Origin of the sequence: Roseibium aestuarii (genome assembly GCF_008477545.1) — a bacterium.
GTDB lineage: Bacteria > Pseudomonadota > Alphaproteobacteria > Rhizobiales > Stappiaceae > Roseibium > Roseibium aestuarii.
In genome coordinates this window covers 915,723-1,029,350 of record NZ_VORA01000001.1, presented here as the reverse complement: position 1 = coordinate 1,029,350, position 113,628 = coordinate 915,723, and the positions used below count along the sequence as shown (strand labels likewise).

Annotated in this window: 103 protein-coding genes (2 of these 103 running past the window's edge); 37 read left to right on the top strand and 66 right to left on the bottom strand. The window is 66.2% G+C overall.

Features of this window, described 5'->3' with window-relative positions:
* The 6 genes from FR728_RS04440 to FR728_RS04415 form a co-directional block, all read left to right on the top strand.
* Positions 1-5, top strand: partial view of an ABC transporter substrate-binding protein gene (locus FR728_RS04440; RefSeq protein WP_149891402.1) — the 3' portion only. Its footprint begins 1,171 nt before the window's first position; 5 of the gene's 1,176 nt are visible here — the last part of the coding sequence; its start codon lies off the left edge, out of view; its stop codon occupies positions 3-5.
* 175 nt (positions 6-180) lie between these two features.
* Positions 181-1,104: a branched-chain amino acid ABC transporter permease gene (locus FR728_RS04435; RefSeq protein ID WP_149891401.1), complete on the top strand. Its 924-nt coding sequence runs from the start codon at positions 181-183 to the stop codon at positions 1,102-1,104.
* Positions 1,101-2,054: a branched-chain amino acid ABC transporter permease gene (locus tag FR728_RS04430; protein ID WP_244304378.1), complete on the top strand. Its 954-nt coding sequence runs from the start codon at positions 1,101-1,103 to the stop codon at positions 2,052-2,054. Before FR728_RS04435 ends, FR728_RS04430 begins: the two co-directional genes overlap by 4 nt.
* Positions 2,051-2,803, top strand: a complete 753-nt coding sequence (locus tag FR728_RS04425; RefSeq protein WP_149891400.1) for an ABC transporter ATP-binding protein — start codon at positions 2,051-2,053, stop codon at positions 2,801-2,803. Before FR728_RS04430 ends, FR728_RS04425 begins: the two co-directional genes overlap by 4 nt.
* On the top strand, positions 2,800-3,531 hold the full coding sequence (locus tag FR728_RS04420; protein ID WP_149891399.1) for an ABC transporter ATP-binding protein: 732 nt from the start codon (positions 2,800-2,802) through the stop codon (positions 3,529-3,531). The genes FR728_RS04425 and FR728_RS04420 overlap by 4 nt, the downstream gene beginning before the upstream one ends.
* 109 nt (positions 3,532-3,640) lie before the next feature.
* On the top strand, positions 3,641-4,828 hold the full coding sequence (locus tag FR728_RS04415) for a lytic murein transglycosylase (protein WP_149891398.1): 1,188 nt from the start codon (positions 3,641-3,643) through the stop codon (positions 4,826-4,828).
* Between the two features lie 18 nt (positions 4,829-4,846).
* Here FR728_RS04415 and FR728_RS04410 read toward each other — a convergent pair whose 3' ends face one another.
* The 4 genes from FR728_RS04410 to FR728_RS04395 form a co-directional block, all read right to left on the bottom strand.
* Entirely contained in the window at positions 4,847-6,127 is a 1,281-nt protein-coding gene (locus FR728_RS04410) for an adenylate/guanylate cyclase domain-containing protein (protein ID WP_208998650.1), read from the bottom strand.
* Between the two features lie 266 nt (positions 6,128-6,393).
* Complete coding sequence (locus FR728_RS04405) at positions 6,394-7,218, bottom strand: MBL fold metallo-hydrolase (RefSeq protein ID WP_149891396.1); 825 nt, start codon at positions 7,216-7,218, stop codon at positions 6,394-6,396.
* A gap of 12 nt (positions 7,219-7,230) precedes the next feature.
* The gene (locus FR728_RS04400; RefSeq protein WP_149891395.1) at positions 7,231-7,686 is read right to left on the bottom strand and encodes a cyclic nucleotide-binding domain-containing protein; all 456 of its coding nucleotides are present in this window, start codon (positions 7,684-7,686) and stop codon (positions 7,231-7,233) included.
* Positions 7,687-7,796: 110 nt separating this feature from the next.
* Positions 7,797-10,592: an ATP-binding cassette domain-containing protein gene (locus FR728_RS04395; RefSeq protein WP_208998648.1), complete on the bottom strand. Its 2,796-nt coding sequence runs from the start codon at positions 10,590-10,592 to the stop codon at positions 7,797-7,799.
* A gap of 227 nt (positions 10,593-10,819) precedes the next feature.
* On the opposite strand from FR728_RS04395, the gene FR728_RS04390 reads away from it, so the two are divergent.
* The 7 genes from FR728_RS04390 (at position 10,820) to FR728_RS04360 (ending at position 19,161) form a co-directional block, all read left to right on the top strand.
* Positions 10,820-12,118 (top strand): glycosyltransferase family protein, encoded by a 1,299-nt coding sequence (locus FR728_RS04390; protein ID WP_149891394.1) that lies wholly within the window; start codon positions 10,820-10,822, stop codon positions 12,116-12,118.
* Positions 12,119-12,233: 115 nt separating this feature from the next.
* The gene (locus tag FR728_RS04385) at positions 12,234-13,463 is read left to right on the top strand and encodes a glycosyltransferase family 4 protein (protein ID WP_149891393.1); all 1,230 of its coding nucleotides are present in this window, start codon (positions 12,234-12,236) and stop codon (positions 13,461-13,463) included.
* An 11-nt stretch (positions 13,464-13,474) separates the two neighbouring features.
* Positions 13,475-14,620 (top strand): glycosyltransferase family 4 protein, encoded by a 1,146-nt coding sequence (locus tag FR728_RS04380; protein WP_149891392.1) that lies wholly within the window; start codon positions 13,475-13,477, stop codon positions 14,618-14,620.
* Positions 14,617-15,771 (top strand): glycosyltransferase family protein, encoded by a 1,155-nt coding sequence (locus tag FR728_RS04375; RefSeq protein ID WP_149891391.1) that lies wholly within the window; start codon positions 14,617-14,619, stop codon positions 15,769-15,771. Before FR728_RS04380 ends, FR728_RS04375 begins: the two co-directional genes overlap by 4 nt.
* Positions 15,768-16,541, top strand: a complete 774-nt coding sequence (locus FR728_RS04370) for a polysaccharide deacetylase family protein (protein WP_149891390.1) — start codon at positions 15,768-15,770, stop codon at positions 16,539-16,541. Before FR728_RS04375 ends, FR728_RS04370 begins: the two co-directional genes overlap by 4 nt.
* Before the next feature lie 686 nt (positions 16,542-17,227).
* The gene (locus FR728_RS04365; protein ID WP_149891389.1) at positions 17,228-18,100 is read left to right on the top strand and encodes a bifunctional helix-turn-helix transcriptional regulator/GNAT family N-acetyltransferase; all 873 of its coding nucleotides are present in this window, start codon (positions 17,228-17,230) and stop codon (positions 18,098-18,100) included.
* Between the two features lie 53 nt (positions 18,101-18,153).
* Entirely contained in the window at positions 18,154-19,161 is a 1,008-nt protein-coding gene (locus FR728_RS04360; RefSeq protein ID WP_149891388.1) for an aldo/keto reductase, read from the top strand.
* Positions 19,162-19,224: 63 nt separating this feature from the next.
* Here FR728_RS04360 and FR728_RS04355 read toward each other — a convergent pair whose 3' ends face one another.
* Positions 19,225-20,124 carry a LysR family transcriptional regulator gene (locus FR728_RS04355; protein WP_149891387.1) on the bottom strand — a complete coding sequence of 300 codons (900 nt, stop codon included), beginning with the start codon at positions 20,122-20,124 and terminating at the stop codon, positions 19,225-19,227.
* 101 nt (positions 20,125-20,225) lie between these two features.
* Here FR728_RS04355 and FR728_RS04350 point away from each other — a divergent pair, with 101 nt between their 5' ends.
* The gene (locus FR728_RS04350; RefSeq protein ID WP_149891386.1) at positions 20,226-20,621 is read left to right on the top strand and encodes a (R)-mandelonitrile lyase; all 396 of its coding nucleotides are present in this window, start codon (positions 20,226-20,228) and stop codon (positions 20,619-20,621) included.
* Positions 20,622-20,651: 30 nt separating this feature from the next.
* Positions 20,652-21,395, top strand: a complete 744-nt coding sequence (locus FR728_RS04345; protein WP_149891385.1) for an SDR family oxidoreductase — start codon at positions 20,652-20,654, stop codon at positions 21,393-21,395.
* A 354-nt stretch (positions 21,396-21,749) separates the two neighbouring features.
* Here FR728_RS04345 and FR728_RS04340 read toward each other — a convergent pair whose 3' ends face one another.
* Positions 21,750-23,981: an NADP-dependent isocitrate dehydrogenase gene (locus FR728_RS04340; RefSeq protein ID WP_149891384.1), complete on the bottom strand. Its 2,232-nt coding sequence runs from the start codon at positions 23,979-23,981 to the stop codon at positions 21,750-21,752.
* Positions 23,982-24,668: 687 nt separating this feature from the next.
* Here FR728_RS04340 and FR728_RS04335 point away from each other — a divergent pair.
* The 4 genes from FR728_RS04335 to FR728_RS04320 all read left to right on the top strand — a co-directional run bounded on the left by FR728_RS04335 (position 24,669) and on the right by FR728_RS04320 (position 29,256).
* Positions 24,669-25,223 carry a helix-turn-helix domain-containing protein gene (locus FR728_RS04335; protein WP_149891383.1) on the top strand — a complete coding sequence of 185 codons (555 nt, stop codon included), beginning with the start codon at positions 24,669-24,671 and terminating at the stop codon, positions 25,221-25,223.
* The gene (locus FR728_RS04330; RefSeq protein ID WP_149891382.1) at positions 25,220-25,762 is read left to right on the top strand and encodes a GNAT family N-acetyltransferase; all 543 of its coding nucleotides are present in this window, start codon (positions 25,220-25,222) and stop codon (positions 25,760-25,762) included. Before FR728_RS04335 ends, FR728_RS04330 begins: the two co-directional genes overlap by 4 nt.
* A gap of 308 nt (positions 25,763-26,070) precedes the next feature.
* Positions 26,071-28,398: a glucose/quinate/shikimate family membrane-bound PQQ-dependent dehydrogenase gene (locus FR728_RS04325; RefSeq protein ID WP_149891381.1), complete on the top strand. Its 2,328-nt coding sequence runs from the start codon at positions 26,071-26,073 to the stop codon at positions 28,396-28,398.
* A gap of 87 nt (positions 28,399-28,485) precedes the next feature.
* Positions 28,486-29,256 carry an HAD family hydrolase gene (locus tag FR728_RS04320; protein WP_149891380.1) on the top strand — a complete coding sequence of 257 codons (771 nt, stop codon included), beginning with the start codon at positions 28,486-28,488 and terminating at the stop codon, positions 29,254-29,256.
* Between the two features lie 280 nt (positions 29,257-29,536).
* On the opposite strand, the gene FR728_RS04315 is transcribed toward FR728_RS04320, so the two are convergent.
* From FR728_RS04315 to FR728_RS04280, 8 genes are all read right to left on the bottom strand, one after another.
* Entirely contained in the window at positions 29,537-30,130 is a 594-nt protein-coding gene (locus FR728_RS04315; protein WP_149891379.1) for a class I SAM-dependent methyltransferase, read from the bottom strand.
* Between the two features lie 196 nt (positions 30,131-30,326).
* Positions 30,327-31,493, bottom strand: coding sequence for an ABC transporter permease (locus FR728_RS04310; protein ID WP_149891378.1), 1,167 nt, complete (start codon positions 31,491-31,493; stop codon positions 30,327-30,329).
* Positions 31,494-31,508: 15 nt separating this feature from the next.
* Complete coding sequence (locus tag FR728_RS04305) at positions 31,509-32,534, bottom strand: ABC transporter permease (protein WP_149891377.1); 1,026 nt, start codon at positions 32,532-32,534, stop codon at positions 31,509-31,511.
* A gap of 82 nt (positions 32,535-32,616) precedes the next feature.
* Positions 32,617-34,527: an ABC transporter substrate-binding protein gene (locus FR728_RS04300; RefSeq protein ID WP_377174916.1), complete on the bottom strand. Its 1,911-nt coding sequence runs from the start codon at positions 34,525-34,527 to the stop codon at positions 32,617-32,619.
* A gap of 17 nt (positions 34,528-34,544) precedes the next feature.
* Complete coding sequence (locus tag FR728_RS04295; protein ID WP_149891376.1) at positions 34,545-36,428, bottom strand: ABC transporter ATP-binding protein; 1,884 nt, start codon at positions 36,426-36,428, stop codon at positions 34,545-34,547.
* A 180-nt stretch (positions 36,429-36,608) separates the two neighbouring features.
* A complete protein-coding gene (locus FR728_RS04290; protein WP_149891375.1) occupies positions 36,609-38,504 on the bottom strand; it encodes an adenylate/guanylate cyclase domain-containing protein in 1,896 nt (631 codons plus the stop codon).
* Between the two features lie 293 nt (positions 38,505-38,797).
* Complete coding sequence (locus FR728_RS04285; RefSeq protein ID WP_149891374.1) at positions 38,798-39,979, bottom strand: CaiB/BaiF CoA transferase family protein; 1,182 nt, start codon at positions 39,977-39,979, stop codon at positions 38,798-38,800.
* Between the two features lie 122 nt (positions 39,980-40,101).
* Entirely contained in the window at positions 40,102-40,593 is a 492-nt protein-coding gene (locus FR728_RS04280) for a class I SAM-dependent methyltransferase (RefSeq protein ID WP_149891373.1), read from the bottom strand.
* 255 nt (positions 40,594-40,848) lie between these two features.
* Between FR728_RS04280 and FR728_RS04275 the strand changes: the two genes are divergently transcribed.
* The 3 genes from FR728_RS04275 (at position 40,849) to FR728_RS04265 (ending at position 47,094) form a co-directional block, all read left to right on the top strand.
* Positions 40,849-41,745, top strand: a complete 897-nt coding sequence (locus tag FR728_RS04275) for an alpha/beta hydrolase (protein WP_149891372.1) — start codon at positions 40,849-40,851, stop codon at positions 41,743-41,745.
* Positions 41,746-41,810: 65 nt separating this feature from the next.
* Positions 41,811-44,450 carry an aminopeptidase N gene (gene pepN, locus FR728_RS04270; RefSeq protein ID WP_149891371.1) on the top strand — a complete coding sequence of 880 codons (2,640 nt, stop codon included), beginning with the start codon at positions 41,811-41,813 and terminating at the stop codon, positions 44,448-44,450.
* 226 nt (positions 44,451-44,676) lie between these two features.
* Complete coding sequence (locus FR728_RS04265) at positions 44,677-47,094, top strand: sensor histidine kinase (protein WP_244304377.1); 2,418 nt, start codon at positions 44,677-44,679, stop codon at positions 47,092-47,094.
* Positions 47,095-47,110: 16 nt separating this feature from the next.
* Here the strand turns inward: FR728_RS04265 and FR728_RS04260 are convergent, their stop codons facing one another.
* The 6 genes from FR728_RS04260 to FR728_RS04235 form a co-directional block, all read right to left on the bottom strand.
* Complete coding sequence (locus FR728_RS04260) at positions 47,111-48,784, bottom strand: methyl-accepting chemotaxis protein (protein WP_188318789.1); 1,674 nt, start codon at positions 48,782-48,784, stop codon at positions 47,111-47,113.
* A 249-nt stretch (positions 48,785-49,033) separates the two neighbouring features.
* Positions 49,034-51,997: a bifunctional [glutamine synthetase] adenylyltransferase/[glutamine synthetase]-adenylyl-L-tyrosine phosphorylase gene (locus FR728_RS04255; protein ID WP_149891368.1), complete on the bottom strand. Its 2,964-nt coding sequence runs from the start codon at positions 51,995-51,997 to the stop codon at positions 49,034-49,036.
* A 5-nt stretch (positions 51,998-52,002) separates the two neighbouring features.
* Positions 52,003-53,457 carry a sensor histidine kinase gene (locus FR728_RS04250; RefSeq protein ID WP_149891367.1) on the bottom strand — a complete coding sequence of 485 codons (1,455 nt, stop codon included), beginning with the start codon at positions 53,455-53,457 and terminating at the stop codon, positions 52,003-52,005.
* A complete protein-coding gene (locus tag FR728_RS04245) occupies positions 53,441-54,124 on the bottom strand; it encodes a response regulator transcription factor (protein WP_149892205.1) in 684 nt (227 codons plus the stop codon). Before FR728_RS04245 ends, FR728_RS04250 begins: the two co-directional genes overlap by 17 nt.
* A gap of 219 nt (positions 54,125-54,343) precedes the next feature.
* A complete protein-coding gene (locus FR728_RS04240; RefSeq protein WP_244304376.1) occupies positions 54,344-55,876 on the bottom strand; it encodes a Do family serine endopeptidase in 1,533 nt (510 codons plus the stop codon).
* Positions 55,877-56,128: 252 nt separating this feature from the next.
* The gene (locus tag FR728_RS04235) at positions 56,129-56,863 is read right to left on the bottom strand and encodes a glutathione S-transferase (RefSeq protein WP_149891366.1); all 735 of its coding nucleotides are present in this window, start codon (positions 56,861-56,863) and stop codon (positions 56,129-56,131) included.
* Between the two features lie 251 nt (positions 56,864-57,114).
* On the opposite strand from FR728_RS04235, the gene FR728_RS04230 reads away from it, so the two are divergent.
* Complete coding sequence (locus FR728_RS04230) at positions 57,115-58,203, top strand: DUF2336 domain-containing protein (protein ID WP_208998646.1); 1,089 nt, start codon at positions 57,115-57,117, stop codon at positions 58,201-58,203.
* A 37-nt stretch (positions 58,204-58,240) separates the two neighbouring features.
* Here the strand turns inward: FR728_RS04230 and FR728_RS04225 are convergent, their stop codons facing one another.
* The 17 genes from FR728_RS04225 to FR728_RS04145 form a co-directional block, all read right to left on the bottom strand.
* Complete coding sequence (locus tag FR728_RS04225) at positions 58,241-58,810, bottom strand: cytochrome c-type biogenesis protein (protein WP_244304375.1); 570 nt, start codon at positions 58,808-58,810, stop codon at positions 58,241-58,243.
* 13 nt (positions 58,811-58,823) lie between these two features.
* Positions 58,824-60,821 carry a heme lyase CcmF/NrfE family subunit gene (locus tag FR728_RS04220; protein WP_149891364.1) on the bottom strand — a complete coding sequence of 666 codons (1,998 nt, stop codon included), beginning with the start codon at positions 60,819-60,821 and terminating at the stop codon, positions 58,824-58,826.
* A gap of 92 nt (positions 60,822-60,913) precedes the next feature.
* Entirely contained in the window at positions 60,914-61,351 is a 438-nt protein-coding gene (gene ccmE / locus FR728_RS04215; RefSeq protein ID WP_149891363.1) for a cytochrome c maturation protein CcmE, read from the bottom strand.
* A 79-nt stretch (positions 61,352-61,430) separates the two neighbouring features.
* Positions 61,431-62,594 carry a c-type cytochrome biogenesis protein CcmI gene (ccmI, locus tag FR728_RS04210; RefSeq protein ID WP_149891362.1) on the bottom strand — a complete coding sequence of 388 codons (1,164 nt, stop codon included), beginning with the start codon at positions 62,592-62,594 and terminating at the stop codon, positions 61,431-61,433.
* A gap of 181 nt (positions 62,595-62,775) precedes the next feature.
* Positions 62,776-64,263 carry a hypothetical protein gene (locus FR728_RS04205; protein WP_188318788.1) on the bottom strand — a complete coding sequence of 496 codons (1,488 nt, stop codon included), beginning with the start codon at positions 64,261-64,263 and terminating at the stop codon, positions 62,776-62,778.
* A gap of 169 nt (positions 64,264-64,432) precedes the next feature.
* A complete protein-coding gene (locus FR728_RS04200) occupies positions 64,433-64,900 on the bottom strand; it encodes an RT0821/Lpp0805 family surface protein (protein ID WP_188318787.1) in 468 nt (155 codons plus the stop codon).
* A gap of 202 nt (positions 64,901-65,102) precedes the next feature.
* A complete protein-coding gene (locus tag FR728_RS04195) occupies positions 65,103-66,611 on the bottom strand; it encodes an ATP-binding protein (RefSeq protein ID WP_341872924.1) in 1,509 nt (502 codons plus the stop codon).
* Positions 66,601-67,269, bottom strand: coding sequence for a winged helix-turn-helix domain-containing protein (locus FR728_RS04190; RefSeq protein ID WP_149891360.1), 669 nt, complete (start codon positions 67,267-67,269; stop codon positions 66,601-66,603). The genes FR728_RS04195 and FR728_RS04190 overlap by 11 nt, the downstream gene beginning before the upstream one ends.
* A 51-nt stretch (positions 67,270-67,320) precedes the next feature.
* Entirely contained in the window at positions 67,321-67,581 is a 261-nt protein-coding gene (locus tag FR728_RS04185; RefSeq protein WP_208998645.1) for a PepSY domain-containing protein, read from the bottom strand.
* Between the two features lie 209 nt (positions 67,582-67,790).
* On the bottom strand, positions 67,791-68,195 hold the full coding sequence (locus tag FR728_RS04180) for a hypothetical protein (protein ID WP_149891359.1): 405 nt from the start codon (positions 68,193-68,195) through the stop codon (positions 67,791-67,793).
* Positions 68,192-68,467 (bottom strand): hypothetical protein, encoded by a 276-nt coding sequence (locus FR728_RS04175; RefSeq protein ID WP_188318786.1) that lies wholly within the window; start codon positions 68,465-68,467, stop codon positions 68,192-68,194. Before FR728_RS04175 ends, FR728_RS04180 begins: the two co-directional genes overlap by 4 nt.
* A gap of 76 nt (positions 68,468-68,543) precedes the next feature.
* A complete protein-coding gene (locus FR728_RS04170) occupies positions 68,544-69,467 on the bottom strand; it encodes a glycoside hydrolase family protein (protein WP_149891358.1) in 924 nt (307 codons plus the stop codon).
* A gap of 44 nt (positions 69,468-69,511) precedes the next feature.
* Complete coding sequence (locus FR728_RS04165; protein ID WP_149891357.1) at positions 69,512-70,237, bottom strand: DUF2793 domain-containing protein; 726 nt, start codon at positions 70,235-70,237, stop codon at positions 69,512-69,514.
* Positions 70,230-74,168: a baseplate multidomain protein megatron gene (locus FR728_RS04160; RefSeq protein ID WP_149891356.1), complete on the bottom strand. Its 3,939-nt coding sequence runs from the start codon at positions 74,166-74,168 to the stop codon at positions 70,230-70,232. Before FR728_RS04160 ends, FR728_RS04165 begins: the two co-directional genes overlap by 8 nt.
* Before the next feature lie 9 nt (positions 74,169-74,177).
* A complete protein-coding gene (locus tag FR728_RS04155) occupies positions 74,178-74,639 on the bottom strand; it encodes an NlpC/P60 family protein (RefSeq protein WP_188318785.1) in 462 nt (153 codons plus the stop codon).
* A complete protein-coding gene (locus tag FR728_RS04150; RefSeq protein WP_149891355.1) occupies positions 74,617-75,531 on the bottom strand; it encodes a DUF2163 domain-containing protein in 915 nt (304 codons plus the stop codon). Before FR728_RS04150 ends, FR728_RS04155 begins: the two co-directional genes overlap by 23 nt.
* A 16-nt stretch (positions 75,532-75,547) precedes the next feature.
* Positions 75,548-76,183: a DUF2460 domain-containing protein gene (locus tag FR728_RS04145; RefSeq protein ID WP_149891353.1), complete on the bottom strand. Its 636-nt coding sequence runs from the start codon at positions 76,181-76,183 to the stop codon at positions 75,548-75,550.
* A 106-nt stretch (positions 76,184-76,289) separates the two neighbouring features.
* Between FR728_RS04145 and FR728_RS04140 the strand changes: the two genes are divergently transcribed.
* Complete coding sequence (locus FR728_RS04140; RefSeq protein ID WP_149891352.1) at positions 76,290-76,544, top strand: HP1242/YdcH family protein; 255 nt, start codon at positions 76,290-76,292, stop codon at positions 76,542-76,544.
* Positions 76,545-76,566: 22 nt separating this feature from the next.
* Here FR728_RS04140 and FR728_RS04135 read toward each other — a convergent pair whose 3' ends face one another.
* The 11 genes from FR728_RS04135 to FR728_RS04085 form a co-directional block, all read right to left on the bottom strand.
* A complete protein-coding gene (locus FR728_RS04135; RefSeq protein ID WP_149891351.1) occupies positions 76,567-77,166 on the bottom strand; it encodes a phage tail tape measure protein in 600 nt (199 codons plus the stop codon).
* The gene (locus FR728_RS19780) at positions 77,153-77,371 is read right to left on the bottom strand and encodes a phage tail assembly chaperone (protein ID WP_425280845.1); all 219 of its coding nucleotides are present in this window, start codon (positions 77,369-77,371) and stop codon (positions 77,153-77,155) included. Before FR728_RS19780 ends, FR728_RS04135 begins: the two co-directional genes overlap by 14 nt.
* Positions 77,372-77,373: 2 nt before the next feature.
* Entirely contained in the window at positions 77,374-77,802 is a 429-nt protein-coding gene (locus tag FR728_RS04125) for a gene transfer agent family protein (protein WP_149891350.1), read from the bottom strand.
* 25 nt (positions 77,803-77,827) lie between these two features.
* Entirely contained in the window at positions 77,828-78,241 is a 414-nt protein-coding gene (locus tag FR728_RS04120; protein WP_149891349.1) for a phage major tail protein, TP901-1 family, read from the bottom strand.
* 64 nt (positions 78,242-78,305) lie between these two features.
* Positions 78,306-78,716 (bottom strand): DUF3168 domain-containing protein, encoded by a 411-nt coding sequence (locus FR728_RS04115; RefSeq protein ID WP_149891348.1) that lies wholly within the window; start codon positions 78,714-78,716, stop codon positions 78,306-78,308.
* Positions 78,716-79,039 carry a head-tail adaptor protein gene (locus tag FR728_RS04110; protein ID WP_280115324.1) on the bottom strand — a complete coding sequence of 108 codons (324 nt, stop codon included), beginning with the start codon at positions 79,037-79,039 and terminating at the stop codon, positions 78,716-78,718. The genes FR728_RS04115 and FR728_RS04110 overlap by 1 nt, the downstream gene beginning before the upstream one ends.
* Entirely contained in the window at positions 79,036-79,605 is a 570-nt protein-coding gene (locus FR728_RS04105; RefSeq protein WP_149891346.1) for a head-tail connector protein, read from the bottom strand. Before FR728_RS04105 ends, FR728_RS04110 begins: the two co-directional genes overlap by 4 nt.
* 231 nt (positions 79,606-79,836) lie before the next feature.
* Positions 79,837-81,183 carry a phage major capsid protein gene (locus FR728_RS04100; RefSeq protein WP_149892198.1) on the bottom strand — a complete coding sequence of 449 codons (1,347 nt, stop codon included), beginning with the start codon at positions 81,181-81,183 and terminating at the stop codon, positions 79,837-79,839.
* Positions 81,184-81,263: 80 nt separating this feature from the next.
* Complete coding sequence (locus tag FR728_RS04095) at positions 81,264-81,824, bottom strand: HK97 family phage prohead protease (RefSeq protein WP_149891345.1); 561 nt, start codon at positions 81,822-81,824, stop codon at positions 81,264-81,266.
* 234 nt (positions 81,825-82,058) lie between these two features.
* Positions 82,059-82,298, bottom strand: coding sequence for a hypothetical protein (locus FR728_RS04090; RefSeq protein ID WP_149891344.1), 240 nt, complete (start codon positions 82,296-82,298; stop codon positions 82,059-82,061).
* 9 nt (positions 82,299-82,307) lie between these two features.
* Positions 82,308-83,600 carry a phage portal protein gene (locus tag FR728_RS04085; RefSeq protein WP_149891343.1) on the bottom strand — a complete coding sequence of 431 codons (1,293 nt, stop codon included), beginning with the start codon at positions 83,598-83,600 and terminating at the stop codon, positions 82,308-82,310.
* Between the two features lie 227 nt (positions 83,601-83,827).
* Here FR728_RS04085 and FR728_RS04080 point away from each other — a divergent pair, with 227 nt between their 5' ends.
* A complete protein-coding gene (locus FR728_RS04080) occupies positions 83,828-84,418 on the top strand; it encodes an SRPBCC family protein (protein ID WP_149891342.1) in 591 nt (196 codons plus the stop codon).
* 45 nt (positions 84,419-84,463) lie between these two features.
* Here FR728_RS04080 and FR728_RS04075 read toward each other — a convergent pair whose 3' ends face one another.
* From FR728_RS04075 to FR728_RS04065, 3 genes are all read right to left on the bottom strand, one after another.
* Positions 84,464-85,786 carry a DNA-packaging protein gene (locus FR728_RS04075; protein WP_244304373.1) on the bottom strand — a complete coding sequence of 441 codons (1,323 nt, stop codon included), beginning with the start codon at positions 85,784-85,786 and terminating at the stop codon, positions 84,464-84,466.
* A complete protein-coding gene (locus FR728_RS04070) occupies positions 85,737-86,318 on the bottom strand; it encodes a hypothetical protein (RefSeq protein ID WP_149891341.1) in 582 nt (193 codons plus the stop codon). Before FR728_RS04070 ends, FR728_RS04075 begins: the two co-directional genes overlap by 50 nt.
* A 427-nt stretch (positions 86,319-86,745) precedes the next feature.
* On the bottom strand, positions 86,746-87,330 hold the full coding sequence (locus FR728_RS04065) for an NAD(P)H-dependent oxidoreductase (RefSeq protein ID WP_149891340.1): 585 nt from the start codon (positions 87,328-87,330) through the stop codon (positions 86,746-86,748).
* A 225-nt stretch (positions 87,331-87,555) separates the two neighbouring features.
* Here FR728_RS04065 and FR728_RS04060 point away from each other — a divergent pair, with 225 nt between their 5' ends.
* The 4 genes from FR728_RS04060 to FR728_RS04045 all read left to right on the top strand — a co-directional run bounded on the left by FR728_RS04060 (position 87,556) and on the right by FR728_RS04045 (position 90,168).
* Positions 87,556-88,257: a TetR/AcrR family transcriptional regulator gene (locus FR728_RS04060; protein WP_149891339.1), complete on the top strand. Its 702-nt coding sequence runs from the start codon at positions 87,556-87,558 to the stop codon at positions 88,255-88,257.
* Positions 88,258-88,499: 242 nt separating this feature from the next.
* Positions 88,500-88,721 (top strand): hypothetical protein, encoded by a 222-nt coding sequence (locus FR728_RS04055; protein ID WP_149891338.1) that lies wholly within the window; start codon positions 88,500-88,502, stop codon positions 88,719-88,721.
* Between the two features lie 92 nt (positions 88,722-88,813).
* Positions 88,814-89,416 (top strand): hypothetical protein, encoded by a 603-nt coding sequence (locus FR728_RS04050; protein WP_149891337.1) that lies wholly within the window; start codon positions 88,814-88,816, stop codon positions 89,414-89,416.
* 104 nt (positions 89,417-89,520) lie between these two features.
* Positions 89,521-90,168: a DUF3833 family protein gene (locus tag FR728_RS04045; RefSeq protein WP_149891336.1), complete on the top strand. Its 648-nt coding sequence runs from the start codon at positions 89,521-89,523 to the stop codon at positions 90,166-90,168.
* 15 nt (positions 90,169-90,183) lie between these two features.
* On the opposite strand, the gene FR728_RS04040 is transcribed toward FR728_RS04045, so the two are convergent.
* Positions 90,184-90,690 (bottom strand): YcgN family cysteine cluster protein, encoded by a 507-nt coding sequence (locus FR728_RS04040; protein ID WP_149891335.1) that lies wholly within the window; start codon positions 90,688-90,690, stop codon positions 90,184-90,186.
* A gap of 84 nt (positions 90,691-90,774) precedes the next feature.
* Here FR728_RS04040 and FR728_RS04035 point away from each other — a divergent pair, with 84 nt between their 5' ends.
* The 3 genes from FR728_RS04035 to FR728_RS04025 are packed head-to-tail and all read left to right on the top strand — an operon-like array spanning position 90,775 to position 94,345.
* Positions 90,775-93,018: a transglycosylase domain-containing protein gene (locus FR728_RS04035; RefSeq protein ID WP_188318783.1), complete on the top strand. Its 2,244-nt coding sequence runs from the start codon at positions 90,775-90,777 to the stop codon at positions 93,016-93,018.
* Positions 93,015-93,782: a DUF1214 domain-containing protein gene (locus FR728_RS04030; protein ID WP_149891333.1), complete on the top strand. Its 768-nt coding sequence runs from the start codon at positions 93,015-93,017 to the stop codon at positions 93,780-93,782. The genes FR728_RS04035 and FR728_RS04030 overlap by 4 nt, the downstream gene beginning before the upstream one ends.
* Positions 93,779-94,345 carry a DUF1254 domain-containing protein gene (locus FR728_RS04025; RefSeq protein WP_208998643.1) on the top strand — a complete coding sequence of 189 codons (567 nt, stop codon included), beginning with the start codon at positions 93,779-93,781 and terminating at the stop codon, positions 94,343-94,345. Before FR728_RS04030 ends, FR728_RS04025 begins: the two co-directional genes overlap by 4 nt.
* An 18-nt stretch (positions 94,346-94,363) precedes the next feature.
* Here the strand turns inward: FR728_RS04025 and FR728_RS04020 are convergent, their stop codons facing one another.
* Positions 94,364-95,803, bottom strand: a complete 1,440-nt coding sequence (locus tag FR728_RS04020; RefSeq protein WP_244304372.1) for a methyl-accepting chemotaxis protein — start codon at positions 95,801-95,803, stop codon at positions 94,364-94,366.
* A 396-nt stretch (positions 95,804-96,199) separates the two neighbouring features.
* Between FR728_RS04020 and FR728_RS04015 the strand changes: the two genes are divergently transcribed.
* A complete protein-coding gene (locus tag FR728_RS04015) occupies positions 96,200-97,159 on the top strand; it encodes a phosphoribosylaminoimidazolesuccinocarboxamide synthase (protein ID WP_149891331.1) in 960 nt (319 codons plus the stop codon).
* 334 nt (positions 97,160-97,493) lie between these two features.
* On the top strand, positions 97,494-98,879 hold the full coding sequence (locus tag FR728_RS04010) for a D-alanyl-D-alanine carboxypeptidase (RefSeq protein ID WP_149891330.1): 1,386 nt from the start codon (positions 97,494-97,496) through the stop codon (positions 98,877-98,879).
* 123 nt (positions 98,880-99,002) lie between these two features.
* On the opposite strand, the gene FR728_RS04005 is transcribed toward FR728_RS04010, so the two are convergent.
* From FR728_RS04005 to FR728_RS03995, 3 genes are all read right to left on the bottom strand, one after another.
* Positions 99,003-100,706: an autotransporter domain-containing protein gene (locus tag FR728_RS04005; RefSeq protein WP_188318782.1), complete on the bottom strand. Its 1,704-nt coding sequence runs from the start codon at positions 100,704-100,706 to the stop codon at positions 99,003-99,005.
* A gap of 295 nt (positions 100,707-101,001) precedes the next feature.
* Positions 101,002-101,814 carry a hypothetical protein gene (locus FR728_RS04000; protein ID WP_208998642.1) on the bottom strand — a complete coding sequence of 271 codons (813 nt, stop codon included), beginning with the start codon at positions 101,812-101,814 and terminating at the stop codon, positions 101,002-101,004.
* Positions 101,815-102,029: 215 nt separating this feature from the next.
* Entirely contained in the window at positions 102,030-102,236 is a 207-nt protein-coding gene (locus tag FR728_RS03995; RefSeq protein WP_149891328.1) for a hypothetical protein, read from the bottom strand.
* Positions 102,237-102,431: 195 nt separating this feature from the next.
* Between FR728_RS03995 and FR728_RS03990 the strand changes: the two genes are divergently transcribed.
* A complete protein-coding gene (locus FR728_RS03990; RefSeq protein WP_188318781.1) occupies positions 102,432-103,787 on the top strand; it encodes a DUF2336 domain-containing protein in 1,356 nt (451 codons plus the stop codon).
* A 50-nt stretch (positions 103,788-103,837) separates the two neighbouring features.
* On the opposite strand, the gene FR728_RS03985 is transcribed toward FR728_RS03990, so the two are convergent.
* The 3 genes from FR728_RS03985 to FR728_RS03975 form a co-directional block, all read right to left on the bottom strand.
* Entirely contained in the window at positions 103,838-104,233 is a 396-nt protein-coding gene (locus FR728_RS03985) for a DUF1491 family protein (protein ID WP_149891326.1), read from the bottom strand.
* A gap of 60 nt (positions 104,234-104,293) precedes the next feature.
* Positions 104,294-105,148 (bottom strand): peptidoglycan-binding domain-containing protein, encoded by an 855-nt coding sequence (locus FR728_RS03980; protein ID WP_149891325.1) that lies wholly within the window; start codon positions 105,146-105,148, stop codon positions 104,294-104,296.
* 85 nt (positions 105,149-105,233) lie between these two features.
* The gene (locus tag FR728_RS03975; protein ID WP_188318780.1) at positions 105,234-107,267 is read right to left on the bottom strand and encodes a sensor histidine kinase; all 2,034 of its coding nucleotides are present in this window, start codon (positions 107,265-107,267) and stop codon (positions 105,234-105,236) included.
* A gap of 332 nt (positions 107,268-107,599) precedes the next feature.
* On the opposite strand from FR728_RS03975, the gene FR728_RS19300 reads away from it, so the two are divergent.
* Together FR728_RS19300 and FR728_RS03965 are read left to right on the top strand one after the other, a co-directional pair.
* Positions 107,600-108,235, top strand: a complete 636-nt coding sequence (locus tag FR728_RS19300; protein WP_188318779.1) for a DUF5330 domain-containing protein — start codon at positions 107,600-107,602, stop codon at positions 108,233-108,235.
* 281 nt (positions 108,236-108,516) lie between these two features.
* Positions 108,517-108,948: a SufE family protein gene (locus FR728_RS03965; RefSeq protein ID WP_149891323.1), complete on the top strand. Its 432-nt coding sequence runs from the start codon at positions 108,517-108,519 to the stop codon at positions 108,946-108,948.
* A 31-nt stretch (positions 108,949-108,979) separates the two neighbouring features.
* Here FR728_RS03965 and FR728_RS03960 read toward each other — a convergent pair whose 3' ends face one another.
* The 7 genes from FR728_RS03960 to FR728_RS03930 form a co-directional block, all read right to left on the bottom strand.
* Entirely contained in the window at positions 108,980-110,023 is a 1,044-nt protein-coding gene (locus FR728_RS03960; RefSeq protein WP_149891322.1) for a DUF6456 domain-containing protein, read from the bottom strand.
* 11 nt (positions 110,024-110,034) lie between these two features.
* Positions 110,035-110,574 carry a helix-turn-helix domain-containing protein gene (locus tag FR728_RS03955; RefSeq protein ID WP_208998641.1) on the bottom strand — a complete coding sequence of 180 codons (540 nt, stop codon included), beginning with the start codon at positions 110,572-110,574 and terminating at the stop codon, positions 110,035-110,037.
* 416 nt (positions 110,575-110,990) lie between these two features.
* The gene (locus FR728_RS03950) at positions 110,991-111,407 is read right to left on the bottom strand and encodes a Ros/MucR family transcriptional regulator (protein ID WP_149891321.1); all 417 of its coding nucleotides are present in this window, start codon (positions 111,405-111,407) and stop codon (positions 110,991-110,993) included.
* 474 nt (positions 111,408-111,881) lie between these two features.
* Positions 111,882-112,316, bottom strand: a complete 435-nt coding sequence (gene mnhG / locus FR728_RS03945) for a monovalent cation/H(+) antiporter subunit G (protein ID WP_149891320.1) — start codon at positions 112,314-112,316, stop codon at positions 111,882-111,884.
* Positions 112,313-112,669, bottom strand: a complete 357-nt coding sequence (locus FR728_RS03940) for a cation:proton antiporter (RefSeq protein ID WP_149891319.1) — start codon at positions 112,667-112,669, stop codon at positions 112,313-112,315. The genes mnhG and FR728_RS03940 overlap by 4 nt, the downstream gene beginning before the upstream one ends.
* A complete protein-coding gene (locus FR728_RS03935) occupies positions 112,666-113,142 on the bottom strand; it encodes a Na+/H+ antiporter subunit E (protein WP_149891318.1) in 477 nt (158 codons plus the stop codon). The genes FR728_RS03940 and FR728_RS03935 overlap by 4 nt, the downstream gene beginning before the upstream one ends.
* A 1-nt stretch (position 113,143) precedes the next feature.
* A protein-coding gene (locus FR728_RS03930; protein ID WP_149891317.1) for a Na+/H+ antiporter subunit D crosses the window boundary here: on the bottom strand, positions 113,144-113,628 show its end. 1,105 nt of this gene lie beyond the right edge of the window; 485 of the gene's 1,590 nt are visible here — the last part of the coding sequence; the start codon falls outside the window, past its right edge; it ends in the stop codon at positions 113,144-113,146.

The following is a 113,628-nucleotide window of genomic DNA, read 5'->3' as shown; positions in this document are numbered from 1 at the left end:
TGTGATGCAACCGGGTCGACGGGGACAGGCCTGGCCGGTCCCCGTTGACCTCGGATCGCTCCACGCAGGATCCTCGCCCGGCTGCGCGGCAGGTCCGCCTCGCGACGGATCGGCCGAGGGGCCTTTCGCCATGACGGCCTCTTTCTTCGACTTCCTTCTCAAATTGCCACAGGCCCGCCCTTGAGCCTCACCCTTCTGGCCGTCCAGACCCTCAACGGGTTGCAGCTCGGCATTCTCCTCTTTCTCGTCGCCGCCGGACTGACCCTGGTCTTCGGGGTGATGGATTTCATCAACCTGGCCCACGGGGTCCAGTACATGCTGGGCGCCTATCTGGCGGTCGCCGCCTTTCAGCTGACCGGCGGGTTCTGGAGTGCCTTACCGCTGGCGCTGCTGGCCGCCCTTGCCTGCGGTCTGGCGCTGGAGTTCGTCGTCTTCCGCAGGCTCTATGACCGCAGCCATCTGGATCAGGTGCTGGCGACCTTCGGGGTCATCATCTTCCTCAACGAGGCGGTGAAGACGATCTGGGGGGCTGCCCCCCTGTCGGTTCCCCTTCCCGCCCTGCTCGACGGCTCGATCCCGCTGACCGAGACGCTCGCCTATCCGGTCTACCGGGTGGCGCTGATCGGCGCGGGCATCGCCGTCGCCGCCCTGCTTTATCTGCTGGTCACCCGCACGCGGCTCGGCATGCTGGTGCGGGCGGGCGCCAGTGACGCGGAGATGGTTGCCGCCCTCGGCGTCGACATCCGCCGTCTCTTCATGCTGGTCTTCGGCTTCGGCGCGATGCTCGCGGGCTTTGCCGGCATCCTGGCCGCACCGATCTTCTCGGTGGAGCCGGGCATGGGCGACAACCTGCTCATCCTTGCCTTCGTGGTCATCGTCATCGGCGGCATCGGCTCCATCCGGGGCGCGTTTCTGTCTGCCCTGATCATCGGCCTCACCGACACGCTGGGCCGCTCCTTCGCCACCGATCTGGCCCGGCTGCTTCTGCCGCCTGCCGCTGCCAATGACGTGGGGCCCGCGCTTGCCTCCATGCTGATCTACGTGCTCATGGCCGCTGTGCTCTTCGTGCGCCCCGCCGGCCTCTTCCCCGTGAGGTCCGCATGATGGCGCCCTCCTCCCGGCTGCGGGATGTCCTCATGCCGCTGGTGCTCTTCGGAGCGCTCGCCGCCGTGCCGCTCTATGCGACGCTTGCCGATGACCGGTTCATCCTGCTCTTTGCCACGCGCATCGCGGTGATGGCGCTGGCAGCACTCAGCCTCAACTTCATCCTCGGCTTTGCCGGACTGGTGAGCTTCGGCCATGCGGCCTTCATCGGCATCGGCGCCTATGCGGTGGGGATCCTGGCCGAGAACGATATCTGGGGGGCCTGGATCTCGCTGCCGCTTGCGGTGCTGGCCGCCGGTCTCTTTGCTCTGGTGACGGGCGCGATCTCGCTCAAGACCCGCGGCGTCCATTTCATCATGATCACCCTCGCCTTCGGGCAGATGGCCTATTACACGGCCACGTCGCTGTCGGCTTATGGGGGCGACGACGGGCTGACCCTGTGGGGCCGCAGCGAGTTCCTCGACACGCCGGTCTTCTCCGACGACACCTGGTTCTTCTATCTGGTGCTGGCACTGCTCGCCGGGGCCTACGGGCTGCTGCGCCGGATCTGCGGTTCCCGCTTCGGGCGGGTTCTGGCAGGCGCGCGCCAGAGCGAATTACGGCTGGAGGCGCTCGGGGTCTCGCCCTATGCCTACCGGCTCGTCGCCTATTGCCTGGCCGCCATGATCGCCGCACTGGCCGGCGCGCTGATGGCCAATCAGGCGGAGTTCGTGTCGCCGTCTGCCATGTCCTGGCACCGCTCCGGCGAGCTCATCGTCATGTGCCTGCTCGGTGGGCTCGGCTCGCTCCACGGGGCGATCCTCGGCGCCATCGCCTTCATGGTGCTGGAAGAAGGTCTGTCCGGGGTGACGGAACACTGGCGTCTGATCTTCGGCCCGCTGCTGGTGCTGGTGGTGCTCTATGGCCGCGGCGGGTTGCTCGGGCTCCTGGATCTGGGGAAGCGCTCATGAGTGCCGTTCTCGAACTGATCGGCCTGAACAAGGCCTACGGGGCGCTGCAGGTGACCCGCGACGTGAGCCTGGAGGTGCGGGCTGGCGAAGTCCATGCGCTGATCGGGCCGAACGGGGCGGGCAAGACCACGCTCATCGGCCAGATCTCCGGCGCGCTGCGCCCCGAAAGCGGGCGCGTGCGCTTCGAGGGGCGGGACGTGAGCGCCCTCACCCTGGCGGAACGGGCAAGGGCGGGGCTTGGCCGCACCTTCCAGATCACCCAGATCCTGCCCGAGTTCACTGCTCTGGAAAATGTGGCGCTGGCGGTGCAGGCCCATCAGGGCCATTCCTTCCGCTTTTTCCGCGCAGCTGCCCGCGACACCAGGCTCAATGACGCCGCGATGGCGGTTCTGGCGGAGGTCGGGCTGGCCGAGCGGGCCCGGGTGCTGGCGGGTGCGCTCTCCCATGGGGAACGGCGCTCGCTGGAACTGGCGCTGGCGCTTGCCTTGCAACCGAAGCTGCTGCTTCTGGACGAGCCGATGGCGGGCACGGGCCCGGCGGAAACCGAGCATCTGGTTGCCCTGCTGAAACAGGTCAAGCAGCGCTGCCCGCTGCTGCTGGTGGAGCATGACATGGCGGCGGTCTTCGAGCTGGCCGACCGGATCTCCGTGCTGGTCTATGGCGAGATCATCGCCACCGGAACGCCGGAGGAGATCCGCGCCAACGCGGACGTGCGCGCCGCCTATCTGGGCGAGGAGATCCCCGCATGACCACGCCGCTTCTCAGCCTTAAGGGGCTTGCCGCCGCCTATGGCTCGGCGCAGGTGCTTTTCGACATCTCGCTGGAGGTCCTGCCGGGCGAAGTGGTGACGCTGATGGGCCGCAACGGCATGGGCAAGACCACCAGCATCAAGGCCGCGCTCGGCATGATGCCGCTGATGGCCGGCGAGGTGCGGATCGACGGCCAGTCGGTCCGGGGTCTTCACTCCCACCGCATCGCCCGGCTGGGCCTCGGCCTAGTGCCGGAAGGACGGCGGATCTTCCCCACCCTGAGCGTGGTGGAAAATCTTGTCGCTACAGCACGTATGGGGGCACGCAAGACCCAGCACGGCTCCGGCGGCGAGGCCTGGGATCTGGAGGCAGTCTTCGCCCTGTTCCCGCGTCTGCGCGAGCGTCAGCATCACCGGGGATCGCAGCTTTCGGGCGGGGAACAGCAGATGCTGGCCATCGGACGGGCCCTGATGACCAACCCGCGTCTGCTCATCCTCGACGAGGCGACCGAGGGACTGGCGCCGCTGATCCGGGCCGAGATCTGGGACTGCCTGCGGATGCTCAAGTCACGGGGCCAGTCGATCCTGGTGGTGGACAAGAATGTCGCCGCCCTCACGGCCCTCGCCGACCGGCATGTGATCCTGGAAAAGGGACGCACCGTGTGGAGCGGCGACAGTGCGGCCCTTGCCGCCGACCCGGAGCTCGCCCATCGCTATCTGGGGGCGTGAGCCGGGTTTTGACTGCGACAGACGGTTGACGACGGCGGCCTGCCACCGTCAACTGATCGCCACGATTTGCTCCTAGTCCTGACGCTCTTTCAACCAGACGAGATTCTCCATGCCGCTTCACCGCCTCGCCCGCCCCCTTCTTGCCGCAGCCCTGCTGGTGGCCACCGGTACGGCCAGTCACGCTGCTGCCCAGTGTGGTGGCGACTTCCAGGCCTTTCTGGACGGCGTGAAGCAGGAAGCCATCGCCAAGGGCCTGAGCAAGCGGGCCGCCGAGCGCACCCTCAAGAACGCGCAGATCGACCGCAGCGTGCTGGCGCGCGACCGGGCGCAAGGGGTGTTCAAGCTCGACTTCCTGACCTTCTCCAAGCGGGTGATTTCCCAGAACCGCATGGACCACGGCGCCAAGAACATGGCCAAGTGGAAGAGGGTCTTCGACCGGGCGGAAAAGGACTACGGAGTTCCTGCCCCGGTGATCACCGCCTTCTGGGCGCTGGAGACCGACTATGGCGGGTTCCAGGGCGACTTCAACACGGTGAATGCGCTGGCGACGCTCGCCCATGACTGCCGCCGTCCGCATCTCTTCCGTCCGCAGCTGATCGCCGCCATCGAGATGGTGCAGCACGGCGATCTGGATCCGGCGACCATGACCGGCGCCTGGGCCGGCGAGATCGGCCAGGTGCAGATGCTGCCCGAGGACATCATCAAGTTCGGCAAGGACGGCGACAACGACGGCCATGTGAACCTGAAGCAGAGCCCGGCCGACGTGATCATGACGGCGGCCGCCTTCATCCAGAACCTCGGCTTCCGGCGCGGCGAGCCGTGGATCCAGGAAGTCAGCGTGCCTTCGAGCCTCGCCTGGGAGGAAACCGGCCTCGACCGGCCGAAGTCCGGTGCCGACTGGGCGCGCCTTGGCGTGAAGCCGCGCTCGGGCAAGATCTCGAACCTGCCCGCCTCGCTGCTGCTGCCCCAGGGCCGCAAGGGGCCTGCCTTCCTCGCCTATCCGAACTTCCAGATCTATCTGGAATGGAACCAGTCCTTCATCTACACGACGACGGCTGCCTATTTCGCCACGCGCCTCGGCGGTGCCCCGGTCTACACCCCAGGCAATCCGGATCCGGGCCTCGACGATGGCCAGATGAAGCAGCTTCAGACGAAGCTCAGGGATCTGGGCTATGACGTGGGCAAGATCGACGGAATCCTGGGCTCGGGCACCCGCACCGCCGTGCAGGATGTCCAGAAAAAGCTCGGCATGGCCGCCGATGGCTGGCCGACGCCGGAGCTTCTCGGCAAGCTCTGAGGCGCGCCACGCGGCCTGTCAGGCCAGCACCACCAGATCGACCGGCCCGGACAGTCCCTCGACCGACTGTCCGGGTCTTTTTTCGAGATCCTCTGCGTCAAAGCCTTGCGTGCGGGCGAGCGCGAGCGTTCCAGCGTCCGTCAGGGCGTTGCTGGCCTGGGCCTTGTTGGCATCCTCGAGCTTGGCCGCCCGGTTGACCGCATTGCCAATCACGGTGAATTCGAGCCGCGCGCCCGTCCCCACCGTGCCCACGGTGACGGGGCCCGAGGCGACCGCCGCCCCTGCCCGCAGGACGCCCGGCCAGCCGGCCTGCGCGAAGCCTTCCTGCTCCTGCCGCACCGCGCGACAGATGCCTTGCGCGGCGCGCAGGGCATCGGCCGCATGGGTGGGCGATGGCACCACCGCGCCGAAGGTCGCCAGAATCCCGTCGCCGAGGAACTTGTCGACCTGCCCGCCTGCCGCCTCGATGATCCCGACCGCCAGCCGCTGATAGACGGCCAGCACCGCCATGACCTTGTCGGGATCGAGAGTTGCTGCCGTCGCGGTGAAGCTGCGCAGATCGACGCAGAGGATCGAGGCGGTTCTGAGGTCGCCCCGCCCGGGGGCGAGATCCTCGGCCGAACCGGTGATGGAGCGGGCGACCGCCGGATCGAAGAAGCGGGAGAGATCGGCGGCGGCCGCATGGTCCTGGGCGGAGGCCAGCAGCAGGGCGCGGCCCCGGTAGAGCACGGCACAGAGAATGCCGGTCACGGTCAGGATCACCATGACCTTGTCGATCTCCGCCCCGATCAGGATCGTGTTGCCGGTGAGATACTCGACGTAATTGCGGGTGATGCGCATGGCGCCCATCTGTGCCCCGACCGCATAGGCGACGAGCCCCAGCCAGCCGGTGACCGCCACCAGCCCGGTGACCGCGACGAAGCGCAGGTCGAAGCGCAGGGCACGCAGGACGATGAAGATGAAGACATACATCAGCGTCGGGGTCTTCAAATAGAAGGTCGGCGGTTGGCCATACTGGATGTGGAAGGAGAAGATCAGCCCCACCAGCAAGGCCACGTCGACGCCGATGGACAGGAAGAGATACCAGTCCGGCAGCTTGATCCGGTAGGACAGGACGAGCCGGATCAGGGTGAAGAGAAAATAGGCGCCGAGTGCCAGGGGCACGAAATTGAAGCCCGAGCTGCCCTCCGCCCGGGGGGCGATGGAGTAAAGCGTCGTGAAGAAGAGAACGATGGCCAGCTGCACCCAGCCGATCAGCCGCTCGGACTGGAGTTCGGACAGGCGGATCTGGCGCAGCACGCGGGGCGGCAAAGCCTCCAGCCCTTTCGCTGCCCGCGACGACGCAGGACCAGAAGACGCAAGAACGGCAGGCGCGGGCGTGTCAGGCCCGTGAACTGCGGCTTCGGCAAGGGGATCGTGGGAACTCATGACCAGACGTGAGCACGGCGGACACGCGGACGCAAGCCATGGGGCCGGCCGCTGACGGAAGCGTGATCGGACGTTCCTCAGGAACGTCAGCCGAAACCGGTCTGGCCGCCTGCGGGAGGGTCAGGATCCGGATCGGCTCAGGGGGTGAGCAGCATGCCTTCCCTGGCGATGATGGCCCCCGGACAGGCTTCGGCCACGGCCAGACCGATCTCGTCCAGCGCATCGTCGGTGCGGCGGGGATCGTGGTGGAAGATCACCGGAATACGGACATTGGAGGCGCGCGCCAGCTCGACGGCCTTCTGCCACGTGGAATGGCCCCAGCCGCGATAGGTCTCGTATTCCTCGTCGGTGAACATGGCATCATAGATCATGATGTCCGCATCCTGCACGAAGGCGGCCACGCCCGCGTCGATCTCCGGAACGCCATGTTCATGATCGGTGATGATGCAGATGGACTTGCCCTTGAAGTCGAAGCGATAGCCGCAGGCGCCGCCCGGATGGTTCAGCGCCACGGTGCGGATCGCCAGATCGCCGGCGCAGGGCAGGTTCTCTCCGGCGCGGAAGGAGCGGAAGGTGACGGCCTTCAGCGTCTTGGCGGCCACGGGGAAGATCGGCGGCGACATGATCCGGCTGATGATGTCGACGAGGCAGGTCTCGTGATCGAAGTGGCCCGCCCAGGCGGTGACCTCGAAGCGGGGGTCATAGGCCGGCTTGAAGAAGGGCAGCCCGCAGATGTGATCGAGATGGGTGTGGGTGAAGAGCAGGTTCACCTTCCGGGGGCCCTGCTGGCACAGGTCGACCCCGAGATTGCGCGCTCCCGAGCCGCAATCGATGAGAACGATCTCGTCTCCGGCGCGCAGTTCGAAGCAGGTCGTCTCCCCGCCGTAGCGCAGGGTGCTTGCGCCGGGGGCCGGGGTGGAACCGCGCGCGCCCCAGATGCGGAGCGAGAACTCTGAAGACAAGACCAATTCTCCCTAATCTGCTGCCACGGAGCGGGCCGCGGCGAGATCTCGCGTCGTGCGTTCCAGGCGCAGGGCCAGGGTCCGCATGACCTCGAGAGCAATATCAGGAAATTCCTTCAGAAGCTTGAGGAAGTCGTCCTTCGACACGGTGAGCACGTCCATGCGAGTCGAGGCGATCAGCGTGGCCGTGCGCGGCACGTCACAGAGAATCGCGATTTCACCGACAATCGAGTTTTCCTTCACGTCGGCGACCTTGCGCTCTCCGTCCGGTGTCTCGACGAGAACGTCGGCCGCGCCCCGAAGAATGATGAAGGCACTGTCGCCTTCTTCCCCTTGCGTGCAGAGCCGCTCCCCTTCCTGGAATTCCATCCTGTCGGAAATGAACGCCAGAAGCCGCAGCTTGGTTTCATCGATCCCGCGGAACAGAGGCACCTTGCGCAGGACCTCGACCTCGTTTTCCAAAGACACCTCATACCTCCTTGCGGGTGACCCCGACATGCCGGAGATCCGGTTGCACCGCCCTCGCCGGTGGTCCGTCTCTTCCCAGGCCTGCAGCAAAGCACCTCAGCTGCATGGGCTCAAGCTCCCATTTCCGCATCTTCGAGGATACGGCCTTGATCCAGAATAATTTTCTGGTCGAATTCGTCGCCGACGGCGGAATGCGACGCCCCAAAGAGCAGGGTGCGTCCGCCGGCCAGCTCGCGCAGCTTCGCCCGGGCCGCCTTTTCCTCGTCGCCGAGGCCGGTGGCGATGTCGTCCAGAATGGTGATGCGGGCGTTCTTGAGAAGGGCGCGTACCACGGCCAGGCGGCGGCGCTGACCGGCCGAAAGCCGGGAGCCGGAGACGCCCACGTGATAGTCGAAGCCGGCGAAGGCGATGGGTTCGCGCAGGCCGCTTTCCTCCACCATCGACCCGATCACCGCGTCGATGCGCTGACGGGCGTCGCGGCGGTCCACACGGGCCCGGCCGAAGAGCAGGTTGTCCTCGATGGTGAGCGAAGGCAGATAGACCTTGGGGTCGAAGGCCTCGAACTGGCTGGAGCGCGCGACCACGTCCTTGAGGAACCGGGCGCGGGCCTCCACGATTTCCTGGCGCATCTCGTCGTCCATCACGCCCAGACGATGACGGGCGGGCACCAGCTTGAAGGCCAGACCGATGAGCCGCAGCCGGTCCGCATCGGTCAGGCCGGCACGCGGATTGGTGGAGCGGGCCAGACGTAGAATGCGCTCGTAGTCGGGCAGCTCGTCCCTCGTCAGGAACGAATAGGTGTTGAGCAGCCCGCTCTCGCCGCTGACATTGGCAAAGAGCTCGACCATGGTTTCGGCGATCTTCTGGCCGATGGCCTGCAGCCGCTCGTCCAGGCCGCTGTCCTTCAGGAAGGTGCGGACCTCCGGCAGGCTCTGCACGCTTTCCAGGGTCAGGTCCGGGTCGGTGGGCACGGCAAAGAACAGATTTTCCGCCAGGGAGGCGGAATTGTTGAACCGCTCCGCATGCCACAGTTCGGTGAGGCCGGAGAGCTTGGGATCGGAGGCGATGCGCTTGGACAGGGCCTGACGCACCGCCAGGATTCGGGCGCCGAAGTCGGACTGGCGCAGGGTGGGATTGCGGCTCGGATCAAGGCGGGACTGCAGGCCCAGCCGGTAGACATCGGCCTCCAGACGCACGGCCTTGAGCAGGGCCATGGCCCGCGCATTCAGGGCAATCTCGTCTTCGACCCCGGCCGCAGCCAGATCTTCCCACGAGGCGGTCAGGTCATAGGCGAGGTTGCGGGTCTCGCGCGCTTCCGCCTGCCAGCGCTGATACTCGGCAGCCGCCTCCCCCTCACGCAGGACTTCGCCCACCGGCCGATGGCGCAGGCCGTAGAAGAGGTTGTCGCGGATGGTGCCGGTCCAGATATGAACCGCGCCGCCCACATAAGCGATCTCGCGGCCCAGCGTCGCGGCGGTCAGATCCTCCAGATCCCTGCCGCCGATTTCCACCCGGCCGGCGACGGGACTGACGAGACCTGCTGCAAGCTGCAGCACCTCGGATCGGCCCGAGCCGTCCGGACCGATGATGGCGCAAGCGGTTCCGCTCGGCACGGTCAGGGAGATGTCGCTCACTTCCTGACCGGCCGCACCGCCGGAGAAGCTGACATTCTTCATGACCAGGTCGCCTTCGAGGGTCACCTTGTCGTCGGCGATCAGGCGCTCGACCGGGTAGATGTCGGCCGGGTCGAAGTTCTCGACCACGGTCTGGTACTTCACGTCCACGTCGGCGACGAGCTGGTAATAGGCCAGCAGTTCCTTCCAGGGACCGGCCAGATCCTTGTAGGCCGCGATCACCGCCAGAAGGGCGCCGATGCTCAGGTCCCCCTCGATCACCAGATAGCCGCCGATCAGGTAGAAGAAGAACGGCGTCAGCTGGTTCATGAAGTTATTGAGGAACTTGATGAAATACTTCCGATTGAAGATCTCGTAGCGGATCTTGAAATTCTGGTAGAGACGCTCCGACAGGTCACTCGAATGCCAGGCCGAGGTGTCATTGGCATGGATCTCGGCGACGCCGGTGATGCTTTCGCCCACCTTGTCGGCGATGGTGCGCACGTTCTTCACCCGCTCACGGCTGAGCAGGACGACCTTGCGCTGGAGCTTGGGGATCACATAGCCCTGAATGGGGTAGGACGAGATGGCGGCAAGGCCCAGAAGCGGGTCCTGCATGAAGATGAAGCCGAGCTGGACGACCAGCATGCCGCCCTGAAGGGCCGGCAGCGCGATGGCCTCGCCGATGAAGCCGCCCACATCCTCCACCTCGGAGGTGATCATCGGAATGATCTCGCCGGAGCTGATCTTGCGGAAATGGGGCAGACGGAAGCGCAGCACCCGCTGAAACAGCTCGAAGCGCAGGCGGCGCAGCATGCGCTCGCCGAGCCGGCCCTTGTAGACGTTGAGATAGAGCTTCAGGCCGTTGGAGAGGACGACGAGCACCAGGAAGCTGACGCAGAGCACCACCAGATAGGAAATCTGGTCGAACTCGAAACTCCAGATTTCCTTTGGGAAATCCTCGCCCTGAACGGCGTCGTTGACAATGAGCTTGGGCAACTCGAGCAGCACGTAGCTGATCGGGTAGATCAGGACCGTGATCAGAAGGATATAGATCTGCTGTCGAGCACTATAGCGCCAGATAAAGCGAAACAGGCTTTTTTCCATTCCCTCGCCCCAGGTCCCCGGCTGCACCCTTGCTCCATAGCACAGGTCTCCGGGCGCTGTAACCGTCTTGATCTCCGCCCCTTCCCCTGCGGCGACCCGTCCATCCGAGCGCATGGCTTGCGCCTGTGCGCCCTCGGACTGCTGCCCGCGTAGCACGTTGCCAAAACACATGTCGATAACGCTCATGTTGACAACAGTCTGGGGAGCACGGGAGCGGCGGCCGGCAAGCCGGATCGTGACTTCTTGCACTTGTCCCGGCGTCAGCATATTGTTGGCCAACGGTATCCGGTGTCCCCAGAGCAGTCCGCAGGCTGCATGCGCCGAACCGACATCCCCGGTCGACACGCCTGACGCAAGACGGCCGCCTGCAGATTACAAGCTCTAGTGACGGGCAAGCCAACTCACGGGGACGCATGCGCTCTCAGCCGCCCAAGATCCTGATCTACAGCCATGATTCCTTTGGTCTTGGCCACCTTCGCCGGTGCCGGGCCATCGCGCATTCGCTCGTGGGCGAATTCGAGGACATGTCTGTCCTGATCCTTTCCGGCTCGCCGATCATCGGCAGTTTCGAGTTCCGCTCGCGCGTGGATTTCGTCCGCATTCCCGGCGTGATCAAGCTGCGCAACGGCGAATACACGCCGCTTTCCCTGCGCCTGAACATCGATCATACGCTGGCGATCCGCTCCTCCATCATCGAGCACACCGCCAAGGTCTTCGAACCGGACATCTTCATCGTCGACAAGGAGCCGCTGGGCCTGCGCGGCGAGGTTCTGCCGACGCTCGAGGCTCTGAAGGGCACCCACACCCGTCTGGTCCTGGGCCTGCGCGACGTGATGGACGACGCGGAGATCCTGCAGAAGGAATGGGACCGGAAGAATGTCTATCCGGCCCTCCAGGACCTCTACGACGAGATCTGGGTCTACGGGCCGGAGGGCCTGTGCAACCCGCTCGAAGGGGTGAACATGCCCGAGGGCATCTCGGAGAAGCTGCGCTACACCGGCTATCTGCGACGCGACCTGCCGCACGGCGCCGAAAAGATCCCCTCCCCGCGCCCGTTCGACGGCATGCCCTACATTCTGGTCACTCCGGGCGGCGGGGGCGACGGCGTCGAGATGGTCGACTGGGTGATGAGCGCCTATGAGAGTCGCCGTCACGCCCTGTTCCCGGCGCTGATCATTCTCGGTCCCTTCATGCCGGCAGCCAGCGTTGCCGAATTCACCGAGCGGGCCCAGCATCTGCCGGATGTCGAGATTATCCGCTTCACGCCGCAGATCGAGCCCTATCTGGCCAATGCCATGGCGATCGTCGCCATGGGCGGCTACAACACGTTCTGCGAGATCCTGTCCTTCGACAAGCCGACCCTGATGGTGCCGCGCGTCGTTCCCCGCCGCGAGCAGGCCATCCGCGCCGCGCGGGCAGAGGACTCCGGCCTGCTGAAGGTGCTGCCGATCGATTATTATCCGGATCCGGTGCGCATGGCCGATGCCCTGTCCGAGCTGCCCGATCAGCCCCGTCCCTCCGCCGCAGGGGTGGAAAACCTGCTGCGCGGGCTGGATCTAGTGCGGACCCGGGTGCACGAGATCCTCGATGCTCGCCCGGTGCTGCGGCCCGATGGTGTACTGAGCTTCGACACCGACCGGTCGGAGGCGCCCCGTCAGGCCCTGGCGGAGGAAACGGGCCAGCCGGCCGAACCGGAAGCCGTCAACTTCTGAGGCTTCGCCCTGGCGGATCTCCGTCTGCGGCGAGGCCTGCGCCCTGTTTCGATCACCCGTCTCCTCGACCCACCTTTCCCTCGACCCACTTTTCCCTCGACAAAGTCCCGAACACATGTCCCGCATCGCCGTCGTGGTCAAAGGCTATCCCCGCCTTTCGGAAACCTTCATCGCCCAGGAAATCCTCGGGCTGGAGCGGCTCGGGATCCCGATCCTGATCGTGGCGCTGCGCAAGCCCTATGATCCCTTCATCCACGAGCTGCACCGGCAGATCTCGGCCGAGGTCCTCTATCTTCCCGAGTATGTGAAGGATGACCCGGCGCGGGTGGCGCGGGCCCGCCGCTGGGCGCAGCAACAGCCGACCTATGCGGCCGCGAAGGCCCTGTTCGACGCGGACTTTGCCCGCGAACCCAATGCCGGGCGTCAGCGCCGCTGGGCGCAGGGCATGGTTCTGGCGCATGAGCTGCCCGAAGACATCACCTGGATCCACACCCATTTCCTGCACACACCCTGCTCGGCCGCCCGCTACGGCGCGCATCTGGCCGGGTTGAAGTGGTCCTTCTCGGCCCATGCCAAGGACATCTGGACCAGCCCCGAATGGGATCTGCGCACCAAGCTCGACGATGCCGCCTGGGGCGTCACCTGCACGGGCGTCAACGCGCAGCATCTCAAGAGCCTGTGCCGCGATCCGGACAAGGTGGAACTGGTCTATCACGGGCTGGACTTTTCCGGCTTCCCCCTGCCCGATCCTGCGCCGCAGACCCGCGACGGGTCCGGAGATCCGGTGCGTCTCGTCTCGGTGGGGCGCGCCGTGCCGAAGAAGGGCTATGGCGACCTGCTGAACGCGCTGGCCCTGCTACCGAAGGATCTGTCCTGGCACTTCACCCACGTTGGGGGCGGCGACCTGGCGGAGAGCCTGAAGGCGCAGGCCGAAGCCCTTGGCCTGTGCGACCGCATCACCTGGCGCGGGGCCCAGCCGCGCGAGACGGTGATCGAGACCCTGCGGCGCTCGGATCTCTTCGTGCTGCCCTCCAAGATCACGCCTGACGGCGACCGGGACGGCCTGCCCAACGTGCTGATGGAGGCGCAGTCCATGGGCCTGTGCTGCCTGTCGACCCGAGTCTCCGCCATTCCCGAGCTGATCGTCGAGGGCGAGACCGGGCGCATGGTCGCCCCCAATGCGCCGGAAGATCTGGCCCGCGTCATGGCCGAGCTGATTGCCGCGCCGGCAGACCGGGACCGGCTGGGCCGGGCAGGGAGTGCTCATGTGCGGGCCGCCTTCGCCTGTGATCCGGGCATCGAGATGTTGCGGGCGAAATTCGCGCCCTTCGTCGCGGATCGCTGAGGAGCGCGCAGATGCAGATCGCCTTCACCGCCCCGATGAAACCGCTCGATGATCCGATCCCCTCCGGCGACCGGACCATGGGACGGCTGATCGTCCAGGCGCTGGAACTCGGCGGCCACAAGGTGGGCATCGCCAGCCGGTTCCGGGCCTGGCAGAAGTCGCCGAGCGCCCCCGGCTTTGCCGATCTGAAAGCCGCGGCACTGGCCGAGGCCGACCGCATCGGCGACCGCTGGCAGGCCTCGCGCTACAAGCCGGACCTGTTCCTGACCTATCATCTCTATCACAAGGCGCCGGACTGGATCGGGCCTGCGCTGGCCGACCGGTTCCGCATTCCCTATGCGGTGATCGAGGCCAGCCGCGCGCCCAAGCGCCAGACGGGCGACTGGGCGCCGGGCTTTGCGGCGGCCGATGCCGCCCTTGCCCGCGCCGACCAGGTTGCCGCCCTGCACCGGGCCGATGCCCAGTGTCTGGCCGCCGTGCTGCCGCCGCGACGGCTGCAGGTGCTCCTGCCCTTCCTCGATCTCGTGCCCTTCGCGCCCGCCGCCAGCCTGCCGCGAGGGGCGGAGCACCGGCCGGTCCGGCTGCTGAGCGTCGCGATGATGCGCGAGGGCGACAAGGCCCGCTCCTACGAGGTTCTGGCCGAGGCGCTTGCCCATGTGCTGGATCTGCCCTGGGAGCTGACCATCGTCGGCGACGGCCCGGCGCGTGCCCATGTGGAGGCCCTCTTCCCGCCGGAGCGAGTGCGGTTTCTCGGCGCCCTGCCGCCGGAAGACCTGCCGGACGTCTATGCCACGCACGATCTCTTCGTCTGGCCCGCCATCCGGGAGGCCTTCGGATTCGTCTTCCTGGAAGCCCAGGCGAGCGGTCTCGGCGTGGTGGCCGGCAACAGCTTCGGCGTGCCGGACATCGTGCGCGACGGGGAAACCGGGCTTCTCGCCCCGGAGGGCGACGCCCTTGCGCTGGCGCTGAAACTGCGCGCGGCCCTCACCGATCCGGCCTCGATCACCGACATGGGACAGGCGGCCGCCGCCCACATGCGCGATCATCATTCGCTCGAAGCGGGAGCGACCCGTCTCACCGCCTTCCTGGAGGCTGCCCAGGACCAGTTCTGGGAGCGGCTGCCGACCATCCGTCCCTATCGCGCGGAGCTGCCATGACCTTCAAGGCCTTCCTCCATGTCCAGCATCTGCTGGGCACCGGCCATGCGGTGCGTGCGGCACGCCTCGGGCAGGCCCTGGTGGCGCGCGGCGTCGAGGTGACGCTGGCGACCGGCAACCTGTTGCCGCCCACGCTGGATACCTCCGGCCTGACGGTGGTGTCGCTGCCGCCGGTCCGCTCTCCGGATGCGGTCTTCAACCGGCTCGTGACGCCGGAAGGTGTCGAGATCGACGAGGCCTGGCGCGCGGCGCGGGTCGCCGCCACGCTCAACGCCTTTGCCGCGCAGGACTATGACCTGCTGCTGACGGAAACCTATCCCTTCGGCCGGCGCATGTTCGAGTTCGAGCTGGGCGAGCTGGTGCGCGTGGCGAAAGACCGGGCGCGTCCGCCCCTCATCGCCACGTCCATCCGCGACATCCTCGTGCGCAAGCAGGAGCTCTGGAAGGAGGAGTGGATGGCCGACACCGCACTCGCCTTCTTCGACCGGGTTCTGGTGCATTCGGATCCGGCCTTCGTGCAATTGTCCGACAGTTTCCCCTTTGCCGAGCGGATCGACCATCTGGTACGCTACACCGGCTTCGTCGGTGGCGCGCCCCGTGCCGCCTCTGCGGGAAGCGACGGAACGGACGAGGTGATCGTCTCCTGCGGCGGTGGTGCGGTCGCGATCGGCCTGCTTGAGGCGGCCCTTGCCGCTCGCAGCCTCTCGACGCGTGCAGGCGACACGACCTGGCGCCTGCTTGTCGGCCATGACATCGCGGACGATGCCTTCGCCGCCTTCCGCGCCCGCGCGCCCGAGGGCGTGATCGTCGAGCGGGCCCGGCCCGACTTCCCCGACCTGCTGACCCGGGCCCGGCTCTCGGTCAGCCAGGCCGGCTACAACACCGTGCTCGACCTGCTGATCGCCGGCACCCCTTGCGTCTTCGTGCCCTTCGCCCAGGTGAAGGAGACCGAGCAGACCCAGCGCGCGGAGGCCCTCGCCGCCCATGGCCGCGCGGTGGTGGTGGCCGAGGCAGGCCTGACCCCGGACAAACTGGCGAAGGCCGCCGACGAGGCCCTTGCCCTGCCGCGCAAGCAGACCCAGGTTCGTCTCGGCGGGGCGGAGACCTCCGCCGACATCCTGATCCAGGATCTGAAGGAGCGTTTCGCGTGAGCGAGGATCTCGACCGGTTTCGCCGCGAGCTGACGGCCCATCTCGACTGGTTCGCCGAGCGGGGCCAGAAGGTCCGGTTCTGGTGGCGCGACGATGACGCCATCGAGCCGACCGACCATCTGGAGCGGCTGCTTGCCCTCGCCAATGCCCATGACGTGGATGTGGCGCTTGCCGTGATCCCGAGGGATGCGACCGACGCGCTGGCGAACCGGCTGGCCACCGAGCCCCACGCGGTCGTGCTGCAGCACGGCTGGCAACACCGGAACTTCCAGGACAAGGCAAAGGGGGAAAAGGCCGCCGAACTCGGCTCCCGCCGCGACCTGCAAGAGCTTCTGCCGCAGCTGGCGCAAGGCAAGACCCGGCTGGCGGCCCTGTTCGGGGATCGCTTCGTTCCCGCCGTCGTGCCGCCCTGGAACCGGATCGCACCGTCGGTGGTGCGCGCCCTGCCCGGTCTCGGGCTGACGGGGCTCTCCACCTTCACCTGGATGCATTTTCCGCGCGACCTTTCGGGGCTGACGCAGGTGCAGTCCCATGTGGACATCATCAAGTGGAAGAAGGACCGGCGCTTCATCGGCTGGAACAGCGCCCGCCTGCGCCTCGACCTGCAGCTGGCCCGCCGCCGCACCAACCCGTCCGAGCCGCTGGGGATCCTCTCCCACCACCTCGCCCATGACGAGGGCTGCTACGAATTTCTTGAGGACTTCCTGCGCATCGCCGCCCACCATCCCGGAGCGGAATGGCCGCGGGTGAAGGACTTGTTCAGCGCTTGAGGCGGCAGCGGGCAAGACTCCTTCCATGCGTCGTCCCTGCGCAGGCAGGGACCCAGTACCAACCAGCGTTTGCCTGATGGTCGCGTCGTGTGGTTCAGGAGGACTGGGTGCTCGGGACGAGCCCGAGCATGACGGAGGAGAGGGTGGTGCGAGACGCAGGCCGCCGCGTCCGTAGCCCAGACCTGCGCCCCCTGCCCTGGCACCGTCCTGCCGCTCAGCGTTTCTCGTCACGGGCCTCCCCTTCCCCTCCGTCATGCCATGGCTCGACCATGGCATCCATGCCGTGACCGCTCGACAGACCCGACGCCGCGTGGGCCGGACCGTCACGGCATGGATGGCAGCATCACGTGCTGCCATGACGGAGAAAAACGCGACGCCTCCCACCCCGTCATCCTCGGCCCTGTGCCGAGGATCCAGCTCTTGATCCCAGGATGGGGAGAATAATCCGGCACCTCAGCGGGTTACTGGATCGCCGCCTGCGCGGGGATGACGTGGACAGCCAAGAGAACATGGAGGTGTTGGCGCGCGCAGCCTGCGTGGAGACCATGCGCTGGATGCTCGGGACGGGCCCGAGCATGGCGGCGGAGAGGGTAGCGCCTGAAAGCAGAGGCGGTTCCGCCCGGCAATCACACTCTCCTCACATCCCGATTGACAGGGAAAAACATCTGACTTAAGTCAGGCAAATTATGTTGTCTGATATCGAAAGATGTCGGCGGTTCAGCCGGGCGGTCACCAAGGTGACGGGCGCGCTGGACACGTCGTTTCTCGGCCGGGGCCGCCCTCTGGGGGTTGCCCGGGTTCTCAATGCCATTGGTCACGGCCGCCAGGACGTGGGCGATGTGCGCGCCTATCTCGGTCTGGATTCCGGCCTGATGAGCCGGATCCTGCGCACTTTGGAAGAGGAAGGTCTGATCATCGTCACCCCGGATCCGGACGACCAGCGCAAGCGCCGGGCGACCCTGACGCCGGCGGGCGAAGCGGAATATGGCGAATACGAACGCCTGTCCGACGAGCGGGCCGAAGGCCTGCTGACGCCACATCCCAAGGCCAACCCGATCCTGGAGGCCATGGACCTTCTGGCCTCCGCCCTGCTGAAGGACCAGTGGGAGGTTGTCGAGCTGGATCCGCGCGATCCGGTCAGCCGCTACTGCCTCGAGGAATATTACGCCGAGCTGAACCGGCGCTTCGACGGGGGCTTCGACGTGAAGCGCTCCGCCGATCCGGATGCCAAGGACATGATCCCGCCGCGCGGCTCCTTCCTCGTCTGCCTGTCCGACGGCATGCCGCTCGCCTGTGTCGGGCTCAAGGGCACGGACAAGGGCTATGCGGAGATCAAACGCCTGTGGGTGGCCCCGGCGGCCCGCGGTCTCGGACTTGCCCGGCGCATGATGGCCGACACGGAAGCGCGGGCCCGGGAGTTGGGCATATCCGTGCTGCGACTGGACACCAACAAGCGCCTGCCGGAGGCCATCGACTTCTACCGCAAGGACGGGTGGGTGGAGATCGACCGGTTCAACGACGACCCCTACCCGGATTACTTCTTCGAGAAACTGCTTTAGGGTGTCGGTCCAGACCCCTCTCCCGACTCGTTTTCCCGAAGGTTGAAGAGCACATGAAACAGCGCAAGATCGGCACGTCGCCGGTGTCCGCCATCGGCCTCGGCTGCATGAATTACGCCCATGGCTACGGCAACGGGCTGGACGACCGTGACGCGGCCGACTTGCTGCTGAAGGCCCTCGATCTGGGCTACACCCATTTCGACACGGCCACCATGTATGGGGCCGGACGCAGCGAGCGCATCCTGGGCGACACCCTGTCGGCACGGCGCAGCGAGTTCTTCCTCGCCTCCAAATGCGTGCTCTATCCGGGGCCGAACGGTCAGGGCCGGGAGATCGACGGGCGGCCCGAGCGCATCAAGGCGGCCTGCGAGGACAGCCTGAAGCGTCTGAAGACCGACGTGATCGATCTCTATTACCAGCACCGCCTGGACCCGAACGTGCCCATCGAGGAGAGTGCGGGCGCCTTTGCCGATCTGATCAGGCAAGGCAAGATAAGATCCTACGGGCTCTCGGAAATTTCCGCCGAGACCCTGCGCCGCGCCCATGCGGTGAATCCGGTGGCGGCGCTGCAGTCGGAATACTCTCTGTGGACCCGAAACCCGGAGATCGCGACGCTGGAGGCCTGTGCGGAGCTCGGGGTCACCTTCGTCGCCTTCTCGCCGCTCGGTCGCAAGTTCCTGTCCGGCAAGCTCAGCCTCACCGATGTGGAGGCTCCGGCTGCGGGCGACATGCGCGCGTCCATGCCCCGCTTCGAGCCGCAGACCTATGCCCGCAATCTGGCGCTGCTGGACGGCTACCGGGCCATCGCCGAGGACGTGGGCTGCTCCATGGCCGAGCTCGCCATTGCCTGGGTGCTGTCACGCGGAGAGCATGTGGTCGCCATTCCCGGCACCGCGAACCCGGAGCATCTGGCGGAAAACGCCCGGGCCGACGAGGTTGTGCTGACGCCGGAGATCCTCGCCCGGCTGGACGCGCTGATCAACGAGCGCACCGTGCTGGGGCCGCGCTACAACCCGGCCCAGCAGGCGGATGTGGAAACGGAAGACTTCGCGCCCGCGTGACATGAGGCGAGGCTGTCCCGGCGCAGGCCCCCTCGCCGGTGCCCCGGTTCGCCAGACCGGGTCTCACTCGCCCGGGCGGTAGCGCATGGTCTCGACGAAGGCGGAAAAGGCAGGCGAAGCCAGACGCCGGTTCGGATAATAGAGATGGTAGCCCTGTATGCTGGGGCACCAGTCGTCCAGCACGCTGACGAGCTGGCCGCTGGCCAGAAACGGGCGGGCGATATCCTCGGGCACATAGGCAAGCCCGTGCCCGTCCACCGCCGCATGAAGCACGGCGAAGATGCTGTCGAAGGCGAGCTGCCCGGTCACGCGCACCTCGAGGGCGCGCCCCTCCTTCTCGAATTCCCAGGCATAGAGGGCGCCGGCCGAGCTGAGCCGCAGGTTGACGCAGCGATGGGCCGTGAGTTCGCGCGGCAGGCCGGGCGCGGGACGGTGGGCAAGATAGGCCGGGGCCCCGACCACCACGAAGCGCCAGTCCGGGCCGATGCGCACGGCGATCATGTCCTTGCTGACGGATTCGCCCAGGCGCACGCCTGCGTCATATCGCTCGCCGACAATGTCGACAAAGCCGTTGTCGATGGAGACCTCCACCTGCACATCGGGAAAGCGCGGCAGGAAGCGCGCCAGTTTCGGGCGCAGGACCATTTCCGCCGCATGGTCGCCCGTGCTGATGCGCAGGGTGCCGGAGGGGGTGTCCCGAAAGGCGCTCAGCGCATCGATCTCGCCCTGAATCTGCTCCAGATGCGGGCCGACCGCCCGGAAGAGCCGGTCACCAGCCTCCGTCGTCGACACGCTGCGGGTGGTGCGCGCCAGAAGCCGGATGCCGAGCCGCTCCTCCAGGGCGCGGATCGTGTGGCTGAGGGCGGACGCGGTCACGCCCATGCGGGCGGCGGCACGCGTGAAGCTGCGCTCTTCGGCCACCGCCACGAAAGCCTTGAGGTCGGTCAGATCGTCTCGCGCCATTCATGAACTCTCTTCAGGAGTTCATGCGAATTACACCGGCTTATCGGAAAAGCCAAGTCCCCTTACCTTTCGCTCATCGCACTCACACAGGAGCCTCTCCCATGAACATCACCCGAGCCGCAGATCTGGCAAGCCGCGCCGGCCCCGAAGACTGGTTCACCGGCGAGGTGACCGTGCAAGGGCTCTTCAACCCGGCCGCCCCGGAGCGTGTGCAAGGGGCCAGCGTCACCTTCGCGGCTGGCGCGCGCACCGCCTGGCACACCCATCCGCTCGGCCAGACCCTGATCGTCACCGCCGGTCGCGGCCGGGTCCAGCGCTGGGGCGGGCCGATCGAGACGATCGAGACCGGCGACATCGTGTGGTTCGAACCGGGTGAAAAGCACTGGCACGGGGCCGCCCCCGACAGCGCCATGACCCACACGGCCATTCAGGAAGTCAAGGACGGCAAGGTCGTCGACTGGATGGAACACGTGTCCGACGACCAGTACGGCGCGTAAACGACACTCACGCAGAGACGAAAGACAGACATGATCGAAAACAAGGTGATCATCATCACCGGCGCCTCTTCCGGCATCGGTGAGGCAAGTGCGAAACTGCTTGCCGAAAAGGGAGCCAAGCTGGTGCTCGGTGCCCGGCGGGAAGACCGGCTGAAGCAGATTGCCGGCGACATTGCCGCTGCCGGCGGCGAGGCGGTCTATCAGGCCCTCGACGTCACCGACCCGGCGGACAACGAGGCCATCGTCAAGCTGGCGCAGGACCGTTTCGGCCGGCTGGACGCCATCTTCCTCAATGCGGGCATCATGCCCAGTTCGCCCGTCTCCGCCCTGAAGACCGGCGAATGGCGGCAGATGGTCGACGTCAACATCAACGGGGTGCTCAACGGGGTTGCCGCGGTCATGCCGGTCTTCACCGCGCAGAAGTCCGGCCACATCCTCGCCACCTCCTCCGTCGCCGGGCTGAAGGCCTATCCGGGCGCCAGCGTCTATGGGGGCACCAAGTGGTTCGTGCGCAACTTCATGGAAGTGCTGCGCATGGAGTCGGCTGCAGAAGGCACCAACATCCGCACGGCGACCCTCTATCCGGCCGCGATCAACACGGAGCTGCTCGACACGATCACGGATGCCGGAATGGCCGAGGGCATGCACGGGCTCTACAAGACCTACGGCATCTCGCCGGAGCGCATCGCCGGTGTCGTGGCCTTCGCCCTCGACCTGCCGGAGGACATGACCGTCAACGAGTTCACCGTCGGCCCCGCCAGCCAGCCCTGGTAACGGCAAGGCCTCTCCGGTCACGCCCGGGCGTTACGCCTCCCACCCTGTCATCCTCGGCCCCGTGCCGAGGATCCCGCTCTTGATCCCAGCAGGGGGAGAATGATTCGGCGCCTCAGCGGGTTACTGGATCCCCGCCTGCGCGGGGATGACGTGGACAGCATGGAGGTGCTGGCGGGCGCAACGTGGGCAGAGAACATGCTCTGGATGCTTGGGACATGCCCGAGCATAACGGAGGAGAGGTTCACGCCCCTCTAGAAGGTGTGGGAGCCCCCACTCCCCCACTCTCCCTCCAGTGCAAAGGAAAAAGGGCGGCCCGTGGGGCCGCCCTTTCGTGTTTCAGAGCCTCTGGTGCCCTCAGCCGATGATGGCGTTGAGGGTCGCGCTCGGGCGCATGACGGCCGAGACCTTGTCCTGCGGAGCATGGTAGTAGCCGCCGGTGTCGGCAGCCTTGCCCTGCACGGCGTTCAGCTCAGCAACGATCTTGTCTTCACCCGCGGTCAGGGCCTCGGCGATCGGGGCGAAGTGGGCCTTCAGCTCGCCGTCCTTGTCCTGCGCGGCCAGTTCCTGCGCCCAGTAGAGGGCGATGTAGAAATGGCTGCCGCGGTTGTCGAGCTGGCCGACCTTGCGCTGGGGCGACTTGTTGTTGTCGAGCAGTTTCTCGATGGCCTTGTCGAGCGCGGTGGCGAGAACCTGAGCCTTGCCGTTGCCCTTGACCTGAGCCAGATGCTCGAGCGACGCGCCGAGGGCGCAGAACTCGCCCAGGCTGTCCCAACGCAGGTAGTTTTCTTCCATCAGCTGCTGGACGTGCTTGGGAGCCGAACCGCCGGCGCCGGTTTCGAACAGGCCGCCGCCGTTCATCAGCGGAACGATGGAGAGCATCTTGGCCGAGGTGCCTACTTCCAGGATCGGATAGAGGTCGGTCAGATAATCGCGCAGCACGTTGCCGGTGATAGAGATGGTGTCCTCACCCTTGGCGATACGGGCCGTGGTATAGGCGGCAGCTTCGGTCGGGGCGAGAATACGGTAATCCAGACCGGAGGTGTCGTGCTCCGGCAGGTAGGCCTCGACCTTCTTGATCAGCTCCGCGTCATGGGCGCGGTTGGCATCGAGCCAGAAGACGCCCGGCATGCCGGAGAGACGCATGCGGTTGACCGCCAGTTTCACCCAATCGCGGATCGGAGCATCCTTGGTGAGGCAGGCGCGCCAGATGTCGCCGCCTTCGACTTCATGGGAGAGCAGCGTGGCGCCGGCCGCATCGACGATGCGCATGGTGCCATCGGCCTTGGCCTTGAAGGTCTGCGGGTGGGAGCCGTATTCCTCGGCCTTCTGGGCCATCAGGCCGACGTTCGGCACGGTGCCCATCTTGGCAGGATCCAGCGCGCCGTTCTTCTTGCAGTGTTCGATCACCGCATCATAGACGCCTGCATAGGAGCTGTCCGGGATCACGCAGACTGCATCGCCTTCTTTGCCGTCCGGGCCCCAGCCCTTGCCACCGGCGCGGATGAGGGCCGGCATGGAGGCGTCGATGATAACGTCGGAGGAGACATGCAGGTTGGTGATGCCCTTGTCGGAGTTCACCATGTACATGGCCGGGCCATTGTCGAGGGCGGCCTTCAGGTCAGCCTTGATCTCGGCGGCCTTGTCAGCGGCAAGCGTTGCGATCTTGGCTTCCAGATCGCCGATGCCCAGGTCCGGGTTCACGCCGAGCTCGGCGAAGGTGGCTTCGTGCTTGGCGAAAACGTCCTTCAGGAAGGCCTTGACCACATGACCGAAGATGATCGGGTCGGAGACCTTCATCATCGTCGCCTTGAGGTGGACGGAGAAGAGCACGCCTTCAGCCTTGGCAGCCTGGATTTCCTTTTCCAGGAAGGCATCGAGGGCCTTGACGCTCATGAAGGTGGCGTCCAGCACATCGCCTTCGGTGAGCTTCAGGTTGTCCTTGAGCGTGGTGACGGAGCCGTCCTTGGCAACGAACTCAATCTTCGCGGTGCCGGCGGAGGCAGCGGCGATGGTGACCGACGTCTCGTTGGAGGCGAAATCGTCCTTGCCCATGGTGGCAACGCGGGTCTTGGAGGTGGTCGCCCAGGCGCCCATGGAGTGCGGGTTCTTCTTGGCGAATTCCTTCACCGCATTCGGCGCGCGGCGGTCGGAGTTGCCCTCGCGCAGCACCGGGTTCACGGCGGAGCCCTTCACCGCATCATAGGCGGCCTTGATGGCCTTTTCCTCGTCGGTGGCCGGCGCATCCGGATAGGACGGGATCTTGTAGCCCTGGGCCTGCAGTTCCTTGATCGCCGCGTTCAGCTGCGGCTGGGAGGCGGAAATGTTCGGCAGCTTGATGACGTTGGCGTCCGGCTCGGTGACCAGCTTGCCCAGCTCGGCCAGATCGTCGGCCTGCTTCTGGTCGTCGCTCAGGTAAGAGGACATGGCGGACAGGATACGGCCGGCCAGCGAAATGTCCTTGGTGCCGATGGAAATGCCGGCGGGTGCGGCAAAGGCCTTGATGATCGGCAGGAAGGAGGCGCTCGCCAGTTCCGGGGCTTCATCCACCTTGGTGTAGATGATGTCAGGACGGTTCGTGTCGGCCATGTCGGTCTATGTCCTCAAGATTTTGTCGTGATCGAAGGCGGTGACCGGGCGCGCGGAAAAACCGGCGCCGCCCGGGCGCTTCGCGGATCTGTATACGGATGTACGCAATCTTTTTCCAGCCCCTTTGCGGAGCGGGCGTGCGGACCCTAGCAAAGCGCACAGGAAAGGCAACCGGAGCTAGGTTGATGGTGGCACCTTGCCGCGCCCTGCCCCCCACCAGATCGGAATGGGTGCCTTGGTTTTCGTCGAGCCTCCGCGCTCCGGAGCAGGAACCTCTGGTCGGGGTGACAGTGGCATGCCATTTCCTGGGCGGTCATCCCCGGCTCGACCGGGGATCCACTCGCAACCGGAGCACTGCCGGCCTCTTGAGCGGTTCCGCCGCGACGCCGTAAGGCTCTGCGACGACCGAGAGGTGGAGTGGATCCCGCATCGAGTGCGGGATGACGGGGAAGAAGCGTGCGGGATGACGGGGGAGGTCCGGCCGGGGTGATCGGCCTTGGAGGAGGGTTTTCCGGGTCCCGGATCTCCGGCATGCGCCTGCGTCCGGGACGGCCGCGAAACATGTGTGAAAGCGAAACGGATCTGACGTCTCTACCAGTATGGTATCCGGACCCGTGCGAATGCCCTTGCGTTTATCTCTTATCTGGAATTAATTCTCATATATGAGAATCAACCAAAGAGTTCGCGATGAGTGACGAGACGGAAGCGCTGGCGCGGCGGCTGACCTCGCTTCGGCAGGCGCAAGGCTGGACGCTGGAGGATCTGGCGGCGCGGTCAGGAGTAAGCCGGGCGACGCTCAGCCGGATCGAGCGGGGCGACGTGAGCCCCACCGCGCAGGTGTTGGGGCGGCTGGCGGCGGCCCATCGCCTGCCCATGCAGGCGCTGTTTGCCGAAGACACCGGAGCCCTCACCCTGGTGCCTTTCGCCCAGCAGAGCGTGTGGACCGACCCGGAGACCGGTTTCGTCCGGCGCACGCTCTCCCCCAGCCAGTCCGGATTTCGCGGCACGGTGATCGAAGGCCGGCTGCCGGCAGGCCGGACCATTGCCTATGACGCCCCGCCCCTGATCGATCTGGAGCACCATCTGGTGCTGCTGGACGGTGCGCTGGAGGTCACGCTCGGCCCTGAGACCCACTGGCTTTCCGCCGGCGACTGCCTGCGCTTCCGCCTCACCTCCCCCAACAGCTACCACGCGCCCGGCCCCCAGCCCGCCCGCTACATTCTCACGGTGATCCTGCCATGACCGCTCCCCTCCCTGCTCCGACCCTGATCCTGCGCCCCCTGACCGCCGAGACGCTGGACGCCGCCTTGCCGTCGCTGGCCGAGATCCTCCAGGCCTGCGTGCTGGAGGGATCGGGCGTCGGGTTCATCCTGCCCTTTCCCATCGAGGAGGCCGCACGCTTCTGGCAGGGCCGCCGCGAGGGGCTGGCAAGCGGGGCACGTCACATTCTGGTGGCCGAGCTGGACGGCGCCATCGTCGGCACGGTGTCGCTGGAGCTTGCGGGTCAGCCCAACGGGTGCAACCGGGCAGAGATCGCCAAGATGCTGGTGCACCCGGCCGCCCGCCGCCGTGGCATTGCCCGCGCGCTGCTGGCCGAGGCGGAGCGGCTCGCCCTGTCGCTTGGTCGCAAGCTTCTGGTGCTGGATACGGTAACGGGCGACCGGGCCGAAAAGCTTTATCCGTCCTGTGGTTATGTGAAGGTGGGCGTGATCCCCGACTATGCCGCCCTGCCCGACGGGCGGATGGAGGGAACGACGGTCTTCTACAAGGCGCTGGCCTGACGCGGCGCCCACACCGACGAAAAAGCCCGCCCCTTACATGGGCAGCCTGGACCGGAACCCCAGCGTCCCGGCCCAGGCGCGGGGCAGCGGAACCATCAGCGCATCGGGGAGTTGGCTTGGCAGGGACGCTTGCGTCCAGGCTCCGAACTCCTTCCGATCTCAGGCCTTTCCCGCCATGTCCGCGAGAAGGCCCCCTCCCCGCAACAAGGGCCAGCGCCCTTGCCATTCCGAGCCCGACGAGACCGTCCCTGACCCTTTCCGCGCCACAGCTCCCCCGTGGCCGTCGCAAACCCTTCCCGGAGAAGGTCATGGCTCGTCTCATTTCCCTCGTTTGTCTCGCGCTCGTCGGGCTGCCTCTGGCCGCCGGCGGCGCCTGGCTCGTCGCCCTCGGCGGCAGCCTGTTCTATCTGCTTGCAGGCCTCGTGTTCCTCGCCTGCGCTGTGCTCGTCTTCTTCCGCAATCCGCTGGTGTACTGGATCTACGGCCTTTTCACCCTTGCAGCCCTGGTCTGGGCCGTGTGGGAGGTCGGCTTCGACTGGTGGGCGCTGGCACCGCGCGGGGGGCTGATCATCCTCATCGGTCTCTTTCTGCTGCTGCCTGCGGTGCGAAACAGTCTCGATCTGGCGGGCGACAAGCCCTCTGTCCTGCCGCTCGGCCTGCCGGTGGCCATTGCCGTGGTGGTCGCCGTCGGCTCCATGCTCAACGCGCCCCATGATCTGGCGGGGCAACTGCCGCTGCAAACGGTGGAGACCAATCCGGATCTGGGCAATCCCATGCCTGAGGGCGACTGGCAGCAATATGGCCGCAGCCAGTTCGGCCAGCGCTATTCCCCTCTCGACCAGATCACCCCGGACAATGTGGCGAGGCTGCAGCTTGCCTGGCATGCGCAGACGGGCGACGTGAAACTGCCCGGCGACACCAAGGAGACCACCTATCAAGTCACGCCTCTGAAGATCGGCGACACGATCTATCTCTGCACCCCGCACAACTGGGCGCTGGCGCTGGACGCGCGCACCGGCGAAAGGAAGTGGAAATACGATCCGGAAGTGGGGTTGAACACGGATCGCCAGCACCAGACCTGCCGGGGCGTGACCTACTGGGTTGACCCGCAGGTCGCCGCCGGAGAGCGGTGCCACGAGCGGATCTATCTGCCCACCTCCGATGCCCGGCTGATTGCGCTGAATGCGGCGGATGGCACGGTCTGCGAGGATTTCGCCGACCGAGGCTTCCTGCATCTGGAACGGCACATGAAATACAACCCGGCGGGCTACTACTATTCCACCTCGCCGCCCATGGCCGTTTCCGGCAAGATCATCATCGGCGGCGCGGTGAACGACAACTATTCCCTCTATGAACCCTCCGGCGTGATCCGTGCCTTCGATGCCCATTCGGGGGCGCTGGTGTGGAACTGGGACAGCGCCCGGCCGGAGGAGACGGCGCCGCTCGCCGAGGGCGAGACCTACACCACCAACTCTCCCAACAGCTGGTCGGTGTTTTCCGCCGACGAGGCCCTGGGCCTCGTCTATATCCCCATGGGCAACCAGCCGCCGGATCAGCTGGGCATGAACCGCTCGGAAGCGGTGGAGACCTATTCGTCCTCGCTGACGGCCCTCGACATTGCCACCGGACAGGTGCGCTGGGTGAAGCAGTTCGTCCACCACGACCTGTGGGACATGGACGTGCCGGCCCAGCCGGTGCTGATAGACCTGACCATCGGCGGCGCGGTGGTGCCCGCCGTGGTGCAGCCCACCAAGCAGGGGGACATCTATGTGCTGAACCGGGAAACCGGGACGCCCATCGTGCCGGTGAGCGAGGTGCCCGTCGGGTCCACGCAGACCATCCCGGAGGACCATGCCGCCCCCACCCAGCCCCACTCGGCGCTTTCCTTCAACCCGCCTGCCCTGAGCGAGAAGGACATGTGGGGCGTGAGCCTCTTCGACCAGCTGGCCTGCCGCATCCGGTTCCGCTCGCTCAACTACGCCGGGCGCTACACGCCGCCGTCGCTCGAGGGCTCGATCGTCTATCCGGGGAATTTCGGCACGTTCAACTGGGGGTCGGTCGCCGTCGACCCGGAGCGACAGGTGATGTTCGGCATGCCGGTCTATCTGGCCTTTACCTCGCGGCTGGTGCCTGCCAGCGAGATCCCACCCAAGGGCGCGGATGAGAAGGCCAGCGAAGTCGGCCTGAACCGCAACGAGGGGGCAGACTATGGCGTCGACATGGGGCCGTTCTACTCGCCCCTCGGCCTGCCCTGCCAGCAGCCGCCCTGGGGCTATGTGGCAGGGGTCGACCTGACCAACGGCAAGACCGCCTATCGCCACAAGAACGGCACGGTGGAGGATCTGAGCCCCATTCCCCTTCCCATCGAGATGGGCGTGCCGGGCATCGGCGGGCCGATGATCACCCGGGGCGGTCTGGTCTTCATGGGGGCGGCGGTGGATGACTATCTGCGCGCCTATGACCTGACCACCGGCGAGGTGATGTGGAGCGCGCGCCTGCCCGCCGGGGGCCAGGCAACGCCCATGACCTATGAGGTGGACGGCGAGCAATATGTGCTCATGGTCGCGGGCGGTCACGGCTCCATCGGTACCACGCCGGGGGATCACGTGATGGCCTGGAAGCTGCCGAAGGGCTGACCCCCTTGATCCAGCCGGTCCGGACCCCCTGCGCCCGGGCCGGTTTTTGTCTTCTTGCTCAGTGCGTTCGCTGCTAAGGCTTGCAGCATGATTCAGGCCCTTGATGTTCCTCCGCAGATCCGCGCCATCCTGTTCGACAAGGACGGCACCCTGCTCGATTTCGACCGCACCTGGAGCCGCATCAACCTGGCGGCGGCCCGCCACGGCGCGCGCGGCGACACGGCTGTGGCCGAGCACTTCCTGCGCCTCGGCGGACAGGATCCGGTGACCGGACGAACGGCGGCGGGGTCGCTCTTTGCGGCCGGAAACGCGGTCGAGATCGCCGAGGCCTGGGTCGCGGCCGGGGCAGCCTTCGATCACACGACCCTCGCCCGCGATCTGGACCGGATCTTTGCGGAAGGCATGACCGAGGCCGTGCCGCTCCCCGGTGTTCCGGAGGTTTTCGCGCAGCTTTCCGGGATGGACCTGCTGCTGGGGGTGGCGTCCAGCGACAGCGAGGCCTCGGTCCGCGTCTTCGTCGAGGGGCTTGGCGCCGCGTCGTCCTTCCGCTTCCTTTGCGGCTATGACAGCGGCCACGGCCCCAAGCCGGAGCCGGGCATGGTGCAGGGCTTTGCGGCTGCGACCGGGCTCACGGCGGACAGTATCGCGATGGTCGGCGACAACACCCACGATCTGGAGATGGCGCGGCGTGCGGGGGCCGGGCTTGCCATCGGCGTCCTCTCGGGTACGGGAACGCGAGCGGACTTGGCGCCGCTCGCCGACCTGATCCTCGACAGCGTGGCGGAGTTGCCGGCATTCTTCGTGGGAACGAGCACTGCGGCGCCGGTCCTCGCGTCCCCCGCGCCGTCCCCGACCTGATCCGGGACCTCTGCCTCTCCTCCGCCTTCCCCAACGCGATTGGGGACGAACAGGTGATCAGCGTACGGACCTGCGATCGGATGCGCGCGCGTGCAGAAGACTCGCGGCATCGATGCCATGGTCAAGAGGCTAGATCCCCGATCAAGTCGGGGATGACAATGGAGGGGTCGCGGATGACGGAGCAGAGGCTCAAGATTCTCGATAGAGGCATGTCCCCCGAACATTCGCCGCGGTCGTGTCTGGCGACAGAGAGCGAGGGCGCGGAGCCGCGCCCTTCAGGTCAGACGACAGGCTTGACCAGACGCAGGCGCCAGGTGACGCCCTTCTTGTCGGAGCCCAGACGGTAGTCGTCGAGGACTTCCCACTTCGCCGTGTCGTCGGTCGCTTCCCAGAGCCGGGCGATCAGCTTGTTGGCGCCGCTTTCGGGGCGCTTGGGGCTGTACATGGAGAGCGCGATGACGCCGTCCTTCTTCAGGAAGGGCACGTAACGAGCGACGACTGCAGCCGGATCTTCGGCGAAATGCAGCACCTCGTTGAAGACGATGGCCGAGAAGGTTTCGCCGGCCTGGGGCTCGAACGTGTGCATGTCGCCGGCGCGCAGGGAGGCGATGGCCGGATCCACATTGGCGATCTCGAGGGCGGCCGGGGCCAGGTCCATGCCGACGTATTTCGTCAGGCCCATGGGGGCGAGGCGCTCGTAGAGCAGGCCTTCGCCGCAGCCGATGTCCAGCACCTCGGCGTTGGAGCCGGTCAGGTTCAGCCACATGCCGATGATGCCGTAGCGCCCGCTCTCGGGCAGGGAGCGCAGGAAGGCCCAGCGCCCGGCTTCATATTCCTCATCCCAGCCTTCTGCGGTACTGGCGTTCTTCGACATGTGTTCGTCCTTGCTTCATTCGGATCGCGGCCCCCGGATGTGGGATGCCGGCGGAGAAGGTCAACCCTTCCTGCGTCATGCTCGGGCCTGTCCCGAGCATCCAGTGCGATCATCTGTGGATCCTCGGGACAAGCCCGAGGACGACAACGGCAATGCCGTGAAAAGGCGGCTCACTCCGACTCGTGCGCCCTGATCCTCACTTATAGGGATCGGCGGCGTCGCGCAAACCGTCGCCGAGGAAATTGAACGCCAGCACCACGATGATGATGGGGATCACCGGCGCCATGAGCCAGGGGTAGACCGTGACCACGGAAATGTTCTGCGCCTCGTTCAGGAGAACGCCCCAGGAAACGGAGGGACGCCGCAGCCCCAGATTGAGGAAGGAGAGCGCCGTCTCGCCGAGGATCATCGAGGGAATGGACAGGGTGGCGCTGGCAATGATGTGGCTGGTGAATCCCGGCAGCAGGTGGCGGGTGATCACGCGGGAGGGTTTGGCCCCCATCAGCACGGCGGCGCGGGCATATTCCTCTTCGCGCAGGGAGAGGAGCTTGGAGCGCACGGCGCGCGCCAGACCCGGCCAGTCGAGCAGGCCGAGGATGATGGTGATGCCGAAATAGATCCACACCGGCGACCATGTGACCGGCAGGGCCGCGGACAGCGCCATCCACAGGGGCAGCTCGGGCAGCGAGCGCATGATCTCGATGAGCCGCTGGATCAGACTGTCGGCCACGCCGCCGAAATAGCCGGCAATGCCGCCGAAGAAGAGGCCGAGCACGATGGCAATCGCCACACCCACCAGCCCGACGGTGAGGGACAGGCGCGCGCCATAGACCAGACCGGAGAACTGGTCGCGGCCGAGCCGGTCAGTGCCGAGCAGGAAGAGCGTTCCCCCTTCCGCCGGACAGACGAGATGGAAGCGCGCCTCGACAAGGCCCCAGAATTCGTAAGGATCACCGAGACAGAGGAAGCGCAGGGGCTGCACCTGGGTGCGGTCTTCCTTGAACACCCATTTCATCACGGTCATGTCGACCTCGGAGGTCTGGCCATAGACGAAGGGCCCGACGAGCCTGCCCTCGTGGAAGAGATGGACGGGCTGGGGCGGCGCATAGAGATGCTCGGAATTGCGCTGGTTGGGCGTGTAGGGCGCAATCACCTCGGCAAAGGGAACGCAAAGGTAGAAGAGGATCAGGACGATGCCCGACCAGAGTGCCAGCTTGTGGCTCTTGAACTTCCACCACATGATCCGCCACTGGCTGGCCTGATAGTAGCGTTCCTGCTCCGGGGTCAGGACCTCGTCCTCGACCGGATTGAAGGGGGCCGGGTTGACGTAATGGGTCCGGGCGGTGTCGTGACTGTCGCTCATTCTGCTGCCCTCCCCTCAGCCGCTTGCCTTGCCGCCGAGGCGGATGCGTGGATCAAGGATGGCGAGCAGCAGGTCGGAGACCAGCATGCCCACGAGGGTCAGCATCGCCACGAAGAGCAGGATGAAGCCGGACAGGAACTGGTCCTGGCTCTGAAGCGCCGACAAGAGCACGGGCCCGACGGTCGGCAGGTTCAGCACCACCGAGACGATGACGGAGCCGGAGACCAGCGACGGGATCAGATTGCCGATGTCGGAGATGAAGGGATTGAGGGCCATGCGCAGGGGGTATTTCACCAGAAGCGTGCTTTCCTTCAGGCCTTTGGCGCGGCCGGTGGTGACATATTGCCGGTGCAGCTCGTCCAGCAGGTTGGCGCGCAGGCGCCGGATCATGGCCGCCGTGCCCGCCGTGCCGATGACGATGGTCGGCACGATCAGGTGGCCGAGGATCGAGAGCAGCTTGTCGAGGCTCCAGCCCTGGTCGAGATATTGCGGGTCCATGAGGCCGCCGATCGACAGCCCGAACCAGCGATTGAAGAAATAGAGCAGGATCAGTCCGAGGAGGAAGTTGGGCGTGGCGAGACCGATATAGCCGAGGAAAGTGAAGCCGTAGTCGCCCCAGGAATATTGCCGTGTGGCGGAATAGATCCCGATCGGGAAGGAGACGATGTAGACGAAGAGGATGGTCGCGAAGTTCAGGATCACCGTCAGGGGAAGCGTCGGACCGATGACGGCTTCCACCGGCTTGTTGAACTCGAAGGACCAGCCCCAGTTGCCCTGCAGCAGGCCGTCGAAGCCGTGGGGGCCGGACCAGAGGCCGACCCAGATCAGGTAGCGTTCGAAGAACGGGCGGTCGAGGGCGAATTCGGCGCGCAGGAACTCCAGCTTGGCCACGGCGGAGGCCTCGCCGGAGGAGCGCAGGGCAGCAATCTGGTTGGAGATGTAATCGCCGGACGGCAGCTCCACGATGAAGAAGATCAGGAAGCTGATCACGAAGAGCGTCGGGATCATGGTGATGATCCGCCGCACGATATACTCCAGCATTAGGCGTCCCCGTTCCCCGTCCCTGGTTCCTTGCGCCGGGGCTCCGGCGCAAGGGGCATCTCACTGTCGCGAAAAGGCGACCTTATTTGGCGAAGAAGAACTCGTCCATGCGGTGCAGGCCGAAATGGGCGCCCGGATCCCAACCGTAGAAGGCAGTCAGGGGCACGTTCTCCAGTCCCTTCACCACGACGGGCTGGGGCACTTCGGCCACCAGACCGATGCGGATGGTCTCTTCGGCGTGGATCGCCAGCATCTCGTCCCAGATCGCCCGGCGTTCATCCGAGGAGGTGGAAACCAGCCAGTTCTGATAGAGATCCATCAGGCGGATGGCCGGCTGCCAGTCAGGCTTCTCGCCACCGGCGCCCTTGGTTTCCCAGTAGTCGCCCCAGCCGAACCAGGACAGGACCTCGCCGTGCACCGGCGCCAGATCCTCCGGCGGCATGTCGGCGGTTGGAATGCCGTTCTCCATGCCCGACCAGACGGACATGACCAGCTCGCCCGTGATGGAGCGTTCGCGCAGGATGTCGCGCTGGCTGGGCTTGATGAAGAGGCGGATGCCCAGCTCCTTCCAGGTCTCGGACACGAGCTCCAGGGCGTCGACCTGGGCGCTGTCCTCACCGGCGGTCTCGATGATGATCTCGAGCGGGCGGCCATCAGCCATCAGGCGGGTGCCCTCGCCGTTGCGCTGGGTCAGGCCGATCTCGTCGAGGAGCGCATTGGCCTTGGCGGGATCATAGTCGGCCCAGCTGGTGCGGTATTCGGGCTTGAACAGGGGGCTGGCGGGCAACACCGTGTCATTGCCCGGCTTGCCGAGGCCGAAATAGAGGGTGCGGTTGATCATCGTCCGGTCGATGCCGAGCGACAGGGCATGGCGGAAGCGGGTATCGCGCAGAAGCTCGCGCCAGACCGGATCCTTGACCGTGAGATTGGGCAGGATGGACATTTCCGAGCCCTTGGAATTGGCCCAGAGCGCGGTCACATAGCCCTGCGCCGCCTCGCCCTGCTTCAGCACGGTGATGTCGGAGAAGGAGAGATTGCGCGCCTGCAGGTCGGCTTCGCCGGCCTGGGTCTTGGCCGGAATGAGCTTGCCGTCGGCCACGGTCATGACCACCCGGTCCACATAGGGCAGCTGGTGCCCGGCCGCATCGACCCGGTGATAGAAGGCATTGCGTTCCAGAGAGAAGCGGCGGTCGTTGTCGCCGGCCGCACGCACCCAGGGCTGAAGGCTCGGCTCGTCCGGGTTCTGGGCGCCATACATGTCGTCCAGCGCATTGTGCAGCGGCGCCCAGCCGCGCACCTTCTGCTGTTCGGCCAGCTTCGCGATTTCGGCTGCGTCACCATACTTGCCGTGGAACGGCTTCAGGTAATGGGCGGGGCGATAGATGAAAGGCGGGCGGGCCTTGGCCAGCTCGGGCAGGAACATGGGGTTGGGCTTGGACCAGGTGTAGCGCACGGTGGTCTCGTCCAGAACCTCGAAGACCGGCTTCTCGCCATCGACCAGCAGGAAGGGCGGCAGGCCGGCCGGGTTCAGCTCCTCGTTCAGCGCCACGTCCTCGTAATAGTAGCGCAGATCTTCCGCGCCGAAGGGCGCGCCATCGGACCACTTGTGCCCCTTGCGGGTGCGCAGGGTGAAGATGCGCCCCTCCTCCACCGTGACATCGGCCAGAATGTCGGGAACGAGGTTCAGGTCCTTGTCATAGCCGACCAGACGGGCATAGCCCCAGGCGTTGATCAGGCGCACATCCTTGGACCGGCCGATCATGGTCTCGATCGTGCCGCCCATGACGCCGGTCTTGCGGCCCTTGGCCTCCAGATCGACGATCAGCGGTTCGGCGGGCACGCGCTCTCCGACCGGCGGCAGACCGGCGGCGAGACCCGGGGTCTCCTGAAGATCAAGGGCCAGCACCGGAGAGACGCCCCCCAGACCTGCCATGACGGGCAGGGCCAGAAGGGCCGATCGGGACAGGAAGCGGGACAACAGTCGCATCGTCATTCAGGGGTCCTCAAACCTCAGGCCGCGCTCGGAGCATATTGCTTGCCGTGCAGCGCAGGCGCGCAGACAAAGTGATCGGGCTCCATCTCCACCAGCAGGGGGCGATCCTGCGGGCAGAGACGATAGGGTTCGGGCCAGGCGGTCGGGTCGGATGCCCGCGACCGGTTCAGGGCCTCGAAATCGAGAGGTGCATTCAGGTCAGGCTCGGGCACCGCGGAGAGAAGAGCCTTCGTATAGGGATGTAACGGATTTGCGACGACCTGGCGGGTTTCACCAACTTCCACCACGCGGCCCCGGCACATGACGGCAATCCGGTCGGCGATATAGTCCACCACGGCCAGATTGTGACTGACGAAGAGGTAGGTGAGGTTCAGGTCGCGCTTGAGATCCTGCAGCAGGTTGAGGATCTGGGCCTGGACGGAAACGTCCAGCGCCGAGGTCGGCTCGTCGCAGAGCAGGAACTCCGGATTGAGGGCGAGCGCGCGGGCAATGCCGATACGCTGGCGCTGGCCGCCGGAGAAGGAATGGGGATAGCGGCGCAGGAACCGGGGATCGAGACCGACCAGACGCATGAGGGTGCGGGCGCGCTCCGCCTGCTCTTCCGGCGTGCCGATCCGGTGGATCTGCAGGGGCTCGGTGAGAATGTCGTTCACCGTCATGCGCGGATTGAGCGAGGAGAAGGGATCCTGGAAGATGAGCTGGACCCTTCGGCGGAAGTCCATCAGCGCGGGCTTGTCGAGGCTGCAAATGTCCTGAAGCCCTTCGCCGCGGTCATAGGCGACCGTGCCGCTGTCGAGCTCGATGGCACGCAGGATGGCGCGGGCGACGGTGGTCTTGCCCGAGCCGCTTTCCCCCACGAGGCCGAGACATTCGCCCCGGCGGATGGTGAGGTTGATGTCGTCGAGCGCCAGGATCGAGCGGCTGTGGCTGGAGAAGAGCCCGCCCTTGCGCAGGGAGAACTCCTTGCGCGCGCCGGTGACCTTCACCAGCGGCTGTCCGGGCTTGACCGTGCAGTCAACCCGGTTGCCCGTCAGGGCTTCGGCGGGAAGGATGATCGGACGGATCGGCTGCAGCCGCTCGTCCTTGTCCATGTGGAAGCCGGGCACCGCATTCAGCAGCGCCTTCAGGTAGGGATGCTGCGGGTTGCCAAAGAGCTGGGGTGCGGTCCCCTGCTCCATGATCTCACCGTGATAAATGACCACCACGTCGTCGGCCATGTTCGCCACAACGCCGAAGTCGTGGGTGATCATGAGAACCGACATCTCAAGCTCTGACTGAACGTCCTTGATGAGCTTGAGGATTTCCGCCTGGATCGTGACATCGAGCGCCGTGGTCGGCTCGTCGGCGATCAGCAGCGCGGGCTTGCAGATCATGGCCATGGCGATCATGGCACGCTGGCGCAGGCCGCCGGACAGCTCGAAGGGATAGGCATCGACGGCGGAGGCCGGATCGGGGAACTGCACGAGGCGCAGCATCTCCACGGTCAGTTCACGGGCCTCGGCGGCACCGACATTGCGATGAAGCTGGGCCGCCTCGCCGATCTGGTCGCCGATGGTGTGCAGCGGCGAGAGGGAGGTCATCGGCTCCTGGAAGATGATCGCCACCCGGTTGCCGCGCAGATGGCGCATCTGCGGACCCTTGCGATCCAGAGCGGCGATGTCGATCGGGGCCGACCCGTCCCGGGGATCGCAGAGAAGAACACGGCCGCCGGTCACCGCGGCATTGGTCGGCAGAAGGCCCATGATGGTCTGGGAGATCACGGTCTTGCCGGAGCCACTTTCGCCGACGAGGGCGACGGTCTTGCGCTGGGGCACCGCGAAGGAGACGTCCTTGACCGCCCGGACAGGCCCTTCGGCCGTACGGAACTCGACGGTCAGGTTCTCGATCGACAGGACATTCACCCGCTGCACTCCTCCCTTTGGCCGGACCTCTGACGGGATCCTGACCTACAAGGAAAATAGACCCCTTTCCCTGCGAAAAAGACAACCACAAAAAGCGGCGAATTCGCAATGGCTTCGGAAAAAATGCTTAAAGCGTGATTCCGGTCACGTTTCAGACCGGATCGGAAGGCCCGGCCGGCCCTATTCGGCGGCAGACGGGGGGAAGCTCCCGCCCCCGGCGACCCGGCGCTGGGTTCCGGCTGCGGTGTCGGGGACAGCCGCGGGATCGAGCTTGAAAACCTCGAGCTGGGTCGAACGTCCACGCAGGGAGAAGTCCCCTGCCCGCTCCGCGCCGCGTTCCCCGGGCAATTCGGCGACCGTGTCGGCACTTGCGAGGATGACGACCCCGTCGCCACTGCCAAGCTCGCGCCCCAGGGTCTGCAGCCGCTCGGTGACATTCACCGTGTCGCCGACGACGGTGTAGTTCCAGCGGTCAAGCGCGCCAACGTTCCCAACGACGGCCGGACCGGTGTGGATGCCGATGCGCATGCGCACGCAAGGCTCGCCCCGGGCGCTGGCCTGATCGTTGAAGACCTCCAGATCCCGCGCGATGCGTCGCGCGGCCCGCACGGCGGCCTCCGCGTGATCGGATCGGGCGTCGGGCGCGCCCCAGAAGGCCAGCATGCCGTCGCCGATGAACTTGTCCACAGTGCCGCCCTCGTCCTCGACGGCAGCCACAAGCACGGCGAAATGGGCGTTGAGATAGCGCGCAGTCTGGGCGGCACTCATGGTCTCCGACAGAGCGGTGAAGCCGACAATATCGGTGAAGAGGATGGTCAGCCGGGCCTCGCGGGCATCGGCGGCCTGGCTGCCACCGAGGCGCATCAGCTTGTGGAACAGGGAGCGAGGCACGTAGGTGTTCATCGCCCGCAGCCCCACCACCATGGAATTGAAGGCTTGGGCCACCTGATCCAGTTCCGCGACGCGGGACCGGGGCAAGGGATCCACATTCTCCAGCGACAGGGTCGCGACGGCTCGCGACTGCTCGGCCAGTTTCTTCAGGGGCCGGGCGACCACGCGCCCCAGCCAGAAGGCCACGAGCGCAGCGATGATCATGGCCGCGATGCCCACGAGCGCTGAGCCCATGAGGCGCTCGACCTCGCGGGAGATGGTCGCGCCGCGGAAGTACTGGCCGATCACCCAGGGCTCTGTACTGTAGCCGGGAACAACGGCCTTCATGATCACATAGTCCCGCCGTCCCAGTTCCAGTCGGCTGACCTCGATGCCGAGCCGGGCGGCCTTGGCAAAGCCGTCGAGGACATCAGCTTGCGCCAGCTGGGCCAGAACGGGATCGCCAAAGGCTTCGGCGCTGGCGGGAAGCGGCGCCTGACCCTTGCCACCGGACTGGAAGGCATCCCGGTCGGAATGGACGAGGATCTCGTCCCCATTGACCATGACGAAGGTGGTGTTCTCCACCCCTTCGTCGAGGGAGCGGATGGACTCGGCCAGACTGTCGAGGGAGCTTGCGGCCGTCAGGGTGCCGATCATCCGGCCATTGCGGACGATGGGAACGGAGACGTTGGCGAACTGGCCGATGTCGTTGTTGAGGATCGGGCCCCAGGTCGGGCCGGACGCCGCGGTCAGGTCGGGCAGCACATAGGTGCGGTCACCGCCGGGGGGAAGCTGGCGCTTGAATGGCCAGAGCCGGCCATTGGGCGCCTGAAAGACGCCGAAGTTCTCGCCCTTGAGATCGGTCGCGACCAGGACAGTGAGCCGCGACGAGGTGGCAACGGCCACCTTCATCAGCTCCAGGCCGGCATCCTTGTCGTTGAAGTCGATCTCGCCGCGCTCGAAGAAGGGGCGCAGATCGGTGACCGCCTGCTCGACGGCGAGGAAGTGATCGCGCAGGCGCTCTTCCATGGAGGAGGTGAGCAGGATCGCCTTGTCGTTCAGCAGGGAGAAGGTGTTACGGACATTCGCCTTGACCGACAGGAACAGGACCAGGGCGATGGACAGGGCCACGAAACCGCCGAAGGTGAAGGAGACGATCCGCGTCAGCGGCATCTTCAGATAGCGGCGTTTCAAGCTCAGTGCCATGCGGACGGTCCCCGGAACATCTTTCCCGCCCCGCGCGGCGACTTGCCGGTGTCCCGCCCAAGGGCTGGATCAGGTTCGGGGCACACCCGCAAGGCTAGGGCTCAAAAGCAAATGAACCCTTGCCCCTCGCAGGTTGGCATGCCCCGGATGTAGAGGCTCCGGGGGGCGGCGTCCAGATCCACTTTGGTAACGAAATGTGCGCTGCCCACATGGTTTCGCTTTCCGTCCGCGGCATTTTCGGCAGAAAACCTCACCTTGCGACACATTTTCACGGGCTGGAGCGGCCCGACCGCTCATCCGGCTCTTTTGGGCAGGCCCAGTTCCGCGAGGATCTCGTCCGTGTGTTCACCGAGGCGCGGCGCGGCGCGTTCCAGCACCAGGTCACTGTCGGAGAACTTCAGCGGCGTACGGATCGAGGGGGCGGTGCCGCCCTTGACGCCGGTCGCCGGCAGATCGACGCGCATCTTGCGGAAGGTCACCTGCGGATCGGCGAAGACATCGGCCACCGAATTGATCGGACCGCCGGGGACCGCACGCTCCTCGAGCGCCTCGAGCAGTTCGTCACGCCGGAAGGTCGCCATGCGCTCTTCCAGCAGGGGCACGAGGGTGGAGCGGTTCGCGACACGGGCCGCATTGGTGGCATAGGCGGGATCGTCGGCCAGAGCGGCACCCCCAAGGATCTCGCAAAATTTGCGGAACTGGCCGTCGTTGCCCACCGCCACGATCACATGTCCATCGGCGACCGCAAAGACCTGATAGGGCACGATGTTGGGATGGGCGTTGCCCAGACGCTTGGGCGCCGTGCCGGAGACGAAATAGTTGAGAGCCTGATTGGCCAGGACACCGGTCAGGCTGTCGAGCAGGGCAAGGTCCACATGTTCGCCGACGCCCGTCTCGTCCCGCTTGCGCAGGGCCGCCAGCACGCCGATCACGCCATAGAGGCCGGTGAAGATGTCGGCAAAGGCGACGCCGATCTTCTGCGGCTCGCCCTGCGGGTCGCCGGTCAGGTCCATGATGCCGCCCATGCCCTGGATCATGAAGTCATAGCCGGCCCGGTGGGCATAGGGCCCTTCCTGGCCGAAGCCGGTGACCGAGGCATAGATCAGGCGCGGATTGACGGCCTTCAGGCTGTCGTAGTCGAGGCCGTATTTCTTCAGGCCGCCGAGCTTGAAGTTCTCGATGAGCACATCCGCATCGGCCACCAGCCGGCGGACGATTTCCTGGCCCTCCTCGGTGCGGAAGTCGACGGTGATCGACCGCTTGCCCCGGTTGCAGGAGTGGAAATAGGCCGCATCGCCCTTCGATCCGTCCTCGGTTTCCAGAAAGGGGGGGCCCCAGCCGCGGGTGTCATCCCCGTCGGGGCTCTCGACCTTGATCACGTCCGCGCCGAGATCGGCAAGGGTCTGGCCGATCCAGGGACCGGCGAGAATGCGGGCAAGTTCGATGACCTTCACACCGTGGAGCGGGGCGGACATGACAACCTCTTCGAGACACTGCGGAGTGGCGGCACGCCGCCCTGACCCGAGGAGGTAAAGGCTCCCCGGAGCCAAGGCAACGGACAGTTCGTCATGACGTCCGGAAACGGCGCTCCCGCCGGTCAGGCCTTCTTGCGGTAGAGGTGATAACGACCGGGGCGGATCCCTTCCGGCTTCTCCAGTTCCTCGAAGCCGGGAAGATCCAGGGCGAGGCCCGAGAGCACGTAACCGCCGGGCTTGCAGCGGTCGTCGATCAGGGGAGACAGCCAGCTCTGGGTGGCCAGATCGGTGGTGGGGTCGCCGGAGCCGATGTCGGCATGGATGAAGGCCGCCTTCTCGCCGATCCGCGGCTCGCAGAAGGCAAGCGTGTCGCGGATCTCGCCGAAGATCATGAAGTCGCCTTCAGGAATGCAGCTCGGATGGCAGGCCAGATCCCGGTCGAAGACATAAATGTCCCGGCCGGGCAGGATCTCGCGCAGGTGATCATAGGTGCGACCATTGCCGAGGCCCAGTTCGAGGATCGGTCCGGGAACCTCCTTCACCTGCTCGGCCACATGCTCGAGCAGGATCTTCTGGGCGGTCAGCCTGCGGATGAAACTGTCTAGGCGGCTCATGCCTTTGTCCTTTTATCGGGGGAGGTTTTGTCGTGCCGTTGCGCTCTCCTACGTGGGGATCAGACCAAGCCCTGTCAAAGGATGCAAGGAAAAGGACGCAAGGGAAGTGTCGCGGTCACGCTGTGACAAGGGACGAAACGCCCGATCAGCGCAGAAGGTTCCAGAGCCCCGCGCACCTTCCTGCCTGCCCTTGCCGCCGCTGTCGCGAAATGCTTCAACTGCTGTCCGAAATAAACAAGACAGGCTCCAGCCGCCATGACGTCCGCCCCTTCCGTCCCCGGATCCGCACCCGCCCTCGATGCCCGCCTTGAGGCGGAATACAACAACCGGGCCCGTGTGCCCGAGCATCCCGAGCTGATCGCCGCCTGGCACGCCCGCGCCACCGCCTATCGCACTGAGCGCCCGGACGCCCTGCTCGCCCAGAGCTATGGTCCGGATGCGCGCCACACCTATGACATCTTCCCCCGCAAGGCCGGCACGGAAGCGCGCTCGCGCACCGCGCTCTTCATCCACGGCGGCTACTGGCAGGCCCTGTCGCGGGAGGCTTTTTCCCACATGGCTGCCGGGCTCAATGCCCATGGCTTCGATGTGGTGATTGCCAATTACCGGCTGTGCCCGGCGGTGACGGTGGCGGAGATCACCGACGACCTCAGGTCCCTTGCGGTGCATCTCCATGCGCGTTTCGGCAGACCGCTGCTTGTTACCGGGCACTCGGCCGGCGGTCACCTCACCGCCGAGCTGATGGCCACCGACTGGGCCCGCGCCGTTCCGGGTGGTCCTGCGCTGCCAGCGGACCTGTGCAGCCGCGGTCTGCCGATTTCCGGCCTCTTCGATCTCGTTCCCCTGGTGGCGACGTCGGTCAACGGCGCTCTTGGCATGACGGAGGCCAGTGCCAAGGCCGCCTCGCCGCTGTTGCGGAAGCCACCTGCGGGGACGCGGCTTGTTGCAGTGGTCGGCGGGGATGAGTCTCAGGAATACCTGCGCCAGTCTCGAAGCCTTTGCGCGGTCTGGGGACAGGACACCTCCGACACGCAGACCCGACTGGACATCGTGCCCGGCGCGAACCATTTCGCGGTGATCGACCCGCTTGCCGATCCGCAGAGCGCTCTGGTCGCCCATCTTCTTGACCTGGCTGCCGATCCGACCCGGTAAGCCCGTCCCGACCCCGGATGGCGCGGCCCTGCCCGCAGCCGTCCGTTCTCCTCAGGAGCCGCCTCATGCGCACAGACACCGCCCCGGTCATCCGTCTGGAAGACTATTCGCCCGCCCGCTACACCATCGAGACGGTCGCCCTCGACATCCAGCTCTCGCCCCGGGCAACGCAGATCACCAGCCGCCTGGCGCTCCGCCGCCGCGACGAGACGGCGCCGGGCACGCCGCTCGTGCTGGAGGGCGGGGATCTGGAGCTGGTGGGCCTTGCGCTCGATGGCGCGTCGGTCCACCGGGACGACTTCACCGTGACGCCGGAGCAGCTGGTGCTGCTCGCCCCGCCGGAGGGGCCCTTCGAGCTGGAAATCGTGACGAAGGTGGATCCGGATGCCAACACGCGGCTCGAAGGCCTCTACCGCTCCTCGGGCACCTATTGCACCCAGTGCGAGGCGGAGGGGTTCCGCCGCATTACCTATTTCCTCGACCGGCCGGACGTGCTTGCCGTCTACACGACCCGGATCGAGGCAAAACGGTCGGAATGCCCGATCCTGCTCGGCAACGGCAATCCGGTGGAGAGCGGTCCGGTTTCGGACAAGCCGGACCGGCATTTCGCGATCTGGCATGACCCGCATCCCAAGCCGTCCTATCTCTTCGCGATGGTGGCCGGCGATCTCGCCTGCGTGACAGATCGGTTCCAGACCCGCTCCGGCCGCGCGGTGGACCTCGGCATCTATGTGGAACACGGCAAGGAAAGCCTGTGCGACTGGGCCATGGACAGCCTGAAGCGCTCCATGCGCTGGGACGAGGAGGTCTTCGGCTGCGAATATGATCTTGACGTCTTCAACATCGTCGCCGTGTCCGACTTCAACATGGGCGCGATGGAAAACAAGGGCCTGAACATCTTCAACGACAAGTATGTTCTGGCCGACCAGGATACGGCCACCGATCAGGACTACGCCAATATCGAGGCGGTGATCGCCCACGAATACTTCCACAACTGGACCGGAAACCGCATCACCTGCCGCGACTGGTTCCAGCTGTGCCTGAAGGAAGGCCTGACCGTCTTCCGGGATCAGGAGTTCTCGTCGGACATGCGGTCGCGGCCGGTGAAGCGGATCGCCGACGTGCGCCTGCTGAAGGCCCATCAGTTCCCGGAGGATGCAGGGCCGCTCGCCCATCCGGTGCGCCCGCGCAAATACACGGAAATCAACAACTTCTACACAGCCACGGTCTATGAGAAGGGGGCCGAGGTCGTCCACATGCTGAAGACGCTGCTGGGCGCAGAGACTTTCCGGCAGGGCATGGACCTCTATTTCCGCCGCCACGACGGCGAGGCGACCACCATCGAAGCCTTCCTCGCCTGTTTCGCGGAAAGCTCGGGCCAGGACCTCGGCGCCTTCGCCATCTGGTACGAGCAGGCGGGAACGCCACTGGTGACGGTGGCAAGCCGGCATGATGCGGCGGCCGGAACGCTGACCCTCGAGCTGACCCAGGACATCGCGCCCCTGCCCGGCCAGCCGTCGTCGGCGCCGGCAGTCATTCCGCTGCGCTTCGGCCTGCTCGGGCCAAACGGCGCGGACATGACGCCCACCTCTATCGAGGGGATGAGCGTACGCGGGGACTGCCTCGTCCTCGAACACCGCAAGCAGACGGTGACCTTCTCCGGCATCCCGCACCGCCCGGTGCTCTCGCTGCTGCGGGACTTCTCGGCTCCCGTGCGCCTCGAGGTGGAGGAGGACGAAAGCGACATCGCCTTCCGCGCCGGCCATGACCGGGATCCCTTCAACCGGTGGCAGGCAAGCCAGACCCTCGTCACCCGCCATCTTCTGCGGGCGCTTCAGGGCGGGACATCCGCGCCAGAGGACTCCACTCTGATCTCGCAGGTCTTCGGTCAGCTTCTGGCGGACCAGAGCCTCGATCCGGCCTTCAAGGCGCTGGCGCTGCAACTGCCGGGCGAGGCGGATCTGGCGCGCGAGAAGGGCAAGGACGTAGCGCCGGAGCAGATCCACGACCTGCGTCAGGGACTGAGGCGCCGGATCGCCCGCGACCACCTGACCCTGCTTCGGGAGATCGAAGCCCTGCGCCCTCAGGGCAGCTTCGATCCGGGAGCCGACCAGGCCGGGGCACGGGCACTCGCCAATCAGGCGCTGACCTTCCTCGCCGTTTCCGGAGAGGCCGATGACGCGGATCTCGTCGCCCGTCGCTACGAGACCGCCACAAACATGACCGACCGGCTGGCGGCCCTGACCCTGCTGGTGCATGAGGGAATGCCTGCGGCCGAAGCAGCACTGGAGGACTTCCGCGCCCGCCATGCCACTTCTGCACTTGCCCTCGACAAGTGGTTCATGGTGCAGGCGACCTCCCCTGCCGGCGATGCGCTGGAACGGGTGGAGGCGCTGACACGGCACGCACTCTTCGACGAAGGCAATCCGAACCGCGTCCGCGCCCTCGTTCATGCCTTCGCCACGGGCAATCCCGTGCAGTTCGCCCGCAAGGACGGGGCGGGGTTTGCTTTCGCGGCGGCACAGGCTCTCAAGCTCGACGCAAGAAATCCTCAGGTTGCGTCAAGACTATTGACGTGTTTCCGATCCTGGCGTGCTTACGACACTGTCAGATCTGACCTTGCTGAAAAGACGCTGCGCAGCCTTGCCGAGGCGGAAAATCTTTCCCGCGACTGCCGTGATATCGTCGAACGCTGCCTGCAATAGGCAGCGCTCGACAAACTGTTAACATCTTGGCTGTTTTCAGCTTTCGGCGTTAACCATTTTTTTCTTGGGCACTCTGGACAAACGCCCGCTCGTGGATTCAAATGAAGTGATTCGGCAAGGGGCTTGCCGATGAGAACCATCACTTCAACGAAATCGGGGCGATTTTCCGATGGCGCGGGCATTTGCCGGCAGCGCGTCCGTGCGGCGCATTGTTCGGATTCCATTCATGGCTCTGGATCTGACCGCCGCCCTCCTCATGGGGCGACCGGAAGATCACGACCGGAACCGGAACCGCCCCGGGCGCGCCGAACGGGCCGCGCTGCGCGACAGCCTGCGGTTCTGGCGCCACCCCGCCTATCAGAGCCTCTTCCGCTCCGAGCCGATCATGCGCCGGCTGATCCCCCTGCTCTGCCTGATCTTCATCGCCTGCCTTGCGACCTATCGGGCGCTGGCCCTGTCCTTTGCCTATCAGGACGTGGAGCGTGATGCCCGGGACCAGATCGCCCTCATTGCCACCGCCATCTCGGCCAAGCTGGACGCGACCAGCAACGAGCTTCCCGAACTCGGCTACCGCTCGGCCCTGAAGCGCATCCTCGCCGACAGCCTGCCATCAGGGGCAACCAGCAACGGCCGCACCGTGCTGCTGGCCGATACCCAGGGCCGGATCGTGGCCAGCGCCCCGCTGCAGTCGACGCTCGAGGGCCTGCCGCTCAGCGATCTCTTCAAGTCGCCGCAGCCCCTGCTGATCTTCGGCGAGCGCGCCGGTGTTCTCAGCGTGCCGACGACCCTGCACGGCACCCCGCCGGCCGAAACCTTCGTGACCGTGCATCATCTGGGTTCGGATCTCGGCATGCTGGCCGTGCTCCAGTCCGAACAGCTGGTCTTCGCCGAATGGCGCTCGGACCTGTCGATCAATGTCACGCTCTTCGTGGGCACGGCCTGCGTGCTCCTGGTGCTCATCTACGCCTTCTACGCCCAGTCGACCCGCGCCGAGCAGGCCGATGACATGTATGCCTCGACCCGTGGCCGGATCGACGCCGCCCTCACCCACGGCCGATGCGGGCTCTTCGACTGGGACCTGGCGCGTGGCCGGATGTTCTGGTCGGCGTCGCTCTACGAGCTTCTGGGCCGGGCTCCGAAGGATGACATCCTCTCCTTCGCCGAAGTGTCCGAGATCGCCCATGGCGACGACATCGACCTCTTCAAGCTGGCCGAAGACCTTCTGAGCACCGGTGAGGCGACCGTGGACAAGACCTTCCGCATGCGCCACGCGGAAGGCCGCTGGATCTGGCTGCGGGCCCGCGGCGAGATCCAGCACGAGCCGGGGCGCAGCGAACCCCATCTCATCGGCATCTGCATCGACGTGACCGAGCAGCATGAGCTGGCCGAACAGAGCCGCACCGCCGATCTGCGCCTGCGCGATGCCATCGAGACGATTTCCGAGGCCTTCGTCCTGTGGAACGCCCGCAACGAGCTGGTGATCTGCAACTCGAACTATCAGGCCCTGCACAACCTGCCGAACCATGCGGTTCGCCCGGGCACGCCCTATCGGGACGTGATGGCCTTTGCCGCCAACGGCCCGATCTCCTCCACGCCCATCCAGGTCAGCGAAGGCAGTGCCACGGGTGCTGCCGGCCACGGATCCTACGAGGCGCAGCTGGAAGACGGCCGCTGGCTGCAGATCTCCGAGCGGCGCACCAAGGACGGCGGCTTCGTGTCGGTGGGCACCGACATCACCCAGCTCAAGCGTCACGAGGAACAGCTGGTCGACCGCGAGAAGCGCCTCAAGGCGACCGTTGCCGACCTGCAGAAGTCGCGCCGCACCCTGCAGATCCAGGCGCAGCAACTGGTCGAGCTGGCCGAGAAGTACAATTCCGAGAAGACCAAGGCCGAGGAAGCCAACCGGGCCAAGTCCGAGTTCCTGGCGAACATCTCCCACGAGCTGCGCACCCCGCTGAACGCGATCATCGGCTTCTCCGACATCATGACCCAGCAGATGTTCGGCGCGCTCGGCTCCGACCGCTACATGGACTACTGCCAGGACATCCACAATTCGGGCACCCACCTGCTCACACTCATCGACGACATTCTCGACATGTCCAAGATCGAAGCGGGACGCCTGTCCATCGACACGGAAGTGCTGGATTCGGCAACCGCCGCCGAGGATGCCTGCCGCATCATGGCGGCTGCCGCACGGGAGAAGAGCATCGAGGTCTCCTGCGAGGCACCGGCCGACCTGCTCGTCCAGGCCGATCGCCGGGCGCTCAAGCAGGTGCTGCTGAACCTTCTGGCCAATGCGGTGAAATTCACCCCGGACGGGGGCAACGTGGCGCTCACCGTGACCGATCAGGACACGACGGTGCGCTTCGCGATCCAGGACACCGGGATCGGCATCGCGGAAGACGACATCAAGCGGCTGGCCCAGCCCTTCGTCCAGGTGGCCAACCAGTTCTCCCGCGCCCACAAGGGGTCCGGTCTGGGGCTCGCCATCGCCCGCTCGCTGGTGGAGCTGCACGGCAGCAAGCTGGTGCTTGAATCGGACGTGGGCGAAGGCACCCGGGTCAGCTTCACCCTCGCCAAGGCAGACCTCGGCGCGCTGGACGATGCCGAGGAGCAGGCTCCCCCCGCGCGGGCTCAGGCCTGAAGGCGTTCGCGGCCTGTCAGGCGGCGGACACCGTGTTGATGAAACTCGTGATCTGGCCGGTCAGGCGGTTGGCACGATCCGACACGGCCTTGGCGGTGCTCAACACTTGGGCCGTCCCGCTCGCCGTCGATTCCGCCCCTTCACTCACCCCGGCGATGGTGCGCGAGACCTCCTCGGTGCCCGCATAGGCTTCCTGCACATTGCGGCTGATTTCCGTCGTCGTGACAGCCTGTTCCTCGGCGGCGGAGGCCACCATGGCAGACGTCCGGCTCAGATCCCCGATGATCTGAGCAATGCGCTCGATGGCCGGAACGGTGGTCTCCACATCTTCCTGCATCTTGCTGATCTGAACGGTGATTTCCTCGGTGGCCCGTCCGGTCTGATTGGCCAGTTCCTTCACCTCCGAGGCCACGACCGCAAAGCCCTTGCCCGCCTCCCCTGCCCGGGCTGCCTCGATGGTCGCATTGAGGGCCAGCAGGTTCGTCTGGTCGGCGATGGACTTGATGAGACTGATCACCTCGCCAATGGAGGCGGCTCCATCTTTCAGCGAGGACACCCGCGCCGTGGTGGCACTCACCTCGCCCTCGGCCGAGGTGGCGAGGCGGGAGGTCTCCAGGATGCGGGTGCTGACATCTTTGATGGAGGCGGCCATTTCCTCGCTCGCGCCCGCGACAGTCTGGACGTTGGAGGCTGCCTGCGTGGAGGCAGAGGCCACTGTGGTGCTTTGGGCCGCCGTCTCGGCGGCGGTGGCGGACAGGGACTGAGCCGTCGCCTCCAGCTCCTGGGCCGAAGAGGCCAGCATGCCCATGGCTTCATCCACCTCCACGCGGAAGGCTTCCGTGACCTCGCGGATGCGCTCGGCCCGCTCGGCCTTGCGACGGACGTCCTCGGCCTGCATGGTCAGCATCTGCTCCCGTTCGATAGCCTTTTCCTTGAAGATCATCATGGTCCGCGCGATGTCGCCTATCTCGTCGCGCGCATCCCGATAGGAGATCTCGAAATCGAAGCGGCCCTCGCTCAGGGCCTGCAGCCCTTCCACCTGATGGCGCAAGGGGGCTGACATGAAGCGGCGGGAGATGATCATCGAGGCCGACACGCCGGCGATGAGACCGGCAATCACGAAGAAGATCATGGCCATCTGCCCGAAGGACGCGCTGTCAGCAGCCTCGGTCACGAGGTTTGCAGCCTTGCGCTCCGTCTCCGCCACATAGATCTGAAGCTGATCACGCAGCTGCTCGGCCAGAGCCGTATTCTCTTCCACCCGGCGCAGGATGTCGGCACGAAGCGACGCCTCCCCAGCCGCGCGCTTCGCCAGATCCATGTTGTCCTGAACCCGCGTCATATAGTCATGATAGGAGGCGGTCATGGTTTCCAGCATGGCGCGCTGCGGCCCTTCCGCCATCTCCAGGGACTTCGCGAGACGCGCTTCGAAGACCTGACTGTTTTCGCTGATGAAATCCTGGACCTGACCATGAAGGGCCGGATTGGCGGCCAGACGGTATTCCCCCCGATTGAGGGCGATCAGGTCGCGGGTCATTTCCGCACCATAGCGGATCTCCACCGCAGCAGCATTGATCCTGAGTGTGGCATCGTTCAGACCCCGGAGGCTGAAGATGCCATAGGCCGTGTTGGCGATCAGGACCAGGGCAAGAAGGATCACAACGGTCAGAACCTTCAGGAAAATCGACATGTTCCTCATGACAGCCTCTTTCACACGACAACCACACGCGATTGTGATGAGGCTAGGAGCAGATCCTTACGCTTTCTCTAATCAAATCATCAACTTAGATACGTACAACTTCTTCCGGAATGATCCGATTGCAAGGGTTGCCAAGGGTGCCACGCAGAGGCCGTCGCACGACGCTCCTCTTCATAGGCATCATGACCTCCCCCTGTCGGAACCGGCGAAGCGCTCTGCTCTGGCAATGCTCGCTCTTTCTCAGGTCTGGAGGTCGGTGCGCTCCACCTTGCCGACAAGCGTCTCGAACAGGGCACGGATGGCGCTCTGGGTCTCGCCCAGCTCGATCTCCAGATGCTGAAGATTGGGGGCGCCGGCCGCCCGGATCAGCAGGTCGAGCACCCCGCGCGGGGCCTCCGCCGCCTTGAAGGCGCCGGGCAGACACATGCGCAGGATCTGCGTCAGCTTGTGATAAAGCCGCAGGGCCTGAAGCAGCTGGTCGGCCTGACCGGAGTCGAGCGCTCCGCCATCGCGCAGCCCCACCAGGGCCTCTTCCGTGTTCTGGCGGAACAGGTCCGGCCGGCCGGTGCCCTCGGCCAGCTGGAGGAACTGGGTGATGAACTCGATGTCGACCAGACCGCCTGCGACCTGCTTCAGGTCCCAGATGTCCTTGCTGCCCTTTTCCGCCTCGATGCGGGCGCGCATGGAGCGGACTTCGTCGGCAAGCGCCTGACGATCCCGCGTCTTCGACAGGGTGGCGCAGATATGGGCGCGGATCTTCTGCTTGAACTCCGGCGAGGTGGTCGCGATCACCCGTCCCCGGGTCAGGGCCATGTGCTCCCAGGTCCAGGCCTGACGTTCCTGATAGTCGATGAAGCCAGCGAGATTGGTGGCGAGCGGGCCGGAATTGCCTGAGGGCCGCAAGCGGAAGTCCACCTCGTAGAGGGTGCCTTCCGCCGTGGGCGCTGAAAGGGCCGAGACCAGGCGCTGGGTCAGGCGGGTGTAATATTGCGTCACCGGCAAGGGCCGCTTGCCATCGGACTGGGTGGCGTCCTCTGGGGCCTCATAGAGCAGGATCAGGTCCAGATCGGAGGCGGCGGTCATCTCGCGCCCGCCGAGCTTGCCCATGGCCAGCACGGCCAGCTCGCCGCCGGGGATCCGGCCATGGCTCTCGTCCACATGATCGATCACCCGCGGCAACAGCCCTTCGATGATGCATTCGGCCAGCCGGGCGAGCGCATCGCCCACCTTGTCGGCCGTCAGCGTGTCGGAGATGAGGCGCAGGCCGATCAGGAAGATCTGCTCCTGGGCAAAGATGCGGGCCCGGTCCAGCGCCTCCTCGTAGAAACGCGCCTGCGCAAGCGTCCGCTCCAGCCCGGTGCGGAACTCCTCCGGGCTCGGCATGGCGCCGAAGAAGGCCGGATCGAGCACCGTGTCGAGCACATGCACCCGGCGCGACACCGTCTCGGCGAGGCGCGGCGCGGCGCCCATGACGGTGGCCAGGAGGGTGAGGAGCTCCGGATTGGATTTCAGCAGGGAGAAGAGCTGCACCCCGGCGGGGAGCTTGGCGAGGAAAGCGTCGAAGGTCCGCAGGGCGGCATCCGCATTGTCGGTGAGGCCCAGGGCCTTGAGCAGGACCGGATGCAGCTCGGTGAGGAGTTCGCGCGACTTGGTGGAGCGGGTCGCCGCATAGCGACCGAAGTGCCAGGCCTTGACGATGCTGGCAGCTTCTGCCGGCTGGCGATAGCCGAGACCTGCGAGGGTTTCGAGCGTATCCGGGTCGTGATCGTCGCCGGTGAAGACCAGATTCCCCAGTTCGGAGGAGAGCTCCGGCTCATCCTCGAACAGGGCGGAATAATGGCCCTGCACCCGGCGCAGGCGTTCCTCGAAGGCCTGCTCGAAGGCTCTCTGACTGTCGAAGCCCATCAAAAAGGCGATCTTCTCCAGGCCTTCGTCATCCTTCGGCAGAAGCTGGGTCTGCTCGTCGTTCATCATCTGGATGCGATGCTCGACATTGCGCAGGAAGACATAGGCCTCCTCCAGATCCGTGCGGGTTTCCTCGCGGATCCAGTCGGCCGCGACAAGCGCCTTGAGCATGTCGAGGGTGCGCCGGCCGCGCAGCGCCGGATTGCGGCCACCGGCGATCAGCTGCTGGGTCTGGACGAAGAACTCCACCTCGCGGATGCCGCCGCGACCCAGCTTCACGTTGTGACCGGCCACGGCGATGCGCGCATGACCCTTGTGGCGGTGGATCTGCCGCTTGATCGACTGCACATCGGCGATGGCAGCAAAATCAAGATACTTGCGCCAGATGAAGGGAACGATCTCCTTCAGGAACCCCTCGCCCGCCGGAAGGTCGCCGGCGCAGGGCCTGGCCTTGATGAGGGCTGCGCGCTCCCAGTTCTGGCCGAGGCTCTCGTAATAGGAAAGGGCCGCCGGCACGGCCATGGCAAGCGGCGTGGCACCTGGATCCGGCCGCAGGCGCAGGTCGGTACGGAAGACATAGCCTTCTGCGGTGCGGTCCTGCATGATCTTGATGAGGCGCCGGGTCAGTCTGACGAATTCGACGGAAGGCTCCACCCCATCGGCCACCGGGGTCACCGCCGGATCATAGAGCACGATCAGGTCGATGTCGGAGGAGTAGTTCAGCTCCTGCGCGCCATGCTTGCCCATGGCGAGAATGATGAAGCCGCTGCCGAGCTCTGGCTTCTCGGGATCGACCGGGGCGAACTTGCCCTTCGCCGCCAGCTCGGAGAGCAGGAACCGCAGGGAGGCGTTGAGCGCCGCATCGGCAAAGCCCGCCAGCCCACCGGTGACCACGTCCAGATCGATCGCACCGGCAATGTCGGCCAGACCCAGTGTGAGGGCCAGATCCTGCTTCATCAGGCGCAGATCACGCATGAGGTCGGCTTCGCTCGTCACCCGAAGTTCGCCCGCACGGGCCAGAAGGGACGCCACACGCTCGCGGGGATCGGCGGTCAGGATGCCGGTCAAGCGCGCAACATTCTGCAGGGACAGGTCGCGCAGGAAGGGAGAATTGGCAAAGACGCCCTTCAGGAAGGGCTCGATCGAGGGTTGGTCGGCAATGAGCCCCGCCAGAAGCCCCGCCTGATCCTCGGGGGCCTGCGCGTCCTTCTTCAGAAGATCTTCCAGAAAGAGTTCGGCACGGCCGGCCGCACAGGCGTGGGGGATCACCTCCAGGGTGTCGATCAGTCTATGCCCCATGATCCTCAACTTCCCTTCCGGCGCTCCGCCTCGATGTTCGTCTCCTGCGCCACGACTGCGGCAGCAGCAGGTGCAGGCTTCAGGTCCAGTTCAGCCCGCAGGCCCGGTGCGGCATCGGCCAGCCGCAATTGTCCGCCATGGAGCTTTGCGATGGCATTGACCAGGCTCAAGCCCAGACCATAGCCCGGCTTCGTCCGGCTCTTGTCCAGACGCACGAAGCGGTCGGACACCCGGTCGAGATCCGCGCTGTCGATGCCGGGACCGTGGTCGCGGACAAAGACCGCGATCCGGTCGCCCTCGCGCCGGGCACCGATCTCGAGCTGCGGCGCGGTCTCCTCGTCGCAGCGACCGTATTTCAGGCTGTTCTCGATCAGATTGACAAGCCCTTGGGCGATGAGCTCCCGGTTGCCCATCACCGCCAGCCCCGGTTCGGCGACAAGGGTCAGCGTGCCGCCCTCGTCTTCCAGCACCGGCTGATAGAGATCGGCAAGCTCCTCGACCAGCGCACCCAGATCCACCCGATCCAGACCCGCCTCGGGCGACATGGCCTCGACCCGGGCAATCCGCAGCAGCGCATCGAAGATCCGCAGCAGGCCGTCGCTTTCGTCCAGCGCGCCCTCCAGCGCCTCGCGATAGTGGGCCTCGCTGCCGCTTTCGCGCAGGGCGGTCTCCACCCGGGTGCGCAGCCGGGTCAGCGGCGTCTTCAGGTCGTGGGCAATGTTGTCCGTGACCTCGCGCATGCCCTGCATGAGCAGCTCGATGCGGTCCAGCATGTCATTGAGATTGGAGGCAAGACGGTCGAACTCGTCGCCATTTCCGGCAATCGGCAGACGGCGGCTGAGGTCCCCTTCCATAATGGTCCGGCTGGTTGCGGCCATGCCGTCGATACGCTTCATCACCCGCTGGCTGACGAAGAACCAGGTGGCACCCGCCATGAGAATGACGGAGATGAGCCAGAACTGAAGGGCATCGGAAAAGACGGTGGCAAAGCGCTGCTGTTCGCCGAGGTCTCGCCCGACCAGAACCCTGTAGCCGCCGCGCAACTCGAAGATGCGCACCAGAGCCTCGCGGCTGTCCTCGCCCTCGCCCGCACCCGAACGGGTGTAGCGCATGCGCCGGACGTTGGATCCGGTCTCCTCCAGCACCACGGTCGGCAGGCGGGAGATGTTGCCGACCAGGGGATTGCCGGCGAAATCCATCAGGAGATAGAGGGAGGCGTCGGGCTGGCGGGCCCGACGCTCCATGCTTTCCACAAGGGCCCGCACGCCACCGCGCAGATACTCGTCGCTCAGGCCCCGGATCTCCGCATCCACCGTCTGCACCACCTGGGCTGCCATGAGCTGGTTGGTGGTGCGCGACAGATAGATCAGCAGAAAGCCCGAGAGGGCCGTGAAGACGACAAGGTAGAGCAGGGACAGCTTGAAGGCCGTCGTGCGGATGAGCCTAGTCAGCCATGTCACGGATCGAATACCCTGCTCCGCGGATGGTGTGCAGCAACGGCCGCTCGAAATCCTTGTCGATCTTGCCGCGCAGGCGCGAGACATGGACGTCGATGACGTTGGTCTGCGGGTCGAAGTGATACTCCCAGACGTTTTCCAGCAGCATGGTGCGGGTCACGACCTGGCCGGCGTGCTGCATCAGATATTCGAGCAGACGGAACTCGCGCGGCTGGAGCGTGATCTCCTTGTCACCCCGCCGGCAGGTGTGGGACAGGCGGTCGAGCACCAGATCGCCGACCTTGTAGGTGGTGGCAACATCGCCGCCGGCCTTGGGGCGACGGCCGAGGGCTTCCACACGGGCGAGCAGCTCGGTGAAGGCATAGGGCTTGGGCAGATAGTCGTCGCCGCCGGCCTTCAGACCCTTCACCCGGTCATCGACCTGGCCGAGAGCAGACAGGATGAGCACGGGCGTCTGATCATTCTTGCGGCGCAGGGTCTCGATGACCGACAGGCCATCGCGCTGCGGCAGCATCCGGTCGACGATGAGAACGTCATAGGTCCCGTCGAGAGCCATCTCCAGACCGGTCTCACCGTCCTGGGCGAGATCGGCCAGATGACCCACTTCCTTCAGTCCCTTGGCGAGGTAAGCCGCGGCTTCGCGGTCATCCTCGATGATCAGAATGCGCATCATGACTTCCTTTTAAACTCTCCCAGACCAATGACAATCCTCCCCCGAAAAAGAACTCCGGCGGCAGGTCCTTCTCACGGGACCAGCCGCCGGCAGATCGGTTACCCAGGGTGATGAAGGGGCGTCGGGAGCCCTGGGCACCGGGTCCTGCAAGGATCGGTGCCCTTGCAGGAAATGCGTGAACGAGGAAATCGTTCAATCAGGAGATGCAGAAGCCACTCACCCCAAGTTCATGGGAAGGGCGACAAACTGCGTGGAGTTCTCCCGCTCCACCCGGAAGAGAACGGCCTTTCGGCCTTCCTTTTCCGCCTTCTTTACGGCGGCCTGCACGTCGGCCGGGGTCTTCACGTCCTCACCTGCGACCGTCAGGATGCGGTCGCCGGGGCGCAGGCCCTTTTCGGCAGCCGTGCCATCCGGGGTCACTTCGGCAATGACCACGCCATTGCCCTCAAGCCCCGCCTCGGACGCCGTCACGACCGAGAAGCCGAGATCCGCGAGCGACGTCTCGCCGCTTTCAACGGGCGCGGCGGCTTCCTGCTGGTCGGTGTCCTGCAGGCGGCCGAGCTTGACCTCGATGTCCTTCTCCGCCCCATCGCGCCAGACGGTGACCTTCACCTCCGTATCCGGGGAATAGGCGGCGATCATCTTGGACAGTTCGCGCGGTCCGTCGACGGTGGCCCCATCGACCGCAAGGATCGTGTCGCCGGACTTCAGGCCTGCCTTGGCGGCCGGGCCGTCGGCCTGGGCTTCGGCCACGATGGCGCCCTTGGCTTCCTTCAGGCCAAGACTTTCGGCGATGTCCTCGGACACGCCCTGAATCTGCACGCCGAGCCAGCCACGCACCACGGATCCACCGTCCTTCAGGTCCATGATCACGTCGCGGGCGGTGCTGGCCGGAATGGCGAAGGCAATGCCCACGTTGCCGCCAGAGGGCGAATAGATGGCCGCGTTCACACCGATCACCTCACCCTTCATGTTGAAGGCCGGGCCACCGGAATTGCCCCGGTTCACGGGAGCGTCGATCTGCAGGAAGTCGTCATAGGGGCCGGCGCCGATGTCACGGCCACGGGCCGAAACGATACCGGCCGTGACCGAGCCGCCGAGGCCGAAGGGGTTGCCGATGGCCACGACCCATTCGCCCACGTTCGGCGTGTCGTCCGCGAACTTCACGTAAGTGAAGTCGTGATCCGCATCCACCTTGAGCAAGGCGAGGTCGGTGCGCTTGTCGGCGCCGATCAGCTTGGCGTCATATTCCTTGCCGTCGTCGGTGACGATGGTGAACTCGGTACCCTTGTCGATCACGTGATGGTTGGTGACCAGATAGCCGTCTTCACTGATGAAGAAGCCGGAGCCCTGGGACATGCCATACTGGTGCGGCCGCTCGCGCTTGTCGCCGTCAGACGGGGCTTCCTCGCCGAAGCGACGGAAGAAGCGATAGAGCGGATGGTCCTTGGGCAGATCCTGGAAGAACTCGTTGAAGTCGCCACCGCCGTTGAAATTCATCATGCGCGGTTCGATTTCCTGCTTCACCCGGACGCTGACCACGGCCGGCTGAACGGCAGAGACAACGTGGGAGAAGTCGAGGGGAGCCGCCGTCTCGACCTTGACCGGATCGGCGAGCGCCAGGCTCTGGGGAAGGACGGTCTGGGTGCCGACAATGCCTGCGATCCCGAGCGCCATCGCGCCAGCCATCAGGCGGCCGCGGGTGGTGCGCATCAGCGGGGTCTTGGAAGCGTTTCGCGGAGAAGTCATTGGTGCAGTCCTCACAAGAAGTTGGTCGAAACCCGAACTTTGGTCCCGGGCGGCGATCTGCGGTCGAAACCGTTCGCCGCTCTGGCTGAGGCTGAATATGGGGCGGTCTGCCTTACGGATCCCTGTCGGCGAGATTAAGCTTTCGTAATGTCGCGAGATTCCTGAAAACCTGAAGAATTACTGTCCTGTGCGAGGCCCGCGACGCGCAGAGGCTGCCCCTTTCAAGGGCTCGCCAGATCGCCTTGGCAAGGTTCAGGGAAAGATGAGGGGCGCCGCGCCGGGGCTCCAGGGGGCGGGACGGCCCATGATACGGGCGAAACGCGCGGAGGATTCGAAGCGCTCCAGCGCCGCTGAAAGACGCTCCCAGGGTTCGCCGTCGAACCAGTCGCGGTCGACATTGGCGAACTGCCGCAGGAAGGGAAGGAAGGCGAAGTCGCCCAGAGCGCCCTGCGAGCCGAAGAGAAAGCCGCTTTCGCCGAGCCGCGCATCGACACCGCGAAGGAAGTCAGACGCAGCCGCGCGGGCCTCCAGCGGATCATCCTGCGGAAAGCGCGGCGGATATTTGTAGCAGTCAAGCGCTGCCTTGAAGGGCCCATCCACCTCACGCACAAAGGCGAGCATGGTGTCGAGGACCGCAGTCCCCTCCTCCGCAGCAGTCCGGGGCCCGAGCCAGCCTTCCGGATCATTGATCCCAAGCGCCCAGAGCATGATCTCCAGGCTTTCGTCGAGCACGCGGCCATCCGTGTCGCGAAGGCACGGCACCGTGCCCGTGGGGCTCGTGGCGAGGAACGCTTCGGGCTTGGCCCGCAGCACCACTTCGCGCAGCTCGACCTCGACACCGGCACTGGCAATCGCCAGCCGGGCGCGCATGGCGTATGGGCACCGGCGGAAGGAATAGAGGATGGGGCGCGTGGCGCTCTCCTCGCCGTCGCGGCGGACGCCGGACGCCTGGGCAGGGCTTTCAGGGGGATCGGACGGCAGGCTCATGCCCCTCTCTTCCCTTGCGCAGGCCCACGGGTCAAGGGGCGATGCAGCTGTGGAACAGACATTCCCGGCTGGCACCTGACCCTCGTCAAATATGACGAGATGCCTCTGACTGTTCTGCGAAGATGACTACCAGCAAATACGTAAGTCGTTTCTTGGATGTAAATCTCACGATTGATTTAGCGATTTCGCAAGCATCTTTGGCAAGGATGCGACTTCAAAGAAACGACAAGAAGAGACCCGATCCGATGCTCATGTCCCTGGTAGACCTGGCCCGTGAAAGCTCCAGCGAGAAGCGCCGCGAGCTGCTCGGGCACGTGACCGCGCTCTTCGTGGCCGGGGCCGAGCGCTATACGGATGAGGAAAAGACCCTGTTCAACGGGGTGATGAAGCGTCTGGTGGATTTCGTCGAGGAGGGCGACAAGGAAGCCCTGGCGGAAGAGCTGTGCACCGTCGACCAGACTCCGCATGATCTCGTCATGCAGCTCGCCAACGAGAACATCGCCATTGCCCGCTACATGCTGCAATATTCCCATGTCCTGACCTATGCGGACCTGATGCATTTCGCCAAGACCAAGGGACAGGGCCATCTGCTCGCCATCTCCAAGCGCGATCACCTGGAGGCCCGGCTGACCGACGTGCTGCTCGAGCGGGGCGAGTTGCCCGTGCACCGATCCGTCGCCGCCAACCCGGGCGCCGAGCTCTCCGACTGGGGCACCCGTTTCCTGATCAAGATCGCCGACACGGACGAAGATCTGCGCGAGAACATGCTCGTCCGGCGCGATCTGACGCCAGCCCATTTCGACAAGCTGATCGGACAGCTTCCCGAGCCCCAGGGAAAGAAACTGCGTCAGCTCTACAAGAACAACGAGAAGCTGGTGGAGGCTCTGTTCCACGAGGCCAGCCAGGTGGTTGCCGCATCGAGGCTCGACCGGAAGAAGGCGCGCATCAACACCAAAGTTGATCTGCGCGACATTCGCGATGGCCGGCGCGACCTGAACAAGGTCTTCACCGAATACACCCTGTCGAGCAACCTGCTCGATCTCTCCTTCCTGCTCGCCGACCTTGCCGAGCTGGAACAGAAATACGTGATCAACGTCATCCTGCGCATGGAGATCGACGGGATCGCCATTGTCTGCAAGGCGCTCGGCATCGGGGAGACCGAATTCGGGACCTTCTGCAAGGCGCGCTGCGGCCTGCTGAAACTGCCGACACCGATTGCCGACAACTGGATCTCCGATTATCGGGTGCTGAAGCGGCAGGATGCGGAGCGGGTGCTTCGGTTCCTCAAGGTGCGCCTGAAGGCGATGGAACATGAGGAAGCCCTGCGTCAGGCCTCCTGAGGCCGACAGGCTCGTCTTGCCTGCACCCGTCTTGCCGTCAGGACCTCGCGGAGGTCTCGGAGGCCGGATCAGAGGCGGCGCGCGGCCCCATCTGATCGAGCAGCGCGTTGAGGCGCGCCTCTTCGTCCGCAGACAATGCGGCTTCGGCCTGTGGTGCGTTTCGACGGCGGCGCAGGGCGACCATGAGCGCGACGATCCCCACCCCGAGAGCCAGAGGCGGCACGCCCCAGAGGATGGCGTTGTGCCAGGCAAAGCGCGGCTTCAGCAGCACGAATTCGCCGTAGCGCGCGACAAGAAAGTCGATGACCTCGCCATCCGTATCGCCGGCCTTCAGTCTTTCGCGCACCAGCACTCGCAGGTCCTTGGCCAGTTCCGCGTCACTGTCGTCGATGGACTGGTTCTGACACACAAGACAGCGCAGGCCTGCGGAAAGATGCCGGGCACGCGCTTCAAGTGCGGGATCATCGAGCACCTCGTCCGGGCTGACCGCCCAGGCGCTCGTCGTCAAACCCGGCACGGGCAGCACGGCAGGGCTTGCGAGGGCCAGCGCAAGTGCGACGGCCATGGCACGCAGGCGACATCCGGAACGGGATCGGTGCAGGGACATCTTCATCTCCGGTCTATTCCGCAGCTGCGGGCAGTGCGGAACGGCTTTTGCTGCGGCTGCGAGCCGCCGTGGGCGCTCCCACCCGCAGGCGGCGGTCGAAGATCGACACCAGCCCGCCAAAGGACATGACCACGCAGCCGATCCAGATCAGGGTCACGAGCGGCTTGAAATAGACCCGCACGTCGACACCACCGTCGCCCCGCGCTTCGCCAAGCGACAGATAGAGCTGGGAGAAGCCGGCCGTGTGGATGCCGGCCTCGGTCGTCGGCATGCGGCTTGCCTCGTAGATGCGCTTGGACGGTTCCAGCCGGTCCACCACCGCGCCGTCCTTGCGCAAGGTGAAGAGACCGACATCCTCCTGGAAGTTCGGACCGCGACGGGGCGCGACCCCGTCGAAGGTCACGTCATAGCCGGAGAGCTCCACCGTCTCGCCCGGCCGCATGGTGAGGATGCGTTCGTCCTGGAAGGCGGAGGCGGTGACGATGCCGAGCACGGTCATGCCGACGCCGAAATGGGCGATGGCGGTTCCCCAGGCAGACCCGGGCAGACCGACGAGCCGGGCCACGCCGCGCTTCAGCCCCACGTCAAAGAGGCGCACGCGGGTGATCAGCTCTGCGACAGCGCCGACCATGAGCCAGACGGCCAGACCGACACCCAGCGGCGCGAGCGCCGCCTTTCCACCCCAGAGCCAGTAGCAGAAGAGGATGGCCACGACCGCCAGTCCGAAGGCCGCATAGAGACGCTGGCAGGCCGCCAGAAGATCGCCGCGCTTCCACGCCAGCACCGGCCCGAAGGGCACGGCCAGCAGCAGCGGCACCATCAGCGGGCCGAAGGTGAGGTTGAAGAAGGGAGCCCCGACCGAGATCTTCTCGCCCGTCACCACGTCGAGCGCCAGCGGGTAAAGCGTGCCGATGAAGACCGCAGCGGCGGCAGCCGACAGGAAGAGATTGTTGAGAACCAGCGCCCCTTCCCGGCTGATCGGCGCAAAGAGGCCGCCCTGCTTGAGCATGGGGGCCCGCCAGGCATAGAGCGTCAGGGATCCGCCGATGAACAGCACGAGGAGGCCGAGGATGAAGACGCCGCGGGCCGGGTCGGTCGCAAAGGCATGCACCGAGGTCAGCACGCCCGAGCGCACGAGGAAGGTTCCGAGCAAGGACAGGGAGAAGGCAAAGATCGCGAGCAGAATGGTCCAGACCTTCAGGCCCTCGCGCTTTTCCATGACGATGGCCGAGTGCAGCAGGGCGGTGCCCACCAGCCAGGGCATGAGGGAGGCGTTCTCGACCGGATCCCAGAACCACCAGCCGCCCCAGCCCAGCTCGTAATAGGCCCAGTAGGAGCCCATGGCGATGCCCAGGGTCAGGAAGACCCAGGCGAGCAGGGTCCAGGGCCGCACCCAGCGCGCCCAGGCCGCGTCGATGCGCCCCAGAAGCAGGGCCGCAACGGCGAAGGAGAAGGTGATGGAAAGCCCGACATAGCCGACATAGAGCAGCGGCGGGTGAATGGCGAGGCCGATGTCCTGCAGGATCGGGTTGAGCCCCTGCCCTTCCAGCGGCGGACTGGGAATGCGCTCGAAGGGATTGGAGGTGAAGAGCAGGAAGGCCAGGAAACCGGTGGTCACCCAGGCCTGCACGCTCAGCGTCGCCGCTTTCAGGGGGGCGGGAATCGTGCTGCCGAAGAGCCCGACGAGCGCGCCGAAGAAGACGAGGATCAGCACCCAGAGGAGCACGGAGCCCTCATGGTTCCCCCAGACCCCGGAGATCTTGTAGATCAGCGGCTTGGCGGAATGGGAATTGGCATAGACATTCAGGACCGAGAAGTCGGAGGTGAGATAGGCGGCCGTCAGTCCGAGGAACGACAGGCCGACTAGCAAGAACAGACCGACGGAGACGGGTGCGGCGACCGCCATCAGCGGCCGATCCTCGCGCAGGGCGCCGACCAGCGGCAGGACCGACTGCACGAGGGCCAGCGCAAAGGCCAGCACCAGGGCAAAATGTCCGAGTTCTACAATCATCGTCCCGTCCGTCCCTCTCCGCAAAGGTCTTCCGCAGAGCCTGTTCCGGCGCCATGCTCATGCCCGGCGCGCGTCCTGCCCGTCACTGCGGATCAGTTCTGGCCCTGCCAGACGCCCTTGTCCTTCAGCGCCTCGGCCACTTCCTTCGGCACGTAGTTCTCGTCGTGCTTTGCCAGCACGTTGTCGGCGACGAAGACCCCGTCGGGGCCCACGACGCCCTCGGCGACAACCCCCTGCCCCTCGCGGAACAGGTCCGGGAGAATGCCCTGATAAGTCACGGCAATAGTGCTGGTGGTATCGGTGACGACGAAATCGACCCGCGCGTCATCGGATCTGCGCAGGGAGCCCTCCTCCACCAGCCCGCCGAGGCGGATGCGCTGGCCATGGGGGATCCCCTTCTGGACAATATCCGTCGGGGTCTGGAAGAACACGATCTGGTCGTTCAGGGCAAAAAGGATCAGCCCGGCGGCGGCTGCCAGGACCACACCTGCGGCCCCGATCAGGGTCAGGCGCTTCTGCTTGCGTGTCATAGTCTTCGCGTCCGTCCTCGTCATCGCGAGCCTCTCCGGTCTCCGTGCCCCCGCCGGAAACCGCGCTCGCCTCCCTCTCCTAAAGCCCCAGTTCCGCGACCAGGGCATTGATCTGTGCCAAGGCCTCCTGGTTGTCCACAAGCGCGGTACGTGCCAGATCCGCTGCTTCGCGCGCTGCGTCGGCGCGCCCCAGAACCGCCTGGGCCCGGATCAGACGCTGCCATTCCTCGGCACTACCGCCTTCGGAGCGCAGGCGCTCGTCCAGTCCAGCGACCATCCCCTCGATCATGGCGGTGCGATCGCCGGTTGTCATCCGGGAAGCCGCATCGACCTGGGCTGCATCCGGACCGGGCAGCGCCGGCGCAGGCGCCGTCCCCGTCAGGTCCGCCAGATGCTGCCGCGCCACGGGCACCCAGGCGGCGGTCTCGTCCGCGCCGTCCAGAAGGCGGGTCCAGGCGGCGACGGCCGCATCCCGGCTGCCGTCCTGGGTCAGGGCCAGCGCCAGGAAGAACCGGGGTTTGATGGCCTGCGGATCCAGCCGGACAGCCGCCTCGAAGGCCTGCTGGGCCGCGGCGCTGATAATTCCGTTATTGGCCACCGTCAGGGCCTCGCCCTGGCTGGTCAGGCGCCCTTCCGTCTCGCCGAGCAGGCGGATGGAGTTGCCATAGGCCCGCGCGGCATCCTCAGGACGCCCGATGCGCATGTAGACAGGAGCCACCACATCCCAGCCCTTGCCGTCCTGCGGGTTTTGCGACAGGTGACGCTCGACCCGCGCGACCAGCTGGTCCACGGACTGGTTCTCGACCGGCGCCTCAAGACGGGCCAGCAGCGGCTGATCCGGCAGATCCGGCGAGCCGAGGGTGAGATAGAGACCGAGGGACAGGAGCGGCACGAGGGCGATCACGGCAAGTGTCGCAAGGCGACGGCTGCGGCCGACGGACCGCTCCGGGGTCTGAAGGCGGCGCGTGCGTTCCTCTTCGGCAGCCAGCAGGCGGCGGGCGATTTCCGTGCGGGCGGACGCGTGATCCGCCTTGTTGATGAGCCCACGCTCAAGATCGCGCTCCAGTTCATCGAGCTGGGCGCGATAGACCTCCACATCAGCGTCGAGAGGCACGCCGGTTGCCGCCCCCGCCGGCCCTCCGTCCGAAGACAGGGCCAGGCTCTGGCGCGTGCGCGCCAGGGGCATGAGAACCGAAAGGGCAGCAGCGGCCGTCAGGGCAGCAATGGAAATCCAGAACATCATGACCCGCATATACACCCGGGGACGCCGTCAAAGGCAAGGCCCGGGGCTGTGACGGAGGGTCGCAAGATCGCCGCGAAGTGCCACTTTCAGCACTCGCTCGGAGAGGTGATCGAGAGGGACAGCGTCATGGGCCCGGCTGCTGACCCTGATCGCAGAGACCGGGGTTTCGCCGGGTCAGCGTTCAGTTCGCCGCGATTTCCCGCAGTTTCGGCTGGGTGAGACCGGTCATCGGGGCGCCCGGTGCATGCTCGCGGGCAAAGGCAATGGCGCTCTGGCGCGAGCGGCGCAACTGCTGTGCATAATCCGCGCCGTAGTAGATCTCGGAGAGCATGATGGCCACGTCGACGGCGGCGACATGGGCGTCGAGCGCCTTGCCATGCTGCTTTCGCAGTTCGGTGATGAGCGAACGGGTCACGATCTCCAGCGTCTGCTCAACCGCCTGACGGGTCCGCTTGCCGATGTCATTGACCGCGAAGGTCTCGGTGGCATTGCGCACCATGACGACCACGCGCAGGGCGCGTACCGCATCGTCGATGGCATTCTGATCGACCTTGAAGTCGCCGGCCTTGTTGAGGACAGGCACCTGCATGGACCGACGCACGGCACCATGGGCGCTCGCCAGTTCCCGGCTGACGATGTCGGAGATCTTCTTCTTGGTGTTGGACAGACGCTTGCGCCAAGTATCGGTCTGGCTCAGGTCCATGTCCAGCTCCACGCCCTTCACCAGGCTGTGGTACTCCTGAAGGGCTTGGGAGAAGGCGACCGGGTCCGGATTGCGGGTGCGGTGCGCCTCGGCCAGAATGTTGAGCCGTTCCGCCTCGCTCAAGACCATGTCGACGAAGGGTGCGAAGGGCGACTGCCCGATGACGCGGGGATCATCGGAGCGGGCAAGGCGTCCGGCAAAGCTGCAGAGGGCCGAGGGGCGGTCGGCGCGCTCCAGCAGGGCGGCTGCGACCACCGAGTTGTACTCCGGGAAGCGATGCGCTGCCTTCTCGACCATCTTGAGAATGTCGATGTCACCCTTGAGGCGACGCTCCGTCAGGCTCTCAGGCACGGCGTTGAGAAAAGGCACGAGCCAGCCTTCGGCGGCAAAGATCTTGTTGATGTCGCGCAGATCCGCCAGACCGCGTTCGCCGCCCAGTTCAATGGACAGGCGGCGGTATTCCTTCTCCGAGCTCTTGCCCTTTTCCAGCGCGGTGGAGATGGCGTCCACGGCCCGACGGCGCAAGGCGCGGACCATCGTGTCCAGCCGGTCCTCGTTCAGCTTGCCGGCCTCAACCTGACGGATGAGAATGTCGATATCGTGGGGCAATACGTCCCGGGAAATCCAGGTCCAGACCCGGTTGAGCACAGGCCGGTGAACCCGGCCCTCCTGCTTTTCCGGCAGGTGCTCGTTGATGAGAAACTCCTCCAGCGTGTGGAAGAACATGCGCGGCACGACCTCGCGCCCCGAGCGCAAGGGCGTGCTCTCGACCGGCCCGCCGCCCTTGGCGGCAGGGTCGGTGCGCATCAGCTCCACGGAGGCGGAGAGGATCAGCTCGACATGGGGATCCTTCGTGCCAGACGCCCGCTTGCGTTCCAGCGCGCGAACAAGCGTCTCCACGGCCTGCGGGCTGAGTTCCTGCAGGTAGGATCGGATCTTGTTCGTTACCAGATCGGTATGGGTCATGGTCTGCTTGAAGTCTTTCGACACACCGGTCCGCCGAGGATAGGTGCCAACACTTAAGCAATCGTTGCGAAACTGCTTCAAATGAGCCCGTGACGGGGGCAAAAATCCAAGGTGCGACAAACGGTTAGTCTGACACAGCTGACCTAGCGTCAGACATGCCGGGGAGGCCTCACCCTTGAGGGAGAATCCGCCATCCGCCGGCCTCGTCGAGACAGGCCGTGCTGCGCCAGGTCAGCCGCCGATCCTCGCTCATCATGTCGTGCACGACTTCGCGACAGGTGGTGAGATTGACCTGATAGACCGGGCCGGGCCGGACCTCGCCGCGATGGCCGGTGCGCGAATTGCTCCAGCCGATGGCAACGCCCGTCCCCCTGGTGCGCAATGCCTGCTCCTGCGCTTCCGCAACGGCCTTGTGGTCGGAGGGTTTGAGGGCCCGGCCGAAATCACCGTCCAGAAGCGCGGAGATGGCCGCACTTGCCTCCTCTTGCTTGAGGCTCACGCTCGCGCCGTATTCATTGCCGGTGACCTGAGGCCGCTCGGACTTGGACAAGCAGCCGGTCAACCCCAGAAGCAGCAGCATGACGGCTCCGACCTTGACGGACACGGCACGGGACGGGGAAAGGGACAGCGGGACCATCTGAAAGGAGCACTCCGGGTCGCGGAAGGCAGCGGACCCATCTTGGTTAAGAAAAGAATATGGCTTTCCTACGTTAAAAACGAGGTTTGGTTCCGTGATGGCCATCACATTTTGCAACGCAACGTGACAGGATCTGCGCAAGGCGCAGGGCTCGTCACACACGGCACGTCGCCCTCATCTCGCCGGCACGGAAACCGCAAGGTCAGGATACGAGGCGCTCGTCAGCCGCCGGCAGGGTCAGACGGACCGCGAGACCACCCAGATCGCTGTCGCTGAGCGCCACTTCGCCGCCATAGAGACCCGCCAGATCAACCACGATGGCCAGACCAAGCCCGGTTCCGGGCACGGTTTCGTCCAGACGCTTGCCCCGCTGCACCGCCTCGCGGCGCTGGTCCGGCGACAGGCCCGGGCCGTCGTCCTCGATCAGAAGCTCCAGAAAGGAGCGGCCCGAACGGTCGGCGGCCAGCTGGCGGACCTGAACGCGCACCTGAAGACGCGCCCACTTGCAGGCGTTGTCCAGCAGGTTGCCGGTCATTTCCTCCAGATCCTGGGCTTCGCCACGGAACCTCAGGCCTGCAGGCGCCTGCCAGTCCAGCTCCACGTCCCTGTCGCGGTAGATACGCCCCATGGCCCGCACCAGCCGCTCGACCAGAGGCTCGACGTCGCAGGCCACACCGATGACCCGGCGCTGCGCCGCCAGTCGGGCGCGCTCCAGATGATGCTGCACCTGGGTCTGCATGTGGCTCGTCTGCTCCTCGACCTTGCGGGCCAGAGGCCCCTCGGCCGAACGGGCCTCGTTGATCAGCACGCTCAAGGGCGTCTTCAGGGCATGGGCCAGATTGCCCACATGGGTGCGGGCTCGCTCGACCACTTCCCGGTTGGACCGGATCAGGGCATTGAGTTCACCGGCCAGCGGTGCCAGTTCGCGGGGCATGTCCTCGTCGACGCCGTCCATCAGGCCCTCGCGCACCTCAGCCAGCGAGTGCTGCAGGCGGGTGAGCGGCCTCAGGCCGAAGCGGACCTGCCAGAAGATGGCTCCAACGAGACCGATGCCGAGCACGGCGAGCGTTGCGCCGACCATTCCGGCGAAGTCCCGCACGTCCGAGCGGAAGCCGCCGGTCTCGATGGCGACCGAAATGACGTAAGACGCCAGACCGATGTCGAGCTGGCGGCGCAGATATCGCACTTCCTCGCCTCCGGGGCCGAGCGCAAAGCCGGAGAGGCTCGTCTCCCCCTCCGGCACGGCGGGAAGGGACAGGGCGTCACCGACCAGCGAGGAGGAGGAGAAGAGAACAGACCCGTCGGTGGACCGCACGCTCCAGTACCAGCCGGAGAGCGGCAGGGAAAACCGCGGCTCGCCAAGGGCACCGGGCGCCTGAAGGCGCAGCGCGGCGGGTTCCAGCGCCACCGGCCCCTGACCCGCGATCGCCGGACCGGCGGTCGGCGCAGGCGCAGCTGCGGCCGGAACATCCGGTTCGGGAAGAAGGCTTGCCAGGAGGATCTTGGCATGCTGGTCGAGAAGGGCGTCGAAGGCCCTTTCTCCGGCCTGCTGGTAGAGGCCGACGAGCACGAAACCGGCGAGCCCCAGGGCCAGTACCGACCAGAGGGCAGCCACCCGTACGAGCCGGCTCGCCAGAGACCCCTCGCCTTTCCGGCGCAGCATCTTCAGCGGCGCGCGCGCAGCCGATGGCGCGTCCGGATCAGGCGTCACGGGCTTCACCGAGCCGGTAGCCGAGGCCGCGGATGGTCTCGATCAGGTCGGAGCCGACCTTCTTGCGCAGCCGCCCGACGAAGACCTCCACCGTATTGGAATCCCGGTCGAAATCCTGCTCATAGAGATGTTCGGTGAGTTCTGTGCGCGAAATCACCTTGCCCTGATGATGCATCAGGTAGGACAGCAGGCGGTATTCGTGGGAGGTGAGCTTGATGGGGCTGCCGTCGACCGTCACCCGGCTGGTGCGCAGATCCAGCCGCAGGGGGCCGCAGGTCAGTTCGTTGGACGCATGGCCGGCAGCCCGGCGCACCAGGGCGCGCACCCGGGCCAGGACTTCCTCCATGTGGAAGGGCTTGGCAACATAGTCGTCGGCGCCCGCATCGATGCCCGCCACCTTGTCGGACCAGCGGTCGCGGGCGGTCAGGATCAGCACCGGCATGACCCGGCCATCCCGCCGCCAGTTCTCCAGCACGGAGAGGCCGTCGATCTTCGGCAGGCCCAGATCGAGGATCACCGCATCATAGGGTTCCGTGTCGCCGAGGAAGTGGCCTTCCTCGCCATCGAAGGCACTGTCGACCGCATAGCCGGCCTCGACCAGCTCGGTAACGAGCTGCCGGTTCAGGTCCGCGTCATCTTCAACAACCAGAAGCCGCATGAATATCCTTCTGTCAGTCTTGCAGACCCGGTATCGGGTCGGGAGGGACGGTTATCGGCTGGCGTTGATCACCACGGTGCGCACGGCGCCACCGCTGACCACCGAGACGCGATAGACATACTGGCCACCCTCGATGCAGAGTTCCGCCTTCACGATCTCGCCGCCAATCTGGCCCTTGAGGCTGCCTAAGGGCGCCGCCTGACCGCTGGCCACGGCCTGTCGCGCCTGATCCTGGGACAGGCACTGGGCTGCCGCAGGCGAGGCAAGGCCTGCAAGGGCAAGCATCAGGAAGGCGAGACTGAAGCGGTTCACGGCGGATATCCTCAAGGGTCTGGACCGGATCGGACGGCATCTGGGCGACCCCGCAAGCGCCCTGCCGAAACAGTGACCTGCGGGATCCTGCAAGGGTTCTAGACCGAAGCATCTGAACCCGACATGAACACGTCAGCACCCTTTTGCGCAATGGTGTGAAATGCTTCCGACCGCTCTTGCTGTCCGCTCCGGCGCAAATGCCCGGCCCGTCAGGCGCGTCCGCCGCGCACCATGCGCCCCACGGCCTTCATCCCATCCACCAGAAAGAGGCTGGTGACGATCGCCCCGCCCCAGTCCCGCAGGACCGGCACCTCGCTCACCTTCCAGCCGAAGTGAAAGACGCTGTCGAGGCAGACCGCCGCCCACCACAGGGCCAGCGGCAGCACGAAGGCGAGCCGCCCCAGACGGCCGGCAGACAAGAGCGTACCGTTTTCCAGTTGCAGAAGTTTGCGGGCCTCGGCGCGGCTGGCGATTTCCGCCCGGATCTCCTCCGCCGCCAGATCGGCGGCCAGCTTCCGTTCGAGGCCTCGGCTCTCGAGCCGGCGTTCCTGCATCGCGACAAAGGCCTTCAACAGGGCCTGAAGCAGACCTCCGGTGAGCCAGCCGACAATCATGAGCGCTCCCCTGCCCCATGTTCGTCCGGGAGATCTTCGAGGGGCCGGCCCTCTTCCCCCGGTGCCGGGGCGGTGACCATCCATCCCGCCGGCCCCTTCGTCACGTGCCGCAGATAGATGTTGGCCAGCGCGATGGCGACGATGATGTAGGGCGCAAGATCCGGCGGAACAACGGACTTCCAGTCCATGTCCGTGAGCTGGGTGAGGACTTCCGCGACAAGCGCGAGAGATCCGAGCAATGCGTTGACGATGATCGTCTTCCAACCTTCCATGATGCCTCTCCCTGTTTCAAACGGCAGGATTCGGCCCGCGCAGGCCGCGCGGCACCGGTCTCTTCTGGACGCGGCATCAGCGCCAGCGTGCCCCCTGTCGCGCCAGCCAGGGCACGAGACGGCCGCGATGGCGCAACGCAACACCACCCGCCAGCACGAGAAGGCCGGCGAGCACGGCCAACGCCAGCGCCCAGCGCAGGTCCGCCTCCAGCGCATGAGCCAGGGTTGCGGTGACTACCGCTGTCCCGATGCCCGCGCTCTCGCATCCCCGCCGGGACTGTTCCCGCCGAAGGGCGGCGCGGGTGGCGGGACCGGCGATGCCATCCACCACCAGCGGCGGGTGATCGCGCTGGAAATGACGCAGGGCCTGTTCCGTCTGCGGCCCCGGCCTTCCGTCCAGCGGCCCGGGGCGATAGCCCAGCCCCGCGAGCGCGCGCTGGACCTGGCGCAACTCCGGGTCCGGTCGCACAGTTGGCCGTGCGGGCGTGTTTGCCCCGTCACCTGTGCCATAGTCGCCGGTTTCCAGAAGCCGGGCTTCGTCCGCCCGCCGCCGCACCAGCCCGGGGAGCCGTCGTCCGCCCGCCGTGATCCCGGTCTTGCGCAAGAGGCGCGCTGCCTCGGCCAGACGACCTGCGGCAAGCGCCTGCCCCCAGCGCCATCCGAGCGCCCGGGGGCCGAGGTTGTAGACCACGGAGGCGCAGGCATCGAGCTGGGTCTGGGACAGGGCAGGCAGGCGCGCCGCGACGGCTGGCACCACTTCCTCTCCGGCAATTCGGCCGAGAAGCATGTTGGCCTGGGCGCGGGTGATGCTGTCTCCGACGCCGAGCCCGCGGCCGTGCAGGCCCCGCCACCAGCCGGCAAAGATGCGCGATCCCATGGTGAAGCCGTATCCGATGGTCAGGACCCCGGCCGGGTCCCTGTAGGCCCGCGATACGAACCCTTCATGGGTGCCGATGAAGACCAGTCCCTGATTGCTGATGCTCCTGCCTGTCTGCGTCATGTCGCCTCCTGCCGCTGCCTTGAGAATGACCTGTCCGTCCGCCCTCAGCCGGTGGGAGCGGCGAAGGTCAGCACATGCAGGGACAGGCGCACGGTGCCGCCCGTGAAGGCCCCGCCATTGGCGCTGACCCGCAGACGCGTCGGCGCATAAAAGGCGGTCGGCCCGATGACGCCGATGTTGCTCGCCCCTGCCGCCACACCGAGCGACCCGCCGAACTTGGACACCTCTCCCGGAACCCCCACGTCGTAGGACGTCGCACCGGTCACGGCCGCAAGCGTCCGGCTGGCAACGGCGAGCACCAGCGAGCGGTCGGGAATGAGCTCGGCCGTCTCGGCATAGGTCCCGGAGAGATCGGTCAGGTCCGTCTCGATCACCTGAACGCGGGTCTCCGCACCGCCACTGGAGCGGGCCTGGGCCTGGTCCGGCCCCACCAGATCGGCAAGGGCCCGCCAGGTGCCTTCCAGATGGACGAGGCGCAGATCTTCGTCGCGCACCAGGGCGCGAAGCCCGTCGAAGGGCTGGAAGAAGACCCAGCCCCCATCCCGCCAATGGGCAATCGCCCCCTCGGACCCGGCCCAGTCGCCACTGGCCGACGGGCCGACGAGGAAGCTCTGCCCCTCGGCTGCGACAGGCGGCGCGCTGAGGCTCCGGCTTTCGAAGAGGGCGTGGGCCAGCACGTCGAGGGTCAGCAGCGCCTCATTGTGGGTCACGTGTTTCTGCGCCTGGGAGGGTGCCAGAAGCGGCAGGGACAAACGCAAGGTCTTAGACATTCAGATCCGCCTTTCCGGGAAAGCCGCGCCCGACGGTCGCGGAGAGTTGCATGACCTGCAGCCGCAGGACGGTAAGCGGCCCGCCGAAATCCGCCAGCTCGTCGGCCGTCGCATAAAGGGCCTCAGCGGCTGAGACCTGCAGCGTGCGGACCACGGTTCCGGAAGCGCTCAGGATGTCGACCTCATAGGCCTCCGTGGTCTCGGCCAGCGGCACCTCCGTCTGGTCCCAGCCGTCGCCTCCCCTGCGGGTCTGCCGGATCCAGCTGATTTGGATGCCTCCAGGTCCGCGCTGCGCCCTCAGGTGCACCGGCGCCCGGGGGCGCAGGCCACGGCCTGTCGCCGCATGGGTCAGGGCGGTGACGCTGTCGTCTTCGAGCGACCGCCCGCCGGGCACCAGACGATAGGCAAGGGTCAGACCCAGCTGATCGGCCGACAGGGGCACCAGCGGCACCCGGTCCGGGTCGAGCAGGACCACCGCGGCCCCGATCAGACCGATCTCGCCGGCTTCCGGTTCCGTGCCCGCCTGGCCGCGCAGCAGGCCGGAGAGGCGGTAGGTGCGCTCTCCCGTCAGCTCCGCGCCGAGAAACTGCAGGACCTCGAAGCCGCCGGAAGGCTTGGCGACGGCCAGCGCGTTCAGCCCGGACAGCACGGCCTCAAGACTGCGGCTCTCCAGCACAGCGCCGAAGAGCGTCACCTCAGGCCGGGCATGACGGTCGAGATAGGCGACCGGGCCGGTCGGCAGGGGCGTGGCAAGCCGTCCCATCACCGAAGGCCGTTCGATTTCGAGGAGCGGCTGGAAGCCGGTTTGTTCCGCCGAACGCATCAGGGTCATCCCCCCGCCCCAGGGACGGGCAAAGGCGGCCAGACGCAAGGGAGCCTCCGGATCGCTGTCGCGCATGGGCGGCAGATCCAGCAGCAGAGCTTCGGCGCGTCCCAGCTCGCCGCCGGGGTAGACCGGGCCGGAGCCCACATCGAGCGCTCTCGGGACGGCGCGCGTGCCCCCCACCCTGTGCCCCTCGATCCGCCGTGCGTCCGTGTCCTCCAGGGAGCCGACGCTGACATCGAGCGCGGGAGAGAAGGTCTCCCCGGCCAGCGCCTCAAGGACCAGAAGGTCGCCGGGCTCCACATCGAGCCGCAAGGGCGACAGGGACAGTTCCACCCGCTCGCGGGCGCTCCAGATCCGGGCGAGCCGTGTTTCTGCCGCCTGTTGCAGAAGATCCGGCGCGACGGACGCCGACAGCGACAGCTCGCTGATCCGCGAGGCGCCGCGTGCGACCGCGCTTTCCGAACGGGCGAGACGCGGGTCCAGCCGTCGCGAGGCGACGACCCGGCGCTGATAGTCCCCAAGCGCACTGGCCGCCGAGAAGCGCACCTCCAACGGCATTTCACTGGCCTGCAGCCGGGTGCGCGTGAGGAGGGCTGCCCCGTCTTCCGTCTCGACCACATCGTCCTCGGTGAGCGGGACCCGAGACGCTGCGTCGCGCGGCAGGAACCGCACCTGCGTCCCCGTGTCGACCGCGATGCCATCAAAGGCTTCCAGCAGGGGTTCGATCGCCTGACGGGTCGTCGTCTGGCCGCCAATGACCAGCCCCTCGATCTGACCGGACAGGCCCTCGACCTGAAAGTCGTCCGGATCCAGCCCGTCTTCCAGCAGCATCGCGCGCAGGACGCCCGCGACGGAGACCGTGCCGAGCCGGCCGTTCAACCAGTGACCGAAACGCCAGTTGCCGTCATCGGACCAGACGTCGCCATAGAGCGGAAAGGCGGGAAAAGGCCGCGCGTCCCAGGTCCACAGATGGATATGAGCGGGATCGATCATCGGGGTGCCATCGAGTGGGGAGACCGGCTGATCGACCGGCTCCACTCCGGGGATCTGAGCCCCCCAGGCGCCGAGCGAGGCTTCAAGCGCCCGGCGCTGGATCAGGTCGTCCCGCGTGCCGCGGGAGAAATGGGGCACCGCGCTCTCGGCCGACTTGGCATCGACGAAGACATTGGGCTGGTTCGCCCCGCGGTCGATCGCGGGACAGCCCAGTTCGGTGAACCAGATGGGCTTGGAGCCCGGAACCCAGCCGGTCGGGGTGGTCAGCTCCACGCCGCCGCTGCGCTCCACGTGAGGGTTGGACCACCAGCCCGCGAAATCCTTCGCCCGATAGACGAAGGGTTTGCCGTAAGCTCCGTCGGTGATGGGGCTTCTCGTGCCCGCGATCCGGTCCTCCGGCGAGGCATAATACCAGTCATGGTCCTCGCCGCCGGTCACGCCCGCGCGCAGGTCTTCCAGATCATACCGCCCACCACCGTCCGGGCCACCCCCGTCCGGGTCGTCCCCGTCCCGCTGATCGGTCAGGGGCACGTAGCAGTCGATGCCGACGAAATCGATCTCAGGGCTTGACCAGAGCGGATCGAGGGGAAAGCGCAGCTCTCCGGCCGCCGGAACGTGGGCGCCATATTCGCTCCAGTCGGCTGCGTAGGAGAGAGACGTGCCGCTGCCGAGAACCGCCCGCACATCGGCGGCCAGGGAGACCAGACCCTGCACGAAGGGATAGGTCCCGGAGGCCGCGCGCGAGCGGGTCAGACCGCGCATTTCCGAGCCGATGAGAAAGGCATCGACGCCGCCTGCCGCCTGCGCCAGTCCTGCCAGATGGAGGATGAACCGGCGATAGCCCCAGTCCGCGCTCGATGCGCCCGTCAGAGCGACACTGTCGCCATTGACCTGCAGATCGCTTCGCGCGGCCGCCCCGAAGAAACTGGCGACCTCCGCGTCCGGATCGCTTGCCGCGACCAGACGGCCGCGCCAGGGAAAGGCAGCCTGTTCCGTGCCACCGTGGGGATCGGCGAGGCCGTTGTCCGGCGGAATGTCCATGAGGATGAAGGGATAGAGCGTCACCTTGAGGCCCCGGGCCTTGAGATCACGGATGGCAGCAATCACCGATCCATCGGAGGGCGTGCCGCCGAAGGCCGGAGCATCGGCGATGCGGCTCACGACCTCGGCCTGACCGCGGGACAGGCCCGAAACGCTCCAGGTCGCGCCATTCGTGGACTTCTCGGGGGTCTCCACCTTGGGACGCAAGGTACAGTGGCCGGCGCGCAGATCGTCGCCGAACCAGGCGACCACCAGGGCGACCCGCTCCAGTCCGGGGCAGAGTTCCTGCAGCTCGTCGAGGGAGGCCTGCCAGTCCGAGAGGGCGGAGGGCACGTGACGGTTGACGCTCTCGGTGACGCCGGGCGCCGGCGAGGCGGTCACCCGGGTCGGCTGATAGACGAACTCGCCGGCGCCGGGGATCAGGGTCACGGCGCGGATCGCGCCTTCGAGCGGTTCGACGACCCGGATCACCTCGAAGGTCAACTGTGGCAGGCGATTGCCGAAAGGCTCCAGCGGCAGGCGCTCGAAGACCACATAGGCGGTGCCGCGATAGGCGGGCGTCTCGCCCTGAACGGCCGCGATGAGCGGGTCGTGCGCCTGAGTGGCCTCGCCGCGATGAATGCGCCAGGTGAGCGTGCTGGTGTCCAGCAGCTTGCCATCGGCCCAGACCCGTCCGATCCGGGTGATGGGTCCCTCGCAGAGCGCGACGGCGAAGTTGCCGTAATAAGCATAGGAGCGCACGGTGACCCGGCTTCCGCCGCCCTTCCCGCCCTGTCGCTCCTCGCTGACCTCCTCCTCGAAGGAAGTCGCCCAGATGACCTGACCGGCGAGACGCATGCGGCCGTAGAGCCTTGGCAGGCTCGCGCCTTCGGTGGAGGCCTGGACCGACAGATCCTCAAGCCGGCTGCCCTCGACGGTGCCGGAGGATCCGAAGAGCTGGCCGTCCAGCCCGGCGCCGACGAGAGCACCTGCGGCCTTGCCGATGACGCCGCCGATGCCGCCCAGACCGAAAAGCCCGCCGAGCCCAGCGCCCAGCGCCTGGCCTGCCGCGGTGAGTAACAAGGTCGCCATCGGATCTCCTCAGGGTGTCGGACCGGTTGCGGGAAAGCGGAAGGCATGGGACAGGCGGCGGTGCCAGGCGGTGGCCAGCGGGCTTTCCACCACGCCGACCCGCTCATAGGCATGGATGAGACGCCCCGGTCCGGAGAGAATGCCCGCGTGGCGGGCGGCGAGCCCGTCGCGCCACCGAAAGAGAACCACGTCACCGGGGCGCGCTGCGGCCAGATCGACAGGCTGAAGCCAACGTGCGGCGGCTCGTGCCAGCGGTTCGTCGGTTGCCGCCACCACCCAGTCCGGGGCATAGGCCGGAACCGGCTCGGGCTCGCTGCCAAGCAGCGCGCGCCAGACGCCGCGGATGAGGCCGAGGCAGTCGCATCCCACCCCGAGGCAACTCGCCTGATGGCGATAGGGGGTGCCGAGCCACCGCCTGGCCGCTGCCAGCACAAGGTCGGGGTCGGCCTCAGACACGCAGGGCGCTGCCATCGTTCTCTCCGCTGTTGCGCACCGGATAGGACAGGACGAAGTCGTTGCCCGGCATGTGGGGGAAGCCTTGGAAATTCAGAAGATTGGCGAATTTCTCCCGGCATGTGGCCAGCCGCTTGTCGCAACCGGCCGTGAGGGAGAGCGTCGTGCCGATGGTCAGGCACACCGGCGGCTCCTGCCAGAAGACGAGCGTGTCGTCTGCAGATGAACCGTCTCTCTGATGCGCACTGATCTCGCTGGCGAAGCCTGTCGCCTCCCCGCTCGTCACCCGAACAAGACCGCCGGTGAACCAGCCCTCGTCGAAGCCGGAGAGGCCGGTGACCCGAAGCTCGGCCCGGCTCACGGTCGCGCTCACAAGTGCAGACCCGGCGTAGCGGGGATCGGTGAGGTCGATGCCGCAGCGGGCCTCTCCCAGATCCGCGTCGCAGGTGGGCGAGAAGACCCGGCCGCGAGTGCCCTCCAGCTGATGGGACAGGCTGCGCAACTCCGCCGTGAAGCGCGCACCGGAGCGACTCACCTCGCCGATCTGCGCCCGGCGCAGCAGCATCGCCTCCCCGGGCGCCTGCCAGTTGACGCGCCAGATGGCGACCTCGGCCCCGTCCCAAAGGCCGAGCTCCAGGTCCAGATCGCGCAAACCCTCGCCGCTGAGGGCGCCGGACCTGAGGGCCCCACTCACCTCTCCGCCGCCCACAGCCAGATCCGGTCCGGTCTGCATGGCGGTGGGATCGAGACCGTTTTCCGGGTGGCAGGTCACACCGTCCACGGCGAGGGGCCGGTCGTGATCGGTAAAGCCCAGGCGGACCTCGTCCCGGCGCGTCACCAGCCAGGCCCAGGCAAGCGTCGTTGTCCGGCTCGCCAGATGGGCGACCAGGTTCAGCGGCACGTCTTTCATGAAGCGGTTCCCCTGCTCAGTCGCGCAGTTCGATCAACGGGATGGAGGGAATGTCCCCGGCCTCGAAATGGGTCAGGGAGAGCTCTAGCCGGTCCGTGTCGAAACGCACCGGCACATCGAAGAGAAAGCCAGCGGTGATCACCGCGCCCAGTTCCGGCGGTTCGTCGAAGACGAGAGCCCCGGCCTCGGTGTCGAGCACCACGTCGGTTCCGGGCGTGTGCCCCTCCCCGTTCACGGCGAGCTTCACGCTCGCGGGATCCGGCAGGCGGATGCGCCGCTGATAGGCGGAGGGCCCGGCGCCATAGGTCTTGATCAGGGGAAAGGACCGGGTGGTCCCGTCTCCCGTGCCGATCACCTGATCAAGCGCCGTGGGAAGGCCGCCATCGCTGCGCGAGGCGTGGTCGAAGGGATCGCGGAAGCGGAACCCGTAAAGCCGGCCCCGGGCACGCTCAAAAAGATCGAGCACCGCCCGCAGATCGCTGAGGGAGCGGATGCCGGTGGCCGCATCATAGCGGCGGCGGCTGTCCGCCCAGCGGGCATTTCGCGCCTCGCGGCCCGAGGCCAGGCTCACCACATCGGTGCGCCGTTCCGGCCCGCCCAGCGCCCCGAAGGCGACCGCAGCGGGAAAGGACAGGTCGAGCAGCTCGGGCATCACATCATCCCCAAATTTCCCCGGAAATCCGGGTCACGATTGATTTGCCTCAAGGTGGCGGGCCGGGCCGGATGTCAATCTCGCGTCATCTCATAAGGAGGACAACATGAGCCACGTTCCGCACGAACTGCACGAGGAATTCCCCGAAGCAGCGGCTGCTCTGACCCATCTGAAGTCGAACGATGCGCATTTTGCGAAGCTGAGCGACGCATACCACGAGCTCAACCGCGAAATTCATCGCATCGAGACGGACATCCAGCCGGCTTCCGATGAAGCGCTGGAAACTCTCAAGAAGCAGCGCCTGGCGCTGAAGGACGAAATCGCCGGCCTGATCAAGGCCGCAGAAGTCACCGGCTCCTGAGCCCCTCCTTTTCAGGCCGGTGTCAGAGCCCGCGTCGTCCCCGTCCGACGGCGCGGGCCACCATCGCAGAAACCTGAGCCTGCGATCGGGAAAAGCTCTCCGCATCCCGCGTGACCACATTGATGGTCACCGATCCACCGGATCCTGCTCCGGTGCGCACGCCCAGACGGCCGTCGAGACCGCGCGCCAGGGGCAAAATGGCCTCCGGCCCCGCCTCACCGGCCAGACCCAGACCTCCCCCTCCCCAGTTTGCAAACAAGGCCGGTGCGCCGACCACACCGCCGCGCGCAAAGGGCGTGACCTGCCCCAACAGACCGGACAACCCGCTGCTCAGGCTGGATCCGAGACCCTTTGTCAGTCCGCCGAGGGCCGAGGTCACAAGCCCGTCGAGAGGCGCCAGCGCGGACGTCAGGACCTTGCCCGACAGGCTGAGGGCAAGACGGGACATCACCTGCTCCAGGCTCCGGCCGTCCACAAGCGCGGCCTTCATGCCGCCGGACAGGTTGAGTGAGAAGCGTTCGGCCCTTGCGGAAATCGCTACCATCTGGCGGTCGAACTCCCTCAGGTCGTCGAGCGGCAGCCTTGTTCCGGCCCCCAGAGATTGGTCGTCATGATCGGTCATCGCCGGCTTGTCCTTTGTCTCGCATCGTCTGTCGGAGGGCTGATCCATCCGGGAAGCGGCGCGCCAGCCGGTTCAGATCCACTGTACGCATGGGGACCCCGGCATCGGCGCCGCCACCCCCGAGTGGGGCAAGCACCAGTGCCAGTTCGCGAAGGGTCGCGCTCCAGAAGGTTTGCGGTGTCCATCCCTGCCCCCTCGCCGCCAGGCTCAGGAGACCGCCCAGGGTGACGGGGGGTTCGGCTGGACTGCCAGGTCCGGATCCCGCGTCTTTTTCGGTTCCGCAAAAGGGTCTTGCGTCTCCTCCATGCTGTTGGGCGGGGTTACGCCCGATGCGGCGAAGGTCACCTGAAGCAGATCGGAAACAATGGCGGCAAAGCCCGCCGCCCCGCCCGCCCCGCGCATCATCGCCACCTGATCATCGGTGACGTCATTGCCCGCGCCGCGCAGGCCCGCCCCCAGAATGCGCACCAGATCGCGCGCGCCCAGCCCGCCCTGGCCGAGACGGGCGACGAGACTGGTGAGATCCGGACAGTCGAACGCGTCCTCCAGTTCGGCGAGTGCGCCGAGGGTGAGCACCAAGGTCCAGGTTCGGCCATCCAGACCGGCGGAAATCTCGCCGCGATGTCGGTTCGGCATCAGAGGCTCCTTTCGCGAAACGGTGTCACAGGGCGGTGAAGGCAAGGGCGCCGGCGGATTCAAGCGCCAGCTCATAGGTCACTTCCCCATCGTGCCGTCCGGCATATTCGAGCGCCGTCACCTGGAAAGGCCCCTCGAGGACACCGAAATCGGGAACGATCACCTGCCAGGGGCGCAGGCCGCCGGAGAAGAAAAGGCTGCGCACCGCCGCATCGCTCGTCTGATCGCGGAAGAGCCCCGATCCGGACAGGTTGGCCGAGCGGGTGCCGGCATTTTCCAGCAGCTCGCGCCACTGCCCCGCACTTTCGGCGGTGGTGATGTCGACCAGACTGGCGTTGAAGGCGATGCGCCGCGCCCGCAGGCCGGCGACCGTCTGGAAGGCTCCACTGGCCGTCTCGTCGAGTTTCAGAAGCAGGTCACGACCAGCCTGGGCTGACATGGGGTTCTCCTTTGGCATTGGGGTCGGCGGAAGGATCTGAATGGAAAGCGGGATCGAGACCCGCTCAGCCGGCGGGTTCCGTCACGGCCCTGAGGGTCGCCTCGGCGCGGAAGGTGCGCCCATCCCGCAGCAGACGGGAGGACACATCCGCACCCTGCAGGCCGATGAGACGGTGGCCGTCGAGCGCGGGCGGGTCCTCCACCAGAACGCTGACGGCACGCAGGACGGCGGACAGGGCCTGGTCGCGCCCCGGTGCGCGGGAAAAGGCCACAAGCACCAGACCATGTTCCTCGCCCTCCTCGATCCGAGAGAGCAAGGGACGGGATCCGAGCGAGGCCAGCACCAGATACGGAAAGGCCTGGGCGCGAGGTGCCGCGTCGAAGATCCGGTTGGCGCCGATGAGCACGGTCAGGACGCTGTCGGCGGCAAGGCGGCTGAACAGCCCGGCTCGCAGGGCGAGGACGGATGCGGTCATCAGGTTTCCTCCTCCACTTCGGTCAGGCAGATCAGCTGCGGGCGGCGGCCGGTCTCTTCCGCGACCGAGAGCACCCGGTGCAGCTTGCCTGCCGCCCGGATGCGCCACCCCGCCGCAAGGTCGGACCTCGCTCGCAGGCGCAGCTCATGGGTGGCTACCCCGCTCAGCCGGTCCGCCTCGGCAGCTTCGGCCTGACGCAGCAGGCGAATCCCGGCAAAGTCGGTCCCCGCCTCCACATGGACGAGGACCTGCGCCCCGTCCGGGGTCAGCGTCAGCACCGGCGCCTCCAGCGTGACGGGACAGCGAAACCGCCCGGCGCTCACAGGCGGGGCATCCGGTTGACGGACAGGAGCCGGTCCAGGCCATGGGGCAGGCTTGCCATGGCCAGTTCCGTTCCCGCCTCCCGGTTCTCGAACCAGTGGGCGGCCAGCAGGCGCACGCTCTGGCGCAGGGTCTCGGGCACGTCAGAAGCGGCCGATCCATAGCCGCAGCGGACATCGATCTCGATGCCGTCGAGCTGGCCATGCGGAAGCCCCGCCCCCAGCGCCACACGCAGGCGGGCCGGATCCGTCCCCCGCGCCAGGCTCCAGTCGGCGGGCGTCAGCAGAACGGAGGCGCCCTGCCGGTCATAGAGCACGATCTGCTCCACGGACTGCACGGGACCGATGGGAAAGGGCACGACCCGGCCCTGCGGCCAGCGGTCGAGGTAGAGCCGCCAGACCTGGGTCAGCAGGCAGCGGCGGGTTTGCCGCTCCACATGTTCGCGGGCGGCCTTGATGAACTCGCCCAGCAGGGCGTCTTCGGCGTCGGAGACAAGGCGCAGATGGGCCTTCATCTCGGCCAGGGACACGGGCTCGAGACTTGCGGCCGTGATCAGGGCAAGGGTCATGGACGGTTCTCCCGCGCGAGTGGGTCGGGGATGGGCGAAGCTGTGAAGGTGGAGGCGTGATGGTCCGGGCGGGATGCGCCGGGCGCGGCCGCACTCCCAAAAAGAAAACCGGGGCCGTTGCCGGTCCCGGTTTCGAGTTGGGGAGGAATTCCCGGATCTTTCCGGGTCAGGGATGCGCGAGGACAGACACCCCTGCCGAAAGGGACTTCGCCCGGCTCGATCCGTGACGGATCAGGCCGAGAAGGTCAGCAGCTTGATGGCGTCATAGTCCTGCACGCCGCCGCCCACACGCTTGGTGGTGTAGAAGAGCACATAGGGCTTGGCGGAATAGGGATCGCGCAGGATCCGCACCCCCATCCGGTCGACGACCAGATAGCCGCGGCGGAAATCGCCAAAGGCGATGGCCGGAGCATCGAGGGCGATGTCGGGCATGTCCTCCGCCTCGGTGACGGGGAAGTTCAGCAGGGTGGCGGCCGCATCGGCGCTCGCCGGCGGCTGCCAGAGGTAGTTGCCGTCGCCGTCCTTCAGCTTGCGGAGCGCGCCCTGGGTGCGCCGGTTCATGACGAAGCGGGCATTCTGGCGATAGCCGCTCTTCAGGGAATAGATCAGGTCCAGCAGCGTGTCGGCAGGTGCCGAGGCCGAGAACCCGCCCGCCTCGCCGGTGGCGATGGTGCCGAGCGAGCCCCAGGCCCAGGCGCTTTCCGCCACCCGCGGCACGGAGAGGAAGCCGGTCGGCTTGTTCACCCCGTTGCCATTGATGAAGGCCGCGCCCTCCTGCTCGGCGAAGGCGGTTTCCACCTCTTCTGCAATCCAGGCATCCAGATCGATGGCCGCATCGTCCAGCAGGGCGGAGCTGGCGGCGGGCATGGCATAGAGTTCCATGGCCGGGAAGGTCAGCTCGGCAAGGGTCGGGGCGGAGGTTTCCGGCCGCGCCACCGTCTCGCCCACCCAGCCGGTCTGCGGACCGGTGAGGGAGAAGGGCTTGCGATAGGTGGTGGCGGACACCTGCCGGTTGCCGGCGATCGCCCGGATGGGAGAGGCCTGCGACAGGCGGGTCAGGATGCCGGCCTCCGTCTCGTCGGGGACGAGATAGCCCCCGTCCGCGTCTGAGCCGATGGACATGGACTTCAGTTCCAGCTGGCCCAGCGCGTGGTCCCGTCCGGTGCGCATGTAGGTCTCGAAGGCCGCCTTTCGCTCGATCGCCGGGCCGGAGCGCCAGGCGCCGCGCCGTTCTCCCAGAGGCGGGCGGGCCTTCTTCAGGGTCAGGCTGTCGAGGCGGCGCTGGGTGGCATCGAGGGCCGCGTCCAGCCGGTCCAGCTTCTCCAGGGTCAGTACGTCGGCCGACCCGCGGCTTTCGATTTCCGCCAGGCGGGCGTCATTGACCTGCCGGTAGCTCTCGAAGGCGGAGAAGAAATCGTCGAAGGTGCGGGCCACATCGTCGGCGGTCGCCGAAGACGGACGCGCCGGCACGCCGGTCAGGGGCGGCAGGTCCCCCAGCGGATCGGCCTTGGTCTCATAGACCGGGTCGCCCGCCGGGACCCCGGAGGCATCGGTCAGGGCAGCAGGTCGGTGGATCATGTCACTCACGGGCATCTCCTCAAGACAAGGTGAGACAGGACGAAGGGTGAAAGAAGCAACCGGGCCGGACCATTCCGGCCTCAGATGGCGGTTGCGGCACGGCGGCGGGCGGACCAGTCGACGAGGGTCGAAAGCCTGTGCTGCGGCCCGCCCCGTGACCTGTGCCGACCAATCTCGAGGGACGCCGGATCGGCCATGGCCTGAAGGCGCACCCTTGCGTCGGGCATCTGGGGGAAGGTCACCAGAGAGATCTCCCAGAGGTCGATTTCCACGAGCACCCGGCGCACGCCCGGTGCCACGGCGCTGCCGGGACCGGCGGCGCGCGGGAGCGGACGCTCCGCCCGCAAGGCCCGAAACCCGATGGACAGGCCGGAGAGCGCCTGCGCCCCGATCAGCCGGGCCGCTTCCTCCGCCTGGGCCACCCCTTGCGTCAGCCGGCCGCTGACCCGCAGGCCGTGCCCATCCTCCTCGCAGGCCGTCCACAGGCCGATGGGCCGGGACGGATCATGCTGCCAGAGCATGGGCAGCCCCCCCTTGCGACGGCGCAGCAGGGAGCGGGCGAAGGCGCCCGGGCGGATGACGTCGCCGCTGCCATCGGCAACGCCGAAGAGTGCTGCATATCCAGTCAGGGCAAGGGTCACGACGCAGCCCCCTCTCGCGATTTGGACGGCGCGATCTGGAGCCGCGAACCTTGGCTCAAGGCCTGCGTCAGGCAGAAGAGCGCATCGGCGTAGCGGCGGAACTCGTGACGGGCACGGTGCAGCTGCCGCACGCGCTGCGTCCCAGGGTCGGACGCGCGAGAGAGGGGCAGGCGAGAGACGGGCAAGGGACTGATGGGCATCCACAGGCTCCTCTGATGGAAAGGCGTTGCAGGATCAGGATCTTGAGGGACCGTCCTGCCAGGATGATTCAAGCCGCGCCCGGTCGGCGGCCCGGCTCAGGTGCCGGTTCAGGCGGGCAATCTCGTCGACAAAGGCCATGAAGCGCCGGTTCGCCTCCGCCAGCTCGCGAAGAAGGAACAGGGCAAGGATGGAAGCCGCAGCCGCCCAGAGAAACAGGGCCAGATGGGCCAGATCGCCCCGTTCGATGACGGAGCGGGTGATCGCCTCGCTCATCGCCGGCGGTCAGTCGGCGACCGGCACGGACGGACGGGGTTCCCCGTCGAGGTGCGCGTCCGGCTCCAGCACGCCATAGCCGACGGCCTGGCGCTTCTCGTCGAGGCTGAGGAACTGCGCCTCACCCACCCGGCGCCACAGGGCCTCCCGCTCGCCGGACAGCGCCTCGATCGCATCAAGATCGGGCTTCAGGGTCAGAAGGGGGCGGTCTGCGCTGCTCCCGGCCATCTCGGGTGCGCCGGCCTGATAGGCCGGGGCGAGCCAGGCCGCGAGGGCGGCGGCCGTGCGGTTGACGAGGGGCAGGACGGCCGTTCGCCAGAAGGCGAGATTTGCCTCCCGGTAGTTGGCGTAGGTGTTGTCGCCGGGGATGCCGAGCAACATGGGCGGTACGCCAAAGGCGAGCGCGATCTCCCGGGCAGCCTGGTTCTTGGCCTCGATGAAGTCCATGTCCTTGGGCGTCAGACCCATGGGCTTCCAGTCGAGCCCTCCCTCCAGCAACAAAGGACGTCCCGCATTGCGCGCCCCCTGATAGCCCTCCTCCAGCTCCTGTTTCAGCCGGTCGAACTGATCGGGCGAGAGGTTCGCCGCGTCCCCTGCCCCATAGACCAGCGCGCCCGAGGGCCGGGCCGCATTGTCCAGCAGGGCCTTGTTCCAGCCCGCCGCCGCATTGTGGGTGTCGAGACTGACCTGGGCCGCCTCGAGGGGCGCAAAGCCATAATGGTCGTTGAGCGGATGGAAGAGGCGCAGATGACGCACCGGAGCGACCCCGCCCTCCTCCTCAGGTTCGGCGGCGAGGCGCAGGGTGCGGCCACCCACCGAATAGTCGAAGGCCTCCACCCAGCCCTCGGCCGAGAGCACGATGCGGATCCGGTCGGGCCGGAGCGCATGCAATTCACGGGGCTCCCCGTTCAGCGAGACCTGCTCCAGATAGGCATTCCCGGCGCCCAGCAGGTGACCGAAGACGGCTTCCAGGAACTCCGCCCCCGTCTGCACTGGCCCCGGATGGGCCAGAAGATCCAGCAGCGGATGGGTCGCGACCTCTCGGTCCCCCTCGAAAAGCAGGAGGGGAACGGAGGCGGCGGCCTCGCTCAGAAGACGGATGCAGCGATAGACCACCGGATTGCGGGCATAGCCCTCCCGGGCAAGCACCGAATAGTCGCGCGGGCTCCAGACCGGGGTGCGAGCGCCTGACCAGGCAATGAGCGGCGCGGTGCGCGAGGACTTCTCCTCGCGGGGCTCCGGATCGGCAGATGGGGCAGAACGCCGCTTGGTGGCAAGCTCAAGTTTTCTCCACAAGCCCATGATGCTTCAGCCCTTTCCCGATCCGCTTAAAGATTGATTCAAGATGATGCCGCGAGGGCCTTTTCCCCACCGGCGTCCTGGCTTACTCTTGGTGACGTAAGGTGAGTTACCTAGCCAAAATCATCAGCGGCGATCCTCTCTATGTGCTCGCGGCTGCGAAGGTCCGCGGGTCTGCGGGCCGCGTTCGGGCGTCAGGTGTTTCAGGCGCCCCGCAGGAGACCGAAGCCGTGACTGACACCATGACCGATGGCCCTTCTGAGGACGTTCCCGACGGGATCCGCTTCAACACCTGGCTGCCGCTGGAGGCCCCGCCCTGCTGGGAGGTCCTGACCCGGAGCCACCATCTGCAGAAGTGGTTCGGCGATCACATCACCCATGACGCGACCCCCGGCGGCTTCTTCCGCGACATCGTGCGGCGCGACGAGGGCACCTCCATCGTCATCGGCCAGATCAGTCACATGGAAGAACCCCGGGTTATTCACATGAGCTGGTCCGACGAGGGCTGGGGCGTCGAGACCCAGCTGGAACTGCGCATCACCGGACTGGCGGGCGGATCGCTCCTCACCCTCACCCATTCGGGCTGGCGCGATCTTGCCGCCCGGGAGGCCCCACAGGTGCGGCGCGATCACGAGCTTGCCTGGAAGCGCCATCTGGTCTGCCTGGAATCCTATTGCGAACAGCTTGCGGCGGAGCGTGCCCCGGCGCCCTCCTCCGGACCGGACGACGGCCCGCTGCCCGGCGGCTCCCGCTCCGACCCGGCCGGATCGATCCCCGGCATGTCGGGGGCCGCTCAGAACGCCTGTTTCCTGTCCCTCTGACGCCTCCCCGTCCAACGCCGGGCGAACACGCCGCCCCGGCCTTGATCAGAGGCGGCGCACCCGCGGCTCCGCCCTTGGCCCGAGCAGCAGGTCGCTGACCGCCCAGACCAGCGCATCCAGCCGGTCCGGCGAGCGTCCCGAGGACAGGCCCGACGGCGCAAAATCGCACATCTCGTCTTCGAGTTCCGGGAAGGTGCCTGCGTGGCGCACCCGGCCCTGGTCGTAGAGCATGGCCACCGGCTCGGCCCTTGCGAACTTGCCTCGGGTCGCATGGACCGTGCGCACCGGCACGGCCGGATCCACGCCGCGCACCACCTCGGCCACCATCTCGCCGCCCTGGTTGGTCTCCGCGATCAGGCTGTCGGCCTTCAGACCGTGATAGAGCCCGACGGCGACCGCCGCCCATTCGGAGGGCTTGAGCCGCGCCCTCGATCGGTCCGCCAGCACATGGACGTTTCCATTGCCATCAAGACCGGCGGCGACAATGCCGCACGCGTCCGAGCGCTTGCCGGAGGTCGCCGGAGGGTCGACGGCCACCACGATGCGCTGGAGATCGTCCGGGGCGGCCGCTTCCCGGAACCGCTCCAGCCCCTCCCGCGACCAGAGCGCTTCGGGCCGGTCGTCGATCAGCTCGCCGTCCAGCTCCTGACGCCCGAGCCGCGTGCCGCCATAGCGGCCGATCACCGCCTCCAGGAAGCCCGGGGCGAGGAAGGGCGCGTTGGCGCGGGTCGGGGCATGGGTGAGCACCGTGTCGCTGAGACCCATGAGCCGCTTCAGCAGCGGCACGGGCCGGGGCGTGGTGGTGATGAGCTGGCGGGGTCTGTCGCCCAGCCGCAATCCGAATTGCAACATGTCGAAGGTCTCCTCGGCATTCTTCCATTTCGCCAGCTCGTCACACCAGGCGAGGTGAAACTGCGGCCCGCGCAGGGCCTCCGGATCTTCCGAACTGAAGGCCTGGGCCACCGCCCCACAGGGCCATTCCAGACGGCGGCGGCTGGCAACCCAGACAGGCCGGTCCTGCGAGGGGTGAATGGCCAGAAGGCCGGACACCCCTTCCACCATCACCTCGCGGACATCGGAAAAGGTCTCGCCCACAAGGGCCACCCGCAGCGCCTGGGCCGGTGACGCCCGACGGGCGGCCGCCACCTGGGAACGCACCCATTCCGCTCCGGCGCGGGTCTTGCCCGCCCCCCGGCCTCCCATCATCAGCCAGATCCGCCAGTCTCCGGCGGGGCTGAGCTGATGGGGATGGGCGAAGAGTTCCCAGTCGGACAGCAGGAACCGCATCTCGGCCACGGAAAGGCCAGCGAGCGCATCCTCAATCCGCCCGGCCCTGGCGCAATCCTTCAAGGCGTTGCGCAAGCGCATCCCGGAGACGGTCCGGGTCGAGCTCGTCTCCGGCGTTTGCGGAGCCCTCGTCCGCATCCTTGCGTCCATTCTGCCTGCTCCCTTTCGCCGGTTCCGCCTCCAGATCCATCAGCACCGTGAGGGTGCGCGCCAGGCTCGCCAGGGTCTTCACGGTCTTGTCGATGTCGCCCAGATCCGGCTGGCGCAGGGCCTCGCCGGTCTGGGACTCCAGGTCGCGCAGGCGCGCCTCCAGATGGTCCATCTGGGCCAGGAAGGTGCGATAGAGCCGTGCCACCAGTTCCGGATGATCGCCTGAAACCGCCGTCCCCGGCGCCCGCCCCTCGCCAGCGTCCGCGCAGGCCGGGGTCGCGTGGCCGCCCACTGCATCAGCAAGAGGGCTGTCTTCGGGTGATCCAGACGGCTGCTCCAGCTGCTGCTCTTTCGCATGCTCATTCGGCTGCTTCCGGGCCGCCTCCCGGCTTGCGGGGCCCGGGGCCCCCTGGCGTTGGCGGCGGTTGCGGCGGGCACTCGCCCGTCTGCTCGTTCCCTTCATCGCTCCTCCCCCCTCGGCGCCGTCATGGGGCTGCTCCCCCTAAGCGTCCCCGCAATCCTTCTTGGGAGAGCGCAAGACGCAGGGACCCAGACGACAAAGGGCGCCACCGTGTCCCGGTCGCGCCCTTGCGAAATCCTGATGATGAGGCTTGCCTGCCTGAATGCCTGCCTGAATGCCTTGCAACTTGCCGGTACCCCGGCTGTCCCGACTGCGTGCCGACATGGGAACGGGCATCGCCCTGCCCCCATTGCCTCTGCATGAGAGCCCCTGCACGAGAGCCCCGGCCTACAGACACTTATCCCCGCCCGACGAACCTGAGCGATACCGAGGCCCGCGCCAAATGGCAGCAGCAAGTCACAGTTCTTCGATCATGACAAAACCCTACCCGATCACCGTGACGGTGTCAAGGATTATTTTCCTATCACTCTCACACCCCCTGCGTGCCGAGCTTGTGGGCCTTTTCCAGCCAGGCGGCGCGCTTGTCCGGCTTTGAGCCGCGCACGGGGGAGAATTCGCTGATGCCCTTCAGTTTCACCCCGCAGAATTCGAGGATCTGCTGGCGCACCTGGCGGCGCAAGCCGAAGCCGTAGATCCAGTGCAGGAAGAACCGGGGCGTGTCGGAGGTCATGAGAATACGTGCGGTTCGGCCCTTGAGCAGCGCCTCGGGCAAGGCCTGTCCGTCCACATAGCGGAAGGCCTTGCCATGGAGGAAGGACCGGTCGATGAGGCCCTTGAGCTTGGCCGGCCAGCCGCCCCACCAGAGGGGGTGGACGATGACCAGATGCTCGCACCATTCCAGATCGTCCCAGAAGGCCTGAAGGGCCGGCTCCAGCGGCGGCGCATCGCGGAACCGTGAGATGCCCAGATCCGGATCGAAGGCCATGGCGCTCAGGCGGTGGACCCGCAGCTCATGGCCGGCCGCGCGGGCACCGGTCTCATAGGCCTGCATCAGGCCGTGGCAAAGGGTTTCGCTGGCCGGATGGCCATCGAGCAAAAGGATTTTCTTCGGCATGTCACTCTCTCAGAAAGTTCGGCGGTGGACGTCGCGGCCGGGTCAGCCCCCTCTTGCCGCTGCGACACGCGCCTCGTCCCGATCCGTCCCGGCCCTGATTGCCACCCCGAGGGACGCGCAATCCGGCCGCAATGGATCTTAAAATTGACTATGGTCATTTTTTGACATCGCCTCCGAGTCAGGTCAAGAGTTATTTTGACCGCAGTCATTTTTTAGAGTCCTGCCATGCCTCCTCGCCCTTCGCCGTCCGCAGCGCCCTCCGGCTCCCGCAAGCCTCAGGCCCGATCCCTGCGCACCCGTGAGGCGCTTCTCGCGGCCGCCCGGCGCCTTGCGGAAGAGCGCGGCTCGCTGGATGCGGTCACAGCCGATGCGATCGTGGCGGAAGCGCAAGTGGCCAAGGGGACCCTGTTCGCCCATTTCGGCGACATGGACGGGCTGCTCTCCCACGTGCTTCTCGACAGGCTGGCCGGTCTGGTGAGCCGGACAGAGCCGGCGGATCGCAGCACCTCCTCTGTCGTACCGGCCGTTGTGCCGCCCGTTGCGCCTTCGGATCCCATGGGCGTGCTTCTGGACAAGATGAACCGTCTGATCCGGGTCATTTCCTCGGACCAGACGGTGCTGCGCATCTTCCTGAACAAGACCGGTTATGGCAGCGGCCATTGCGCGCCGGAATTCGTCGAGATCCTCTCCCGGCTTGATCAAGAGCTGGCGGGCTTTCTGGGGCTCTGGCAGCAAGCCGGAGACTGGGAGCCGGCCATCAGGGGCGATCTCGCCCCGGAGATCCTGACCGACGGGCTGATCGCCTTCATGGTTCATGCGGCGCTGAAATTCCGCTCCGGTGAAGTGCCCGAGCTCGACGCCTGCCTTGCCCGGCTCGCCCTGCAGACACGCGCCTATCTGCTGGCCGCCCCATCGGTTGCAACCTGAAGGGTTGAATCGGCACCCTCGCGACCAGAAATGATGCAACGCACCTAAACCTGCCAGCTTTGCCAAGGGCAGAGTTCGCAGAGCCGTGACACTGTTTTTACCATTGAATTCGAAACTCTTGCCCGAATGCGCCGATTGAGTGTCATCGCCCTGGCAGGGACTCGACAAAGCCTGTGCGTCGCCTATCCTCTTCAAAAATGCTGCAGTGCACCCTGCGCCGATCCTGAAGGAGCCCCGCGCCCATGCTCTACACCGCCTATCTTGCCGTCTGCCTGGCCTCCACGCCCATCCAGCAGTGCAACCGGGACACCGCGATCAACTGGATGGTCGCGCCGGGCCGCCATCCGCTCGCCTTCTGCATGATCAACGCCCAGCGCTATGCCGCGACCTCGGGCGTGGTGCATGAGGGAGAAGTGGTGAAGGTCTTCTGCAAGGCGCCGGACCAGTTCCGCATCACCGGCTGAGAGTTGCCTCGCCCGGATCCTGCAACTTAAGGCTTTCTTCACATCGGGAATTCAGACTAGGGGCTCCTCTCTCGCCCTTGCTGGATCTCCCGATGTCCCTGCGCCAGATTGCCGTTCTCTTCCTCCTCCTGGGCACCGTCGCCTGTCAGCACCAGACCCTCCCGGGACCTGCCGTCCGCATTTCGTCGATCCAGGTTCAACCGGGGCCGGGTGCCTATGGTCGCCAGGCGGCCCAACAGATGCAGTCGCGTCTGGCGGTGGTTGTCGCCGACATCAACCGTCAGCTTCCCCCCGACGCCCCTCAGGCCCCCATGACCGTGCAATTCGACAAGGTGAAGCACGTGGCACCCGCCGGCATCTTCATGGCGGGCCGCAGCGAGGTCTCGGGAAAGATGCAGGTCGGCGACTGGAGCTTCGCCTTCAAAGGGCGCGACGGGGCCAAGCCTGACGTGGACGAGATGTTCAACCTGGATGGGTTCTACAGTCCGGACCGCAGCTTCGGCCGCATTTCCGATGGCATCGCCTCCCGGTTTGCCGAGCGCTATGCGCAGAGCTTCGGGCTGTCGGCGCTGAAGCGCGGCGAGATTTCCAGAGCCGCCCCGCAGCCCCTCGCGCCCGCCCTGCGTCAGGCACCGGACGTCTCGGTGCCGCGTGGCCGGGCCGCACCACCGCCCCAGGTGCTTGTGGGCGGCTGATCCCGCGCTGATCCGGGGGGCGTGACCTGCCGTATCAGAGGGACAAGGTTGCAAGGGGCTGGTCTCCTGCAACCGGCGTCTTCTCACGGCAAGGATCATCGATCATGACCCCCGATACGTTCCACACGCTGCGCGCCCGCGAGGCTTCGTCCCGGGCGCTGGCCCTTCCCGCACGCACCCCCGCCGCCCTCTCTGCCTCCCGGCTCCTGGCCTTTGCCCTGCCGCCGCTCATGTGCGTGCTGATGGCCCTTGCGCTTGTGATCGCGTCCCCCTCCGGCGCCCGCGCCGCGCAAGCCTCGGCAGCGCCCCAGCCCCTGGCACTGGAGGAGTTCTTCGCAGGTCATGCGCTCGGGACCGGCACCTTTGTCAGCGAGCTGGCCGATGTGGAGCGCGATTTCACCGTGGGCATGTCGGGCAAGTGGGATCCGAAGACCCGCGTCTTCATCCTTCGGGAAGCGATCGTCTATGCGGACGGCGAGCGTGAGGACAAGGTCTGGACCTTCCAGAAGCTCGGACCGGGGCGCTACATCGGCCGCCGGCCGGACGTGCGCGGCCTGACCCAGGTCTTTCCCACGCCGGATGGCGCGCTGGAGTTCACCTACATCACCGACGTGATGCGCAACGGCAAGCCGCAGGCGATCCGCTTCACCGACAGGCTCGAGCGGGTCGATCGCACCACCGTGCGCAACACGGCGCGCGCGAGCTTCCTCGGGCTGACGGTCGGCACCGTGGACATCACGTTCAAGAAGTAAGGCAGGCGGATCCTGTCAGGCGCCGGCGGGGCGCTCGCTGCCAGCGGGCACTTCGCCGGGCCAGGTGACCACGTGGTCCTCGTAATCCTCCAGCTCGATGCCATCCTCGGGCACGGTCTGGCCGGAGACGGAAATGCCGGCCTGATGCACCGTTTCCGGGTCGCCGGAGATGAGGGGGTGCCACCAGTAGAGGTCTTCCCCGTCGCGCACCAGCCGATAGGCGCAGGTGGGCGGCAGCCAGGTCAGGGTGTTGACCTCTTCCACCGTCAGCTGAATGCAATCGGGCACGGTCGCGGCCCGGTTGGGATAATCCTTGCAGCGGCAGCTGTCGCCATCCAGCAGGGTGCAGGCCACGTCGGTCCAGACGATCTGGCCGGTGTCCCAGTCTTCCAGCTTGTTCAGGCAGCAGCGGGCGCAGCCGTCGCACAGGGACTCCCACTCGGCGGTCGTCATCTGCGCCAGCGTCTTGGTCTTCCAGAAGGGAAGCTTGTCTGGATTTTGATCTGAGACGATTGATTTCATCGGCCGGATGACGTTCCTTGGGGGACATGATTTGGGTCGCGGACTATCAGGCTCCGCGAAGATCGGCAAGCAGGACCTTTGACCTTGGCAGATGAGGACAGGACAGAGGACGGAGCGCAGACGGCTCCCGAGCGGGCGGAATCCGTGCCGACCCCGCCGCGCCCTCGCCGGAAGGTCTCGCACTGGCTGCTCGGACTGGACGCCTGGATCGACAGCGGCCTGTGGGCGCTCGGCACCGGTCTGCGCCGCGGTTTCGAGGCCTATGACGGGGCGCTGCGCCGCTTCCGCGCCCGCGGCATCTGGAAGGTTCTGGCCGAACTCTCCTCCGAAGGGGTGACCTGGGGTCTTGTCGGGCTGGTCGTGCTGCTGGCCTTTGCCCAGCCGGCCTTCGAGGCAACGCGCCACGCGGACTGGAAGACCACGGATGATTTCGCCGTCACCTTCCTCGACCGGAACGGCAAAGAGATCGGCAAGCGCGGCATCGTTCTCAACGACAGCGTGCCGCTGGAGGAAATCCCAGACAGTCTGGTCAAGGCGACGCTGGCGACCGAGGACCGGCGCTTCTTCGTGCATTTCGGCATCGACGTGCTCGGCACCTTCCGCGCCATCGTGGAGAATGCCCGGGCCGGCGGCGTGGTGCAGGGCGGCTCGTCGCTCACCCAGCAGCTCGCCAAGAACCTGTTCCTCTCCAACGAGCGCACCCTCGGCCGCAAGGTCAAGGAAGCCTATCTGGCGCTCTGGCTGGAGGCCAATCTCACCAAGAACGAGATCCTCAAGCTCTATCTCGACCGGGCCTACATGGGCGGTGGCGTTTTCGGGGTGACGGCGGCGGCCGACTTCTATTTCGACAAGAACGTGCGGGAGCTGACGCTCGCCGAAAGCGCCATGCTGGCAGGCCTTTACAAGGCGCCGGCGAAATATGCGCCGCACGTGAACCTTCCCGCGGCCCGCGCCCGGGCCAACGAGGTACTGACCAACATGGTTCAGGCCGGGTTCCTCACCGAGGGCCAGGTGATCGGCGCCAGGCGCAATCCGGCCCAGGCGGTCGACCGGGGCCAGCAGCAGCTTCCCGAATATTATCTCGACTGGGCGCTGGACGAGGTGAAGAAGCTGGCGCGCCGCAACCCGGCGCTCGCCCGGGACCGGATCGTCACCGTGCGCACGCCCTTCGATCCGGCGGTGCAGCGCCAGGCGGACCTGACGGTCGCCTCGATCCTCGACGAGAACCGCAAGATCCGGGACGTGCACGAGGCGGCCACCGTGGTGATGCGGCCGGACGGGGCAGTCGTGTCCATGGTCGGCGGCTCGTCCTACGGGGAAAGCCAGTTCAACCGGGCGGTCAATGCGCTGCGTCAGCCGGGCTCGTCGTTCAAGCCCTTCGTCTACATGACCGCCTTCATGAACGGCTACGACAAGGACAGCATCGTCCCCGACCGGCCGATCTCCATCGGCAACTGGAGCCCGCGCAATTATGGCCGCAGCTATGTGGGCCCGGTCTCCCTGAAACTTGCCCTGACCAAGTCCATCAACACGGTGCCCGTGCGCCTGGCCCAGGCCATCGGCCGCAAGAAGATTATCGAGACCGCCTACCGCATGGGCTTGACCCATGAGCTGGAAGACGTGGTCACCCTGCCGATCGGCTCATCGGAGGTGTCCGTGATCGACATGACAGCCTCCTATGCCACCTTCGCCAGCGGCGGATTGAAGGCCACGCCCTATGCGGTGGTGGAGGTGATGAACTCGGAAGGCCGGGTGCTCTACAGCCGCTCGCGCGACGAGGGCGCGGCCGAGCGGGTTCTGCCCGAGGACAAGGTCGCGGAAATGAACGACATTCTGGTGAATGTGGTGGAGGCCGGGACCGGCGGCCGGGCCCGTATCGACGGGGTGATCGCGGCCGGCAAGACCGGCACCACCTCGGCCTATCGCGATGCCTGGTTCGTCGGCTACACGGGCAATTTCGTGAGCGCGGTCTGGGTCGGAAACGACGACTTCACCTCCACCCGCCGGGTGACCGGCGGCAGCCTTCCCGCAATGATCTGGCAAGGCATCATGGCCTTCGCCCACCGGGACATCGAGCTGGCGCCCATGCCGGGGGTCGACCCGGCAAGCCTGAAGCGCTTCCCGAAAGACGGTCAGTCGGTTGCCGCAGACCAGAAGAGCCAGCCGCAACTGCTCAGCCGGGAGACGCAGGCGGTCCTCAAGGAGATCTCCGAGGCTCTGGAGGCCATCGCCCCCCAGGTGGATGCCGCCCTGCCGGGAGAAGCCGCGCCGCAAGACGGACGGTCGGATCTTGCACTCGCCACGGCCAACGGGGAGACACGGCCATGAACCTTGCCGAAAACCCCTTTGCCAAGGACATTTCCGGCCGTGCGGCACCGCATGCCGTTTCCCCTCGAGGCAACGATCCTCGTCTTTACTCCGCCGCCTGGGAGCGCGCCGGCCACCGGGTATCGCAGGGGCTGCGCCCCGAACCGCGCGACCTGATCGAGAGCCCTGCCCGTCCCTTGCGCAGCCTCGCGTTCCTAATGAGCGTGCTGGGTCTCGGCACGGTGCTGGGGATCGGGTCCGCCGCGCTGATCGTCGAACGGGAGCGGCCCTTCGCCACCACCAGCATCGGCCCGTGGAGCGCCAGCCCGACGGCGGGCACGGCGGAGGCGGATCCCTATTCGGTGGCGATCTACACCCGCAGCGCCCGTGTGCCGCTGGCTCTGGGCGAAGGGCTGGCGCTCACCGCCTATACGGACAGTGTCGGCCAGAGCCTCTCGCCCGCCTGCACCTACCGGATCACGGGCAGCACGCCGACCGCACGGATGTGGACCCTGAGCGCGGCCACCGCCAAGGGCGAGATGGTGGAGACGCTTGCCGGGCGCACCTTCCTCACGAGCCTCGGGCTGCTGCGCGCGGATGACGGCACCTTCACGGTCACCGCCTCGCGCGCGCCGTCCTCGGGCAACTGGCTGCCCCTGGCCCGCCAGCCTCAGGCGCTCGAGGGCCTGAGCTTCACCTTCCGTCTTTATGACGCTCCGGTCACGACAGGGGCCTCGCTGGAAGGCGCCGTGATGCCGCGGATCGAGAAAGTGGCGTGCCGATGAGCATCCTTCTGCCCACACGCCTGCGCCTCGGGCTGGGCGCCCTGGCGGTCCTGGCTCTCTCCGTTGTGGTTCATGTGCTGGTGATCCTCGCCATTCCGCGTCAGGCCACCCACAGCTCCTATTCGGAGGCCGCCACGTTCGGCCCCGACCGACAGTTCAACCTGCTGCCGCCCTTGCGCGCCGGAGCCGAGCCCCTGCCCGGCCTCGACCCGGCCATGAAGCACGCGACCTGCCGCTATCAGCTCGATAACGGACCGGTGCTCTTTACCGCCTCGGTGCCGGTGCCCTTCTGGTCAATCGGCCTCTTCGACGACACCGGCGAGGTGATCTATTCGCTCAACAACCGCACGGCCGGCTCCGACATCCTCTCCATGCTGCTGATCACACCCGAACAGCTCTCCATCCTGCGGGAAAACCCGCCGGAGGACCTGGACAAGCTGATCGTGATTGAAACCCGGGCCAGCCGCGGTTTCGCCTTGCTGCGGGCTCTCTCGCCCGCAGCCGCCAGGGATCTGGAGGTGGATCTGGCGCTGAAGACCGCCTATTGCGGCAGCTTCAGCTAGGGCCGGTCTGCACCGACCTTAGCTTGCCAGAACAAGGGCCGCTTCGCGGGTCTTGGCTACCGCCTCGCGGATCTCGCCGACCGAGCCGTCGATCCCGTTCACCGAATTGGAAATGGTGCGCACCGCATCGGCGGCCTGCTGCATGTTGTGAGACATGCCGCTGGTGACCACGGTCTGCTCCTCGACGGCAGCGGCTGCGGTGGAGACCTGCTCCTTCACGGTCTCGAAGGCGTGGTTGATGGTCTGCAGGGCTTCGACCACATCGTCCGAGATCGCCTGCATGCCGTCGATTTCCGCCGAGATCTGTTCGGTGGCCCTGGAGGCCTGTTCGGCGAGCTTCTTGACCTCGTTGGCAACGACCGCAAAGCCACGCCCGGCCTCGCCGGCCCGTGCGGATTCGATGGTGGCGTTGAGGGCCAGAAGGTTGATCTCGCCGGCAATGTCCTGGATCAGCTTGACGATGCCACTCATGGACTGGGTGGCTCCGGTCAGCCGCTCGGTGGCGTTGGCTGCGGCAACGGTGGATTCCGTCGCTCCGAAGGTCGCCTCCCGGCTGCGCGACATGGTGGAGGAAATCTCGGCGATGGAAGCCGCCATTTCCTCCGCGCTGGCAGCCAGGGTCTGCACGTTGTCGGTGGTCTCGCTGGTGGCGTGGACCGCATCGTCGGTGCGATGCTGGGACTGGCTGAGCGCCCGATCGATCTCGGCGAAATTCACGTCGATGATCCGCTCGAGATCCTTCAGGAGCTGAACCTGATCGGTGATGTCGGTGGCGAATTTCACCACCTTGTAGGGCACCCCTTCCGGAGTGAGGATCGGGTTGTAGGACGCCTGGATCCAGATCTCTTTGCCGCCCTTGCCGAGGCGCCGGTACTTGCCCTGGGAGGCCTTGCCGGCTTTCAGACTGGCCCAGAACTCCTTGTACTCGTCGGATCTGGCGTATTCGGGAGTGGCAAACATGGAGTGATGTCGCCCCTGAACCTCGTCAAGGCGATACTCCATGGCCGCCAGGAAGTTGGGATTGGCATCGAGAATGTTGCCGTCGAGATCGAAGGTGATTACGGCGCTGACCCGGTTGATCGCCTCGACCTGCCCCTTCATGTCGGCGGCCTCGCGCACCTGACCTGTCACGTCGGTGGCGAACTTGATGACCTTGTAGGGCTTGCCGTCCTTGCCGAAGATCGGGTTGTAGCTGGCCTCGATCCAGATCTCGTTGCCGCCCTTGCCGAAGCGCTTGAACTTGCCGCTCTTGAAGCTGCCCTGCGCCAGGTCCTTCCAGAAGCTCCGGTAGGCCTCGCTTGCGGCGTAACTGCCCTCAACGAACATCGAATGGTGATGGCCCTGAATCTCGGACAGGGAATAGCCCATCGCCTCGAGAAACAGTTTATTGGCATTCAGGATCCTGCCACTCGGCTCGAATTCGATCACCGCCTGCGAGCGGTTGAGTGCCGCAATCACGTCCTCAAGTCTTCCACTTCCACGCGACCAGGGAAACCGCATCTTGAAACTCCAACAGAACCGTCAAATTCGACCTACGACGCAACGTAACTCTACATTTCAAAAGGTTACGAAGTTGAGAACACATCAAATTGATCCTGTTCATCATTCTACTATTAGTATCAATATTTACTAATAATAATAACATTGTCAAAAACTACAATATAGAGACAAGGTGAACGCCATTCTCGCATTCACCCCTGAAGCGGGGGAGATGCCATCTTCTCCGGATCTCTCCACAGTCCGGCAACGCGGCTTGCGCGCATCCCGCGCTTTTCACGGCGCGGCGCAGAGCCTATAAGGCTCGCATCCGGTCGCAGCCCGGCCCCTCGCCTCTCAAACGCCCGAAGGCCTCCCATGATCGATCTTGCCCGCGTCCTTCCCCATGCCCGCATCGACGAACTGCCGAACCCCTATTTCGGCAAGGTGCGCGACTGCTACGACCTTCCGGACAACCGGCGCATCCTGATCTCGTCCGATCGCATCTCGGCCTTCGACCGCATCCTCGCCGCCATCCCCTTCAAGGGACAGGTGCTGACCCAGACCGCGCGCTTCTGGTTCGAGCAGACCGCCGACATCTGCCCCAACCACGTGCTCGACTATCCCGACCCCAACGTGGTGATCGGCAAGCGGCTGACGATCCTGCCGGTGGAGATCGTCGTGCGCGGCTATCTGGCCGGAACCACCTCCACCTCGATCCTCACCCGCTACCGCAAGGGCGAGCGGCAGATGTACGGCCACAGCTTCCCTGATGGGCTGAAGGACAATCAGGCCCTGCCGCAGGCGATCATCACGCCGACCTCCAAGGCCTTTGACGGCGGTCACGACGAACCGCTCACCGTGGACGAGATCCTGGAGCAGAAGCTGCTCACCCCGGCCCAGTGGGAGCGGATTTCCGACATGGCGCTGAAGATCTTCGCCCGCGGTCAGGAGATGGCGGCAAAACGCGGTCTCATTCTGGTCGACACGAAATACGAATTCGGCGTGGACGAGGCCGGCGAGATCATCCTGGCCGACGAGATCCACACGCCCGACAGTTCGCGCTACTGGCTGGCGGATGGCTATGAAACCGCCTTCGCGGAGGGCACGCGCCCGCCGTCCTTCGACAAGGACATCATCCGAGCCTGGGTGGATGCGCGCTGCGACCCCTACAAGGACGACATTCCGGAAATCCCCGCCGACATGATCGAAAAGACCGCTCGGGTCTATATCCAGGCCTTCGAGGCGATCACCGGCCAGACCTTCGTGCCCGACATGACCGGCGAGACGCCGCTCGCGCGCATCCGCACCAATCTGGCGAGCTATTTCACCCGCTAAACGGTAGGTCTGGGGGCACGTCCTTCAGCCGCGTGCCCGGCCTCGCGCCGGGACGCTGGTCTGCCGTGCCCGCACAAGAGCAGGTCCCCGGTCAGCAGGTCCCGGGTCAGGCCCGGGACGGCGGTGCTCGCGTGGGAGCGCGCGCCATTCGGGAAGCCGGCGGCAGGGCAAAAACCGTGGGCGCCGCCTGTTGCGCCGCTTTTCTCCACGGGAAAACCGCAATCATCATCTTCCTGCCATTTCCTGAGGTTTCTATCCTGCCCTTCGAAACGGCGCGACGACACAGCGCGCGCCGCCTTCCGTCCCTGATCCGCAGTCTCGAGTTCGCCCGCACATGATCGTTGCCGCATCCCCTCGCCTTGCCTCGCGCCTTTCTCGCCTGCTGCCTGGCGTGCTCATGGCTCTCCTGTCGGTCCTGATGACGGTCTCCGCGCTCGCGGCCACCAAGCCCAGGCCCGGTCAGGCCCAGCTGCTCCTCGACATGGGGTCGGGCAAGGTGCTGCAGGAACAGAATGCGGACCAGCCGCTGCATCCGGCATCGCTCACCAAGATGATGACGCTCTACCTCACCTTCGAGGCGCTCAAGTCCGGCGAGCTGGACTGGACCAGCCGGGTCCCGATCAGCGCGGAAGGCTTTGCCACGCCTGCCTTCAAGTTTGCCTTGCCGGAAGGGGCCACCTTCACCGTGCGCGAGGCGGTGGAAGGCATGATCGTGATCTCGGCCAATGATGCGGCCCAGAGCATGTGCGACTATCTGGCGGGCCGGAAGGGCACCTCCTGCGGCGGGTTGATGACCGCCAAGGCCCGGACACTCGGCATGAGCCGCAGCACCTTCACCAATGGCTCCGGCCTGCATGACCCGCGTCAGGTGACCACGGCGCGGGACATGGCGACCCTGGGCCGGGCCCTGATCCGCGACTTCCCCGACACCTATCCCATGTTCTCCCAGCGCTACTTCACCTTCCGGGGCACGAAGCTGCGCGGCCACAACTCGCTCATGTATGGCTATGAGGGCATGGACGGACTGAAGACCGGCTTCACGGAACCCTCCGGCTACAATCTCGTGTCGTCTGCCAAGCGCGGCAACCGGCGCCTCATCGGGGTCGTGCTCGGCGGCACCAGCGGCGGTGACCGGGCGGAAAAGATGCGCCGGATGATGGATACCGCCTTCGGGACTGCGGCCGGGTCCGAGGCCCTCGCAACCCTTGCCCCGTCCGTTAGCAGAAAGACGACGCCCGAGGCCCCGGCTACCGCCGCTCTGTCGGCCACCCGGTCGGCTCCGGCAGGCGCCCTCGCGCTGCGGGAGGACCCCGCTGCGGCCTCCGCCACCGCACTGCCCTTTGCCTTGCTCGCACCGAAGCAGAAGCCGGCGCGGCCCGCCGCCAGCTCCGTGCCCGTCGCACCTACGGCCGGCGCCCAGGCGCAGGCGGTGGACATTCCGGGCTCGCGGAATGCCTCGGCCAATCGCAGCGCATGGGAAGTGCAGATTGCCGCCGTGGAGCGTCAGGACGCCGCCCTCACCCTGCTCGATGACGCCCGCAAGACCCTGGGCGGCCAGTTCGGTGGCCTTGCCCCGGTGACCGAGACCGTCGGCAAGGGGGCCAACCGGCTCATCCGGGCGCGGCTCACCGGCTTTTCCAGCAAGACCGAGGCGATGAAGGCCTGCCGCCTGCTTCAGGCCCGCGACAAGAGCTGCTTCGTCGTCGGCAACAAGGCCTGAGCCGAAGCCACGCTCCCCCTCGCCCTCCTGTCCACCGAGCCTCGTCAGCAGCAAAACGACAAAGGCCCCGACCTTGCGGCCGGGACCTTTCTTACAGTCGTCGCATGTCGGGCGTGACGCGTCCTACCAGCTGTAGGCCACCCGGCCGTTGGCGGCGTAGGACTGGCTGCGCGAGGCAAATTCGCCGTCGAAGGACGCGCTGGCCGACCAGCCGTTGTCCAGCTGCAATTCCGCGCCCGCAGAAATCAGCGCCTGATTGGCCGGGCCCGCATCGGCCTGAACCAGGAAGCTGGTGCCGCCGGAGTTGACGCCGCTCAGGCTCGCATCTGTCTTGAAGTCATGGGCCCAGGCCAGCTTGCCGAAGAGCGTGAGGTCCTTGCCGCCCGACAGGCTGACGGCCTTCTCGACCATCACGCCCAGTTCGCCCCGGCTGGAAATCGCCGCCTTGTCGTCAAAGCTCATGGCCAGCGACGCATTCCCGGTCTCGGTATAGTTCGGGGTGTTCAGCTGCTGCAGCTGGAAGGCGCCGTAGGGGGTGAAGGTCGCAAGGGCCGTGGCCACCGCATGGCCGGCCTCGATGCGGCCGCCGAAGTTCGTGGCATCATAGTCCGCGCGCAGGGTCGACGCGCCGGAGGTGCGGACCGTTTCCATGGACTGCCAGGCCGCCGAGAGGGACGCCCCCAGATAGGTGCCGCCGAAATCATGCCGGGCATAGAGACCGAGCTGATAGATGTCGCCATTGCCGGAGCCGTTGCCCTCGCCCATCTCCCAGCCGGCCTGACCCAGGCCGAGGGCCGCGCCGAACATGGTGTCGGCGGAGAGCCAGTAGTCGAGGCCCGCGGCCATGCCATAGCCACGCGACTGGGAACCGGCCGAACCGGCCTTGCCATCAAGGGCGGCATAGCCGCCATAGGTCGAGCCCCAGACATTCCAGTGGCGCAGCTCGGCGCCCGCATCGCCGTGGGTCGCGACCGCCTCAAAAGCGTCCTGCTCGTCGGCGGAGAGCACGCCCTTGTCATCCGCAAAACCCAGCGGCGCGATGCTCGGCGCGGCCGCGAACCGGGCGCCAAAGGCACCGCGCGACGCGGTGAAGGGGTTCAGGGACATGGCCAGGAAGTCGTTCATCATCCGCGTCGTCGGGCGGAAGAGACCCGGCGCATTGACCGCGCCGGCAACCGGAACGAATGCACTGAAGTCGGCGACGAAATAAAGATCGTAGTTGGAGACGAGACTTGCATCCGTCATGGCAACAACGTCAGCGAAACTGGCACCAAAATTGCTGCCGATCAGCGCCCCGCCCGCGTAACTCTGATCGAACGCGTATGAGTAAGCGAACGCTCCCTCCTGCGCGGGCAAGGTCGCCGTGGTGAAGAAGATGACATATTGCCCGCCTGCCTGGAGCTGGAGACCACCTGTCTGGAGCGTCACCAGATACTCATCCTCTGTGGCCGTCTGGGTCTGCGACTCGAACAGGGGCGAGCCCACTCCGTTCAAGCCGTTCCACGAATAGAGATACGCCTTGTAGTTCAGGACCGTTGAACTGTCGGGTGGAACGAAGAGGAAGCTGACGCTGTCGAGGACGGTTTCCGTCGTGCCGACCGTGAAGGTCTGGCCAAGCGTCTGTCCGGCGCTGGCCGAGCCATAAAGAATCACGGGAGCAACCCCAGACTCGCTGATCGTGCTGATATCGCCAGGGGACAGGGTGATCCCCGGCGTCGGAATAGACGCGGCCATAGCTGGTGCCGCCAGAAGCAGAGCTGCCAGCGACACGCTGCCCGCCATCATGGACCGCAAACCGGTCCGACCCTTTTCACATCCGAAAGTCATTCTTCGCTCCGCCCCATCTTGATGCCAGTGCAGCTGGAGGACACATCGCTCCATTCGTCTCGCACGGGATACAATTGGACAAAACGCTAGATAGCAGGACCAGAGACCTCAATCGGATTTTGACGGCGTCCGGCGTTTGCCAGACAGCTGATGCCTTATTGAAACACCACGAGAAACACGAAGCCTTGCGGACGCTACGTCATAATCACCAGCAGCGGGACTGCCGGCCGTCAGAGACAGCTTGGTGGCGACCCCGGTCCGCACGGCACGTGCCAGACCGCCGAGCTCCGGCGAATCACTTCACCGGCGCCGGGCGCTCAAGCCCCCAGTTGGTGTAGATGCGCGAGCGCCGGGCTTCCGTTTCCGCGCCGCCGCTCGGCATCTTGCTCAGGTCGCAGCTCTGCTCGGCCATACTGGCCTGCGCCTCGAGGGTGCGGATGGCCGTGTTGGCCTTCCAGAGCCGGTCCTTCGTCGGCGTTTCCACCTCCAGCGTGTCCACCGCACGGGTATAGGCCTCGATGCGGAAGCGCAGGGCCTGGGCGACCCAGACGATCACGGTCCGGTTTTCGAAGACGCGGGCCTTGGCGCCCTCATACATTTCTTCCGTCACCAGATCCTTGGTGGAGAGCACCCGCAGTCGCTCGGCGTCGGCGGCCTTGACGCGCAGGGCGACCTCGCAGAAGGGCGGGACCAGCTCCGCATCGCCTTCGGCATCGGCGGCAATCCGGTCATAGCGGGCATCCGACGACTGGAACCGGTCCGAGCGCAGGAAGAGATAATAGGTGTCGGGCGGGATGCGCCCCTCCACCTCGGGCAGGATCCGGGTGCGCGACAGCTCCGCGATGGTGCCGCCGATCCAGTCCTTCACATGGGGCGGGCGGATCAGGCCCCAGGCCAGATCCCGCATCAGCAGCTCGTCATCGGTGAAGTTGAACTTGGAAACCGGATCACCGCGCAGGCGGGCGTTCTGCTCGCCGACCAGCGGTAGAACCTTGTCATGCACCACGCTGGGCTGGGCACGGCCGAAATCGCCAGTGGGACGAACGCAGGCGGCAAGACCGAGGACGAGCAAGGCGCTGAGCACCAGACCGGCGCCGTGCTTCGACACAGGCAGCGCCCGGGAACGAGCCCTGACGTGCAACCGTCCCTGCCCTCCAGAGCAGACCGGTGCAGACGCACGCCCACGCCCCGACAGTCGCTTCAAGCCGTTCATCAAGATGTCCCTAGCGCCTTTCCCTCGGGCACGGCGCTCGACGCCGCATGCCGGATCCGGGATTGCATTTTGCCACGACCGGGCCCGCATGCGGACAGGGACGTCAGACGTCAGCCTTGTTCCTGGGGGGCCGGACCGGCTCCGCTTCTGATCGTCCCGATTCGTGCGGCGAGTTCAAGAGCCTCGCGCTCGTAGCGCACACCGGGGAAGAAGATGATGTCGGCGGGACGGTCACGTCGCGCGATTCTGGAAAGCCGCGCCGGGGGGTGCGAGCGTGTGGCGCGCGCCGCGCTGGCAAAGTCGAGCAGGATGCCCATTGTCACCTCCACTTTCCGCTTCCCTGGCCAGGCCGAACCAGGCGGGAAAAACACTCCGGGAGACGCATTACTGACCTGGCTCATTAGGAATCAGTCAGGGTTAACAGCATGCTAACGCTTTTGGTCTAGCTTTAGGAACAGAACGGCGAACGTTCTCCCAGTTTCAGTTCCGCGTGTGGTCGAGAGCTTATGTACATGCCCAGTTCCCAGCCGGCTCCCCTGTCGGCTTCCGCGTCCAGTGCTCTGTCTCCGTCGCGCTCCGAGTGTCGGCTCCCCCCACTCGACATTCCCGTTCCCACCGTGCTGGTCGCCTCGGCCCGCACGGCCCGAAAGGCCGGTCCGGAGCCAACCCACGTGCTGAAATCCGCTACCGAACTCTTCCTCGCCCGCGAGGGCCACTCCCTGCGCGAGATCACCGTCTTCCGCGAACTTGCGCTGAACCTTCTTCCGGCCACCGATGTGGCCGTCCGCCGGGAAATGTCTTGCGGCCTCGCCCTTCATCCGGACACGCCCGGTGATGTGCTGGTGGCGCTGGCCGGCGACAGCGATCCCTTCACCGCCTTCCCGCTGCTGCACCATGTGGAGGAGCTGCCCGACGACGTGCTGATCCGCCAGGTGGAACGGGGACCGGACGGCCTGCGCAAGACCATCGCCGAGCGTCCCTGGTTGTCCGATGCCGTGGTCGACGCCCTGCTGCGCCACTCCGGTGCCGGCGTCATCGAGGCCCTGCTGCTGCGCGACGACGTGGAGCTGACCGGACCGCAGATCGATTCCCTGCTCAAGCGCCCTGATGCGGCGACCGGCTTCGGCAACATGCTGCGCTACAAGGTGCGGCTCACCGATGGCCAGCTGATGGGCCACTTCCTCTACCTCACGCCGGAAGAACGCCCCCAGGCGATCGCGGCGGCCGAACTCTTCACCCTGGCGGAAATGGGCCGCAAGGGTCTTACCCGCCCCCTGCGCCCGACCTTCAAGCCCACCGTCCTGCATATCCTTCAGGAATGCGCCATGGCGCCGGATCCGGCCCTGTTCATGGCCGAGATGACCTATGCGCTGAAGCTGCCGCGCGCCTTCGTGGAGCGGATGGTGCGCGAGGATGACGGCCAGACCCTGACCATCGCCCTCAAGGCCCTGGGCTTCGAGCGCCACGTGGCATCTGCCATTCTCATCCGCATGGTCGGCGCCCGGGTCCGCTTCAAGGCCCTGCGGGATCTGGTCCGTCTCTACGGCGGCATCAGCCACGGAGCGGCCATGCTTCTGGTCGACCGCTGGATCAGTGCCGAGGCCGGCGTGCGCAAGGTCCCTGCCGGCGACGAGGGCGTGTTCCAGCAGAGCGTGCAGGCCGAAATGGCTGCCCGCGACAGCCAGATGCGCGACGAAAGCGCGCGCAGCGATCAGCCCCGCCGGGTCGGCGCCTATCAAGAGACGGTACGCCCGGCCGCACGGCGCGCCGACCATACCCGTGCAGACAGCGGCTCTTCGGAGGATCGCCGGAAGGACTATCCCTGGCGGGAAATCGAGGAAATCGAGAACATCCTGAAATTCGGCTGACGGGATCTGCGGCGCGGCGCTTGCCCAGCCGCCGTGTCAGAAGCGCCTGATCAGAAGCGGAAAAAACGATTGGGGTCGTCCTCGGGCGGCCCCTTCTTGCTGTCCGGGTTCTCGCCCGCCAGCGGCAGATCCACCACGCCGTCGCGGGCCTCCACCTCGACGGACCAGAAATCCGGATCCATCCGCGCTTCGCTGATCAGACGCGTGGCAATCTCCTCACGTCCCACCCGGCTCAGGACCCGCTCGAAGAACCGCCCCTCCTCCGGTTCATCGAAGAAGGATTGGGGCGCCGGGCCATAGAAGTCGAAGGTGCCGTCCAGCCGGTCCACGGTGATGAAGATGGCGCCAGCCTCCGCAGCGCCCCGCCTCTCCAGAGCGGCAAAAAGCCCCTTGTCCATCAGGCGCCGCACGAGGGCAGAGACGAAGAAATCCGACGTGATGCGCATGGCGCGGGGTCCCGGAATGAGGAAGGTTGGCAGGGGACCAGGTGAGAACCCTGCCGCGGCTCAGCGGACCTTCTTGCCGCTGATCATTTCCAGACGGGCCACCACCGTGTCCGATGGCACGCCTTTGACCGGAAGGCCGCGATCAAGCTCGAAGCGCCGGATGGCAGCCGCCGTATTCTCGCCCATCACCCCGTCAGCCACCAGGGGCCCATAGCCGAGGTCGGAGAGGATTTCCTGGATCTTCGACAGGCGGCGCTCGTCGGCGGTCATCTCGCGCACGGGAGCCGCCGGAATGCTGGCGGTGATTTCCGGCTCGGGCGGACTGCGCAGGACTGGTTCCGCCGCCACCGTGTCAACGGGCGCCGGCGGGGACGGCTGGGCCCGCTCGGCCAGCGTCGGCTTGATGCGGGGAATGGGCATGGACTGGGTGGGAGGATCGGCCTCGACCGGCCCTTGCAGCGCCACCATGGCCAGCAGCGCTTCGCTCGCCTCTCCCGTTTCGGCCATGCCGCGCAGGCGCTGGAAATGGCGAATGGAGCGTTCTGTGGCCGGTCCGGCAAGTCCGTCCAGCGGCCCGACATAGAGGCCCACACGACGCAATTCCTGCTGCAGGTCGAGCACCAGCGTGGAGACGACCGGCGCTTCCACGGCGCGCCAATCCTCCGCGCCTTCCGTGCCAGCGGTCTGTGCAGGCCGCGTGTCCTCGATCACGTCGCGGGTGGAAAAGAGCGGGGCCGGGTGACGGCCGACCTGGAAGCCGACGGCATTGGCAACAATCAGGCATCCGGTCAGGGCCATCACGATCGCCCCGCCAGCCGCCACGGGGTTGTCGCGCGCAAGGCTTCCTGCGCGGGCGATCATCCCATCGTCATAGGCTTCCGGTTCGGGGGTCTGTTTCCGCCGCTGACGCGCCATTGTCCTGCCGTATCACTCCATCTTGTTGCGATGCCCCACTATCGGGGAACACTCCGTCATTTGAAACCCTTGTGCCGCGTCCGCCTCAGGCAGACTTGCGATAGTCCCCGTTTTCCCCGCGGGTCCGGGGGCCTTGCGTCGCCGACGAGCTATCGACGGCTGCACTCATGCGGCGGGCCATGGCGAAGGCCTGCGCGGCCAGACCGCCAACGGAGGGTTCGTCGAGACGCTGCGTGGAGGCCTGAACCGGAGCCGCGAGGCCCTGACCGGTCGCAAGACCGGCGGGAGCCGCCTTGCGCCTTGCGCCGACCTGCTTGGGCGCCCCCAGCGGCAGGCTGACCCGCGCCGTGGTGCCCTGGCCGGGGCGGCTGGAGAGATCCAGATGGCCGCCATGAAGATCACATAGACCGCGCGCAATGGACAGGCCCAGACCGGCGCCTGCCGGATCCGGCAGATCGGTTCCAGACGCACGGCGGGACAGGGGCACGTTGCCGCGCATGAAGGGGGTTCCGAGCTTCGCCAGATCCTCGGCGCGGATGCCGCAGCCCTGATCGATCACGGCGACCTGGGCCTCGCCCTCGACAACGCTGCAATCGAAACGGACATGGCGGCCGGGTTCGGAGAACTTGATGGCATTGCCCAGCAGGTTGATGAAGACCTGACGCAGGGCACCGGCGTCGGCGGCAACCACCGGCCACTCGGACGGAGTGCGAGGCTCCAGAATGACAGAGCGCTCGGCCGCGATCGGAGCCAGCATCTCGACGCATTCGTCCACGACCCGACCCAGATCCACCGGCTCGATGGTGAGCTTGCGGGCGCCGGACTGGAGGGCGGAGCTGTCCAGCATGTCGTTGACCACCTGCAGGAGATGGCGGCCGGACCGGTGGATGAGTTCGGCATAGTCGGCCTGCCGCGCCGGGTCGAGACCGCCGTCCCGGTCGCGCAGGATGTCGGAGAAGCCGATGATGGCGTTGAGCGGCGTGCGCAGCTCATGGGCCGCAGTGGCGAGGAAGGGAGCGCTTTCAGAGCCTGCACGGCGGGCCCGCGGCACGTCGCGCGGCTCGTTCGCCGGATCGGCAGCGAGGTCTGCCGCACGCGCCAGGGTCACGAAGACCTGAGCGTCGCGCTCCGTCCCTTCGGCCGGGCGGCGATGGAAGGTCAGGCGGAAGCTGCGGATGGCGCTGTCGCCCGCCTCACCCGGCTCGGCGGACCCGGTGCGCAGGCGCAGGGTCAGGTCGCCAAGGGCCTTGCCTTCGCGGGCGTCGGCAAGGGCGGTCAGATAGGCCGGGCGGTCGCCGACAAGGACGCGCTGGAAGAGCCAGTCGCCGTGCACCACACGACCACGGGAAGGGCTGATCTCGAGCAGGGCGGCGATGGAGCCGGAGACGACTTCGGCGTTTCCGTCGGCGCGCAGGTGGCACGTCACGTCGCGGGTCATGCTGGAGAGATCGGCAAGACGGCGGCGATCCTCCCCTGCCCGCTTTGTCTGGCGGGCGTGCGCGAGGGTCAGGCGCAGGGCCAGCGCGATCATGTAGAGGCTGGCACCGGTGGCCACCACGATGGTTCCGAGCGTCTGGTAACCGCCGGGGAAGCCATGCAGAAGGGACGCCGGGGCCGCCGGCAGGACGGCCAGCGCACACAGGACGGCAAGGCACAGACCGGCCGACGCCAGGATGATGCGGCGCGACCCGGACAGGGCCGCTTCCATGGGAACCACAGCGAGCCAGACCAGGGCGAAGGACGACAGCCCGCCGGTGAGCCAGGCGACCGCCGTCAGGAAGACGGCGAAGATCATCGAGGACATGCCATAGGCGCGCGCCAGACGGCCGGTCTGGCTGAGATAGAGCGCCAGCGGCAGATGGGCGAGCGCCCAGGCGGAGGCGGCCACCAGAACCAGGTTCAGACCCGGCGACAGGGCAAGATGGAGGGGCAGCAGCACCATGCCGGCGGCTGCGGTCAGGAAACACCCGGACAGGAAGATGCGATGCCGGGGCGCCTCGAGGCTGTCGGTCTGGGCACAGGGATGCAACAGGGCATCCAGCTGGCCCGACCAGGCCTGCGCGAGACGGATCATCCAGGCGGGAACCGCAGAAACTGGGAACGACTTGGAACTTGGCACGCTACTCTTCCCGGCCCCGGACAAAGGCCTGAACACTCGTGATCTGATGCCATTTTCGGGCGCACCACTTAAGGAACGATAAAGGATGAATCTTTTCGGCAAAAATTCAAATTCATCGTTTTGTTTCAATAGCTTGAATGCAGATAGATCAAATTTGAATCAAGTTTTCCTAAAACTTGTCTCAAATACCTGATTCATTTGACGAAAATTGCCCCGGCACACTCAACGTGCCTTTCGGAAGTTGCTGTTAGCGTGGCACCAATCAAAAAGGAATGCGTTCCCGAAGAAGGCACGCATCCGCGCAGACAACCTGAACTTCATGGGTGGCAGCAATGTTCTTTCTTCTCCGGACAGCTTTCTGGCTGACCCTCGTTCTGGCCCTCATTCCGCTGGGAATGCCGCAGGTCGAGCGATCCGAGGAAGCTGCGGGCATCGATCCGGTCTCGGCCTTCTTCGCCGCGCAGGCGACCGTTTCCGACATCGGCGGGTTCTGCAGCCGCAATCCCCAGGCCTGCGAGACGGGCGGACAGGCCCTGTCGGCCATCGGCAGCCAGGCTGCGGTGGGCGCCGGCATTGTCCTCGACTATCTCGACCGCACCTTCTTCGACGGCACCGACCGGTCCGGGCTGACGCTGCCCCGTGACGTGGCGGCCCAGACGCCGCTCGAAACCCTTCCCGCCCCGGAGCTCTCGGCTTCGGGCACTTCCTCTCCTGCCGGAACCGGCCGTGGCGAAACGTTTGTCACCGGCTCTCTTCCGGCAGGTCCCGCTGACGCGCGATCCCCGGGCACCCTGACGAGCCGGGATCTGGCCATGCCGTGGACCGGCGCCGCTGCTGCCTCTGGCACGGCTGGCGCACCGGCTCCGGTGATGGCCGCGCAACGGGGACCCATTGGGCCTCTTCCGAAGCCCAATCCGCGCGCCGGCTCTGCCGGACGCGGTGCTGGCACGAGCCCGGACAAGGTCTGAGCCGCGCCGGCTGTTTGCGCCCCCGCTTGTATGGGGCTGACGGCACCTGTCGCCAGTCCTGAACGACGGATTACCTTGAGCGGATCTTACCGCCACGCCGCGAATGGAAAGCTGCCCTGCCCATTCGCGGCGTTTTTTCTTTGCTTCCTCGTGTCCCGGCCCCATGGGTCCGGCCTGAAACCCTTGCCCTTTGCATCCGGCGCCCGAAGCCTATATCAGAGGCTGGACCTGCCTCAGGCGCTTCGCCTGACCGACCCACTTCCGGACCTTGCATTGCACCCATGACCCACAGCCTTGACGACATTCTCGACAGTTTCGAATTCCTCGACGACTGGGAGGATCGCTACAAGTATCTGATCGATCTGGGCAAGGAGCTTCCCGGCCTGAGCGAGGCGGAAAAATGCGAAGCCAACAAGGTGCGCGGCTGTGTCAGTCAGGTCTGGCTGGTGACCGAAAGCGTCCCGGGTAGCTCGGGCGGACCCGTCCTGACCTTCCGGGGAGACAGCGACGCGCTGATCGTGCAGGGGCTGGTGGCCATCGTGCTCGCCACCTATTCCGGCAAGTCGGCGCAGGACATCCTGAACACGGATGTGGAAGCCATCTTCTCCAGGCTCGGCCTGCAGGAACATCTGACCCCGCAGCGGTCGAACGGCCTCAAGTCCATGGTCGGCCGCATCCGCGCGGACGCGGAAGCCGCCCTCGCCAGCTCCTGATCTGTCGCGCAGGCATGGCGCCGCGGAGGGGCTATTGCAGCCCCTCCCCCGACGACCGCCAGTGGCGTGACCGGCTGCTTGCCGGGCCTTCAACGCGCAGGCCATAGGCATCGGCCAGGCAGGAGAGCGCGATCTGGAGCACGATCTTGGCGGAACGTGCGGGCCAGCCCCGCTCCGCTTCCACGATCTCCAGCCCCTTCAGATGACAGCAGACGTCGACCGAGACAGCCGCCAGAACCGGCGGCATCCCGTCCAGAAGCCTCGTCAGCCGCTGACGGGCGGCGATGACCTGATCGCTCAGCTCCACAGCCCCACCCGCGCCACCGCCCTTTCCGCCCCCTCCTGCCGACAGGACCCGCCAGCCTGAAGAGACCTGCGGCCGCAGACCGGCGAACTCATAATCCCTCCGCAGGCGCTCTCCGGCCACGATCTGTTGAAGCTGGAGCATGGGCTTGCCCTGCCGGTCTTTGCGCCGGGCCAGCCAGGTCAGGGGACTTTCCGCCAGGTTGACGAGCAGGCACGACAGGTCGGGGATCTCGGATCCGGGGCTTGCGGCATCCGTATCCTGCCGCGGCGAGTGCGTCGGACTGCGCCCGGACACGGCCTCACGGGGGCGCTCCGCCAGCTCGCGATGGGCGCTGGCGGCCTCACCTCCGCTGAGCGCCCGCTTCAGGGCGAGCCGCCCTTCAGGGGTCAGGCGGTAGATCGCCCTGGCCCGGTCCTTCTGCCCGTGCCTCTCCGCGTGAGGGGACCGGGGCGCAATCAGGCCGGCCGCCAGCAGCTCGCGCACCACATGCTCCGGAATGGGGCGCTCGGAGGCCGCTTGCCCGGACCGCCCGCTCTTCTCAGCTCCGGCCTCCGCATCATCAGGCATGTCAACGACGGTCCACCCCGCGCCATCGCTCACGCAGGACCCGAACCCGCGGACAAGTGCACGGCAGCGAACGGAGAGACGGCGCAGAAGGGTGAGGTGCTGGCGCACTGTCGTCGTCGCATCGTCTCGAAAGGCGTTGCCCAGAACGGATGGCGACGGGGTCGATGCGCTCGCTGCAGCAACATTGTTGGACGTCTCCATGGGCATCTCCCTCAATTGGTGGCACCGGGGCGCGAGGCTCCGCGCAGGATGGTCTTGCGGCACCCCTGTTCGCTGCCGCCCGGCAAGTTGCGTCGCCCGCCCTGGAGGAAGGGATCGCGGCGCAGGGAGACAAGCTCCTCGATGTGGCTGACCAGGCCGTCGAACCAGGGATCCTCGCGCCGGTCCTCCACCTCGCGACAGGCATAGGCCGCCGTCGATCGGTCGCGCCGATAGCGCGCGGCGACTTCGCCAAGGCTGAAGCCGATCTCCACATGGGCCAGATACATTACCAGTTGCCGGGCCTCAGCCACATCCGCCTTGCCCCGGGTGCGGGCATAGAAGTCTGTCGGCTCCACCAGATAGGCGCGGGCGACATAGCCCTCGGCCAGATGAAGATGGGCGCGGCGCTGGATTTCCACCGCAGGGGCCTGGACCGGTGTCTCACCGGGATTGCCGGGTTGTCCTTCCGGCATCCGGCGCACAGGGGCCACTGCCTCCGGCAAGACGGAAAGTTTACATGGGGACAGGTGCAGATCGTGGGACATCATCATCCTCCAACTCCCTTGGTGAGTTTGCCTGAGGGGCAGGCGATCGAGAGCTTTTCAAGAACCTCGGCGGGCGGAGGCGCGAGCCGTGATGGCGTCACGCTTGCAGACCGACAGCCTAGGCTTTTATTCCTATATTCTAGCAATCAATCAGGAGTTGGGGATAAGTTTTTCATTATCCTTAAATTGCATTTCCGATTACTGCGGGAACCGACCCTGCCGTTGGGGCAAGTCACGGGCTTTGCAGGGGGTTGCGGGCCGCGCACCGGAGATCACGCAGCGCCCGCCGCGGCAGCTCTTCCCGGCCCGTGCGGGAAAAGAAAAACCGCCCCTCTCGGGGCGGTTCTGAAAGTTTGGTGATGTGCTTGCCGCGCGGGTTCCGGGGCCCTCACGGGCCCGCAGGCGGAACCGGATGCCGACGCTTAGCGCGAACGCTTGCGCTGCTGGCCGAGACCCATCTTCTTGGCCAGCTCGGAACGGGCAGCAGCGTAGTTCGGAGCAACCATCGGGTAGTCCGGACCCAGGTCCCACTTCTCGCGGTATTCTTCCGGAGTCATGTCGTAATGGGTGCGCAGGTGACGCTTCAGCGACTTGAACTTCTTGCCGTCTTCCAGGCAGATGATGTAGTCCGGCATTACGGACTTCTTCACCGGAACAGCCGGCTTCAGGGGCTCCGGCTCCGGCTCGACGGTGCCGTTGGCGGTGTTCTGAAGGGCGCTGTAGACCTCGTTGATCAGAGCCGAAAGGTCGTTGGCGGCAACGGTGTTGTTGCTCACGTAAGCGGACACAATATCGGCCGTCAGATCGATGAGGTTCGTTTCCACCGAGTTGTCAGTCATCTTTCACCTGTATTTGTTCAATAAGGGATCTGATCCCTCCTGGCTGCCCAGGCATCTTCGTTCGGCAACAATGCAAAATAATGGATACTTTGCGGCAATCGGACGGAGATTTGATTCTACTTGGGCAACAGCGATTGCGCCCTTATATCCGTACGCCTTTCGGCCTACAAGCCCTGACACCAAACAAATACAGTAAATTCTCAAGAATTGTCTTCCGGCCAAGCAATAGTGGCCGGGTTGTGCGCGCCTTCCAAGCAATATTGACCTTGGGAGCGATCGGAATGTTCCGGACCATTCTTGCCGGGTGAGAAGAGCTCGCAACCAGCAAATCCATGCCAGGTGCCGCAAACGTCATCTTCCGCTTCGGGATCCGGAAAAACCCGGATCCCGCAACGGTTTCTGCGATAAATACCGGGGTTTTCACCGCGTCTGGAGACGTGGAAAGGGTCTGGTAGGAGCCGGACCCACCTGAGCCTAGCGGGTCTTGGGGGTTCCCTTGCCCTTTGCCGTCTTTGCTTTTGCCGGCTTGCCGGAGGCCGGGTTCCCCCCTGCCCCGCCGGAGGCGCGCTTGCCCGGTCGCACCACGTCTTCCAGCGCATCGATGCGGGTGATCGCGCTCGGACGATAGCCTGCCATATAGGCCGCACGCGCCAGCAGATGCGCGGAGACCGGTGCGGTCAGCAGGAAGAAGATCACCCCGGCCACGGCGCGGGTCACCACGTCCAGCTCGTGCGCGTAGGCGGCAAGAGCCAGCAGCATCAGGCCGGAGCCCAGCGTGCCCGCCTTGGAGGCCGCATGCGAGCGCATGAAGACGTCGGGGAAGCGCAGCACGCCGACCGCCCCGGCGAGCGCGAAGAGCGCGCCAACCAGAAGCATCAGGCCGACGATGATGTCGTAAAGAGCGCTCATTGTCCGGCCTTTCTGCGGGCGATGCTTTCGCCCACTTCCTTCAGGATGCTCTTGTCGCCCGCCGTACCGCGATTGTAGACGAAGCGCGCGAAGGCCACGGTGGCGAGGAAGCCGACGAGACCCAGCGTCAGGGCGATGTCGATATAGAGATAGTAGTCGGTCAGGACGCCGATCGCCGCGATGAAGCCGATGCCCACGGCCACCAGCATGTCGAGGGCCACCACCCGGTCCGGCAGGGTCGGACCGCGAACGATTCGCACGACGATCAGCAGGAAGGAGATCGTCAGGATGATCAGGGCCGCCCGGGTGCAGACGACGAGGAACAGGCTCGCGAAACTTTCCATGCCGCTCATCGGAACACCTCCAGGATCTTGCGTTCGAAGCCATTCTTGATGGAGTCGATAGTTTCCTGCGGATCCGGCACGTCCAGGCAGTGGACGTAAAGGGTCTTGCGGTCATCGGACACGTCGACCGACAGGGTGCCCGGGGTCAGGGTGATCAGGTTGGCCAGCATGGTGATTTCGAAATCCCGGTCCACGGTGAGCGGATAGGCGATGAACCCCGGGTTGAGGTTCATCTTCGGGCGAATGACGATCAGCGCAACCCGCCAGGCGGACAGGACGAGCTCGTAGACGAAGAGCAGCATCAGGCTCAGCGCCTGGCCGGCCTTCTTGAAATACTGCGCGGTGCCCACCTGCTCGCGGATCAGGTAGAGGGCAAAGGTCGACAGCAGGAAGCCGAAGGCCAGGTTGATCTCGGAGAAGCTGCCGGTCACCAGCGCCCATGCAAGCGCCATGAGGATGTTGATCAGGAACAAGGAGGTCATGTCACGGCTCCCCGAAAACGGAACGGATATAGGCGGAGGGATCGATCACCCCTTCGGCGCCGCGCTGCACAAGCTGGAGCAGCGCTTCGGGCTGAAGGCCCAGATAGATCACCAGACCGGTGAGCAGGAGCAGCGGCACCCACAGGGCGGGGCTGGAGAGTTCGGCGGCAGGCGCCAGACGGATCGGCGCACAGCCATCCGCGACCCCTTCCGGACCACCGCGCCAGAAGCTGTAGATCCAGACCCGGCCGATGGCGAGGGTCGTGAGGAAGCCGGAGGCCAGAATGGCGAAGGCAACCCAGGTGCGGCCGGCGTCGATGGAAGCCTCGACCAGCATCAGCTTCGGCCAGAAGCCCGAGAAGGGCGGCAGGCCCGCCACGGCAAAGCCGAGGACGAGGAAGACACCGGCGAAATAGGGGTTGGCGCCGTAGAGGCCGCCCAGCTTGCGCAGGGCCGTGGAGCCCCCCATCAGCTGCATGATGCCGG

Excerpts from the sequence above, each read along its gene's own strand:
- FR728_RS04350 (WP_149891386.1), top strand. The coding sequence starts at position 20,226 with ATGAACATCACCCGAGCCGCAGATCTGGCAAGCCGCGCCGGCCCCGAA.
- FR728_RS04225 (WP_244304375.1), bottom strand. The coding sequence starts at position 58,810 with ATGTCCCTGCACCGATCCCGTTCCGGATGTCGCCTGCGTGCCATGGCC.
- FR728_RS04240 (WP_244304376.1), bottom strand. The coding sequence starts at position 55,876 with ATGACTTCTCCGCGAAACGCTTCCAAGACCCCGCTGATGCGCACCACC.
- FR728_RS04115 (WP_149891348.1), bottom strand. The coding sequence starts at position 78,716 with ATGACCGCATCCGTCCTCGCCCTGCGAGCCGGGCTGTTCAGCCGCCTT.
- mnhG (WP_149891320.1), bottom strand. The coding sequence starts at position 112,316 with ATGAGCGCTCTTTACGACATCATCGTCGGCCTGATGCTTCTGGTTGGC.
- FR728_RS04230 (WP_208998646.1), top strand. The coding sequence starts at position 57,115 with ATGTCCCTGGTAGACCTGGCCCGTGAAAGCTCCAGCGAGAAGCGCCGC.
- FR728_RS04145 (WP_149891353.1), bottom strand. The coding sequence starts at position 76,183 with ATGCCCGAGCTGCTCGACCTGTCCTTTCCCGCTGCGGTCGCCTTCGGG.
- FR728_RS04040 (WP_149891335.1), bottom strand. The coding sequence starts at position 90,690 with ATGAAATCAATCGTCTCAGATCAAAATCCAGACAAGCTTCCCTTCTGG.
- FR728_RS04310 (WP_149891378.1), bottom strand. The coding sequence starts at position 31,493 with ATGAGCGACAGTCACGACACCGCCCGGACCCATTACGTCAACCCGGCC.
- FR728_RS04120 (WP_149891349.1), bottom strand. The coding sequence starts at position 78,241 with ATGTCAGCCCAGGCTGGTCGTGACCTGCTTCTGAAACTCGACGAGACG.
- FR728_RS04355 (WP_149891387.1), bottom strand. The coding sequence starts at position 20,124 with ATGGCGCGAGACGATCTGACCGACCTCAAGGCTTTCGTGGCGGTGGCC.
- FR728_RS04365 (WP_149891389.1), top strand. The coding sequence starts at position 17,228 with ATGTTGTCTGATATCGAAAGATGTCGGCGGTTCAGCCGGGCGGTCACC.
- FR728_RS03995 (WP_149891328.1), bottom strand. The coding sequence starts at position 102,236 with ATGGGCATCCTGCTCGACTTTGCCAGCGCGGCGCGCGCCACACGCTCG.
- FR728_RS04430 (WP_244304378.1), top strand. The coding sequence starts at position 1,101 with ATGATGGCGCCCTCCTCCCGGCTGCGGGATGTCCTCATGCCGCTGGTG.
- FR728_RS04395 (WP_208998648.1), bottom strand. The coding sequence starts at position 10,592 with ATGAGCGTTATCGACATGTGTTTTGGCAACGTGCTACGCGGGCAGCAG.
- FR728_RS04275 (WP_149891372.1), top strand. The coding sequence starts at position 40,849 with ATGACGTCCGCCCCTTCCGTCCCCGGATCCGCACCCGCCCTCGATGCC.
- FR728_RS04280 (WP_149891373.1), bottom strand. The coding sequence starts at position 40,593 with ATGAGCCGCCTAGACAGTTTCATCCGCAGGCTGACCGCCCAGAAGATC.
- FR728_RS19300 (WP_188318779.1), top strand. The coding sequence starts at position 107,600 with ATGTTCTTTCTTCTCCGGACAGCTTTCTGGCTGACCCTCGTTCTGGCC.
- FR728_RS04050 (WP_149891337.1), top strand. The coding sequence starts at position 88,814 with ATGTCCCTGCGCCAGATTGCCGTTCTCTTCCTCCTCCTGGGCACCGTC.
- FR728_RS04340 (WP_149891384.1), bottom strand. The coding sequence starts at position 23,981 with ATGGCCGACACGAACCGTCCTGACATCATCTACACCAAGGTGGATGAA.
- FR728_RS04155 (WP_188318785.1), bottom strand. The coding sequence starts at position 74,639 with ATGGCAGCGCCCTGCGTGTCTGAGGCCGACCCCGACCTTGTGCTGGCA.
- FR728_RS04165 (WP_149891357.1), bottom strand. The coding sequence starts at position 70,237 with ATGTCTAAGACCTTGCGTTTGTCCCTGCCGCTTCTGGCACCCTCCCAG.
- FR728_RS04175 (WP_188318786.1), bottom strand. The coding sequence starts at position 68,467 with ATGGAAGGTTGGAAGACGATCATCGTCAACGCATTGCTCGGATCTCTC.
- FR728_RS04015 (WP_149891331.1), top strand. The coding sequence starts at position 96,200 with ATGATCGATCTTGCCCGCGTCCTTCCCCATGCCCGCATCGACGAACTG.
- FR728_RS04425 (WP_149891400.1), top strand. The coding sequence starts at position 2,051 with ATGAGTGCCGTTCTCGAACTGATCGGCCTGAACAAGGCCTACGGGGCG.
- FR728_RS04265 (WP_244304377.1), top strand. The coding sequence starts at position 44,677 with ATGGCTCTGGATCTGACCGCCGCCCTCCTCATGGGGCGACCGGAAGAT.
- FR728_RS04170 (WP_149891358.1), bottom strand. The coding sequence starts at position 69,467 with ATGACGCAGACAGGCAGGAGCATCAGCAATCAGGGACTGGTCTTCATC.
- FR728_RS03960 (WP_149891322.1), bottom strand. The coding sequence starts at position 110,023 with ATGGAGACGTCCAACAATGTTGCTGCAGCGAGCGCATCGACCCCGTCG.
- FR728_RS04235 (WP_149891366.1), bottom strand. The coding sequence starts at position 56,863 with ATGAGCCTGCCGTCCGATCCCCCTGAAAGCCCTGCCCAGGCGTCCGGC.
- ccmI (WP_149891362.1), bottom strand. The coding sequence starts at position 62,594 with ATGATGTTCTGGATTTCCATTGCTGCCCTGACGGCCGCTGCTGCCCTT.
- FR728_RS04140 (WP_149891352.1), top strand. The coding sequence starts at position 76,290 with ATGAGCCACGTTCCGCACGAACTGCACGAGGAATTCCCCGAAGCAGCG.
- FR728_RS04260 (WP_188318789.1), bottom strand. The coding sequence starts at position 48,784 with ATGTCGATTTTCCTGAAGGTTCTGACCGTTGTGATCCTTCTTGCCCTG.
- FR728_RS04045 (WP_149891336.1), top strand. The coding sequence starts at position 89,521 with ATGACCCCCGATACGTTCCACACGCTGCGCGCCCGCGAGGCTTCGTCC.
- FR728_RS04190 (WP_149891360.1), bottom strand. The coding sequence starts at position 67,269 with ATGCGGCTTCTGGTTGTTGAAGATGACGCGGACCTGAACCGGCAGCTC.
- FR728_RS04005 (WP_188318782.1), bottom strand. The coding sequence starts at position 100,706 with ATGACTTTCGGATGTGAAAAGGGTCGGACCGGTTTGCGGTCCATGATG.
- FR728_RS04420 (WP_149891399.1), top strand. The coding sequence starts at position 2,800 with ATGACCACGCCGCTTCTCAGCCTTAAGGGGCTTGCCGCCGCCTATGGC.
- FR728_RS04180 (WP_149891359.1), bottom strand. The coding sequence starts at position 68,195 with ATGATTGTCGGCTGGCTCACCGGAGGTCTGCTTCAGGCCCTGTTGAAG.
- FR728_RS04345 (WP_149891385.1), top strand. The coding sequence starts at position 20,652 with ATGATCGAAAACAAGGTGATCATCATCACCGGCGCCTCTTCCGGCATC.
- FR728_RS04315 (WP_149891379.1), bottom strand. The coding sequence starts at position 30,130 with ATGTCGAAGAACGCCAGTACCGCAGAAGGCTGGGATGAGGAATATGAA.
- FR728_RS04320 (WP_149891380.1), top strand. The coding sequence starts at position 28,486 with ATGATTCAGGCCCTTGATGTTCCTCCGCAGATCCGCGCCATCCTGTTC.
- FR728_RS03955 (WP_208998641.1), bottom strand. The coding sequence starts at position 110,574 with ATGATGATGTCCCACGATCTGCACCTGTCCCCATGTAAACTTTCCGTC.
- FR728_RS04220 (WP_149891364.1), bottom strand. The coding sequence starts at position 60,821 with ATGATTGTAGAACTCGGACATTTTGCCCTGGTGCTGGCCTTTGCGCTG.
- FR728_RS04160 (WP_149891356.1), bottom strand. The coding sequence starts at position 74,168 with ATGGCGACCTTGTTACTCACCGCGGCAGGCCAGGCGCTGGGCGCTGGG.
- FR728_RS03990 (WP_188318781.1), top strand. The coding sequence starts at position 102,432 with ATGCCCAGTTCCCAGCCGGCTCCCCTGTCGGCTTCCGCGTCCAGTGCT.
- FR728_RS04125 (WP_149891350.1), bottom strand. The coding sequence starts at position 77,802 with ATGCCGAACCGACATCGCGGCGAGATTTCCGCCGGTCTGGATGGCCGA.
- FR728_RS04205 (WP_188318788.1), bottom strand. The coding sequence starts at position 64,263 with ATGACCCATACCGATCTGGTAACGAACAAGATCCGATCCTACCTGCAG.
- FR728_RS04390 (WP_149891394.1), top strand. The coding sequence starts at position 10,820 with ATGCGCTCTCAGCCGCCCAAGATCCTGATCTACAGCCATGATTCCTTT.
- FR728_RS04075 (WP_244304373.1), bottom strand. The coding sequence starts at position 85,786 with ATGCGCTTGCGCAACGCCTTGAAGGATTGCGCCAGGGCCGGGCGGATT.
- FR728_RS04070 (WP_149891341.1), bottom strand. The coding sequence starts at position 86,318 with ATGAAGGGAACGAGCAGACGGGCGAGTGCCCGCCGCAACCGCCGCCAA.
- FR728_RS04255 (WP_149891368.1), bottom strand. The coding sequence starts at position 51,997 with ATGGGGCATAGACTGATCGACACCCTGGAGGTGATCCCCCACGCCTGT.
- FR728_RS04025 (WP_208998643.1), top strand. The coding sequence starts at position 93,779 with ATGAGCATCCTTCTGCCCACACGCCTGCGCCTCGGGCTGGGCGCCCTG.
- FR728_RS04090 (WP_149891344.1), bottom strand. The coding sequence starts at position 82,298 with ATGAGCGAGGCGATCACCCGCTCCGTCATCGAACGGGGCGATCTGGCC.
- FR728_RS04335 (WP_149891383.1), top strand. The coding sequence starts at position 24,669 with ATGAGTGACGAGACGGAAGCGCTGGCGCGGCGGCTGACCTCGCTTCGG.
- FR728_RS04380 (WP_149891392.1), top strand. The coding sequence starts at position 13,475 with ATGCAGATCGCCTTCACCGCCCCGATGAAACCGCTCGATGATCCGATC.
- FR728_RS04305 (WP_149891377.1), bottom strand. The coding sequence starts at position 32,534 with ATGCTGGAGTATATCGTGCGGCGGATCATCACCATGATCCCGACGCTC.
- FR728_RS04385 (WP_149891393.1), top strand. The coding sequence starts at position 12,234 with ATGTCCCGCATCGCCGTCGTGGTCAAAGGCTATCCCCGCCTTTCGGAA.
- FR728_RS03965 (WP_149891323.1), top strand. The coding sequence starts at position 108,517 with ATGACCCACAGCCTTGACGACATTCTCGACAGTTTCGAATTCCTCGAC.
- FR728_RS03980 (WP_149891325.1), bottom strand. The coding sequence starts at position 105,148 with ATGGCGCGTCAGCGGCGGAAACAGACCCCCGAACCGGAAGCCTATGAC.
- FR728_RS04325 (WP_149891381.1), top strand. The coding sequence starts at position 26,071 with ATGGCTCGTCTCATTTCCCTCGTTTGTCTCGCGCTCGTCGGGCTGCCT.
- FR728_RS04415 (WP_149891398.1), top strand. The coding sequence starts at position 3,641 with ATGCCGCTTCACCGCCTCGCCCGCCCCCTTCTTGCCGCAGCCCTGCTG.
- FR728_RS04055 (WP_149891338.1), top strand. The coding sequence starts at position 88,500 with ATGCTCTACACCGCCTATCTTGCCGTCTGCCTGGCCTCCACGCCCATC.
- FR728_RS04375 (WP_149891391.1), top strand. The coding sequence starts at position 14,617 with ATGACCTTCAAGGCCTTCCTCCATGTCCAGCATCTGCTGGGCACCGGC.
- FR728_RS04060 (WP_149891339.1), top strand. The coding sequence starts at position 87,556 with ATGCCTCCTCGCCCTTCGCCGTCCGCAGCGCCCTCCGGCTCCCGCAAG.
- FR728_RS04010 (WP_149891330.1), top strand. The coding sequence starts at position 97,494 with ATGATCGTTGCCGCATCCCCTCGCCTTGCCTCGCGCCTTTCTCGCCTG.
- pepN (WP_149891371.1), top strand. The coding sequence starts at position 41,811 with ATGCGCACAGACACCGCCCCGGTCATCCGTCTGGAAGACTATTCGCCC.
- FR728_RS04105 (WP_149891346.1), bottom strand. The coding sequence starts at position 79,605 with ATGACCCTTGCCCTGATCACGGCCGCAAGTCTCGAGCCCGTGTCCCTG.
- FR728_RS03940 (WP_149891319.1), bottom strand. The coding sequence starts at position 112,669 with ATGAGCGGCATGGAAAGTTTCGCGAGCCTGTTCCTCGTCGTCTGCACC.
- FR728_RS03935 (WP_149891318.1), bottom strand. The coding sequence starts at position 113,142 with ATGACCTCCTTGTTCCTGATCAACATCCTCATGGCGCTTGCATGGGCG.
- FR728_RS04100 (WP_149892198.1), bottom strand. The coding sequence starts at position 81,183 with ATGATCCACCGACCTGCTGCCCTGACCGATGCCTCCGGGGTCCCGGCG.
- FR728_RS04290 (WP_149891375.1), bottom strand. The coding sequence starts at position 38,504 with ATGGCACTGAGCTTGAAACGCCGCTATCTGAAGATGCCGCTGACGCGG.
- FR728_RS04030 (WP_149891333.1), top strand. The coding sequence starts at position 93,015 with ATGAACCTTGCCGAAAACCCCTTTGCCAAGGACATTTCCGGCCGTGCG.
- FR728_RS03950 (WP_149891321.1), bottom strand. The coding sequence starts at position 111,407 with ATGACTGACAACTCGGTGGAAACGAACCTCATCGATCTGACGGCCGAT.
- FR728_RS04360 (WP_149891388.1), top strand. The coding sequence starts at position 18,154 with ATGAAACAGCGCAAGATCGGCACGTCGCCGGTGTCCGCCATCGGCCTC.
- FR728_RS04285 (WP_149891374.1), bottom strand. The coding sequence starts at position 39,979 with ATGTCCGCCCCGCTCCACGGTGTGAAGGTCATCGAACTTGCCCGCATT.
- FR728_RS04300 (WP_377174916.1), bottom strand. The coding sequence starts at position 34,527 with ATGACGATGCGACTGTTGTCCCGCTTCCTGTCCCGATCGGCCCTTCTG.
- FR728_RS04065 (WP_149891340.1), bottom strand. The coding sequence starts at position 87,330 with ATGCCGAAGAAAATCCTTTTGCTCGATGGCCATCCGGCCAGCGAAACC.
- ccmE (WP_149891363.1), bottom strand. The coding sequence starts at position 61,351 with ATGACACGCAAGCAGAAGCGCCTGACCCTGATCGGGGCCGCAGGTGTG.
- FR728_RS04150 (WP_149891355.1), bottom strand. The coding sequence starts at position 75,531 with ATGAAAGACGTGCCGCTGAACCTGGTCGCCCATCTGGCGAGCCGGACA.
- FR728_RS04135 (WP_149891351.1), bottom strand. The coding sequence starts at position 77,166 with ATGACCGATCATGACGACCAATCTCTGGGGGCCGGAACAAGGCTGCCG.
- FR728_RS04200 (WP_188318787.1), bottom strand. The coding sequence starts at position 64,900 with ATGGTCCCGCTGTCCCTTTCCCCGTCCCGTGCCGTGTCCGTCAAGGTC.
- FR728_RS04245 (WP_149892205.1), bottom strand. The coding sequence starts at position 54,124 with ATGCGCATTCTGATCATCGAGGATGACCGCGAAGCCGCGGCTTACCTC.
- FR728_RS04085 (WP_149891343.1), bottom strand. The coding sequence starts at position 83,600 with ATGGGCTTGTGGAGAAAACTTGAGCTTGCCACCAAGCGGCGTTCTGCC.
- FR728_RS03985 (WP_149891326.1), bottom strand. The coding sequence starts at position 104,233 with ATGCGCATCACGTCGGATTTCTTCGTCTCTGCCCTCGTGCGGCGCCTG.
- FR728_RS04330 (WP_149891382.1), top strand. The coding sequence starts at position 25,220 with ATGACCGCTCCCCTCCCTGCTCCGACCCTGATCCTGCGCCCCCTGACC.